The sequence below is a fragment of the Lederbergia wuyishanensis genome, assembly GCF_022900255.1.
Classification (GTDB): Bacteria; Bacillota; Bacilli; order Bacillales; family Bacillaceae_C; genus Lederbergia; species Lederbergia wuyishanensis.
The window spans coordinates 57,672-173,014 of record NZ_JALIRM010000009.1 but is presented as its reverse complement, the minus strand read 5'-3'; the positions used below and the strand labels follow the sequence as shown (position 1 = coordinate 173,014).

The 115,343-nt window shown below is 37.7% G+C and carries 98 protein-coding genes, 2 pseudogenes and 1 riboswitch (1 of these 101 only partly in view); of the genes and pseudogenes, 28 read left to right on the top strand and 72 right to left on the bottom strand.

Annotation, left to right across the window (positions count from 1 at the left end; all coding sequences use genetic code 11):
• Positions 1 to 160 precede the first annotated feature (160 nt).
• The 12 genes from MT489_RS13230 to MT489_RS13175 all read right to left on the bottom strand — a co-directional run bounded on the left by MT489_RS13230 (position 161) and on the right by MT489_RS13175 (position 21,855).
• Positions 161 to 1,858, bottom strand: a complete 1,698-nt coding sequence (locus MT489_RS13230; protein ID WP_244682037.1) for an Ig-like domain-containing protein — start codon at positions 1,856 to 1,858, stop codon at positions 161 to 163.
• A gap of 484 nt (positions 1,859 to 2,342) precedes the next feature.
• Positions 2,343 to 4,823, bottom strand: a complete 2,481-nt coding sequence (locus MT489_RS13225; RefSeq protein ID WP_244682036.1) for an FIMAH domain-containing protein — start codon at positions 4,821 to 4,823, stop codon at positions 2,343 to 2,345.
• A gap of 245 nt (positions 4,824 to 5,068) precedes the next feature.
• Positions 5,069 to 7,270, bottom strand: coding sequence for a glycoside hydrolase family 127 protein (locus MT489_RS13220; protein WP_244682035.1), 2,202 nt, complete (start codon positions 7,268 to 7,270; stop codon positions 5,069 to 5,071).
• Between the two features lie 26 nt (positions 7,271 to 7,296).
• On the bottom strand, positions 7,297 to 8,826 hold the full coding sequence (locus MT489_RS13215; RefSeq protein ID WP_244682034.1) for a carboxylesterase/lipase family protein: 1,530 nt from the start codon (positions 8,824 to 8,826) through the stop codon (positions 7,297 to 7,299).
• Between the two features lie 36 nt (positions 8,827 to 8,862).
• Positions 8,863 to 10,467, bottom strand: a complete 1,605-nt coding sequence (locus MT489_RS13210; RefSeq protein WP_244682033.1) for an alpha-L-arabinofuranosidase C-terminal domain-containing protein — start codon at positions 10,465 to 10,467, stop codon at positions 8,863 to 8,865.
• Positions 10,468 to 10,703: 236 nt separating this feature from the next.
• Entirely contained in the window at positions 10,704 to 11,639 is a 936-nt protein-coding gene (locus MT489_RS13205; RefSeq protein ID WP_244682032.1) for a carbohydrate ABC transporter permease, read from the bottom strand.
• Between the two features lie 43 nt (positions 11,640 to 11,682).
• The gene (locus MT489_RS13200; protein ID WP_244682031.1) at positions 11,683 to 12,642 is read right to left on the bottom strand and encodes an ABC transporter permease; all 960 of its coding nucleotides are present in this window, start codon (positions 12,640 to 12,642) and stop codon (positions 11,683 to 11,685) included.
• Positions 12,643 to 12,796: 154 nt separating this feature from the next.
• A complete protein-coding gene (locus MT489_RS13195; RefSeq protein ID WP_244682030.1) occupies positions 12,797 to 14,395 on the bottom strand; it encodes a type 2 periplasmic-binding domain-containing protein in 1,599 nt (532 codons plus the stop codon).
• Between the two features lie 729 nt (positions 14,396 to 15,124).
• The gene (locus MT489_RS13190; RefSeq protein WP_244682029.1) at positions 15,125 to 16,753 is read right to left on the bottom strand and encodes a response regulator transcription factor; all 1,629 of its coding nucleotides are present in this window, start codon (positions 16,751 to 16,753) and stop codon (positions 15,125 to 15,127) included.
• The gene (locus MT489_RS13185; protein WP_244682028.1) at positions 16,746 to 18,494 is read right to left on the bottom strand and encodes a sensor histidine kinase; all 1,749 of its coding nucleotides are present in this window, start codon (positions 18,492 to 18,494) and stop codon (positions 16,746 to 16,748) included. Before MT489_RS13185 ends, MT489_RS13190 begins: the two co-directional genes overlap by 8 nt.
• Positions 18,495 to 19,622: 1,128 nt before the next feature.
• A complete protein-coding gene (pdxA, locus tag MT489_RS13180) occupies positions 19,623 to 20,621 on the bottom strand; it encodes a 4-hydroxythreonine-4-phosphate dehydrogenase PdxA (protein ID WP_244682027.1) in 999 nt (332 codons plus the stop codon).
• Positions 20,614 to 21,855: a four-carbon acid sugar kinase family protein gene (locus tag MT489_RS13175; RefSeq protein WP_244682026.1), complete on the bottom strand. Its 1,242-nt coding sequence runs from the start codon at positions 21,853 to 21,855 to the stop codon at positions 20,614 to 20,616. Before MT489_RS13175 ends, pdxA begins: the two co-directional genes overlap by 8 nt.
• Before the next feature lie 207 nt (positions 21,856 to 22,062).
• Here MT489_RS13175 and MT489_RS13170 point away from each other — a divergent pair, with 207 nt between their 5' ends.
• Entirely contained in the window at positions 22,063 to 23,682 is a 1,620-nt protein-coding gene (locus MT489_RS13170; RefSeq protein WP_244682025.1) for a SulP family inorganic anion transporter, read from the top strand.
• A 4-nt stretch (positions 23,683 to 23,686) separates the two neighbouring features.
• On the opposite strand, the gene MT489_RS13165 is transcribed toward MT489_RS13170, so the two are convergent.
• Positions 23,687 to 23,953, bottom strand: coding sequence for a DUF2087 domain-containing protein (locus MT489_RS13165; protein ID WP_244682024.1), 267 nt, complete (start codon positions 23,951 to 23,953; stop codon positions 23,687 to 23,689).
• A 129-nt stretch (positions 23,954 to 24,082) separates the two neighbouring features.
• On the opposite strand from MT489_RS13165, the gene MT489_RS13160 reads away from it, so the two are divergent.
• Positions 24,083 to 26,221 (top strand): MMPL family transporter, encoded by a 2,139-nt coding sequence (locus MT489_RS13160; RefSeq protein ID WP_244682023.1) that lies wholly within the window; start codon positions 24,083 to 24,085, stop codon positions 26,219 to 26,221.
• Positions 26,222 to 26,263: 42 nt separating this feature from the next.
• On the opposite strand, the gene MT489_RS13155 is transcribed toward MT489_RS13160, so the two are convergent.
• The gene (locus MT489_RS13155; protein WP_244682022.1) at positions 26,264 to 27,058 is read right to left on the bottom strand and encodes a phosphotransferase family protein; all 795 of its coding nucleotides are present in this window, start codon (positions 27,056 to 27,058) and stop codon (positions 26,264 to 26,266) included.
• Positions 27,059 to 27,201: 143 nt separating this feature from the next.
• Here MT489_RS13155 and MT489_RS22465 point away from each other — a divergent pair, with 143 nt between their 5' ends.
• Positions 27,202 to 27,375 carry a helix-turn-helix domain-containing protein gene (locus MT489_RS22465; RefSeq protein ID WP_370876425.1) on the top strand — a complete coding sequence of 58 codons (174 nt, stop codon included), beginning with the start codon at positions 27,202 to 27,204 and terminating at the stop codon, positions 27,373 to 27,375.
• A 38-nt stretch (positions 27,376 to 27,413) separates the two neighbouring features.
• Here the strand turns inward: MT489_RS22465 and MT489_RS13150 are convergent, their stop codons facing one another.
• The 6 genes from MT489_RS13150 to MT489_RS13125 form a co-directional block, all read right to left on the bottom strand.
• Complete coding sequence (locus MT489_RS13150; protein ID WP_244682021.1) at positions 27,414 to 27,776, bottom strand: cupredoxin domain-containing protein; 363 nt, start codon at positions 27,774 to 27,776, stop codon at positions 27,414 to 27,416.
• A 233-nt stretch (positions 27,777 to 28,009) separates the two neighbouring features.
• A complete protein-coding gene (locus MT489_RS13145; RefSeq protein ID WP_244682020.1) occupies positions 28,010 to 31,138 on the bottom strand; it encodes an MMPL family transporter in 3,129 nt (1,042 codons plus the stop codon).
• A complete protein-coding gene (locus MT489_RS13140; protein ID WP_244682019.1) occupies positions 31,138 to 31,590 on the bottom strand; it encodes a MarR family winged helix-turn-helix transcriptional regulator in 453 nt (150 codons plus the stop codon). Before MT489_RS13140 ends, MT489_RS13145 begins: the two co-directional genes overlap by 1 nt.
• Positions 31,591 to 31,752: 162 nt before the next feature.
• Complete coding sequence (locus MT489_RS13135; RefSeq protein WP_244682018.1) at positions 31,753 to 31,905, bottom strand: hypothetical protein; 153 nt, start codon at positions 31,903 to 31,905, stop codon at positions 31,753 to 31,755.
• A gap of 66 nt (positions 31,906 to 31,971) precedes the next feature.
• Positions 31,972 to 32,526 carry a nitroreductase family protein gene (locus tag MT489_RS13130; protein ID WP_244682017.1) on the bottom strand — a complete coding sequence of 185 codons (555 nt, stop codon included), beginning with the start codon at positions 32,524 to 32,526 and terminating at the stop codon, positions 31,972 to 31,974.
• Between the two features lie 282 nt (positions 32,527 to 32,808).
• Positions 32,809 to 34,104, bottom strand: coding sequence for a pyrimidine-nucleoside phosphorylase (locus tag MT489_RS13125; protein ID WP_244682016.1), 1,296 nt, complete (start codon positions 34,102 to 34,104; stop codon positions 32,809 to 32,811).
• Between the two features lie 206 nt (positions 34,105 to 34,310).
• On the opposite strand from MT489_RS13125, the gene MT489_RS13120 reads away from it, so the two are divergent.
• Positions 34,311 to 34,847, top strand: a complete 537-nt coding sequence (locus MT489_RS13120; RefSeq protein ID WP_244682015.1) for a YceI family protein — start codon at positions 34,311 to 34,313, stop codon at positions 34,845 to 34,847.
• 93 nt (positions 34,848 to 34,940) lie between these two features.
• Here MT489_RS13120 and mscL read toward each other — a convergent pair whose 3' ends face one another.
• Together mscL and MT489_RS13110 are read right to left on the bottom strand one after the other, a co-directional pair.
• Positions 34,941 to 35,339, bottom strand: a complete 399-nt coding sequence (gene mscL / locus MT489_RS13115) for a large conductance mechanosensitive channel protein MscL (protein ID WP_244682014.1) — start codon at positions 35,337 to 35,339, stop codon at positions 34,941 to 34,943.
• Between the two features lie 63 nt (positions 35,340 to 35,402).
• A complete protein-coding gene (locus MT489_RS13110) occupies positions 35,403 to 36,887 on the bottom strand; it encodes a GGDEF domain-containing protein (protein WP_244682013.1) in 1,485 nt (494 codons plus the stop codon).
• Between the two features lie 89 nt (positions 36,888 to 36,976).
• On the opposite strand from MT489_RS13110, the gene MT489_RS13105 reads away from it, so the two are divergent.
• The gene (locus tag MT489_RS13105; protein ID WP_244682012.1) at positions 36,977 to 37,738 is read left to right on the top strand and encodes a class I SAM-dependent methyltransferase; all 762 of its coding nucleotides are present in this window, start codon (positions 36,977 to 36,979) and stop codon (positions 37,736 to 37,738) included.
• Positions 37,739 to 38,261: 523 nt separating this feature from the next.
• Here the strand turns inward: MT489_RS13105 and MT489_RS13100 are convergent.
• The 4 genes from MT489_RS13100 to MT489_RS13085 are packed head-to-tail and all read right to left on the bottom strand — an operon-like array spanning position 38,262 to position 41,628.
• Positions 38,262 to 38,864 (bottom strand): response regulator transcription factor, encoded by a 603-nt coding sequence (locus tag MT489_RS13100; RefSeq protein ID WP_244682011.1) that lies wholly within the window; start codon positions 38,862 to 38,864, stop codon positions 38,262 to 38,264.
• Positions 38,842 to 39,984, bottom strand: a complete 1,143-nt coding sequence (locus MT489_RS13095) for a sensor histidine kinase (RefSeq protein ID WP_244682010.1) — start codon at positions 39,982 to 39,984, stop codon at positions 38,842 to 38,844. The genes MT489_RS13100 and MT489_RS13095 overlap by 23 nt, the downstream gene beginning before the upstream one ends.
• Before the next feature lie 3 nt (positions 39,985 to 39,987).
• Positions 39,988 to 40,725, bottom strand: a complete 738-nt coding sequence (locus MT489_RS13090) for an ABC transporter permease (protein ID WP_244682009.1) — start codon at positions 40,723 to 40,725, stop codon at positions 39,988 to 39,990.
• Entirely contained in the window at positions 40,726 to 41,628 is a 903-nt protein-coding gene (locus tag MT489_RS13085) for an ABC transporter ATP-binding protein (RefSeq protein WP_244682008.1), read from the bottom strand.
• A gap of 149 nt (positions 41,629 to 41,777) precedes the next feature.
• Here MT489_RS13085 and MT489_RS13080 point away from each other — a divergent pair, with 149 nt between their 5' ends.
• Together MT489_RS13080 and MT489_RS13075 are read left to right on the top strand one after the other, a co-directional pair.
• On the top strand, positions 41,778 to 42,437 hold the full coding sequence (locus MT489_RS13080) for a hypothetical protein (protein WP_244682007.1): 660 nt from the start codon (positions 41,778 to 41,780) through the stop codon (positions 42,435 to 42,437).
• 10 nt (positions 42,438 to 42,447) lie between these two features.
• Positions 42,448 to 43,137: a Crp/Fnr family transcriptional regulator gene (locus MT489_RS13075; protein ID WP_244682006.1), complete on the top strand. Its 690-nt coding sequence runs from the start codon at positions 42,448 to 42,450 to the stop codon at positions 43,135 to 43,137.
• Positions 43,138 to 43,347: 210 nt separating this feature from the next.
• Here MT489_RS13075 and MT489_RS13070 read toward each other — a convergent pair whose 3' ends face one another.
• Genes MT489_RS13070 through MT489_RS13060 form a run of 3 tightly spaced genes read right to left on the bottom strand, consistent with a single transcriptional unit; the run spans position 43,348 to position 47,228 of the window.
• Positions 43,348 to 44,442 (bottom strand): GerAB/ArcD/ProY family transporter, encoded by a 1,095-nt coding sequence (locus MT489_RS13070; protein WP_244682005.1) that lies wholly within the window; start codon positions 44,440 to 44,442, stop codon positions 43,348 to 43,350.
• Entirely contained in the window at positions 44,439 to 45,638 is a 1,200-nt protein-coding gene (locus MT489_RS13065) for a Ger(x)C family spore germination protein (protein ID WP_244682004.1), read from the bottom strand. Before MT489_RS13065 ends, MT489_RS13070 begins: the two co-directional genes overlap by 4 nt.
• Positions 45,639 to 45,641: 3 nt before the next feature.
• A complete protein-coding gene (locus tag MT489_RS13060) occupies positions 45,642 to 47,228 on the bottom strand; it encodes a spore germination protein (RefSeq protein WP_370876397.1) in 1,587 nt (528 codons plus the stop codon).
• Positions 47,229 to 47,471: 243 nt separating this feature from the next.
• Here MT489_RS13060 and MT489_RS13055 point away from each other — a divergent pair, with 243 nt between their 5' ends.
• From MT489_RS13055 to MT489_RS13045, 3 genes are read left to right on the top strand one after another with little or no spacing between them, the layout of a single operon-like run.
• On the top strand, positions 47,472 to 47,594 hold the full coding sequence (locus MT489_RS13055) for a cytochrome C oxidase subunit II (RefSeq protein ID WP_244682003.1): 123 nt from the start codon (positions 47,472 to 47,474) through the stop codon (positions 47,592 to 47,594).
• Positions 47,595 to 47,615: 21 nt separating this feature from the next.
• Complete coding sequence (locus MT489_RS13050; protein ID WP_244682002.1) at positions 47,616 to 48,089, top strand: cytochrome c oxidase subunit II; 474 nt, start codon at positions 47,616 to 47,618, stop codon at positions 48,087 to 48,089.
• Positions 48,086 to 49,738, top strand: a complete 1,653-nt coding sequence (locus tag MT489_RS13045; RefSeq protein WP_244682001.1) for a b(o/a)3-type cytochrome-c oxidase subunit 1 — start codon at positions 48,086 to 48,088, stop codon at positions 49,736 to 49,738. The genes MT489_RS13050 and MT489_RS13045 overlap by 4 nt, the downstream gene beginning before the upstream one ends.
• Before the next feature lie 135 nt (positions 49,739 to 49,873).
• Here the strand turns inward: MT489_RS13045 and MT489_RS13040 are convergent, their stop codons facing one another.
• From MT489_RS13040 to MT489_RS13000, 9 genes are all read right to left on the bottom strand, one after another.
• Positions 49,874 to 51,619, bottom strand: coding sequence for a glycoside hydrolase family 35 protein (locus MT489_RS13040; RefSeq protein ID WP_244682000.1), 1,746 nt, complete (start codon positions 51,617 to 51,619; stop codon positions 49,874 to 49,876).
• Positions 51,600 to 52,778: a Gfo/Idh/MocA family protein gene (locus MT489_RS13035; protein ID WP_244681999.1), complete on the bottom strand. Its 1,179-nt coding sequence runs from the start codon at positions 52,776 to 52,778 to the stop codon at positions 51,600 to 51,602. Before MT489_RS13035 ends, MT489_RS13040 begins: the two co-directional genes overlap by 20 nt.
• Before the next feature lie 147 nt (positions 52,779 to 52,925).
• On the bottom strand, positions 52,926 to 53,798 hold the full coding sequence (locus MT489_RS13030) for an ROK family protein (RefSeq protein ID WP_244681998.1): 873 nt from the start codon (positions 53,796 to 53,798) through the stop codon (positions 52,926 to 52,928).
• A complete protein-coding gene (locus MT489_RS13025; RefSeq protein ID WP_244681997.1) occupies positions 53,795 to 54,481 on the bottom strand; it encodes an N-acetylmannosamine-6-phosphate 2-epimerase in 687 nt (228 codons plus the stop codon). Before MT489_RS13025 ends, MT489_RS13030 begins: the two co-directional genes overlap by 4 nt.
• 240 nt (positions 54,482 to 54,721) lie before the next feature.
• Positions 54,722 to 56,062: a sialidase family protein gene (locus MT489_RS13020; RefSeq protein WP_244681996.1), complete on the bottom strand. Its 1,341-nt coding sequence runs from the start codon at positions 56,060 to 56,062 to the stop codon at positions 54,722 to 54,724.
• A 252-nt stretch (positions 56,063 to 56,314) separates the two neighbouring features.
• Positions 56,315 to 58,018, bottom strand: coding sequence for a type 2 periplasmic-binding domain-containing protein (locus tag MT489_RS13015; RefSeq protein ID WP_244681995.1), 1,704 nt, complete (start codon positions 58,016 to 58,018; stop codon positions 56,315 to 56,317).
• A 27-nt stretch (positions 58,019 to 58,045) separates the two neighbouring features.
• Positions 58,046 to 58,927, bottom strand: coding sequence for a carbohydrate ABC transporter permease (locus MT489_RS13010; RefSeq protein WP_244681994.1), 882 nt, complete (start codon positions 58,925 to 58,927; stop codon positions 58,046 to 58,048).
• A gap of 17 nt (positions 58,928 to 58,944) precedes the next feature.
• Positions 58,945 to 59,898 carry an ABC transporter permease gene (locus MT489_RS13005; RefSeq protein ID WP_244681993.1) on the bottom strand — a complete coding sequence of 318 codons (954 nt, stop codon included), beginning with the start codon at positions 59,896 to 59,898 and terminating at the stop codon, positions 58,945 to 58,947.
• Between the two features lie 33 nt (positions 59,899 to 59,931).
• Complete coding sequence (locus MT489_RS13000; protein ID WP_244681992.1) at positions 59,932 to 60,855, bottom strand: dihydrodipicolinate synthase family protein; 924 nt, start codon at positions 60,853 to 60,855, stop codon at positions 59,932 to 59,934.
• 308 nt (positions 60,856 to 61,163) lie between these two features.
• Between MT489_RS13000 and MT489_RS12995 the strand changes: the two genes are divergently transcribed.
• From MT489_RS12995 to MT489_RS12975, 5 genes are all read left to right on the top strand, one after another.
• Complete coding sequence (locus MT489_RS12995) at positions 61,164 to 61,856, top strand: FadR/GntR family transcriptional regulator (RefSeq protein ID WP_244681991.1); 693 nt, start codon at positions 61,164 to 61,166, stop codon at positions 61,854 to 61,856.
• A gap of 23 nt (positions 61,857 to 61,879) precedes the next feature.
• A complete protein-coding gene (locus tag MT489_RS12990; protein ID WP_244681990.1) occupies positions 61,880 to 62,563 on the top strand; it encodes a FadR/GntR family transcriptional regulator in 684 nt (227 codons plus the stop codon).
• A 188-nt stretch (positions 62,564 to 62,751) separates the two neighbouring features.
• The gene (locus MT489_RS12985) at positions 62,752 to 62,919 is read left to right on the top strand and encodes a hypothetical protein (RefSeq protein WP_244681989.1); all 168 of its coding nucleotides are present in this window, start codon (positions 62,752 to 62,754) and stop codon (positions 62,917 to 62,919) included.
• A 910-nt stretch (positions 62,920 to 63,829) separates the two neighbouring features.
• Positions 63,830 to 65,794, top strand: coding sequence for an LTA synthase family protein (locus MT489_RS12980; protein WP_244681988.1), 1,965 nt, complete (start codon positions 63,830 to 63,832; stop codon positions 65,792 to 65,794).
• Positions 65,795 to 66,030: 236 nt separating this feature from the next.
• Positions 66,031 to 66,627 carry an AAA family ATPase gene (locus MT489_RS12975; RefSeq protein ID WP_244681987.1) on the top strand — a complete coding sequence of 199 codons (597 nt, stop codon included), beginning with the start codon at positions 66,031 to 66,033 and terminating at the stop codon, positions 66,625 to 66,627.
• Positions 66,628 to 66,902: 275 nt separating this feature from the next.
• Here MT489_RS12975 and MT489_RS12970 read toward each other — a convergent pair whose 3' ends face one another.
• The 3 genes from MT489_RS12970 to MT489_RS12960 form a co-directional block, all read right to left on the bottom strand.
• Complete coding sequence (locus MT489_RS12970) at positions 66,903 to 68,138, bottom strand: quaternary amine ABC transporter ATP-binding protein (RefSeq protein WP_244681986.1); 1,236 nt, start codon at positions 68,136 to 68,138, stop codon at positions 66,903 to 66,905.
• Positions 68,135 to 68,995 carry an ABC transporter permease gene (locus tag MT489_RS12965; protein ID WP_244681985.1) on the bottom strand — a complete coding sequence of 287 codons (861 nt, stop codon included), beginning with the start codon at positions 68,993 to 68,995 and terminating at the stop codon, positions 68,135 to 68,137. Before MT489_RS12965 ends, MT489_RS12970 begins: the two co-directional genes overlap by 4 nt.
• Before the next feature lie 250 nt (positions 68,996 to 69,245).
• Complete coding sequence (locus MT489_RS12960; RefSeq protein WP_244681984.1) at positions 69,246 to 70,241, bottom strand: ABC transporter substrate-binding protein; 996 nt, start codon at positions 70,239 to 70,241, stop codon at positions 69,246 to 69,248.
• Positions 70,242 to 70,983: 742 nt separating this feature from the next.
• Between MT489_RS12960 and MT489_RS12955 the strand changes: the two genes are divergently transcribed.
• Positions 70,984 to 71,139, top strand: a complete 156-nt coding sequence (locus MT489_RS12955; protein ID WP_244681983.1) for a hypothetical protein — start codon at positions 70,984 to 70,986, stop codon at positions 71,137 to 71,139.
• A gap of 38 nt (positions 71,140 to 71,177) precedes the next feature.
• On the opposite strand, the gene MT489_RS12950 is transcribed toward MT489_RS12955, so the two are convergent.
• The 4 genes from MT489_RS12950 to MT489_RS12935 form a co-directional block, all read right to left on the bottom strand.
• A complete protein-coding gene (locus MT489_RS12950; RefSeq protein WP_244681982.1) occupies positions 71,178 to 71,924 on the bottom strand; it encodes a hypothetical protein in 747 nt (248 codons plus the stop codon).
• Positions 71,925 to 72,042: 118 nt separating this feature from the next.
• Positions 72,043 to 72,531 (bottom strand): DinB family protein, encoded by a 489-nt coding sequence (locus MT489_RS12945; protein ID WP_244681981.1) that lies wholly within the window; start codon positions 72,529 to 72,531, stop codon positions 72,043 to 72,045.
• 23 nt (positions 72,532 to 72,554) lie between these two features.
• Entirely contained in the window at positions 72,555 to 72,965 is a 411-nt protein-coding gene (locus tag MT489_RS12940) for a GNAT family N-acetyltransferase (protein WP_244681980.1), read from the bottom strand.
• Between the two features lie 25 nt (positions 72,966 to 72,990).
• On the bottom strand, positions 72,991 to 73,644 hold the full coding sequence (locus MT489_RS12935) for a pyridoxine/pyridoxamine 5'-phosphate oxidase (protein WP_244681979.1): 654 nt from the start codon (positions 73,642 to 73,644) through the stop codon (positions 72,991 to 72,993).
• 474 nt (positions 73,645 to 74,118) lie between these two features.
• Here MT489_RS12935 and MT489_RS12930 point away from each other — a divergent pair, with 474 nt between their 5' ends.
• Genes MT489_RS12930 through MT489_RS12910 form a run of 5 tightly spaced genes read left to right on the top strand, consistent with a single transcriptional unit; the run spans position 74,119 to position 81,419 of the window.
• Positions 74,119 to 75,738 carry a GGDEF domain-containing response regulator gene (locus MT489_RS12930; RefSeq protein WP_244681978.1) on the top strand — a complete coding sequence of 540 codons (1,620 nt, stop codon included), beginning with the start codon at positions 74,119 to 74,121 and terminating at the stop codon, positions 75,736 to 75,738.
• The gene (locus MT489_RS12925) at positions 75,739 to 76,782 is read left to right on the top strand and encodes a HEAT repeat domain-containing protein (RefSeq protein ID WP_244681977.1); all 1,044 of its coding nucleotides are present in this window, start codon (positions 75,739 to 75,741) and stop codon (positions 76,780 to 76,782) included. It begins immediately after the preceding gene.
• Positions 76,783 to 76,786: 4 nt separating this feature from the next.
• Positions 76,787 to 78,187, top strand: a complete 1,401-nt coding sequence (locus tag MT489_RS12920; RefSeq protein ID WP_370876396.1) for a glycosyltransferase family 2 protein — start codon at positions 76,787 to 76,789, stop codon at positions 78,185 to 78,187.
• Positions 78,188 to 78,210: 23 nt separating this feature from the next.
• Positions 78,211 to 78,570 (top strand): response regulator transcription factor, encoded by a 360-nt coding sequence (locus MT489_RS12915; protein ID WP_244681976.1) that lies wholly within the window; start codon positions 78,211 to 78,213, stop codon positions 78,568 to 78,570.
• On the top strand, positions 78,567 to 81,419 hold the full coding sequence (locus MT489_RS12910) for an ATP-binding protein (protein ID WP_244681975.1): 2,853 nt from the start codon (positions 78,567 to 78,569) through the stop codon (positions 81,417 to 81,419). The genes MT489_RS12915 and MT489_RS12910 overlap by 4 nt, the downstream gene beginning before the upstream one ends.
• Before the next feature lie 51 nt (positions 81,420 to 81,470).
• Here the strand turns inward: MT489_RS12910 and MT489_RS12905 are convergent, their stop codons facing one another.
• The 13 genes from MT489_RS12905 to MT489_RS12845 form a co-directional block, all read right to left on the bottom strand.
• Positions 81,471 to 84,659, bottom strand: coding sequence for a hypothetical protein (locus tag MT489_RS12905; RefSeq protein ID WP_244681974.1), 3,189 nt, complete (start codon positions 84,657 to 84,659; stop codon positions 81,471 to 81,473).
• 124 nt (positions 84,660 to 84,783) lie between these two features.
• Positions 84,784 to 85,605: an energy-coupling factor transporter transmembrane component T family protein gene (locus tag MT489_RS12900; protein WP_244681973.1), complete on the bottom strand. Its 822-nt coding sequence runs from the start codon at positions 85,603 to 85,605 to the stop codon at positions 84,784 to 84,786.
• On the bottom strand, positions 85,547 to 87,196 hold the full coding sequence (locus MT489_RS12895; protein WP_244681972.1) for an ABC transporter ATP-binding protein: 1,650 nt from the start codon (positions 87,194 to 87,196) through the stop codon (positions 85,547 to 85,549). Before MT489_RS12895 ends, MT489_RS12900 begins: the two co-directional genes overlap by 59 nt.
• Positions 87,193 to 87,771 (bottom strand): ECF transporter S component, encoded by a 579-nt coding sequence (locus tag MT489_RS12890; protein ID WP_244681971.1) that lies wholly within the window; start codon positions 87,769 to 87,771, stop codon positions 87,193 to 87,195. Before MT489_RS12890 ends, MT489_RS12895 begins: the two co-directional genes overlap by 4 nt.
• A 15-nt stretch (positions 87,772 to 87,786) precedes the next feature.
• Complete coding sequence (locus MT489_RS12885; protein WP_244681970.1) at positions 87,787 to 88,386, bottom strand: Ykof family thiamine-binding protein; 600 nt, start codon at positions 88,384 to 88,386, stop codon at positions 87,787 to 87,789.
• Positions 88,387 to 88,557: 171 nt separating this feature from the next.
• Positions 88,558 to 88,666, bottom strand: a riboswitch (TPP riboswitch).
• Between the two features lie 117 nt (positions 88,667 to 88,783).
• Entirely contained in the window at positions 88,784 to 89,173 is a 390-nt protein-coding gene (locus MT489_RS12880) for a hypothetical protein (protein ID WP_244681969.1), read from the bottom strand.
• Between the two features lie 8 nt (positions 89,174 to 89,181).
• On the bottom strand, positions 89,182 to 89,673 hold the full coding sequence (locus MT489_RS12875; protein ID WP_244681968.1) for a DUF3995 domain-containing protein: 492 nt from the start codon (positions 89,671 to 89,673) through the stop codon (positions 89,182 to 89,184).
• A 100-nt stretch (positions 89,674 to 89,773) separates the two neighbouring features.
• Complete coding sequence (locus MT489_RS12870) at positions 89,774 to 90,472, bottom strand: hypothetical protein (protein WP_244681967.1); 699 nt, start codon at positions 90,470 to 90,472, stop codon at positions 89,774 to 89,776.
• Between the two features lie 65 nt (positions 90,473 to 90,537).
• Entirely contained in the window at positions 90,538 to 92,505 is a 1,968-nt protein-coding gene (locus tag MT489_RS12865; RefSeq protein WP_244681966.1) for a DNA/RNA non-specific endonuclease, read from the bottom strand.
• A 169-nt stretch (positions 92,506 to 92,674) separates the two neighbouring features.
• Positions 92,675 to 93,949 carry an SH3 domain-containing protein gene (locus MT489_RS12860; protein ID WP_244681965.1) on the bottom strand — a complete coding sequence of 425 codons (1,275 nt, stop codon included), beginning with the start codon at positions 93,947 to 93,949 and terminating at the stop codon, positions 92,675 to 92,677.
• A 449-nt stretch (positions 93,950 to 94,398) separates the two neighbouring features.
• Positions 94,399 to 95,262, bottom strand: coding sequence for an RNA polymerase sigma factor SigJ (gene sigJ / locus MT489_RS12855; RefSeq protein ID WP_244681964.1), 864 nt, complete (start codon positions 95,260 to 95,262; stop codon positions 94,399 to 94,401).
• Positions 95,263 to 95,318: 56 nt separating this feature from the next.
• Positions 95,319 to 96,515, bottom strand: a complete 1,197-nt coding sequence (locus MT489_RS12850; RefSeq protein ID WP_244681963.1) for an NAD(P)/FAD-dependent oxidoreductase — start codon at positions 96,513 to 96,515, stop codon at positions 95,319 to 95,321.
• Between the two features lie 230 nt (positions 96,516 to 96,745).
• The gene (locus tag MT489_RS12845) at positions 96,746 to 99,721 is read right to left on the bottom strand and encodes a chitobiase/beta-hexosaminidase C-terminal domain-containing protein (RefSeq protein WP_244681962.1); all 2,976 of its coding nucleotides are present in this window, start codon (positions 99,719 to 99,721) and stop codon (positions 96,746 to 96,748) included.
• 380 nt (positions 99,722 to 100,101) lie between these two features.
• Between MT489_RS12845 and MT489_RS12840 the strand changes: the two genes are divergently transcribed.
• The 4 genes from MT489_RS12840 to MT489_RS12825 all read left to right on the top strand — a co-directional run bounded on the left by MT489_RS12840 (position 100,102) and on the right by MT489_RS12825 (position 102,503).
• Positions 100,102 to 100,449 (top strand): DUF485 domain-containing protein, encoded by a 348-nt coding sequence (locus MT489_RS12840; protein WP_244681961.1) that lies wholly within the window; start codon positions 100,102 to 100,104, stop codon positions 100,447 to 100,449.
• Positions 100,446 to 101,981: a solute symporter family protein gene (locus MT489_RS12835; protein WP_244681960.1), complete on the top strand. Its 1,536-nt coding sequence runs from the start codon at positions 100,446 to 100,448 to the stop codon at positions 101,979 to 101,981. The genes MT489_RS12840 and MT489_RS12835 overlap by 4 nt, the downstream gene beginning before the upstream one ends.
• A 138-nt stretch (positions 101,982 to 102,119) precedes the next feature.
• On the top strand, positions 102,120 to 102,305 hold the full coding sequence (locus tag MT489_RS12830; RefSeq protein ID WP_244681959.1) for an H-type small acid-soluble spore protein: 186 nt from the start codon (positions 102,120 to 102,122) through the stop codon (positions 102,303 to 102,305).
• 18 nt (positions 102,306 to 102,323) lie between these two features.
• Positions 102,324 to 102,503, top strand: a complete 180-nt coding sequence (locus tag MT489_RS12825; protein ID WP_244681958.1) for an H-type small acid-soluble spore protein — start codon at positions 102,324 to 102,326, stop codon at positions 102,501 to 102,503.
• Positions 102,504 to 102,656: 153 nt separating this feature from the next.
• Here MT489_RS12825 and MT489_RS12820 read toward each other — a convergent pair whose 3' ends face one another.
• The 7 genes and pseudogenes from MT489_RS12820 to MT489_RS12800 all read right to left on the bottom strand — a co-directional run bounded on the left by MT489_RS12820 (position 102,657) and on the right by MT489_RS12800 (position 107,367).
• Positions 102,657 to 103,352 carry an SGNH/GDSL hydrolase family protein gene (locus MT489_RS12820; protein ID WP_244681957.1) on the bottom strand — a complete coding sequence of 232 codons (696 nt, stop codon included), beginning with the start codon at positions 103,350 to 103,352 and terminating at the stop codon, positions 102,657 to 102,659.
• Positions 103,353 to 103,490: 138 nt separating this feature from the next.
• A complete protein-coding gene (locus MT489_RS12815; protein ID WP_244681956.1) occupies positions 103,491 to 103,850 on the bottom strand; it encodes a YciI family protein in 360 nt (119 codons plus the stop codon).
• Between the two features lie 131 nt (positions 103,851 to 103,981).
• The gene (locus tag MT489_RS12810) at positions 103,982 to 105,916 is read right to left on the bottom strand and encodes a serine hydrolase domain-containing protein (RefSeq protein WP_244681955.1); all 1,935 of its coding nucleotides are present in this window, start codon (positions 105,914 to 105,916) and stop codon (positions 103,982 to 103,984) included.
• Between the two features lie 16 nt (positions 105,917 to 105,932).
• Positions 105,933 to 106,232, bottom strand: a pseudogene (locus MT489_RS22460) (serine hydrolase domain-containing protein); the annotation flags it as partial.
• 18 nt (positions 106,233 to 106,250) lie between these two features.
• Entirely contained in the window at positions 106,251 to 106,529 is a 279-nt protein-coding gene (locus tag MT489_RS12805; RefSeq protein WP_244681954.1) for a hypothetical protein, read from the bottom strand.
• A gap of 99 nt (positions 106,530 to 106,628) precedes the next feature.
• Positions 106,629 to 106,763 carry a hypothetical protein gene (locus MT489_RS22170; protein ID WP_280518615.1) on the bottom strand — a complete coding sequence of 45 codons (135 nt, stop codon included), beginning with the start codon at positions 106,761 to 106,763 and terminating at the stop codon, positions 106,629 to 106,631.
• A gap of 25 nt (positions 106,764 to 106,788) precedes the next feature.
• A complete protein-coding gene (locus MT489_RS12800) occupies positions 106,789 to 107,367 on the bottom strand; it encodes a TetR/AcrR family transcriptional regulator (RefSeq protein ID WP_244681953.1) in 579 nt (192 codons plus the stop codon).
• A 301-nt stretch (positions 107,368 to 107,668) separates the two neighbouring features.
• Between MT489_RS12800 and MT489_RS12795 the strand changes: the two genes are divergently transcribed.
• Positions 107,669 to 107,851 carry a hypothetical protein gene (locus tag MT489_RS12795; protein WP_244681952.1) on the top strand — a complete coding sequence of 61 codons (183 nt, stop codon included), beginning with the start codon at positions 107,669 to 107,671 and terminating at the stop codon, positions 107,849 to 107,851.
• 33 nt (positions 107,852 to 107,884) lie between these two features.
• Entirely contained in the window at positions 107,885 to 108,934 is a 1,050-nt protein-coding gene (locus MT489_RS12790) for an ATP synthase beta subunit C-terminal domain-containing protein (protein WP_244681951.1), read from the top strand.
• Between the two features lie 52 nt (positions 108,935 to 108,986).
• Here the strand turns inward: MT489_RS12790 and MT489_RS12785 are convergent, their stop codons facing one another.
• Together MT489_RS12785 and MT489_RS12780 are read right to left on the bottom strand one after the other, a co-directional pair.
• Positions 108,987 to 109,853: a sugar phosphate isomerase/epimerase family protein gene (locus tag MT489_RS12785; RefSeq protein ID WP_244681950.1), complete on the bottom strand. Its 867-nt coding sequence runs from the start codon at positions 109,851 to 109,853 to the stop codon at positions 108,987 to 108,989.
• Positions 109,854 to 109,992: 139 nt separating this feature from the next.
• Positions 109,993 to 110,166, bottom strand: coding sequence for a YjzC family protein (locus tag MT489_RS12780; protein ID WP_244681949.1), 174 nt, complete (start codon positions 110,164 to 110,166; stop codon positions 109,993 to 109,995).
• Positions 110,167 to 110,336: 170 nt separating this feature from the next.
• Between MT489_RS12780 and sspO the strand changes: the two genes are divergently transcribed.
• Positions 110,337 to 110,489: a small acid-soluble spore protein O gene (gene sspO / locus MT489_RS12775; RefSeq protein ID WP_244681948.1), complete on the top strand. Its 153-nt coding sequence runs from the start codon at positions 110,337 to 110,339 to the stop codon at positions 110,487 to 110,489.
• Positions 110,490 to 110,646: 157 nt separating this feature from the next.
• On the opposite strand, the gene clpP is transcribed toward sspO, so the two are convergent.
• The 5 genes and pseudogenes from clpP to MT489_RS12750 form a co-directional block, all read right to left on the bottom strand.
• Positions 110,647 to 111,231 (bottom strand): ATP-dependent Clp endopeptidase proteolytic subunit ClpP, encoded by a 585-nt coding sequence (clpP, locus tag MT489_RS12770; RefSeq protein WP_220155172.1) that lies wholly within the window; start codon positions 111,229 to 111,231, stop codon positions 110,647 to 110,649.
• Positions 111,232 to 111,255: 24 nt separating this feature from the next.
• Positions 111,256 to 111,981 (bottom strand): sigma factor-like helix-turn-helix DNA-binding protein, encoded by a 726-nt coding sequence (locus tag MT489_RS12765; RefSeq protein WP_244681947.1) that lies wholly within the window; start codon positions 111,979 to 111,981, stop codon positions 111,256 to 111,258.
• Positions 111,982 to 112,104: 123 nt separating this feature from the next.
• Positions 112,105 to 113,293 (bottom strand): annotated as a pseudogene (locus MT489_RS12760) (DHH family phosphoesterase).
• Between the two features lie 44 nt (positions 113,294 to 113,337).
• Positions 113,338 to 114,213, bottom strand: coding sequence for an RNA polymerase sigma-70 factor (locus MT489_RS12755; RefSeq protein ID WP_244681946.1), 876 nt, complete (start codon positions 114,211 to 114,213; stop codon positions 113,338 to 113,340).
• A gap of 5 nt (positions 114,214 to 114,218) precedes the next feature.
• Positions 114,219 to 115,343 carry the 3' portion of a phytoene desaturase family protein gene (locus MT489_RS12750; protein WP_244681945.1) on the bottom strand. It continues 174 nt past the right edge of the window, so 1,125 of the gene's 1,299 nt are visible here — the last part of the coding sequence; its start codon lies off the right edge, out of view; the stop codon is at positions 114,219 to 114,221.

Sequence of the window (115,343 nt, the reverse complement as noted above, 5' to 3'; positions counted from 1 at the left end):
AAAAAGAAAGACCGCAAAAAATTTATTATTTATGCGGTCTATTAAGCAGCACTTTTTCTATGCTTATATCGTCGCTTAAACTACGGTTTGCCTAGTCTCGGCATTGTTGTCTCCAAGTAATTTAAGAACTATACCGACTTTATAATGCCTTTATGTTAATTTAGTTGGTAATATTCCTGATTGTCTCTTTCCCTGCTTCAACCATCTCTGTCGTCTGCTCTTCAGTTAGTTTACCTGGCTTTACAAAGTTATTGACCTGCTCGATAAAGTTATTCAACATTTTGACTGCTTGTGCAGATTTGTCATGTTTCGTATCCGATAGAAATTCTTCCGCCTGATTCAGCTTTACCATTAGAGCATTCTTATTGCCCTGCACAATATCCAGGCCAGCAACAGTTTCTTTAAGGTCGGCAATACGGTTTCTGTATTCAACAGTCACAGTTGCTACCGCCTTTTTAACAGACCCCTCTATGGTGCCCTCTACATTAAAGACTCCTGGTCCATCGTTACCATAGCTCTTTGGGTCAATCGCGTTCCATACAACGGCTCGTTCTTCTGAAATAACCCCCTTGGTGCTGTAATTGACATCAACAACCACTGTTTCAGGTAGAGTAGGAGCAACCCCGGACACGGTATTAACTTCTACATCAGATATACCTCTAATTTTACTTTTTGAGAATAACCAGTCTATAAGCATGCCACGCTCTGGATGAACGTACTCATTATAAACTGGAAGCCAAACGGCATGTCCATCGAATACATGGCCATTATAGGGTGGATTATCCAGTCTATTTTCTGGCAGTATAGTCAACAAGGAGTCGTTCAAATATGGTCCGTAAATCCTGTCATTGTTGACAACAGAATTGAATAAAAAATCTCCTTCATCTACAAAAGTCCAAATAGGCAAATATGCTACCGCATTAGCAGCATCCACGCTCCCAGGTCCACCGGCTGGACAAAGAGGTGCAGCTGCTGCAGCGAAGTCAGGGAAAGTTCGCAGGAAGGTCCATGTGGAACCTCCGCCCATTGAGAACCCAGTAATATAGACACGGTTAGGGTCAACTTTGCCATCAGCTATCATTTTATCGATGACTGCCTTAACATTATGCATGGCTGCTGGGGTCGTAGCATTACGAGGGGCCAGTACATGACTTGGATACTTGGCCTGATTCTCAGGGTTGGCCCAAACGGTACCGCCGTTACTAAATCTGATAGGAGTATAGATATCGTTACCCTGTCCACCGCCGTGGAAAAAAACTACCAGAGGCAGCGGCTCCGTGGCATCCTCGTTATAAAAATAACTGTAATCAAGCCCATTATGGTTTGAATACTTAAATTGATCTAGGACGGGGCTGACAACACCTGTCTGAGTAAATCCCTCGGGTACTATTGAGGATCCATCCACAAAGTCAATTTCAGCACCCTTATAAGTTATAGTGTACGATGAATCAAATGTAAAACCGCCATCGTTCGTGGTACCACCATCACCCCACCCAACATCTGGAAAATCAATAATGATATATCGTCCAGTTTCGGAAGGATCACCAGTATCATTCACGTGACTTGTATAAACATCAATAACCTCGCGAGGACCATTATACGCTACATAATTAGGATCGACTTTTCTTGTTGCGATCACGTTTACATCGAAATCAGTAATAGACAGTGAGGAGCCATTTACCTCTTTTCCAGCGTCAATAATGAGAGCATCAGTACGCTCGTGAAAGGCAAAGTTTTCATTTTTAAGTATAAACGGTAAAGTTGTTCCCGTCGTTTCATTTGCTGCTAAGACTGAAGGTAAGTTTAATGACAGGGTAAAGCAAACCAGTAAATTTACTAATAAAAATTTTTTAAACATTATTATACTACTCCCTTCTCTAATGTAACGCTTAGCCACATGCCCACGACTAGTTAAAGACAACCAACAATATATCCCTCCTTTTTAGTAGCATATTGTCAAAACTTCTATAGTAAAAAGTTAACGTATCCTTGATTAAAGAAGGTTTACAAATAAAAAACTTGCCCCCTAAAATTTAAGGATAATTGAGGTTACCAGACCACCAACAACTTAGATTAGGGAGTGACATGTTGAACCCTCAATTGTTAACTTATTTACTTATTTTTATTAAGTACCAAGTATAAATTATCAGTACTTACAATTGCTGATTTGTCTAAGAACAATCCTAAAGATTCATAGATTGATATTTAAATATCACAACGCGAATACAAGCTGCTTGTTATGATGGGAACATCTGCTTGAATCAAAAGAATAGACCACATAAAATCTTAAGATACTCTATGCGGCCTATATGATTATCACATCTTTAAGTATCCCTTTATGTCTATCTTTGAATATTTCTGATTGTTTCTTCTGCTAAGGAAATCATCTTTTTTGCCTGTTCCTCAGTCAGTTTGCCTGAATTGACAAAAGCATTGACCTGGTTGATAAAGGCGTTTAGCATATTGACTGCTTGTGCTGATTTGGCATGTTCCGTATCTGCCATATATTCTTCTGCATTTTTCAGCTTTACCATTAGAGCATTTTTATTGCCATGTACAATATCCAGGGATGCAACAGTTTCTTTAAGGTCGGCAATCCGGTTTCTGTACTGCGCGAACATCCAATCAAAGATGTTCTTATCTGCGTACTTTTCTTGGCTTGCACCATACCTGAAGCTGGCGTTTGATTGGCCGAGAAGGTTGCTGAACACTTGGGCTTCGGTTTCGTGCGGCGTCCAGTCAAAGCCGTAGTACGGGAAATTAAAGGCCTGGTTGGTTTCCAGAACCGTTACGTTGGCTTCTGAATATAAGCCGCTGGCGCCAGCGCCTGTTGTGAAATACGCTGTCCAACTATTACCAGCGCCGTCATTCTTATGTGTATGCGCCCATATGGCAGTTTTTGTGAGCTCCGAGTTCGCGGTAAGCTGTTCAATGGTTGGCAAGGTGCCTCCTGCAAGCGGAACGATTGCTGCTAGGAAATCGGGATTGCGGTTATAAAAACCGATTGTGTACATGCTGCCCATCGAGAAGCCAGACATGTAGATACGACTCAAATCCACCTTACCCTCAGCGGCCAGTTTCTCCACGTATGCCATAAGGGCCTCGTTGTTGGCCTGATTGTTCGAGTGGTTCTGCGTAGCTATGATGTGCGCGTTATACTTGCCCGGGTTCTCCAGTTGGAGCTTGGAAAGCACAGCTGCGCCGTTCGCAGTTTGCACAGGCGCGAAGTAGTCCCCCGAAGGGCCACCGCGGCCGCCGCCATGGTTGTAGATGAACAACGGGAGTGGACCGAGGTCTTCCCAGGACTCATCTATCGAAATTAGGATGTCCATGCTGCCTGTGCCGCCCGGGTTCGTTTTGTCCGGGACAAACTTGTCTAGCGCCGGGTTTACTACCGCTGCCTGAGTGAATCTCGGGGTTATGGTAGTGCCGTCTGTCAGCTTGATCTCACGATCCACGTTGACGCGGTAATTGAGGAGCGCCGAGAATGCATTTTGCAAGTTGCCCGAAGCCATTGCGCCGGATGTATAGCCATTGGCATTCCAGAACTCAAATTCAACGATGATGTAGCGCCCGCTCGCTGGCATATCTGTTACGAGGTCGTCTGATCCTGGTGCAGGCGATATATAGCCAAGCGGCTCGGGATTATTGTTTACATATACTCTGGTGATATTGCGCAAGCCGTCGAAAATCACGGTCGAGCCATCAAGTCTTGTGTTCCTGGCAGCCGCCGTAAACATGTCGGCGCTTAGGTCTGCAAGGTTTGCCGCGTTGCCTTCGCCGAGGTCGATGACTACCGCTGTAGTGACGTTCCCAACAGAGAATATGTCGTTATACACTGTGAACGGTAAATCCGCTGCGTTTGAAGCAGGCTTGAATGTCACGTGGATGCTTGTGCCACTTGCGATGACATTCTTTATTGTGTATGTGTTGTCTGTAACAGTCACTTCTTCGTCGTTAACCGTAACCTTGTCCACTTCAAACCCGAACGCGGGGTTGAACGTGAAGGTCACGTCTTCTCCATCGTTTACCCAAACATGGCCAGCCAGGGAGGACGGGCTTATACTGCCGTTTTCGCCGGATGACGCCATGACATAGTGCTGAACTCCCGCTGTCACGTTCGGTTCATACAGCTTCAATGATGGTGACTCCTGCATCTGCTCTAACAGTTGAGCCGCACTCGTCGCGCTCGCCGCCTTGCTCTTTGCGGTGAATCCGTCTTCCGTACTCGTCAGGGCAAAGTTCCACTGGTTGTTCCCGCCCCAAATGTATAGGGACACTGTGCCTTCTTTTTCATCAAGAACATGCATCAACAGGCTCTGCTGGTTGCCATTGATGGCTGCGCCGGTCGTGTTGAGCGGCGCATGCTGCGCGTTGAAGCTGGATTCCCTTCTCAGTGGTTCCGTGCCTCCGCCTGCGCCGGGAGCGCTGTTCAATACATAGTAGCCTGGACCTTCGCCAAGACCGCCGGATGCCGCCGCAGTGTTTGCGCCAAGGCCAAACTGCCAGATCATATCGTCCGTCACTTCGGATGTGATTAAGCCGTCTTCAATCGTCACGGGCTTGGACACCATGCCAATCTGAGTGTCGCCCGTGACGTCGCCGGGTGTGTTGATTGTCGCTTGAGCGTTAGCAAGCGCGCCGTGCTCGGACACGATGAGATAGTTTTTGCCAATCTGGACATCAGCAGGGTCGACCTGCCTCCACGTGTTGTTTGGTTCCGGCGCTGCCTCTACCTTGGTCTGGGGTAAGTTGGATACCATTAAGCCTGATACCATAATGGAGAAAACAAAGAGAGCCACCACTAACCTTATATTACTCACTACCTACAACTCCTCTCTTATTCCTTGTCTCTTTTCCTTTCATTACAATTTGACGACATGATTATCGCCTACAAAAAGAAAACCAACATAATCACCCCCCCAGTTTGATATGAGTCGTTAGGGAGTCTTAAGATGTTAAATCGTTCTAGAATGTCTCTAAGACAAGTATGAGTATAAAATATATAATTTGAAAATAATGTCATATAAACCTAATGTTCCATGAAATGCTTTGCACCCCAATATACCTACTTCTGATATTCAGCAAAGATTTCATAGATACGATTTCTTTTGACCCTTTCGTCAGGGCTGAGCTTTTGTGCATCCGCAATCTCATATCCGCCAAAGGTATCATAAAGCCGCGATGAAGGGTCAATTTGCACATAAGTGCACCAAGGGAGCCAGTGATAGTGGCTTTGCAGGACTTGTGTGGTAAAATTACCAGCTTCGTGCCCCAATCCCGGCATGATATATCCGATACTGCCATCCACATCATTGGACTGTCGGGTGTTCTTGTTAATGAATTCAGCAAAGTCAAGATAATGCTCATCGCCTGTAATTACGTAAAGCCTGTAATAAGTGTAGGAACAAGCCGCCATATAGACATCCGCTCCTCCGCCGATTGTTATGATGCTCTGTCCGCTGATTGAATACTTGTTAAACGGATGCTTCGGCCAAGGCGTCGTCACAGGGAACGTCCATGCATAAGTCCAGGTTTCGGTATAATCAGCAGCGCCAATCGCGCCTTCAAGCCATTTGTCCTCACCGGTCAGATCATACAAGGCAAGGAATCCGAACATAGCATAGATCCCGGCTTCTTTATCCATAATGTCCATATTGTCACAAGTGCCGCCACGGTATTCCATATTCTGGAAGGTGTTAATATAAGACCAATTTCCCGCCTTGATAGCGGCATTTTTATACTTTTCATCACCCGAAACTAGATAGAACTGTACTAGAAAACGAATTATACTGGGTGTGTTGGCCTTAGAGTCCATGCGGACTGAGTTATCGGTATTGTAGGCGCGGTAAAAACTGCCGTCGTCATTTTGGATGTCCAGGATCCAATTAGCGGTCTTTCTGCAGAATTCCAGCCAAGCCGGCCGTTCTTCTCCTTTCTTGCGCATATACAGCCAAGCATCCAGAATGTTCTCGATGCCGTCAGCAAGCATCCGGATATAATGAGGATACGGCTCAAATTCCTCGATGCCGGGATGGTAGCACATGTGCGGCAATCCAGACTCGGTCATGGCTGTCTTCACCCAAAATTCAATGATGTTCATTCCTTTTTCATATGCTTCAACCACGTTTTCCTTGTCGCCGTAACGCAGTAGCTGATAACCAATACCAGGCTGCTGTCCCACAAAGCCGAACTGGAAGGACACACTAGATATATCCATGTTGGGCAGTTGGCAGGAAAATGGTAAACCGTACGAATTACCGTATTGCTGTGTGAAATTGGTTAGCATTTTCATGCAGTTATGGAAATGAGCCTCATTATCTACATCAAACAACTTGTCGCGTAGCCGGTCATAGGTCACCCTCCAGATGTCTTTCATCATTGACTGAAAGCTATCGTAATGACCGAAATTAACAGCCACCGTATAATTTTGCTCAAAGCCGACTTCTACCGGGTGACTGACACGCTGGAACGATTTAAACTCATCATTAAAGTCAAGACCCGCATACCTTCTTGTTGCTGGCATCTGTCCATTGCAGCCAGGATAGACGTAATCAATAGATAGGCCGTCGACCTTAGTGTCGAATTCCTTGCGTACAGCATAACCGTAATACAGATAATTCAAGGTCCTGTTATCCGGTTTGCTCATACCGATAGCTCCAATGGTAAATTTAGGGTCAACATGATTGGCTGCCTCTTTAATGTCCAAAGACCGCATAGTCACGTCGGGACTCCACCGCGATATGGCCGCCATTTCACCCGAGGTGAAGTTTTGCATGGCAAACAAAGGCAAGGCGCAGCCGGTTTCCATTTTCCAGAAATATTCGCTATCAAGGTCCTTGCCAAAGTCTTTTTCACGAGCAAACTCGTTTTGCTTGTACCATACACCAGGTATGAAACAGTTATAGTCATGCACATCATTGGATTCAGTAACGGTAAAAGAGATTTTGGTGGAAAATCCTAGGTCGTCTCCCGCCTTCAACACTTTGACATTTCGACTTACTTTGAAACCGTTGACTGCGGCTTCGTACGTGTCCTTAAAGGAAAACTCCGAGCCCGAGGGCACACTCAGGGTGCCTTTTGCAATAATTTGATTACCTAATTCAGAAATCTCGCCATATGCCCTGTCGTAAAACTCACTAAGAGCCACTATAGTCTTAAGGGTTACAAACATCGGGCGTTTGTTGAAATACAGAAGTTTGCCGCTTTTATACACCTTTACACCGCCGTCTTTAAAGAGAAGCGTATAGTCGCCGTTTAACAGTTTCACGGATATTCCTCCTCGTATATTAATTACTATTTTTTCTTAAAATATTGCTCGACAAGAAATTTCATTAAATCACTAGGTTGTTCCCTGACAAACTCAGATTTGTCCCTAAATACCATTCCATACGGGTCCTTTGGGGTGTAAGGATCCCATCGTGGCAGTTCCTCCCCAGTAGAATCTTTTCCATTCGGATTTCCGGAACGTATGAAGTTGGCCCAGTAGTTGCACATTTGACGGGAAAGGTCATAATGCTTGCCAACAAATGGTCTCCAGCATTTGGCCAATGTCTCAAAGAAGAACCATAGGTCCACTGAGTGAAAGGTTCCAGGGCTATCATATCCAGGTATTTCTGCATCAAAATTGTAATAATACATCGGTATATTTGCACCGGTATCCTCATTTGCCTGTCCGGCAATTCGAATCGCATATTCAAATGCACTTACGGAAGCCCTCTTTAATGTTTCTTCTAAATCTTCTGACTCTTTTAGACAAAACTCAACATATTTTTCAGAATCGTCGCCGAACATGTCAAAGGCCATTTGGCGGAATTCGTCCAGCGTCTTGACATCTGGGACACTGAAAAACTCGGAGGAAGTGTGGCCAAAAAGCACAGGTACCATCCACCTCCTGTTTTCAAGAAACAACTCAAATGCGTTGCCTACGCAGAATCTTCCATCAACTACAGTACCCCAATGCAGCCAGGATTTCCTGTATTCGATTGACTTATCGCGTATATATTCCGCATCCAAATTACGGGCTTCCTTGAGAGAAGAAACGCCAAGAAATTCAAAGAATTCAATGCCGTCCCTTTCGGCTTCAGCTAGATTGCTTCTAATTCCGGGTGTGCGGTTTCCGGGGTAAAGCTTGGTTATAATTCCGCTCTGAATGATCGCCTTTTGAAAAAGGTTTTCATTCTGAGGCGAAGTAAGCTGGCTCAATACGCTTCCACCACCGGCTGACTGTCCACCAATGGTAATATTATCGGGATCACCGCCAAAAGCCGTAATATTGCGTTTAACCCATTGCGTGCCGGCTTGTTGATCAAGATGACCGAAGTTGGCGGGAGCTTCTGGTGCTTCTGCAGTAATTTCGGGATGGCATAAAAAGCCAAACGCATTCAGCCGATAGTTAATTGTTACCACGACTATGCCTCTTCGAGCGATACGTTCACCGTCAAATTCCATCTCGGCAGTATTACCGACCTGCAACCCTCCGCCGAAATACCAAACATACACCGGAAGTTTTTCATCCGTACGATGTGCTGGCGTCCAAATATTCAGATAAAGACAGTCTTCATCCATTGGAATGTTCGGATCAACATTCCATTCCCGGGTATAGATGTCCTCTTTATTAATCCCAATTTTCCCTTGCATTGAAACCGGAGCGAATTCAAACGCCTTCAAGACGCCATCCCAATCATGTGCTGGCATTGGGGCACGCCATCGGTTTTCCCCAACGGGAGGAGCGGCGAATGGAATGCCCTTGAAACTAGTGATACGAGGATCTGCCGCCGGTAACCCTCGGACGATTCCGTTTTCAATAGTAACTTCCCTTAACATACATAATGACTCCTTTCATTTATCTTTTGGACACGTTTATTTCTCTAGTCGAATTACATTCCATGAGAGTTTCTTCGCAACAGCGGTCACTCTGCCGCTTTCCATTTTCGTATTCCCATTGATTGAAGGCTTGATCACCTCCTGATCTTTGAAGCTATTGCCTTTTTCCAAATCATCAGAGTACATCTCGACATGCTCAGCGAGTTTATAGCCTTCGAATCCACGGACGTCCAAGCTGATCTCAATATCATCTTCTACCGCCCGGTTAATCAAAAAGATGCAGACCTCATCCTTTTCCTCATTGTGAATAACAGCGGCTTCGATCGCCTGAACGTTTTCATAGGCGGGGCACTGATTGGAGCCTGTGAGGGCAAATTGCTCAGTATTAAATGTTGGCCCACTGACCACTGGCAGAATCGAAATGCCGTCGCGTGCCATTTTGTTCATCTGGTAGAAGGGATAATAGGCTGCGTTTTTCCATACATGTTCGCCATTGAAAGCCAAGGCGTTTCGAATACCGCCGGTCATGCAGCCAATTTTGATTCGATCCGCGTGACGAAGGAAAGTTAAAAGCACAGAAGCCATGGCAAGGGCATTCAGCATTTGATGATTGGTGCCATATTTGCTATCAACAAAATGCTCGGGGTCATATTTTGTAAATACATTGTCTCTGGGGGCAAACTGGAAAAAGCTCTTTGAAACGTCCTGCCAGCCTCTGCGCCCGAAGAGAACCTCGCCCTGTTTGCCAAAGTTTACACCGTATTCGTCGAAGGAGATGTACATTTTCTTAGGGATTCGCAGCTTGGTCTTTAAATAGTCGCAGATAGAAATACTCGTCTTGATGTAATCCTCGAAGACAGAGGAGATGTTGAGATAGTTGGCTATGTCGCCCTCTGGCGCGGAGTGGTAATGATGCAAAGATATGTAGTCAACGGATTCATAGCATTGTTCTAGCGCCGCCATCTCCCATTCTGGGAAATGTCTGTTATGGTCGGAGGTGCCTGCAAAAACTGTTTCCGCCTTGTTATCAATCCATTTGACTACCTTGGAAATCTCGTGGGTGCGGATGCCAAAACCGACCGGGTCTTTTTCCCATGAGCCGATCTGCCAATGGCCATCCATTTCATTACCGAGGTACCAAGTCTTGACGGGATAAGGGTCGGGATGTCCATTTTTCCTGCGCAGTTCAGACCAATAGGTCCCTCCCGGATGGCGGGTATACTCAACCAAGTGTGCAGCGCTTTTAACATCTTCTGTACCGAGGTTAATGGTGTACATCGGTTCTGTACCGACACGTTTGGTCCACTCGAGATACTCATCGTGACCAATAATATTCGGCTCAATCTGGAACCAAGCCAAATCCAACTGCGCCTTACGGTTTTCGATTGGTCCGATGGAATCCTTCCAGTCCCAGCCCGATACCCAATTTCCCCCTGGAAAACGAAGGGCAGGCAAATCAAACTCTCTTACAGCATCTATGATATCCTGGCGAAACCCAATATCATCCGCAGTTGGGTGCTTGGGATTGTAGATGCCCCCATAAACCCAACTGCCTATTGGTTCAAGGAACGCGCCAAATAGACGCTTATCGACCTCACTAATCTTATAATCTGGATGAACAGTAACCTTTGCTTTCTTCATGGATTAACCTTCTTTCTTCTATTAAGTTGTTTCCACGTACGGTCCGCTACTCATCGCCCTCCTGACTTTACGCGGTAGGACTACATAAAATAACTCCAGATTATTTATACTTTTATGTAAAGCATCTCATCGTATTAGCATTTTTGTACGACTTGCGTTTCAACGGTATTGATTGCCCACGGAAAATTATCTAGGAAATTCTCCTTCTTCACATTTGCAGTATTTTTAAATCCTTATTACTTAATTGCACCGACCGTCATACCCTTAACAAAGTATTTTTGCAAGAAAGGAAATACACACATAATAGGAAGCATCGTGACTATAACCGCAGCCATTTTCATGCCCTCTGAAAATTTTGCATCCGTTACTAGACTTGATGCATTCATCTGCTGACTGATTTGGGAATCAATAACAATTGACCTTAATGCTAGCTGCAATGCAACTAGATTGTTATCCCTAATGTAAATCATGGCATGAAACCATTCGTTCCAACGATCCACCGAATAGAAAAGTATCATCGTGGCTATGATTGGCATAGAGATGGGCAACACGATGCTTAACATGACTCGCCATTCCCCAGCCCCGTCTATCTTAGCTGACTCCATGATTTCGATAGGTAGAGACCTGAAAAAATTCATCATGATAATCAAATAAAAAGTATTAATCCCATAGTTAAACACCACTGACCATATCGTATTAATTAAATGTATGTCTTTCATCAACAGGTACATGGGTACAATCCCACCAGAGAACAGCATAGTAATGACCACAAAATAAATAAAAGACCGCTTGAATGGAAAGTCGGGTCTGCTCAGTCCGTAGGCCATGGTAGTAGTTAAAAACATGTTGAGCGGTACACCTAACAAGACAAACAGCGAGGTCGTTCGAAAACCGATCCATATCCGTCCATCTTGAAACAAAGCCTTATAGTTTTCGAATGTCGCTTCCATCGGAAACAACAGCAAAGTAGATTTCAGATATTCCTCTTGGGTTGAAAATGATACTGCAATAACATAAATAAACGGCATTATAATGGCGAGACCGAGAAAGGTAAGAATCACAAACAAGACAACATCCAATGTTTGTATTTTCGTGTGTTTCCTCCTGCCATGTTTCACGAAAATCGGTTTACCAAGATTATTTGTTTTCGATACAGGTTTACTCTCTTCCATATTCCCAATCCTTTCTAAGATAGATGTATCAGTAGCCGCTCAATCATCCCCTAACCTTTTTCCGTGGCGAAGGGAAAAGTCCTTCCGAGCCCAGCCATTTACAGACACGATCAGCGAATAACAACAAAGCAAAGTTGACGATAGATCTAAACAAGCTTACTGCACTTGAGAAAGAGAAATCAGCAGCGGACTGGAAAGTGATTCGATAAATATACATGTCCAAAATTTCTCCGGCCCTAGCCGTTGCCGCATTGCTAATATTGAAAATTTGATCAAAGCCCATATTCATTAGATTTCCGACGCTCAAAATCAACATGACCACAATGGTGCTTTTTATACCAGGTAGCGTGATATACCACATTTGCTGCAAACGGGTCGCACCATCAAGTTGGGCAGATTCATATTGTTCCGTATCAATCCCTGAGATTGCGGCCATATAGATAATCATGAACCATCCAGACGACTTCCAGTTCTCGGTAATATACAATAAGGGCAAGAAGGTATCCGTACTTCCGAGGAAATTGATCGTATTGAAACCGAGCAATTTGATAATCCCGTTTACCATCCCACCAGAATTTAAAACATTAATCATGATACTAGCCACGATTACCCATGATAAAAAGTGCGGGAAGGTGTAAATCGTCTGCAATGTTTTTTTATATCGACCAAGACGTATTTCATTCAACAATAAAGCTAAAATAATTGGAACGGGGAACTGAAACACGATCCGCCCCGCGTTAATCCACAACGTCTTCCAAACCGATTCCATAAATGCAGGATCTCTAAAAACATAAACAAAATTCTCTAATCCAATCCAAGGACTGCCAAAAATGCCTAGACTCGCTTTATAGGTTTTAAACGCCAAAGATAAACCATACATCGGAATGTAAGCAAAAATCACATACCATATGACTCCCGGCAACAAAAGGAAGTATATATCTCTTGATTTCCATATTTGGCGAGTCAAGGATCCATTCCCTTTGAACTTTACTGTTTTTTCCATATTTGAACTCCTACTATCAATATTTGTATACACTACCAGACCCCCTAAAGTTGGAGACGTTAATCCTATATAAACATCAAAAGTCCGGGCGAATCAGTACGATTCGCCCAGTTACTGAATTTATACATCCAATTTAAATAAAAACTATTATGAATTATTTTGCATTCAGTTCATCCAGAACAGGCTGGATCAATGACATATTCGATTGAACCCAGTCATTCCAGTTTTTTTCCAAATCACCCGATTTCGTTACAAGGTTTGCGTACTCCGTTACGTAATCAAGTTGAGCTCTTTTCATGCTCGGGGAATCATGGGTATAAATAGTCCAGTCCATTTTTGGGAAAGTTTCGGGTGTACCCAATTTTGTTCTGTCTTCATAAAGCTGCTTTGATATTTTTCTGATTCTTTCGTCCGTATTGGGGTTATCGAATGCAAAATCGTCAAATAGGATCGTGCTACCTAAAAGATAGCCCCATGATGGGTATTTTCCGTCAGTACCGGCAAGCGGCTTTCCCTCCGTTTTTTCGTCATAGAGAGATACGATTTCGTCATCGTTACCATAAGTCCAGTCTTCTTCCGGTAGACCCATATTAGTTATGACATAACCTTCCCGGGTCGCATTATAGTCAAGAACATCCATATAGCGCTCAAATTTTTCATCTGAGATGTCCGGGTTAAAGATGATCGTACCCCAGAAATTGATTAGGTCTCTTTGATGAAAATGACCATCTTCCCCCACTACAGTAGCCATGTGAATATTTTCATAAGGATCACCGATATTTGCCTGGAACTCATTAAAAACTGTCTGAAGATTTGATGTCGGCGCTTGGGTGAATACAGCACCTGCATGTCCAGTTATTCTAAATTGTTGATCATGTTCCTCATTTTGCACCGTGTAGAATTCCGGACTCAGCACACCAGCGTTGTAAGCTTCTTGGAACAATTTAAGCCCTTTCAATGTATCATCAGAAGCACCACCCCATTGATACTCACCGTTTTTATCCTGATAAAAGCTATTCCAATATGTGCTGTTTCTCGCAATAAATAGCTCAACAGCATGATTTGTATTCTCTGCAAGCGGAATTAATCTGTCTCCTACAGCTCCCGGATCCTTTTCCTTGATTAATTTACCAAATTCAATAATCTCTGAGGTCGTATAGGAAGGCTTGATTGGGAAACCCACAGCTTCAGCCCAGTCTTTTCGCAAATACAAGGATTGATGGTTTGCCAATGGATCTCCAGGCAGGTTATCCATAAAACGAGCCCTTGGAATGAAATAAGTACCCCCAAACATCTCTTCTATTTTAGGTCCGAGTGTTGTTTTTTCATAAACCGCCGCTACATTAGGCCAACGAGTTTTCCAGTCGTCAGGGAACTTCTTGATTAGCCCCTGATCTACATAAGTAGCTGCATCTGCGTGAATATAATTGTACACAGCAATATCCTGCATATCTCCAGAGTTAATCCAAATACGAAGTCTTTCATTCCAGTTATCCCAATTAAGCGCTGTCACTTCCATGCTGTAATTGAACTTATCGGAGTAATACTTGGCTAAGCCGTCCCCTGCCGTGTAATCAAAACCCTCTATACCCTGTACGGACGCCATCGTAAACGAGACATGCGATAAGCCTTTTTCATCATCACCAGAAGATTGATTACTTGAACCACTCTTCGACTTTTCCGAACATGCCGAAACGATAAATACCATTACTAATACTGTAACAATCCATAGCCATTTCTTCGAAAAGTGCATATTCCATCCCCCTTGTTTGTTTATAACACTTTAGATAAAGGCGCCTTCATATAAAACAACAAGCTATCTTAATTAAAACAGTTAATCATTCCGTCAAATTCTAGTTATCCTTATTTGAAGATACTACTCGAGCTTTCCCTCCCTATTAATACTTTTTATATTTATAGATTAAGCGCAAATATGAAAGCGCCTTCATGACTTAATTATGTCAAGTAACGTACTCAAAATAAATGTGCATTTCTTTATAATTCACACAAATTTTTATATCTTAAATAAAATACGTTACTGACTTATCATTATTCGAGGAATAGATTAAGAAAATGCTTGATTAGGATTTACAGTTTCTCTTTCTCTACTATACTGCAACACTGTTAAATGAATTGAAACAAGAGGGGCTGTAGAAACGATACGCATACGCAAGTCACTATAGATATATAAAGAAGGTAGTAAGATTTCTTTAGGGGTGTTGTCTAAAAAAGCACTAAAAAGATAAAGCAAGTGGGAGACCCCCGTTTGCAAATGTTCAAAGGTTCCTTTTCAATGCACATTTTTGAAAACACAATGAAATTAATGGGAATTTCAGCTTACCAATCAAAAGCCACTGCACCTAAACGACTTTAACTATTAGTAATATTTCATTTCAATCCCTGATAGTTGTTGATATCAAAGGATATTTTTATACATTTTATCTAAATTAAAAAATTCTCACTTCCTTAACTAATCATCATTCTAACTTACAAGCACATTCTCTCGATATTCTTTTGGTGTCATTCCGGTAACCTTTTTAAAAAAGCGAGTAAACGAATGAGCAGAAGTGTAGCCTACGTTAGCTGCTATTTCCCGTATTTTTAAATCTCTATCTCGCAAAAGCTCTTTCGCTTTTCTTATGCGGCATTTATCGATATACTCTGATAAATTGCTTCCACACTCCTGTTTGAAAAAATACGATAAGTAAGAGGGATTGAAATAAAAAGTCTCTGCTAGCCGAACTAAGGATAGATCCTCACCTAAATTCCTTTCGATGTATTGACAGATTCTATCTATCACTTGGGAGGATCTATCCCGTTCATCCGTTTGTTTAATTTTAATTATTCCCTCGGCTATTGCTCTCAAAAAGTTGAACCCTTCTTTCATAGAAGGGTGATCGTCTAAACGCAATAGCATTTCATAATTATAGATTCTGCTGTTCCACCCTTGTCGGTTAATGTAAGAATATAGTACAAGTGCTATTGAGAAATAAGTTTCGATAGTTTTTTGAACATTTCCATATAAATTCGTTGAAGCAACCAATTCCTCCAGGTCATCAAGAAACTCCGTTGCTCTGTTTGCTTCAAGATGAGCAGCAATAACTTCGATTTTATGAGTTGGAACAAGTCCTTCATTATTAGAGTTTTCATCAATTTGGTCTGAGTAATCCCACAATATAACAGGAATGTCATCTCCCATTTTTAGCTGTTGAACCCGATGAAGACGTTCATAATTCTGAGCTATAGCCTCCCATTTGCAGCATCTACCGCTTACGGTAAATCCTAAAGTTATCCCTAGGGAAGTAAGACATTCCTTTTGGATAAGTTCAAGTGTGCCTTCTAAATATCGTAGTAAGTGATGTTCAACCACATCTTCAGCATTGGGAATCGGTTGTATAAACCATAACATGTCGCCAAATTTATCAGTAATTCCGATACTACACGTTTTATCTGACAGATGGTAATCCCACTTGGCCCTAACTGAAGAGAGGATATCACATCTTTCGGTATACGTCTTTCCTTTTGGAAAAGTTAAACGACTAAGAACCATCAATACATTCTTTTTTGGATCCAAAGCCATATTCAATTTTTTAAAATCATCGTTCAACGCTTCTCGATCCGAACAAATAGCTTTACTATTTTGCAACAGAAGTCTCATGAAATCACCTTGAGCCATGAATTCATAAGCATATACCTGCTCTCGTGACTGTTTCAATAATTGACTTTCGAAATTATTCAGTTGGATTTCTTTTATGACTTCCATGACGGTATCTATTACCTTGTCGAATCCTTCAGTTTTCAATAAATACCTAACATTTGTCATTTGAATAGCCTGATAAGTATATTCAAAATTACTATGTCCAGTTAGAAAAATTACTTTACATCTTGACCAATAAGCCCGAACCCTATCAATCAACTCCAGACCATTTAACCCAGGCATTGCGATATCGGTGAGAACGATATCGATTCTCGTGCGCGACATCCACTCTAAGGCCTCTTTACCCGAGTAAGCTTTACAGACATCAAGCTGCTCTGGCATGAGGCTGCTAAACACTTCATACAATCCATCCGTTATAATTTCTTCATCATCTACAATTAATAGTCTATACATCGTTCCCCTCCTCCTTTAACTTGATTCGAATTGTAACTTTTAGACCATTTAGCGTACTTCTTGATAAGAACAAACCACTTCCTTCTCCATAGGTCAATGCAATTCTTCGATGGATATTAATAATACCTGTCATCTCCTGTAATTCATTTATATTGGCAATACGAGAACCTAATTTATGAATCTCTTCATCACTTAATGTGTCTCCATTATCCTCCACAACGATAGAAACAATGTCACCTCGCTTTTCAAAGCTTACTCGAAGAAAGCCCTCATCTGGCATTTTCTCGAGGCTATGCTCATATGCATTCTCAATAATAGGCTGTACGATCAACCTTGGCACCTTAATTAGTTCCAATTCCTTAGGCAATTCATCGAATAGTACGCTAATGCGCCTTGAGAACCGAAGATTTTGGATTTCCGTATACATTCGCGCGTGTTTAATTTCTTCCATTAACGTTACATTGCTTTCCCCATTACGTGTAATAAATCTAAAATATTCCCCAAGCATTTTGGTAAATAACTCGATTCGCTCAATATCCTCAATTTTAGCGAGTGAATTTAATATGAAGAAACTATTATACAGAAAGTGAGGATTAATTTGGGACTGCAGTTGTTTTAACTCAGCCTCTTGCATCATCAACTTAAGCTTGTAATCTCGATCAATGAGCTTTTTCAATTTAATTAACATATTATTATAGCGATCATAAATGAATCCGAATTCATCCTCTTTTTTATGTACAATTGGAATGTTCAAATCCCCGCCTTCCATTCTCTTGAAACCTTCTACAAGACGTAATAAAGGTCTATGAACTAGCTTATAAGTCGAATAAGAATAAATAACTATTGCAACAATTGAGGCAAAAGCGAACACCCATGCCCATTTACTAAACTTATTAAGCGGTCTTCTGACCATCTCTTCCGGTATAAATTTGACAACAAATAGTCCCAATTCTTCAGAATGCGCTTTGTCGGTATGATAATTCTCTACTTCAACATCCATTATCTCCGTAAATTCACTTGAACCTTTAACAACACTAAGGAAGCTTTGTATAATATTGCTGGACTCCTCACCGGTAGCTAATATCTCTCCCCAATCTTTAGAAATCAAAAAAGTACCGCTCTCAGAGTAAATATTTAAGGTATCTAGGTCACCCCTCAACCTATCATTATTTAACTCAATTTGAATTACGAAAAGTGGTTTTCCTACTTCCCACCCGCCAAACATTAGCGTCATGAGACTCAAGGAATCCCCTTGCTTGATAATCCGACTTTTAGTACCTTGAATACAAGCAAGAATGCTTTCGTACCGTACATGATTAAACTCTTGAACAGAATTAGTGGCTGAAAAAGTCTTATCAATCGATGGAATATGTATAGAGACATCCTTAATAAATGGACTAGTATTCTTAATTGAAGTCAGCCGATGCAGTAAATAAGTAATGCTTATCTTTTTTTCGTAATTATCCATTACCTCCCAAGCTAGTGCCATTTTTTGCAATTCCTTATCCGCTAATATATCGAATTGTTGAATTTCAATCCATTCAATTTCGCGATTCAAATCCTCCAAGTAGGTATTTAATTGAACAATAGTATTTCTGGATATCTCTTGGCTTGCATTGTTATAACTCCAGTTATATAAATATATTCCGAGTAAGATGATGGGAAGGATAACAATGATATATATAACAAGGAGTCTCACAAATATAGTTTTATGTAATGAATTTGCAGGAATGTTAAACAAATAACCCCCTCCAAAGCTAATTGAATCAATAGCAAGTATATTGATATATTGGAAATTGCTACTTTAATAGTTTACCTCTTAACTTTTTTAAAGAACTTTTTTGAAATAGCACAAGTTGTCTTCTTCTGTCATTTCGGATCTACCCATCCCCTCCATTCTTTTACACTTTTCTAATTCACCGATAGGACTTCCTAGTATAATATTCACAAAAGTATCTTACATAAGGTCATTCAGTATCGGTTTCATTTAGATTACAATTAATTTGTTTCCACAAAACAATCTTACAGCAGCTGATTATTCTTGATATGCCCCTAGATTCTCCAATATCTAAAAGGAATAAAAATAGATAATCCCCACACAAAGTAGGGAGTGTTGTAAGAAACTTCATATTCTGCTGGTTTACCTCAATTTTTTCTCAATGTAGGTTAAGACGATCACCCTTCCCAAGAAAGCCCTTTCATATAATATATACGCCACAAATTTGTAATTTCCTTTTCCCATGAGGTTTATAGGGAATGCTTATTCCAATAAGGTTTTGATTCGTTTCTATAAAGGCGATAAATCGCAAAGCCGTCAAACAGGTGGAATAGGAATGGTTTATCCACTTTTTTCATAGAGTCGTATGAAGTAGAATTGATGCGGTAAAGTCAATTGGGGAGAGGAACTGCGTTGGATGATTTATTTACCAAAAAAGGAGTAAGTAAAAATTATTAAAAGACATTAACTACGCAATTAAAAATATTCTTACTCATTTTTATGAAAACTATGGTAGGATTAAAATCATGTTCAATCAAGACCTAAAGTTTTTTTCATCATAGCGTACACAAAAATCAAACTGTGTGAGTTATTTACTCACACAGTTAATCACTTTATTTGATAAAAGGCCATTTCATAGAGATGTTACTACATTTTAATTTATTTAAGCATAGATAGCCTTCCATTAATGTTTATTGAGAGAAAGCATTTTATTATGATTAAAGCTTGAATATTAATATTCCATAAATCCAAGAATTGAAACTATAAAGATGTAAAATATATTAATTTTAATTGAATAAATGGTTTTGGATAAAAATTAACTTTTTCATTTATTGATATCCATTTTAAGATATAGGAAGCGGCTTTTTTTGTTTATTCCTTTCCTTTCGGCACCAATCCCACCGCCTGCCGAATTGCTTCCATCAAACTTCTCTCGTCAGCAATTCCTTTTCCTGCTATATCAAAAGCCGTTCCATGATCCACACTTGTTCTAATGATTGGAAGCCCGACTGTAATGTTGACACCTGCATCCAGTCCAAGTACTTTTACAGGGCCATGTCCTTGATCGTGATACATTGCTACCACTACATCAAAATCACCACGCACAGCACGGAAAAATAAAGTATCAGCTGGTAATGGACCGACAGCGTCAATCCCTTCTCCTTGTGCTTTTTTTACAGCTGGGATAATTTTTTCTTCTTCTTCGCCATAACCAAAAAGGCCACTTTCTCCTGCATGGGGATTGATTCCACAAACCGCAATCTTTGGTTGCTCAATTCCTGCACGTGTTAAGGTATCATTTGCTAAACGAATGACCTCAAACACTCTTTGCGGATTAATCATCTTTATTGCATCAATAATTCCGACATGGGTCGTTACATGGATGACACGCAGATTAGGTGCTGATAGCATCATAGAAAAATCTTTCGTATTCGTTAGGTCAGCCAATATCTCAGTATGACCTGGATATGTATGCCCCCCTTTATGAAGTGCTTCCTTATTTAATGGCGCTGTACAAATAGCATCAATTTCCTTATTTAATGCCAGCTCCACTGCCTTCTCCACGAATTTATAAGCAGCATGGCCAGATTCGGCGGAAACTTGTCCAATTGGTAAATTTTTTGGCAAGAGGTCTAGATCATAACAATTTATTACATTCGGTGAAAATCCCGCCTGATTCAATGTAGAAATTGAACGAATATCCATATCAGAGTGTATAAACGTTTTCGCACGTTCAAGAATTTTTGCATCCCCGATCACAATTGCGCGGCAAATATCATGGATCTCCGCATGACCCAAACTTTTTAAAATGATTTCAGGCCCAACACCTGCAGAGTCACCCATTGTAATGCCAATAATAGGTTTAATCATCTTTACCACTGTCCTTTAAAAAATGTAATGCATGTTTCAAGGTATATTTCGTACCAAATCCTCCTGCTTTCGTAACTGCCCATAATTCTCTCTTGTATCCTAGTAACTTTCCAAATGGCAAACCTGCCTCTACTTCAGTGAATAATACTATTTCAACAATCCCAAGTTTCGAGCAAACCGCTCTTGCGGTATCACCACCTGTTAAAAACAGCCCTTGGACGGATTCAATATTTTCACAAATTGCCAACGCCATCTCGCCAAGTCTCTCAACAATCTGCTCACTTATCGCTAAAGCTTGCACATAATGATATCTTTCGTTGGAAACTACATATAAAAAGATATGTTCAATTTCAGGCCGATTTTGGATATTATTTAATATCGTTTCCATATCGATAGATTGTTTTAATATTTGGAGCACGTCTACTTTAATAGTATATGTATTCGGCATTCTCTCTGCTTCGCGAAGTTGTTTCCGAGTAACATTTGATAAACTTCCGGAAATCGTTAATGTTTTTCCAATGGAGTATTTAGGCATTTCAAGTAGTTGAGAAGTTTCCAACCTTAGCCTAGATGGTAAATATTCTATTAAACCTGCAGATCCTGCCCAAACAATCTTTAATTCTGTTTTCAACAATTTATCAATGATTTCTGTAAAATCGGTATCCTTTTCTACGTCAAATACAATCCAATTTTCACCTAAATTAATTCTTTGTATAAATTCTTCATCTGTTTTTCGCAAGATTTCCGAATTATATACCACCGCTCTTTTCTTCGCTTCTATATAGAGGAGATCAGGAATATAACTCACTTTCACCGGAGTTTTTGGATCTTTTGCAAATTCTGTTTCACTAATGATTTCTCCATTGATATAATGATGACCTTCTTTTGTAATCCGTCCTAATTTAGGGAAAGCAGGTACGATCACAACAATATCTGGCTCATATACTTTTTCAACAGCCAATAATTCAATTCCTATATTACCTCTTAGTGTAGAATCAATTTTTTTGTAAATATGAGAAACCCCAGAACGAAACATGTATTGGGCAGCCTTTAAAACTCTAGTATAAGCTTCAGAAGGCTCTAGAGATCGACTGTTTGTATCGATCACTAATACATCATTATTCTCATTTAACTGGATTCCCACCGAGGTTCGCAAACCCTTTTTTGCCAACTGAACTCCTGAATCATTTGCTCCTGTAAAATCATCCGCAATTATACCGATTTTGTTATTCATTATAAACACACCCTTTAATGAATGAACTATGCCTTAAGTATAATACTATTTTCCAAGAAAAATCTTTATTATTCCTTTTATTTTTCACTACTTTTAAAGCAATGAACCATTGAATTTATATCAGTTCCATGATAAAATGAAATTTGTTCACTAGTATTATAATGTTGTTATTTTTTTATAAAAAATGAAATCAAGGGTGGAGTTAACATGTTTGCTGTTAATCGTTTGCGCGATTATCAGCCCGCGAGCCTCCGCAAAGACTTCATTTCTGGGATAACTGTCGGTATTGTGGCCATTCCTCTTGGGATGGCTTTTGCCATGGCGTCGGGTGTTAAGCCGGAATATGGAATTTACACGACAATTATCGCGGGATTGCTTGTTTCTTTGCTCGGTGGTTCTCGCTTTCAAATTGCTGGTCCTACGGGAGCATTTATTCCAATTTTACTCGCAGTCGTGCTTCAATATGGATATGAGAATTTGTTGGTAGCGGGTTTAATGGCGGGAGTTTTACTCGTCATTATGAGTTTTTTCCGACTTGGAAGTTTAATTCACTTTATTCCGCGATCTGTGACAATTGGTTTTACAACTGGGATTGCTGTCATTATTTTCTCTGGACAGCTAGGAAATTTCTTCGGTCTTACGGGGCTTGAAAAGAAGGAATATTTCCACGAAAATATGCTTGAGATTTTCCGACATTTTCATACTTTAAATGGATTTAGCATTCTAACAGCGATTATTGGACTAATTACGATTATTGTTGTACCTAGAATTTCAAAGCGGATTCCTGTTTTACTGGTAGGACTCATTATACCCACCGTAGTCTCGGTCTTGTTTTATCCAAGCTATGTTGAAACCGTTGGTACTGCCTTCGGTGGTATTCCGCAATCATTGCCAGACTTCAAGTTTCCAGAGATTACACTTGGAAAAATTGGTGAGTTGTGGGTACCCGCTCTTATCATTGCGGCATTAGGGGCTATTGAATCTCTCCTATCTGCAGTAGTTGCGGATGGAATGACGAATGAAAAACATCATTCAAATCGGGAGCTGTTTGGACAAGGAATTGCCAATATTGTTGCACCGCTTTTCGGAGGAATTCCTGCCACTGGAGCAATCGCTCGAACTGCCACAAATATTAAATCAGGTGCTGTTAGCAGACTTTCTGGGATCATTCATAGCCTTTTCGTTTTAGGGACATTACTGCTTTTTGCTCCATATGCCTCTCACATTCCACTTGCAGCAATGGCGCCGCTTTTAATGTTTGTTGCTTGGAACATGGCGGAGTTAAAGTCATTTAAACAACTTTTAAAGCTGAAAACGAGTGATTCGGTCGTTCTCGTTACAACATTTATACTCACCGTTTTTGTTAATCTTACAGTAGCTGTCCAAGTAGGAATATTACTTGCCATTCTTTCTTTTATTAAAAAGAAAAGTGAAATGCTGCAAGTGAATCAAAAACAAGATGCTTTGGATTTAACATCACATTTTCGCTATAAAACGTTTACGATTAAAGGACCGTTATTTTTCGGAACAGCCCAAGCATTTGAACATCTTCTTAAATCATCGCTTGAAAGTCCGCCGAGAGTTATTATTTTAAATATGTCTGAAGTTACAACCATCGATGCGACAGGTGAGGAAAAGCTTGCTTCCTTCATTAAAAACTTTAGAAAGTCTGGTGGCACAGTATTAATTTCTGGCTTACCAGATTGGGGAATGGAGCTATTTCAAAAAAGCGGGTTAGTCGATGAGCTTGGACATGAATCATTTTATATAGATGAAGAAAGTGCTACAGGGTCAGTTCCCTACCACCTAAAAGCGGTAGGGGATTGACCCCTTATTTTTTCCAGTATTCTCTACCATCAAGCGTTCTGTCCAACCACTTATTTTCAAATAATTCCCGTCTTAATAGAGCAGAATCATTAAATGTATGCCATTCGTCCAATATCGCATTTACTTCTTTTTCTGAGTAAGTACGCCCCTCTTCGAATTTTCCTGCTAAAAATTCAACAGCTACCAACTTCCTGCTTCGCTTGGCTGGCCAAGACTTTAACTGCCCCTTTTCATTAAAAAAACCTTTTATGTCTTCTAGCGGATTCGTCACTCGAAACCCTCTCTTTCGTTTTATATAAAACTATCATAATTTCCTAAATTGACACTGGCAATCATTGGATAACTTGTTGTACTTTCGATATGATAATAACAGCGAATTTATTTTTTAAGGGGACATATAATGAATAAACTCGGAGAAATAACTTTTAAGTATAGAAAACTTGTTTTAACTATCTGGTCTTTCGTGTTTTTATTTTCAGGATTTTTTGCCTTAAAGCTACCTTCCGTATTAGGTGGAAGTGGCTTCGAGTATGATGGATCATATAAAGAAGTTGAAAAGATAATGGATGAAGATTTTAATATTCCAGCTTCATCCTTAATATTACTGTTTGAAAAAAGCAACGATGCTACAGAGCAAGATTTTAAAGAGTACATAGAAGATACGTTGACTCGAATAAAAGAAGTTAAAAATGTAGAAATACAGCAAGCTTCACCACAAATCAAAGACGACCGGGCTTTCATCATTCTTTCTTTTAACAATAAATATCAGATGTCCCAAAATATAGAAAATGTACGTGGCAAGCTAAAAGATGATAATACATTTTCAGTTGGTTTAACAGGAAGAGCTGTCATTGAAGAGGATATGAATCAGGCGGCACAGCAAGATTTAGTGCGTGCTGAACTTATTGGGATTCCGATTGCGTTAATAATACTATTGCTAGCTTTCCGCGGTGTAATTGCGGCTCTCATTCCGCTAATCACGGGATTTGTCAGTGTTGTTGTTGCTATGGGAATGCTTTATTTCACCGGACAAAAAATAGATCTTTCTATATTTGTTCTTAATACTGCCCCTATGATAGGACTTGCGCTAGGGATTGACTTTGCACTTCTTTTTGTGAATCGGTTCCGGGAAGAATTAGACATGAAAGCAACAGATGCAGCCATAGCAAAATCGGTTGCCACATCTGGAAGAGCCATTCTTTTTTCAGGATTTTGCGTGCTACTTGGATTAATTGGAATGTTATTTATTCAAGTTGGGGTCTTTCAGTCTGTCGCTATAGGGGGAATTGCGGTTGTTTTTACTTCCGTTCTTGCAGCAAATACATTTTTACCAGCGCTTCTATCCGTTATTGGTCCACATATTAATAAGTGGATGATTTTAAAAAACAGTAACGGAAAGGAGAGTAGTTGGCATACATTTGCTCGTTATGTGATGAAAAGGCCAGTTTTAATGGCACTCGTTGCAACGATTATACTCATTACTGGCTTGCTTCCGGTTAGTGATATGCGATTGGCCATTCCAGAGGCCGATGCATTGCCAACTTCATATGAATCACGTACAGCCTTTGAAAAATATAAAGAAACCTTTGGGGATACAGAAAAAACGATTGTGTATATTGTTACAAAAAGCAATGAGGATATGACAGAAAAAGATTCGCTGGAAAAGTTGGAGAATGTCGTGAACGAGATTAAAACGGACCCTCTAACAGTAGAAGTGGATTCCATTTTTTCCGCAACACAAATGTCGGCTGATGAATTAATTGCTGCATCTAAAGTTCCTGAATTACAATCTCAATTGGTTCCCGCTTTCGAAAAGCTAACCAATGGTAAAGAGGCACTGCTTCAAGTTAAATTAAATGCAAAAAACTCTTCTCCAAAAGCAAAAGATTGGGTGAGGGATTGGGAGAAAAGGAAAACAGATCTTTCATTAAAAGTTGGTGGGGAGTCAAAGTTTCATCAGGAAATTTTCGATGAAATTATAAATAAAATCGTTTATAGTTTGGCTTTCATCTTAATTTCAACTTATATCGTATTGTTTATTGCGTTTCGCTCAGTGCTAATCCCATTAAAGGCCATTTTAATGAATGTGCTTAGCTTAGGATGTACCTTTGGGATTATCGTTTGGCTTTTCCAAGAGGGACACCTCGGATTCCATCAATCGGATATCGCGTTAATGATTCCCGTTTTTGCTTTTAGCATTGTATTTGGATTAAGTATGGACTACGAAGTATTCCTTATTTCCCGAATTTATGAGATTTATCTCGAGACGGGGGATAATGACAAAGCTACGTTAGAAGGGTTGATTTCTACAAGTAAAATCATTACTTCAGCAGCGGCGATTATGATTGTTATTACAGGAGCATTCGGTTTTACTGGTATTATCCCAGTTCAACAAATGGGTGTCACGATTGCATTAGCCATATTTATTGATGCCACCATTGTCCGGATGGTGTTAGTTCCGTCATTAATGAAGCTTCTTGGAGATGTAAACTGGTGGTCTCCATTTCATAAGCGACACCGAGTTAGACAATATGGGTAAGAAAAATGGAGCGAGGTGGTACAACCCCCGCTCCATTTTTCCTTATAAAAACTCATATACACCATTTGCGAAATACTCATATTCTTTTTCATTTAATATCGTTTCCCCATATCCCTCAAAAAAGACCATTCTATCTTCTTCACTTGTAAAAAAAGTTTCTTCTGGTTGGATGGCTAGGGCAACATCCAACCTCGGATCCCCGTATGCTCCCCCACTCCAATCGATGACGGCTGCTATTTTCCCATCGTGAACAAGAACGTTATCGACGGTAAAATCACCGTGGATGAGAGTCTGCTTTATGTTCTTTGGTTTTTCTTTTCTCAATTGCTCCAGAAGTTCAGGCGTACCATCTAAATCATAAATCTGTAATTCTATTTCAGCCTTATCAAAAATTTTATCCAGCCAAATGGTGTCTGGTTGATAGATTTTTTCCGGACATGTGGTTGAATGGATCTCCTTCAGTACCTTTCCAAATTGATAAATGAGGTTTCGTTTCTTTGCTCGATCTTTTTCCTTTTGTAACGCTTCTCCCATCGTTTCACCCTGTATAAAATTCATTAAAATCCAGGACTCGTTGAGTGCAGAATTCTTTTCAAATGCATGAATAACAGGAATAGGCAGATTCGTTTCGCTTAAACTTTTTAAAATAAATGCTTCTCGTTCAAGCCACCCAGCATATCGCGCTCCCTTAGATCGTTTTAAAACGAAAACCCCATTTTCCCCCTTTACAATCCCTACGTTTGACGTACATCCCTGCTCTGGAAACGTCATTTTATCTATTTTTCCTATTATGTTTAATAGATTTATAGGTATTTCCTGTTCAGCGATTGGAACCACATCGTTACCCCCGATTCAGTGTTTTCTTTATTATTCGCTGAATGGAAGAAAAGCGCAAGTACCATCCGGTAAAGATGTAAAGCAAAGAGCGCTCTCTTTCCTACTAAAGCTCGCAGAGGAGCATGGAGAGATGAAAGAAGAAAATACCATTATCATTATTTACCAATAACTCACCAAACTTTGCTAATTCCGTCGGCACAACGAGAGAAACGATCAATCGTCTCTTGAATCAGCTTGGGAAAGACAATATATTAAAAGTAGATCGAAACCGTATTGTTTTTCGTGATTTCGAAGTATTAAAACAACAATTAGTATGAAATTGAGGCCCTCCTTTGTTGGAGTGGCCTCAAATTTTTTATTCTACAATTAATTTCCCTACCATATCCCCATGGCCGGCACCGCAGAAAATGGAGCATTCATATTGAAACTCTCCTGCTTTATCTGCTACAAAAGAAATCGTTTTATCTCCTTGAACTTCTTTATTGTAACCATCAATCTTTACTGCATGGTTACCTTCAGAATTTTTGAGGGTAATTTTTACAGTGTCACCTTTATTTACTTTGATTTCTTTTAAATCAAAATCGAAGTTCGTTGCATCTATTGTGAATTCTTTTACCTCTCCATTTCCTTCGGCAGCGCCACTATCTTTGCTGCCGCAAGCACCTAATAAAAGAGCAGATAAAATTACTAAACACAAAGCTAACATCATTTTTTTCATATTGTTGACTCCTCCTTGAACTTTTATATTTCAAGTTTAGAATCAAAATGACACTCAAACTATGATATAAATCACACTTTTAAGAAAATGTTAACAGCATGACCTTATACTGGAATTCACCTTGAAGCATTGGTACGAAAGTGTTTCTTTATAAAAGAGCTTATTATGACGGATATTCGTTCACAATTTTGTTAAAAAAATCCCAAAGGAATAAACCTTTGGGACACAATTAGTTAACTATCTTTTTTTGGAATGAATGGCCACCAATTCGCTTTTCCTAGCATGTTGATTAACACTGGTACAAATAATGGTAGAACGATTAAAGCATAGAATAACAAACCTGTTAAGACGAGAGTAGCGATCTGCAGCATCGATAATACGCCTGATGGTAACATGGCGGCGAACGTACCTGCTAAAATAACGGCCGCACTCATAATGACAGTGCCCATATTTTTCATCGCGATCATGATGCCTGTTTTTACATCAAGTTCCCTATATTCGGAGAATCGATCCATCAAGAAGATAGAGTAATCAACCCCTAGGGCAATCAAGATAACGAAACCAAAGAAAGGTGTAACCCAGTTGATTCCAGGATAGCCTAAAATATTTACAAAAATTAATTCTGTCATCGCAATGGAAGAATAATAAGTTAATAGAAGCGATGCTATAATATAAATTGGCATAACGAGTGAACGTAGCAGAACGATCAAGATAATCACAATTCCAATCATCATGAACGTGACTGTTTTCGTGTAATCCAAATTGGACATCGTTTCAAGATCGTGGTTTATGCTCGTAACCCCGCCTATTCCTATATTTGCTTGTTCTAACTTCGTATTTTTCGTCGCATCTTTAACTGTTTTTTCAACTTCTGAAATCATATCCATCGATTTCTTTGAATATGGATTTGAATCGAGCACGATATCCATCGTCGTCATTTTACCGTCTTTTGACATGTAAATATCAAATACTCTTTGAAACTCTTTATCTGTTAAAAGTTCATCTGGAATATAGATGCCAGATTGCTGCATGTCAGTATCTTTAGCTAGTTTCGTTAAATAAGTTTCGGCTTCCCCGAACCCATCTTCAATTTTTCCAAGACCTTCACTACTTTGAGAAAGACCATCACTCAATTCATCAAGTTGGCCACCCATATCGCCAAATCCTGTTTTCAACTGTTCCTGACCTTTTGCAATATCACCTAGACCAGATGCAATGGCAGGAATTTGTTTAACGACTTGGTGCTGCCCATTCGAAGCCTGACCTAATCCAGTTTCTAGCTTCGCTAATCCGCCTGCAATTTCGTCTAAGCCTTTAGAAAATCCACCTAATCCGCTACTAATTTTAGCTAAGTTGGCGTTGGCTTCTTTAAGTCCCCCGTTTACCTTTTGCAGTTCCTCATTTAATGCGGAAACTGTTCCATTTGCGATTGCAGCTTGCTTAGCCGCTTCACCAATGATTGTTTGGATATCAGCTAAATTTGGATCATCTTGAATTTCAGGATGATTTTGTACTAGTTTTGTAAGTGGTTCCTGAAGCGACACAATCGTATTTTGTGTTCCTTGCAATAATGCGGGAACTTTTTCGTATTCACTAATTAGTTTGCCCAGACCAGCTTGGGCTTGCTCATAACCCTTCAATAATTGTGCTGTGCCCGCTTGAAGTTCACGCGCTTTTTTACTCGCTTCAGAAGCACCTTTTTTCAAATCTCCAGCACCCGTCGTGCCTTGACGAATTCCATTTTCAATAGTACTTAACGCAGTTTGCAGATCTCCAACTCCGGACTGCAATTTTTTCGTTCCGTCAGTTAGCTCCCCAATTCCAGCTGTCGCTTTTTCAATATCGGGCTTGGAATCTTTTATGGATGTAGCTGCTTCGTTCAGTCCATCTTTAATTGTGGAGATTCCTTGTGTTCCTTCGCCAATTCCTTTTCCAAGTTTATCTGCTTGATTTTTCACATAGAGGTCATCAATTTTATCACCTGTCGGCCGAGTGACACTGCGAACCTTACTTACATCGTCAAGATTCTCTAATTTTTGGCTGATTGATTCAATCAAAGTAACATACTCTTTCGTTTTCATAGAGTCGTCATTTTCAATTACTACCTGAATCGGCATGATTTCCCCTGGACCAAAGTTATCGGCTACTAGATTAAAACCTTTTACAGAGCCATAATCATCGCCAATTTCATCCAGCGAATTAAAGGACAGGTCACCATCGTAACTAATTAGAAGTGGTACAGTGAATAACGCTACAATCCCAAGTGCAATGAGCGGCCTTGTGATGGCGAGATTTCCCATCCAGCCCCACAGCCTGCTTTCAGAATGAGAGATGTTCTTTTTCACTGGCCAGAAAAGCACTTTCCTCAAAGTAGCCATGAAAAAAGGAACGATCGTAAAGAGAGCAATCATTAAAACAAAAACTCCAACAGCTACACCAACGGCTGATTGATAAAGTTTAAAAGTTGCAAAACCGATGGACGCGAAACCGATCATAACTGCTAGAGCACTAAAAATAACAGTTTTTCCCGCTGTTTTATACGTTGTAACGATAGCTGACTGAATATCGTGTCCATTCGAAAGTTCTTCCTTATAACGACTTAACAGTAAAATACAATAGTCAGTTCCAATTCCGAATAACACCGCAACCATAAACGTCTGGGTAAAATTCGAAACCGGGAAGTTCAGTTTATCAACTAAGAATGCGACAATCGTTTGGCTCACCAAATATGTCAATCCGACTGTCAAAAGTGGAATAAACGGAGCAACTGCCGAACGGAATACAAGCAAGAGGATCACCATAATAAAGATGACTGTGATAACTTCGGTTTTCGCAAGACCTTTTTCAGAGCTGATGATGACATCCTCTGTAATCAAGGAATTACCAGTCATATATGTGTCGACATTTTTAGTTTTGATCGCCTTGTCCAATACATCTCGGACATCCCTTATTTCTCTATCGCCCATTTTCACATCAAGCAAGGCTATGATTGTATTGCCATCTTTTGAAATAAGCTGATCTTTCAAGGCATCGTCATTAAAATGTGTAGTGATGTTCTGGATGCCAAGTTTTGATTTGTTGGCTTCGAGATTTTTCATCGTAATTTCAATATTAGAAAGCTCTGAATCAGAAAACTTTTTCTCGTCATGAAAAACAACGATATAGGCACTAGTTCCTTTTTCCTTTGAAGAGTGCTTGGCAATTATTTCCGAAGCGACCTTGGAAGGATAACCATCCGCCACTTCAAGTTGTCCTTTATCCCTTATAAGTTGAGCCATATTGGGGGAATTCAACATAAGAACGATAGCAGAAATAATCCAAATAGCTAGTATTGCCCATCTAAACCGAATGATTGACTTCATTATTCATCCCCCTTGTAATTCTCAATATAATCTGCAAGTTTGACATAAACATTAAGAAAGCTTTCCATTTCATCTTCCGGTATTTTTTTTACGATGGATTCAACGAATTCATTAATTTTATTCTCGAGATGCTCGTAATACTCCGTGCCTTTTTTTGTAAGGCGCAAATAAACATTTCTACGATCCTTTTCATCCCTTAGGCGCTCTACTAATCCTTTTTTTACAAGCTTTTCTACTCTTACCGTAATCGCACTTTTATGTACAAGCTGTTTTTCGGCGAGTTCAGAAGCACGAACTGGCCCCTTCATATAAAGTAACCTTACAAGAGTAAACTGCTCGAACGACAGCTCTTCCATTAATTGCGAAGACATTAAGGAAGTAATACTTTTCGATCCGTGTATAAAAATATCCATATAACGATCCAGAATAAGTTGGATTTTCTTTTTATCCATATTAGTTCACCTCATCAATAGTTGACCCACTAAACTATATTATAATTCATATGCGCGGTCAATGACGAAAATGTGAAAAACAATATAACAAAGAATAATAAGCACACTAAAGAGCAACCTTATCAACTAGCGATAAGGTTGCTCTTTTATCTTGATTCAATTTTACCCTCTTATCATCGGTATCAAATAACTAATAATAAACCACATGATGCCGAAGAAAATGATTAAATAGGCAGCGTATTTTATGAAAGTCGAAGCTACTTGGCTGGAATCAGACTTTCTTTCTGTTCTTTCAATTTCCTTATGCTCGTCCATGTTAATCTCTCCTCATTTAAGGGTCTTGTACCTGTAATACCCTTAAGTAGGAAAAGTAAACTATCGTTAAAAAGCAGCCATCTTTTCAGCGGGGTCTGTCCTTTTTCTAATCTTTCTTGCAGCTATTTCTTTATCAAAATATCCAATATTTAATACTCCAACAATTTTTTCGCCTGGGTGGACTCCAATTGCTTGACGGAATTTAGGATCATGTTTATGGACAGGCGTTTTCCAAACCATCCCTATTTCTTGTTCCCACGCAAGCAATTGCAGATTTTGAAGCATGCAGCTTGTTGCAGCAAAGTCTTCTTCCCAAACTTTTTGACGTGGATCCTCATTCATAATAACGACTAAAAATGCCGGGACATTGATAAATTTATTTCTTATGATTTCATGCTTGCCTTTTTCATGACATTGTAGAATGGCTTCAATGAAGTCTTCCTTACGATCTTTAGAAACGAAAATAAAACGCCATGGTTCGCGAACACCATGTGTGGGTGCCCAAACCGCATCTTTTAATAATGACAAAATAAGTTCTTGAGTGATCTCCTTATCGATATATCCGTTTTTAACCGAAGTCCTTTCACGGATTATATCTGCAATGGACTTAACTGCTAACATGGAGTACCTCCTTAAATAATAATGATAATCATTATCACTTATCATAACATTCAAATGTATTTTTGCAAGTAAGAAAAGCGGAAGGAAGGCAAAGAACGCAACTTCCTGTTGCAGGCTCAGGTAGCGACGTCCTGTCGCTTCGCCTGCACTAGTACATCCGTGTACGTCGCAACGCCTTCCTGACCCGCATCCTACGGGCCTCCGATATTTAACCTCAAGGGGGGGTGGCCCCTAAAGCAAGACAAGAAAAAAGAGTCCTCTTAAGAAGACTCACATCTTTCCTTATAAATTATAAATCAAAGGCATTGGAGAGGGTTTATCTTTAGAATAATCATATGCCTTCATTATCCGATTTATGACATCATCAACTTCTTCTGTATTACTGTATATTGTTGCAATCGACTCTCCTGCTTCAACTGCATCGCCAATTTTTTTATGTAATACAATTCCTACACTTAAATCAATTTCGGATTCCTTTGTTGCACGGCCTGCTCCTAAAAGCATCGCTGCTACTCCGATTTCATCCGCCACTATTCCACTAATGTAGCCACTTTCAGTAGAATTAACTGGGATTTGATATGTAGCTTGAGGTAGTTTAGTTACATCATCTACAACCGAAGGATCTCCACCTTGAGCCGATAAAAATTGTTTAAAAACTTGAAGAGCTTTTCCGTTAGCAATTACTTCTTCAAGCATAGTTCGTGCCTCTTCTTCAGAATTAGCTTTACCTGCTAAGACAACCATCTTGCTTCCAAGTACGAGACAAAGTTCATGCAAATCAGCTGGACCTTTACCTTGCAGTGTTTCGATTGCTTCTTTAACCTCCAAAGCATTTCCTACCGCATATCCCAGTGGTTGTTCCATATTCGAAATGACAGCGAGGGTTTTCCTTCCAACTTGGTTTCCAATTTCCACCATCGCATTCGCTAATTCCCTAGCATCATCGAGTTGTTTCATAAAAGCTCCCGCCCCAACTTTTACATCAAGAACTATGGCGTCAGCTCCAGCAGCAATTTTTTTACTCATGATTGAGCTTGCAATGAGAGGAATTGAATTTACCGTTGCTGTTACATCCCGAAGACTATAAATTTTCTTATCTGCAGGTGTTAAATTTCCAGATTGACCTACAACTGCAATTTTATTTTGATTGACCAGTTCAATAAATTGTTGTTCAGAAATCTCAACATGGAAACCTTGAACCGCTTCAAGTTTATCGATTGTTCCACCAGTATGTCCCAACCCACGACCTGACATTTTTGCAACAGGAATTCCGAGTGCGGAAACTAAAGGCGCAAGAATTAGAGTCGTCGTGTCACCAACACCGCCAGTCGAATGTTTATCGACTTTAACCCCTTCGATTCCGGATAAATCAATTTGATCCCCAGACTTCACCATTGCCATTGTCAATTTAGCCGTTTCGTTTGATGACATGCCTTGAAAAAATACCGCCATCAAAAAAGCAGACATTTGGTAATCCGGAATCTGTCCATTTGTATAACCATCAATGACAAAATGGATTTCTTCCTTCGATAAATGCTTTCCATCCCTTTTCTTTGCGATAATATCGACCATCCTCATTGTCACAAACACCTCTCTTTGTTTTAGGTTTATAGAGAAATTATTAGGTTAAACTGAACACAAAAGAAATCTTATACTATTTCATCTAATTATTAGTTTTTCCAGAAGGATTGTCAAAAAAACCACTTTACATCTTAAAAATCATCTACTATAATTACATTAGTTACTTACTTTTTGTAATAACAAAATAAGGAGGAAAAATAATAATGACAATTTCAAAATGGCTTCTAGATAATGCACATAGTAATGTTGACTTTTCTGTAAAACATATGATGGTTTCTAAAGTAAAAGGTTCTTTTAACGATTTTTCTGCGGACATCGTTGCAGATCCTACTGATTTAACAACTGGAAATATCAGTTTTACAATTGATGTTGCAAGCATTGATACACGTAATGAGGATCGCGATAATCACCTTCGTTCTGCTGACTTTTTTGAAGTTGAAAAATATCCAAACCTAACTTTTACTTCAACAAATATTGAGAAAAAAGGCGACGATGAATACGCGATAACAGGAGATGTTTCCTTGCATGGGGTTACAAAGCCTGAAACGTTTACTGTTACATTTGAAGGACTTGCGAAAGATCCAATGAGCGGTGCAGAAAAAGCTGGTTTTAGCGTAGAAGGTAAAATCAAGCGCAGTGATTATGGTTTAACTTGGAACGCAGCCCTTGAAACAGGCGGTGTTCTTGTCGGAGACGACATTAAAGTTACGATGGAAATTCAAGTATCTAGAGAAGCATAAAATAAAATATAATAAAACCAAGAGGAGAAAAACAGCTCGTTCTTTTCCTCTTGGTTTTTTGTTTATTCAATATTTATCCGAAAATGCAGTTATTTAATTCTCTGCTTTTTCTTGTTTTTGTTCCCTTAATAAATCTCGAATTTCTGCTAATAGCTCTATTTCCGGAGCAACCTCTGGTTCCTTCTCAATTACTTCTTCCTCTTTCTTCCTCTTTAAGCTATTCAATAATTTTACGAATATAAAGATTGAAAAGGCTATGATAAAAAAGTCAACAATACTTTGAATAAAAATTCCATATTTCACATCTACACCAGCAATAGGTATGGAGAGTTTTTCAAAACTTCTACCGCCTAGCAATACTCCGACGAGTGGCATAATAATATTCTCAACAAGCGAAGAAACGATTTTTCCGAAAGCCGTCCCGATGACAACGGCAACTGCCAAATCTAATACGTTACCTTTTATCGCAAACTTCTTAAATTCTTCCCACATTCTTAACAACTCCTAAAAACTATAATACAATTATTCTACATTTTAGTATTACATTATAAAAGGTTAAGTTTTTAACAATTCACGATAAATATGATATTGATTTTTCCCATTATTTTTTGACTGATACAATGCACTATCTGCTTTTGCATAAAGGGTATCTACATTATCCTTCTCATCTGCAAATGCTATCCCAATACTCATAGAAACATCAATGTTCTCTGGTAAGTCGTGAAAACGTTGTTCCATCAAGCTCAGCATTCCTGAGGCAATCATACTAATATCTTCTACTTTAATATTTGCAAAGATGACACCGAACTCGTCCCCGCCGATTCTTACTGCATGGTCGTTCTTGCTTAAAAAAGAAGCAATGGTTTCAGCAGTTATTTTAAGAATTCGATCGCCTTCTGTATGCCCCAAGCGATCATTTACAAGCTTGAAATTATCTAGATCAATCATCATTAATGCAGTGTTTACATTTTTCTTTTGCAATTGTTGACTGACTAAATCTTCGAAAGCTGCTCTATTTTTTAGTCCCGTCAAACTATCATGGAAAGCTAGGAACATTGGCCTGCCAATCCAACGTGCGATAAAAAGGGAAAGTAATATTGCCCCTAAAAAAATAACAAGCAGCTGCAAAACGAATTGTTTTTTGTTATCCAACAAAGCAAGCCTTAATGGAAAATCATTGTACACAATTTCAACGACTCTATCTGTTGAAACGCCTCTTTTTTCCGTTGCAATATAAGGAATATATCGATATGTGGCGTCTAGATTTTCCCATTTCCCCTTTACCTCAGTTGGCTTTCCGCTCTCAAGCGCCTTTCTAAAATGGGGCCATTTTTCCGATTCACGCTTTATGTCTCCCTCTTTCTCATTTCCACTCGCAATGAATTGATGCCCACCACGACTATAAATATTAATATTGTTTATAAAAGAATATTTTTTCTCTAGTCCATTTGCTAAATCAAGAAAATTAAAATGCTTAAATATCTCTCCATCTGATAACTCAACACCTAATTCGATGATATATTTCTTATCAGGTGTTGGAGCATAGCTAAACTTTTTTATTCCGCCATCTGATTGTTGGATGTCCATTCCGTCATCAGCGAATACACCTGCATTTCTTCTTGTATCTAGAATTTCCGATAACTTTTTGCAGCAAGATTGAAAATCAAGACCGATATCATCGGGGAAACTGCTGTATGTAATGACGTTTTTTTCATTTATTATGTATATATCCATTCCATAATACGTTTTAAGTGCATGGAAATCCCACTCATCAAAATTTGGATTTTTTTCATAAAGAGAAAGTAATTCGTCTGAGTTCTTCTTCATCTTTTGAGCTATATCTGCATCGAAAAACAAATAAGCTTTGTCAATTGTATGTAAGGATTCGATAATACTATCTTCAGTTGCACTTAGTCTGGAAGCATAATCTTCTATTAATCTGTTTTTCAATTTAACTTGATCAAAAAATGCTACAATAAAAGAGATAAAAATGGAAAAAACGATTATTATTAGAGTTAAATGTAATCTGAAATTTTTCAAGAAAAAAGCCCCTTTATAAAAATCGCAATCAGGACCATTATACTATGTCTCTAGTAGTCGTTGCTACTTATTATTAGGGAGGAATTATGTTGAAATATGATAAAAGTTTTGAGCAATTGATTGAAAGTCATAATCAACCTTTCTCAGGTTGGGACTTTTCATATGTTAGTAGCACTGGAAGAATAGATAGTGAGCCGCTTTCTTGGTCATATGGAAGCAAGGCAATGTCTCTTATAAAAAATTCTTCATCAATGTTGGATATGGGAACCGGTGGTGGCGAATATCTATCAATGCTGCGTCCTTTTCCACAAACAGTCTACGCTACGGAAGCATATAAACCAAATGTACCAATTGCTAAAAATCGGCTTGAGCCTTTAGGTGTAAAGGTTGTTGAAATTGAAGATGATAACCGACTACCATTTGAAGATAACTTTTTTGATTTAATTATCAATAAACATGAATCGTATTCAAATCATGAAATAAGAAGAATCATTAAGGACGATGGCACATTCCTTACTCAGCAAGTAGGCGGGTCAGATTGTCATGATATTAATGACGCGCTTGACTTACCATATAATGAGGAATTTATTAATTGGAATTTAGCAAATGCAGCATCAGACTTGGAGAACAATGGGTTTAAGATTTTAGAAAAGCATGAGGAATTTCCGATTCAAAGGTTTTTTGACGTTGGTGCACTAGTCTATTATTTAAAAGCCATACCTTGGCAAGCACCTGACTTTACTATTGAAAAAGAAAAACAGAAATTATATGAAATTCATCAATTGATCCAAGAAAAAGGTTACTTTGACGTAAAGCAGCATCGGTTTTTTATTAAGGCAAAAGCTATTTGAAACTCTCCTTAATGGGAACATTGGATACTTCAATTGGACAACCACAGCGATTTTCGCATGGGCACGGGCACTTTGAACGCTTCAATCGGACAACGTCACCGATTTTTGCATAGGCATGGGCACTTTGAACAGTTCAATCGGACAACGTCACCGATTTTTGCATAGGCATGGGCACTTTGAACAGTTCAATCGGACAACGTCACCGATTTACACATGGGCATGGGCACTTTGAACAGTTCAATCGGACAACGTCACCGATTTACACATGGGCATGGGCACTTTGAACAGTTCAATCGGACAACGTCACCGATTTTTGCATAGGCATGGGCACTTTGAACAGTTCAATCGGACAACGTCACCGATTTACACATGGGCATGGGCACTTTGAACAGTTCAATCGGACAACGTCACCGATTTACACATGGGCATGGGCACTTTGAACAGTTCAATTGGACAGCAATTGCGAAATTCAAATGGTCATAGGCACATAAAAGGGATGTTCCAAATTGATGGAACATCCCTTTTATATCCAGCCTTTTTCCTGGGCAACAGTAATTGCTTCTATTTTATTCTTTGAATCAAGTTTTTGTAGAATTTCAGACATATAATTTCGAACAGTTCCTTGGGATAAGAATAATATTGTGGATATTTCTTTTCCGGTTTTACCTTCAGCTGCTAATTTTAATATTTCTTGTTCGCGCTCTGTTAGGGGATTGTCTTCGTTGTATGAATTCATAATTAATTCGGGCGAATATTCCCTTTTTCCATCCATTACGTTTCGTATGGAACTCGCTAGTTCATCAATCGATCCGTCCTTTAACAAATAACCGTGAACACCGGCTTTCATGGCTTTTTCGAAATAGCCAGGACGTGCAAAGGTGGTCAATATAATGATCTTAGATGAAGAACCTAATTGTTTTAGCTCAGTCGCAACTTCAAGCCCACTTTTCAAGGGCATTTCGATATCCATCAAACAGATGTCTGGATTAAGCCCCATTATAAGCTTCAATGCTTCATTACCGTTTTCTGCTTGCCCCACCACTTCTAAGTCCTCTTCAAAATCTAGTAATGCTCCAAGCGCTCCCCTTAACATTCGTTGATCTTCAGCAATTACTATTCGTATCATTCTTGTCCTTCACCTCCGCTTGCTTTACTATAATCGGTACAGTTATCATGAGCTCAGTCCCTTTGTTGGAACTAATGTTAAGCGTTCCGTCAATTAATGCAAGTCGCTCATTCATTCCTTTTAATCCATTGCCACTTTGATGTTGTCCCAATAATCCTATCCCATCATCTTTTACAGCAATCGATAAAAAACCTTCCTTTTCAATGATTGATAGAGTACAATTTTTCGCCTGACTGTGCTTCACAATATTTGTTGCTGCTTCCTTAAGGCACATTCCAATAATATTTTGTTGCAACAACGGGATATGTGAAAAGTCTTGATTTTTCTCTACATGAAATGCAATTCCTGCGGTCGTAAAAATTTGTTCCATATCTGCAATTTCTTCTGCAATCGTAATCGACCGCATTTCGGACACAAGTTCTCTGACTTGGCGTAGAGCCGATCGAGAAGTTGATTCGATTTCCTTCGCTTCTTGTTTTGCCCTCTCAGGATCTTTCGAGGTCAATCTTTGTACGAGCTGACTTTGCAGTGTGATTAGTGATAGCGTATGTCCTAATGTATCATGCAAATCCCTAGCAATCCGGATTCTTTCTTCTCGTTTGATTAATTCCTTAATTTGTTGATTTGCCTGATCCAACTTTTTCTCTAATTCCATCTTTGTATTCATTGAACGGATTCCAAATGGAGAAGCTAGCATAACTAAGAGAAATGGGAAAAAATAATAAATATTAGATAATTGATGCTTCCAAGCAATCATAATAATTGATAGAGCAAGCATCCCTGTAAAAGTTGCAAGAGCCCATCTGAACTGCTTTTTATTCGAGAACCAGCCAACAAAATTCGCAGGAAAGAATCCCATAAATAAAGTATTGGGATTATACCAAATGCTCATGATAAAAATGATGATAAATTGTATAACTAGCCAATAAGATATTTTTTTCATTGGAATTAAAAAATATAGCTGTCTATATGAAACAAGGAAAAGCAGTATTAGCAAATATCCAATTACTGCTTTTACCCCTTTCTCTTGTAATACATAAATAAGCGGCAGAGCTAAATATATTAAAAACACGTATGGCAGAACGCCAAATCTTTTTGGAAAAACCTGAAACTCTCTCAATGATTACACCGCTTCCTGCTTTCTTCTTATATAAGTCGATAATACCATGAATACAAGAAGGTAAGCTGCTAGAATCGCGAAATTTTTCCATTCCGGAGAATGTCCACGGATAATTTCCCAAGCCCCATTTCCAAAATTATACGATGGGAGCCAACTTCCTACCCGTTGAACCATTTTCGGCAAAATATCCATTGGCATCCACATCCCTCCCGTTATGGCGAGGAGCATATAAATGAAATTACTTACTCCCGTTGCAGTATCAACTCGCTTCATTGTACCTACTAATGCGCCAAGCCCAAGAAATGGCAATGATCCCAGCAGAATCCATGCCCCACTCAAAAACCAAACATGAATTGGCAATGAAACACCATTAATCAATATCCCCGCAATAAAAATGACAATGATGGAAAAAAGATGTACAACAGTTTGCCCAATCATTTTGGCTAAAAAGTACACTGTACCAGAAAGAGGTGTCGTTTTTATAAAAGTAGTCCACCCTTCTTTACGTTCTTGCACAATCCGAATTCCCATCGTCATGATTGCACTTCCCATTACACTAAACGTCGTCATGGACATTAAATAATGGGCATCCCATACCTTTTTATCCGGCACCTGGATATTTACGATTTTTGTAAAAACAACATAAAATACGATTGGCATAAAAAGCGACCAAAAAATATAATACGGATTACGAAACATGCGCAATATTTCGGCTTTACATTGATGGATAATAACTTTCATTTATATGACCTCCTTATGTTCACTTGTCAATTGTTCAAACGCTTCTTCCAGTCGACCCTTTTCTACGCGAATATCCTTAACGTTTAGTTTCAGATCAAAAATTCTAGCCAGTACTAAATCAGTATCTTCCGTCATAATATAAATCCTTCCGTCTTTATCGTACATATCAGTTACAAAAGGATGTTCAAGGAACATTTTTCTCGGAATTACACCCTTCGTTATAAAAGAAACTGATTGCTTCGATAACTTTTTCTTAATTTCATCTGGCGTTCCATCAGCAATGATTGTTCCTTCTTTAAATAATAGAATTCGATTCGCTACATCATCTGCTTCTTGCAAATAATGCGTCGAGAAAATAATGGTTTTCCCTTGTTTGGCTAACTCCTTTACGGTTTCCCAAAATATTTTGCGTGCTGAAATATCCATTCCTACTGTCGGTTCATCAAAGAATAATATATCGGGATTTCCAGCAAGTGCGAGCGCAAAACCGACTCTTCTTTTTTGACCTCCTGAAAGCTTCTCCGTCCGCTTCTTCAAATCATCTTCATTCAATCCTGTAATTTGAATGAGATAATCCAATGAATATGGGTTTGGGTAATAATTTCGGATGAGAGAAATGATTTCTTTCACTTTTAAACCATCCATAATGCTTACTTCCTGGAGCATGACTCCAATTTTCTCACGAACATTTTTTGATTTAGCATCAACGCCAAATATTTTTACATCACCTTTCGTTGGACTCAACAAACCTAGCATCATCAACATTGTCGTTGTTTTGCCCGCTCCATTCGGTCCAAGAATTGCAACTATTTCCCCGCGATTTATTGTAAAAGTAACATCAGCAACTGCTTTCTTATCCTTAAACGATTTCGTCAATCCTTTAATGTCAATTACTCGTTCCATTTTAACCTCTCCTTCACGAATCTTTATTATCATTTTACAAACGATGGAGTTAGAACATCAGTAAGTATTGTCATGAAAATAAGATGACATTTGTCATATTATTGAAGTCCAAAAATGATATAATGAAAGAAAAGGCGTGGGTGATATAATTGTTCAAAGCCGTCACGTTTTATACAGATAAATTAAAGTCATTAAGGCGCTTTTATGGGAATGTTTTAGAACTAAATATAACAGAAGCACTTGATGATCGGTTCACTGTGCAAATCGGTCAATCAACTATTACTTTTATACAATCAGAACGAAAAGCATTTTATCATTTCGCCATCAACATACCGGGGAACCAGTTTTCTATGATGAAAGATTGGATTCAAAACAGACTTCCTTTGAACAGGGAAAATGGCCGAAGCGAAGTATATTTTCGAAGCTTTGATGCAGATTCAATGTATTTTGAAGATCCAGCAGGAAATGTGCTTGAATTGATTGGACGTAGAAAAAGAGACTTGTTCGGGGATTTATCAGTAGGTTCTTTCTTAAATATAAGTGAAGTCAGCATTACGACTTCCCATGTTGCAATTGTAGGAGAGGAAATACAAGATTTTGGCATTCCGTTGTTTGGAAGCTCAAATATCGTGCCCGATGAATTGAATTTTCTTGGAAAAGGAGATACTTTTATTGTTCTTGTCCCACCAGGTAGAAGATGGTACTTTTCCAAAAAAATTAGTGAAACACATCCACTAGAGATTACTTTTAATGATGGTCGTAAAATAAATATTAATTTAGATGGAGAAATCTCTATCCTTAATGAATAGGTGTGATGATATGAATGGAAAGAGCGAATCATCTAGTCTAGAAGGTCTTCTTGCACTTGTCCATAGTGAGATTGAATTGAAAAAAGATGCTTACTTATTTCAAGAAGGCGATCTTGCTGATGGAATATATTATATCCGCTCGGGAAAGATACGAATCGGGAAAGTTACCCCGGATGGACGTGAAATTGCGTTTCAGATTTTTAGCGAAGGTGATTTTATTTATGAAATCTCTTTATACTCCGACACTGCCTCCTATACCGTTCATGCACGGGCGATCGAAGACAGTACTTGCGCAAAAATCAAAAAGGATGATCTTGAGGAAAACCTTCTGCTTAAACCAAACCTAAATGTGGAGTTTATGAAAATGATGAGCCTTCATCATAAAAAAATGCAGTCAAAGTTTCGTGACCTCCTTTTACACGGAAAAAAGGGCGCATTATATTCAACATTAATTCGTTTGGCGAACAGTTATGGGGTTGAAAAAGAAGACGGAATTCTTGTTGATTTATCTATTACGAATCAAGAGCTTGCCAACTTTTGCGGCATGACACGAGAGGTCGTCAATCGCATGTTAAGCAGCTTGAAAAAAGATGGAAAGCTCTCGATGAAGGATGGAAAAATTCTCATACATGATTTGAATTATTTAAGGGAAGAAAATCATTGTGAAATTTGTCCTATTGAAATATGTAAAATCGATTAAAAGGGCAGACCTCGGAGGTCGCCTTTTTTTATTATACTCGCACCTAGCTTCTAAAAAATTATTTCCCTTGAATAACATAGACAAGTAAAGTAGGCAGTGCTCCGAGCAGACTAAAGGCAAGCAACTTCTTATATGAACGCTTCGGGACTAAGATAATACCGTGTTCTATTATATTTTCCAATCTTATATGTAAAATCTACTGTAATCTAGTCAAGCAGGAGACTTTTTTCTATTTCGTATCATTCCGACAATCCAGAGTAATAGTGGTATTCCTACCATATTGATAGGAAGTACGAAGTAAACTAAGTACGTTTTCATGTATCCAAAGGTATATGAGATAGATGGGACAAACTGGGCTAACATAAAATAAAAGATGACAACAATCCAAATCACTTTTTTCCAATCTTTTATTTTTAATAATTGAGCAGTACCATAGCAAGATAAAAAGAAATATACCGACAACTTAATAAATACACTTAGAATCCAAACCAACATTCCAATAATATCAAGATTTTGTATGAAATCCATGACCGAGAGATAACTGACTAGATCAAAGGCAGGATGACGTAAATCACCAGATATTTCCGGTCCAAAAACGAGGAGTACACATACTGCAACTATGCTTACAATAATGGCTGCACATACAAGCCCCGAAATGGCACTTTTCATTGCATTTTCTGGCTTATCCATAAAAGAGACAAGCATTAACATCATCACAGCAGATTCACCAAGAAAAGAGAGTGGCGTTAATGCCCCTTTCCAAATGGAGATTAGCCCAGTGTCAACAAAAATTGGAAGTAGATTTGTTATATCAAATTCTTTAATTGTAAAAGAAGTCAATATGACTACTGAAAATATGATAATGGGACCAAAAACCTCGGCGCACCGTCCAATTCCTTCAATTCCACCGATAAAAGTTACATATACCAGCAAAAAAAGCATCGTAATAAAAAAGACCCAAGATGGCGTTTTAGGAAGTAGCATTGAAATCGTAAAATCGGTGAATTCCCTTAATATGTTTCCCGCCACCGCATACCATTGGACAAAATAAAAAAGTGTCATAACTGTTCCTAGCCACTTGCCTAAAATAAGTTTACTATACTGTATTAATGTATGCTTTTGATAAAGCAAAGCAGTTTTTACGGCAATATACATAATCAGGACACCCAATACACTAGCAATTAGATAAGAAATCCATATATCTTGATTTGCTTCTTTCATGACAGGACCAACCGTTAGCAAAATGATATTTCCTGTTTCAAACGTAAATATTAGCCAGAATATTTGCAAACCAGAAAGTTTCATCGTTTACTCTCACTTTCCTTATTTATAACAGATGGTCCTTCACTACCGATACGCTTAATTTTAATGTTTGCTTCTACTGAAATATTCGTGGTCGGAAATATTTGATCCCATTTATTTTTTAATGATTTCCATTTAATTGGATCCTTTCTATGAATGACTTCTCCAAAACCAAAAATATCCATACCATATTCTCTTTGAACTTTTTTTATTGTCTGTTCAACTTGATCTTGTATCTCTTTTTCAAATTTCTTTTCTAGTAAACGATTGTACTTTTTTTCTTTCAAATTGTAAGCGTAATTACTTTCCAGGACTTGCCCTTCCCCTTCCAAATTGACAATAAAACGAATTTGATTAACTTTGCTATAATTGGGCTTAATATTGCACTTGATCTTAGTCAAATTAATACTGGCATTCCCCTTCTTTTCGGATATGGTGATTGTCCTTTTTTTTAGAATCCCCATAATCCAAAGTAAATCTCTATTCTCTTCGTTATTTAGATAGCCTAACATTTTTAAGTTTCGATCAAATACACTTACACCTGCTAAACGTACCAACTTTTGGTTAGGTGAATCCTTTTGGCCGCCGGATTTTCCTTCTATCGAATCGCTCATTTCAATTGTGGGAATAGATGGACGAAATCCCTTTTTATTTGCAGCAATAAGAAAATTTAAGTAAGCGGTATCACCTCTTCCGCCATTTTCCCTATGTTCTTTTAACGCAGCTGATGCAGGGATTCTTTCTAGCGGATTCGATAGAGTGAGTATTTCTTTTGCCGTCCCCCCTTTTACAACAAAAAGATCGGCCCTAAGGCTAACTTCTGGGGTTCTCTGATTTACATCCATTTTTTTCCTTACTCCATGCTTAGCAAATTTTTCCCCAAAGAAGATGACACGCCGTTGTCCTAAAAATGCCTCCCTCGGAAGTTTTGTTTGTAAGTTTTGCTGAGCATCCAGCACATTTTTACCTTTGGCAGAGATTGTAAAGAAACTTGGTGTCGTTCCACCACCACCTTGTTGCATTTGTAAGTTCCCAGGAATGATAATTTGACCGCTGATTTCAACTTCTCCATCTTCAGCAAGGTCCCATCCTGTCGAAAGCCAAATTGCCCTGTCATTCAATTCTTTGCGATCCCAACAGCCGGATAAAAAAAGGAAGCTAATAAGTAAAACCATACAGATTGCGGACATTTTTTTCATGGCTCACTCCTCCTTTTTTTGGGGTGTCGGCTTTTGCCCTGAAGGAATGCGGGGTTTTTTTCGAAAAAATGTAAACCGTGGTCCATACTGGTTAGCCCATCTTGGTCCCCTTATAAGTACATCCATTAAATCACTTGGAATTTGCGGTGCCACAGGAGTAAAGTAAGGGACTCCGAATGAACGCAGGTTCACAACATGAATGTTTACGATAATAAAGCCAATTACGATGCCGTACAAACCAAACATCCCCGCTAAAATCAACATCGGAAACCTTATTAGCCGCAGCGCTGTTCCTAAGTTGTACCTTGGGATACAAAAGGAAGCAATCCCCGTTGCTGCCACAACTATTACAGTCGGAGCAGATACAATCCCAGCTTGAACTGCTGCTTGGCCAATAACAAGTGCTCCAACGATACTAACAGCTGAACCAACTGCTTTTGGCAGGCGAATCCCCGCCTCTCTAAGTCCCTCAAAAACTAATTCCATCATCAGTGCCTCAATGATAGTAGGGAACGGAACGTTTTCACGTGCGGCTGCAATACTTATTAAAAGAGTAGTTGGAATTAGTTTTGGATGATAGGTGGTTAACGCAACATAAATGGATGGTAAATACATTGCAATATTGAACATAAAATATCGAATAAGGCGAATAAAAGAAGTATAGATAAATCGTTCATAATAATCTTCAACTGCCTGCAATCCACTCCAAAAGGTCATTGGGACGATAAGCGCAAATGGAGTATTATCGACCATAATGGCTACTTTCCCTTCTAAGAGATTAGCCGTTACAATATCAGGTCTCTCTGAATTTTCTACCTGCGGGAAAGGACTATATGGTGCATCCTCAATAAATTCTTCAATATACTCCGATTCAAGGATTCCATCAATTTCAATACGTTTCAGCCTTTTCCGGACCTCTTGCAAAAGTGATTCAGAAACAATTCCTTCAATGTAAGCAATGACGACATCCGTTTGCGAAAGCTTGCCAATGGTTAGTGCCTCTAGTTTTAGGTTCGTACTACGGATTCTTTTTCGCAATAAAGACGTATTGACTCTTAACGTCTCGGTAAACCCATCTTTTGGACCACGAATGGTGACCTCAGTCGAAGGTTCCTCAACACTCCTTTGTTCCGACCCTTTCATATCAGCAATTAATGCTTTTGCTTCATTTTCGACCAAAATACCTAGTTCACCTTTTAAAATACTGTCTACCAGTTTAGAGAATTCAGTAGCAGTTTTTACTTGAGTGGAGGGCAAAAGCTGTTGTTCAACAATTTCTCTAAACTTCCCTTCCATACTTGAATCATTCAGAAGACCATTTACCATCAATGGTTTTAATAATACTATGTCGAGTGTTTTTGTATCAGTTAACCCTTCTATATAGAACAAAATGATTTTTGTTTCATTGTTAATAGCAATTGGACGAGTCACAAAATCTGAACAATTACTAAAAAAATCTTTCAAGATTTGCTCATTTGTGTATAAATCAGTACTTAACTGTTTATTTGGAATATCAGAAAGTAACGATACCGTTTTGTTCTTTTTAAATTTTAGTCTTCGTATTGGGGACTTTGACATAAAAAATACCATTTCCTTCGCCCTTTATAAGTTACTGGTTATTATTCCAGTTGGTGGATGTATTATTCGGCGAATACAAGTAAAGCAAGGGAGCACATGTAAAAGAATAATGCTGAAAGTACATATTATTTTTATTTTTTGTCTAAATTTCAACATTGTGCATTTTTTAACATAAGGTGTGACTTTTATCACTGTGATGCGAATCACAAAAAAGTACGATTTAATCATAAACCAGCAATTATAGGAGGATGCGAAATGGCCAAAAAGAAGCATGGGTCAGATGTAAACCTTAAAGGAACGCTCATCAGTGTTTTCGCAGTTGGAATTATCATTTTAGTTATGTGGTTTGCCGTTTATGGTCTTTATGTATCCAGATAAAAACGAAAAGTAGGTGAGAAAATGGATTTTCATAAGTATGAAAAAATTTGGTTAGTATTCGGAATTTTATCATTGGTCATTTTTTTAAGTATTGTTGGGATCACGGCATTTGGGCAAGGGCATACACCTGCAGGGGGAATGGATACGATAGATCCGGAAAAAGTGAGTGAGATAGCCCCATTTGACAACCCGGGTGTAAAGCAACTTGATAAAAATACGTATGAAGTGGCATTAGTAGCTAAAGCTTTCGGATACGAACCTTCCGAAATTAAAGTTCCAGTTGGAAAAGAAATTATTTTTACATTAACAAGTACAGATGTTGTTCACAGTTTCACCATAAAAGATACAAAAGTTAACATGATGGTTGTGCCCGGAAGAATAACTCATAAAAGCTACACATTCGATAAACCGGGAAAATATTTAGTTCTATGTAATGAATACTGCGGTACAGGTCACCATTTTATGTCAACAGAGATTGAGGTGTATGAACCATGATAGGAATTCAGGATCGTAAGCTCGCTTTATGGAATATCGGAGTTGCATACATTGCCTTTATTATTGGAACCTTTTGTGGATTGCTTCAAGTATTTGTGCGAAACAATTCACTCGATCTTCCTACATGGCTGAATTATTATCAAATTTTAACAGCACATGGCGTATTACTTGCACTTATCTTTACAACATTCTTTATTTTCGCCTTTTTAATCGCCGGAATGAGTAAATCTTTAGGCGGTTTTGGACCGAAAGTTAATTTATTCGCTTGGCTAGGATTTATTGTAACAACAATCGGAACAGCACTTGCAACCGTTATGATTATCTCAGGTAAAGCATCCGTTCTCTATACGTTTTACGCCCCACTAAAAGCAAGTGGATGGTATTATGTCGCACTAGCACTCGTTATTATCGGTACTTGGTTAAGCAGCTTTGCACTATTAGGTCATTATGTTGCATGGAAAAAACGAAATAAAGGTCAGTTAAGTCCATTGTTTGCGTACATGACTGTCGCTACTCTAATCTTATGGCTTATTGCTTGTCTAGGAGTCGTCGCAACGGTAGTGTTCCAATACATTCCTTGGGCATTTGGTTGGGTGGATACGATTAATGTGGAATTAAGCCGGTCCTTATTCTGGTATTTCGGACACCCGCTCGTTTATTTCTGGTTATTGCCTGCTTATATAGCATGGTATACAGTGGTTCCAAAACTACTTGGGGTAAAAGTATTCAGCGATTCTTTAGCTCGTTTATCATTTGTTTTATTCCTGCTATTCTCTATTCCAGTAGGATTCCATCACCAGTTAACAGAACCTGGGATTTCAAGTTTCTGGAAGTTTTTACAAGTTGTTTTAACATTCATGGTTATTATTCCATCTTTAATGACTGCCTTTTCGATGTTTGCTACATTTGAAATTTCTGGAAGAAAAAAAGGTGGCACAGGATTGTTCGGCTGGTTTAAAAAGCTTCCATGGAAAGACGTTCGTTTTACATCCATATTTATCGCAATGGCATTTTTCATCCCTGGTGGAGCTGGAGGAATCATTAATGCAAGCTTCCAATTAAATGAACTTGTGCACAACACACTTTGGATTGTAGGGCACTTCCATATTACAGTTGGAACTCCAGTTGCTATGACATTTATGGGAATTACTTTCTGGCTTATTCCTTATCTTACAGGAAGAAAGTTCACAAAACGTTTACAAAAGCTGGCATTTATTCAAATCGGTTCTTGGTCTATCGGTATGCTTCTAATGTCTACCGCACAACATATTTTAGGATTGCTCGGTGCTCCAAGAAGAACAGCTTACTCTGGTTATAGCGGAAATGTAAATGCATTGGAATGGTTTGACGGTATTTTATCCAACCATGTAACAATGGCGGTTGGCGGAACAATATTATTCCTTTCAGCGATGCTTTTAGTCTATATAGTTGCCAATCTATTATTCATTGCACCTGAAGCGAAGTTAAAAGAAGAAATTGAGGAATTCCCACTTGCAGAAAGTGATAAATCACATACACCTAAGTTTTTGGAAAACTGGTGGATTTGGATTGGTGTGGCAGTTGCTCTAATTCTAATGGCATACGCATTGCCGCTAAGCCACATGATTCAGCACGCCCCTCCTGGATCCGGACACCATATTACTTGGTAGGAGTTGATTAATATGTTTTTAGCCATAAGTGCTATGTTGATCGTCCTTGTAACAGTTACTGTAATCTGCGTTGAAGTAAATACGGTTGAAGAAGAGTAGAGAAAAGCGTGGACCCAAAAAGTCCACGCTTTTTTTTCACCCTAATACTGGCTTACCAACAAAGCTTACTGATTGTTCATGCTTATGAAGTTCGAAAATGACAATTTCGTTGTCGCCTTTTTGTAAAAGTGGTGCTGGAACATATAGTGTTTGTTGAGGCCCTATCTCCCAATAACGACCAAGGTTATGACCGTTCACGAAGACGACACCTTTCGTCCAATTGGACATATCGATGAACGTATCAGCCACTTCATCAATAGTTAATGTTCCACGATGAAAATATGGATGATTTTCCTCGGTCTCCACACTTGCAAATGATAGTTGGCTTAAATTATTTAATGGTAATGGGTAGACTGTCCAACCAAATAGAAATTGATTGTTCAATCTAACTCCTTCTGTAATTCCTTTAAAATCAACGAGGAATGGCCCGTAATTGATGCGTCCCATATTCTCGACAATGATTTGAAGTTTCGTTTCATCTTCAGTTATATCGACTTCTAAACTAGCGTTGCCGCTAATTCTATCCACTAGTCCAACATACTCACCATTTATATATACTTGTCCACGATCGTGAATATCTTGAACAGTTAATCGTTGCTTACCATAAGCTCCTTTAATGACTGTTTCGTACACAATAAAACCGTACCCTTGACCATATTCCTCCATCGTTAATGGAGCTTCACTTTTTTGTGGTGTGGAAAGTTGCGTTAATGAGTCAAGTAGCGCAACACTCTCCGTTAATTGGACTTCTCCGTATTGTTTTTTCGGCGTTGGAGCTGGCAGATTCATTTCTGGAAGGTCCACATATTTTTCAAATGTTTTTCGAACTTCAAAGAATTTATCTGTCACATCTCCAGATTCCGTCAACAATCCATCATAGTCATAACTTGTAATCGTAGGTTGATAGATTTCTTCGTTATGATTTGCTCCATTATAGAAGCCAAAATTTGTTCCACCATGTGCCATATAGAAATTGACAGAGCCATTACGCTCTAACATTTCTTCCAATGTTTCTACCACACTATCAGCTGATCTTGTGTGATGCTCTTCACCCCAATGATCAAACCAGCCATGCCAAAACTCCATGCACATAAGCGGTCCATTGGGCTGCAATTTTTTTAATTCAGTAAAAGCTTCTTCCGTTCTAGATCCAAAGTTCGCTGTCTCAAGTACATTCTCAATCATACCGCCATGCAGCATGCTTGGAAGTGGACCATCTGAAGTAAAGAGCAGTTCATCTCCAACTCTTCTTTGGATGCTGTCACGCATATATTGTAAATATTTTTGATCGTTCCCAAAGCTGCCGTATTCATTTTCGATTTGGAGAGCGATGATAGGACCGCCATTCGAACTTAAAAGTGGATTCAAGCGTTTAAATAGCTCATCAAAATAAGCATCTACTTTTTCTAAATATGGCTTGTTAAAACAGCGTAATTTAATATTTGGTACCGTCATTAACCAATAAGGGAAACCACCGAATTCCCATTCCGCACAAATATAAGGTCCAGGTCTAACAATGACATGAAGTCCAACTTTTTCTGCGGTTTTGATAAAACGCCCAATATCAGCAATTCCGTCAAAAACAAATTTGCCTTCCTCTGGTTCATGAAGATTCCAGGCTACATATGTCTCTACTGTGTTAAGACCACATTCTTTTAATTTCAAAAGACGATCTTCCCAGTATTCAGGAACCGTTCTGAAGTAATGCATTGCACCACTTAAAAGTAGAGTTTCCTTCCCATCGAGCAAAAAGGATTTTTCATTATGCGTTAACTTTGGCATATTGCTCCTCCTCGATTGGACGATGATTTCCTTGATCGATCTCGATTACCCTTCCACCAGAACGAATTGATTCAGTCGCTGCACAACCAACCGCGACACTCATGCGGCCTGCAAAAGGAGTGGTTAATGGTTGCTTATTGTTTAGGACCAAATTCACAAAATCTGCACAGATGCGTGGGTCTGCCCCGCCATGTGTACCAGGCATTTCTTTCATTTCGTATACAATATCGCTCATTTCATGCCATGTACCTGATTTTCTCGTTTTGACGTATACTTTATCATTGATATCATCGTTTTCGATTCGACCTTTTGTACCGATGAATGTGTAGTTTCGAGAATACTCTGGAGTGAAATGACACTGCATATAAGATGCTTTAATGCCATTTTCAAGCTCCATGATGACCATATTATTATCTTCCACGTCAATTTCTTCACGGAAAGCACATTGTGTTAACTTTGTTAAACTTACATCCGGACAAGTGTCTTTTAATTCACAATCTGGGCAATGTAAATCATTGGGCTTGTCCCCGCCGTAATAATCTAAGCTGCCAAAGGCCGACACCTTTTTCGCATATTGTCCTGTTAACCAATGAATAACATCAAAATCGTGAGAAGCCTTTTGTAAAAGTAAAGATGTCGTATTTTTAGAAGCTCCATGCCAATCATGGTAATAATAATATCCACCGAGTCCAACGAAATGTCTGACCCAAACAGCTTTAATATCACCAATGACGCCAGAATCAATAATTTCTTTCATTGTTTGGTACATGCTCATATAACGCATATTAAACCCGATCATTAAATGCTTCCCGGAAAGCTTCCATTCATCAAGAATACGATCACATCCCTCTGGTGTAATCGCTAGAGGTTTTTCACAATAGACATGCTTACCTGCCCGTAATGCGGCAATGGCATGTTCTTCATGCAAATAATCAGGTGATAAAATTGCAACAGCATCAATATCTTCTCTTGTCAGTAATTCTTTGTAATCGGTAGTAACGAAACCATCTGCATTAACTTCTTCTTTAAAACGATCAAGCGCTGCTTCGGAAATATCTGCTACACCTACAACAACGGAGTTTCCTTCTGGTTGATGCCAATATTTCACGATATTGCTTCTAAGTCCAAGTCCGATAATTCCCATTCTTAATTGTGTCATGTCTACACCTCTTCATTGATGAATTCGAATTTGTTGCTATTCTTGATTTTACTTATGTCACTATCTTATCTGGTAAATCGATAATACTGCTGACCTCTCCATTTTACTGCCCAACAATATAGTAAAGTCAATAATTTACTTTTTAGACTATCTACTTTTTATAAAATTATAAACGGCTCCTACCATTCCTGCTTGGTTTGATAATTTTGCCAATACAATATCAGTATTTTTATAGATAGAAGGTAAAATATATTTTTGGACTTCGTGCTGAATTTCTTGCAATAACTTCTCACCACGTGCGGTAATACCTCCGCCAACGATTACTTTTTCAGGATTGAAAATGTAAATAAGATTTGTGATTCCAATCGCTAAATGTTTGAAAAAAGTATCGACTGCTAGTTTAATATCCGCATCGCCTTTATCATACAAATCAAATATCTCTTTTCCTGTCCAATCACGATCTTCCTTGTATTGCCGAGCAAGATTAATTAGTCCAGAGACGGACGCAACTTTTTCAAACTGCTGACCTTCGATTAGCATGTATCCCCATTCGCCTGCGCTGAACGTGTGCCCGGAATACATTTCTCCGTCAATGACAATCGCTCCACCAATACCTGTCCCTATAGTTAACGCGATAAAATTATTAACGTTATGACGACCAAGCCATTGCTCTCCTAAAGCCGCGCAATCTACATCATTTCTTACTTCAACAGGTAATCCGAGCGCCTTTTCTACAAGATGTTTTATTTCCACTCCAGTATAGTTAGGAATGGATTCGCCAGCTCCGACAATGGTCCCTGTATTGAAATCGACTTGACCAGCCGTACTAATCGCAATCCCTTCAACAGGATGATTTTGGATAAGGATTTTTCCCTTAGCGATCACTTTATCAATAATAGAAGGTCCACCCAAATATGCTTCAGTATCCATTAATGCGTGAGAGAGAATATTTCCTGTTTCATCAATAATTCCGTATTTAATTTGAGTACCGCCAATATCAAATGCTAAATATTGCTTCATTTTTCAATTCCTTCAGCAAATGATTTTGTGATCAATTGTGGTCTTGTAATTGCACTTCCGACAACAATTGACCATGCGCCTAGTTCAAGCATTTTTTTCGCATCTTGTGGTGTGTTAATACGTCCTTCAGCAATAACAGGAATTGGGGCAGTCTTGCTAAGCTCTTCCAATAAATCAAAATCAGGTCCTTCCAATTTAGGACTATCAGCTGTATAGCCTGATAAAGTCGTTGAAATCATGTCCACTCCACAACTAATCGCGTATTCAACATCTTTTTTTGTAGCAATATCCGCCATTACGAGCGTATTGCTGTTCTCATGTATATAACGAACTAAATCTTCTAACTTTTCCCCATTCGGTCTATTGCGGATTGTAGCATCGAGTGCAATAACGGCTGGCTCTACTTCAAGCAATTCCTTAACTTCTTTTAATGTTGCAGTAATAAAAACTTCACTATCTGGATAATCGCGTTTGACCAATCCAATTACGGGGAGACCCGTTTGCTTTTTTATAGCTGCCACATCTTGCGCTGAGTTACTTCGGATTGCTACTGCTCCACCCTCTTTTGCAGCTTGTGCCATTTTAGCCATGATTTCCGATCCGTGTAAAGGTTCGTTTTCAAGTGCTTGGCAAGAAACGATTAACTTTTTATGTATTGCATTGAAAAAAGATTGTTTGTCCATAACTGTATCCTCCATAATTGTTAGGGCTTTTCCTCAAACATTGTTACTATTTTAATAAAGACAAAATATATTTTAGCCCCAATATTAAATTTTCATATGAGAAAAGAGCTACCAACTTCTTAAGTACAGCTTAACCAATAATTAGGTAAAAGTCGTTTTTTGGCTTTTACAATTCACGAAACCAGACATTATCAAAAGGAACAGGTAAATCATAAATCATTACCTGTCCCTGTTCTCTTATTATGATTTTAACCAATCAAGCGTAAAGGTTCCAAATTGAATGTCCATACTATTCCAATCAGAATAATCTTCTACACGTTCGTATAAAATTCCGATATCTCCATTTTTAAGAACGGTTAAACAAGAATACCCAAAATATCCATCTTCAATGACTTTACTATAGGCCCAAGTTTTCCCGCCATCTTCACTTAAACGAACTGTCCCCTTGATTCTTGTTTTTTCATCTGCTGGATTTGAAAAAAGTACGCGTACTTTTCCGTCACCTAAATCAGGATAAAGAATAACACTAGATTGACAAATCGGATCTATAAGAGCATCATCGAAAGTGACTTCGCCCCAAGTTTCTCCACCATCTGTACTAGTTGTGACAGCTGTTCTTTGAAGACCATAATGGTTACGAAGATAATATTTCAATTCTCCTGTAGGCAATTCAATCACTTGTGATTCAGTTAAAAATTGCTTCTCCTCTGAAATAGTCTTAGCCGATAAAACTTCTCCATCTAGTTCCCTGCCATCATTTGGAGATTCGCCCCGTTGCCAAGTAGCACCATGATCATCACTATAAATACATGCACAAGATAATTTTCCCGCTTCATTTGAAAAATAAATTGGAAAAACAAGTCTTCCCGCTTTCTCCCCGTGTTGCAGCTGAATTCCACATCCTGGGCCTGAGCCAATAAAACGCATCCATTCTTCTTTTACCATCGGATTTAGTTCTCTTGGTTTTGACCAAGTGAGACCATCGTCGTCACTTTGGATGATTTGCAAAAAGGAAGTTCTCGCTTCTAGCAAGCTTTCATTTGGGTCAACACCTTTTTTAAAATAGATGTTACCTTTAGCTTCACCGTTTTGAAAAACATAACCTTGTTCATCAATAACATAATCTGTTTCATTTAGTTCTGAATCCAGAACCTTACCGTTATTTGCAAGGATGAAAACATTTCCTTCTTGATCATACAATTTTCTACGCCCTTCTGAATCAAAGCCCATCCCTGCTTCACTTGCCCATAGACCAATTCCACCTGGCGTATGCATAAATAGCATAAAAATAGTTCCTGTTTCCTTATCTTGCAAAAGTGATGTATCAATGGCTGCTGCACCATCCAATCCCTCACCTGCATAGGCAGCGAGTTTTTGGGCTGGTCCCCAAGACTTTCCATTATCTTCACTTCGACGAATTGTCACGTCAATTTTATTTGGATTGTCTCTTTGGTCAACAATTCTAGCATCTATTCCTGCAATAACTGTTCCTTTAGTTGTCGTGATCATTGATGGAATTCGATACGCTTTAGACCCAGCGAACCCTGGATAATAAATCGCTTCTGCTTGAATATTTGGCATGTCGCAAATCTCCCTATTTTTGATAAATTGGCTTCACAGCCTTATTAACATATAGAAAAACACAAACTAGTTATTTCTTAAGAAGAAATTCTAGTCTTTCCAGTTTATCTTAGTGAAATGAAGAACAGGTTCCTATTGATTAGATGCTTATAATTAAGCTACTTGTTGATTAAAAAAACAAGCTAAAAACATTTTACGTTAAAATGAAAGCAAGTCCCGCAAGTGACTGGCACCGCGGGACGGCCTTTTTCATTATTTTTTACCTTGTAAAAGGTCAGAAACTAGAGGTGCTTTATCTAATTCTTCAAGAGTTTCCTTACCACCGTTTTTCATCCAGCTGTCAACATATTTATCCCACTCTTTATCGATATCAACTTCACCGACAATAGCTTTCATTCTGAATTCGTCAACAATTGTTTTAAGTTGTCCACCGTAACGCTTATCAAGTTCTCTTAAATTTGTTTCATTTAAAAGATCCCATTTGTAAGGGCGGATGATCATTTTTTCTTTAATATCTTCTCGAGCATACCATTCATCTTTTAACTTTAATGTGTACTCAGAAGTAAACCATTGCACTCTTTCTTTATCATACGTACGGAAGTTGTAAGCCCAGAATCCAGTATCGCCTTCTTCTGGTGTAACATCAGGATGTACTTTGATCGCTGATTTATTAGGCTCGCCTTCCCAATCAGAATGCTCACCAATTTCTCCGTATAATGTCCATCTTGCATCATTGTCAAAGTTAATGTAATCAAAGATTTGAAGAATACGTGCTAATTGCTCGTCTGTTACTTTTTTAGAAACATAGAAGCTATCTGCTAAGTTAACTACTGGTAAATATGCTGCGATACCTTGTTGTCCATTTGGTCCAATTTCAGGTGCAGTTGCAAGAACTTTTGCTGTAGAATCATCATTTTCTACGATATTTTGTGGAGCACGTCCTTTTGCCCAGTCGTCCATTGCAAGGTAAGCAGGCTGAGCAATAAAGTAACCAATTTTACCAGTTTTGTATTTTTCCCAAGTCAATTTTTCATCTAATGTTGTAAATTCAGGGTCAATAATTCCTTCTTTATACCATTTTGCCATAGTCTTTAGGAATTCTTTGTACTGTTCAGATACTTCCATGCGGACTAATTTTCCGTCTTCCATAAAGTTGTAGCCGTTACCTAATTGGAAAGCACCTAGTAGTGTTGCTGCCCAGTTTAGGTTATTGTTGGAAGGTAATAGACCATACGTATCATTTTTTCCGTTTCCATCTGGATCTTTAAACGTGAAATCTTTTAAAATTTGCTCTAACTCATCCAAAGTATAACCATGTTCTGTGAAGAAAATTTTCTCACGGCCACCGCTTGGACCTACTGGTTTCGCATCGGCAGGTACTTCGTAGCCTAGCTTTTCAAGCCAATCCATACGCAAAGTTGGGCCCCAAGCCATACCATCTACGTGTGCATATTGTCCAACTAATTGTAAATATTCGTTATCTGTGCCCTTTTTCAAGTTCATGATAGGACCAGGTTGATTTTCTTCTAACATTTTCATATAACGTGGAGCATATTTTTCTAGCATTTCTTTAGGGATTGTTCTTGTTAAACCTGAATCAAACATTTCTTGAGGAGTTTGACCACCTGCAGTGAATGAAAAAGTATCAGGTAAGTCCCCAGATGCAACCATTAAGTTTGTTTGCTCTTGATCCCATGTATCTACTTTTGTGTTAACGATTTTTACATTAAATTGTTTTTCTAATCGTTTTTGAACATAACTTCCATCTTCTGCTTTCCCTCTCGTAAACGATCCAGAAAGTTTTAATGTTAATTCTTTCGAGTAATCGCCAGCTTTAGGCAACGCAGTGACATCAACTTTTTCAGTCGACTTGTCGTTTCCAGATTTTGAACCACAGCCAGAAACAACTAGGGCTGTTGCCATGAATCCAGCTAGCAAAGCTTTTTTCATTTTCATCCTTTTTTTCCTCCTTTTTTTGATTGGTTACCCTTTAAGGGAACCAATCATAATCCCTTTTATAAAATATTTTTGAACGAATGGATATACCAAAACAATCGGACCGATTGAAATCATAACCGTCGCAGCACGCACATTTGCTAATAACAAGTTTTTGGATGAACCTCCACCTGCTCCAATGGCAGCCGCGTTTTCAGATTGTGAGACATCCATCGCGGTCAACATTTTTCTAACAACGATTTGCAATACGCTTTTGGCATCGTCTTGGATATACACAAGAGCTTGGAACCATTCATTCCAGTGGAAAACTGCTGCCCATAATGCAATTGTTGCGATTACTGGTTTGGATAATGGCAAGATAATTTTCGTTAAAATAGTAAAATATCCTGCACCATCCATAATTGCGGACTCTTCAATTCCTTTATCAATGGTCATGAAGTAGTTTCTCATTATAATGATATAAAAAACGTTTACAGCTGATGGTAAAATCAATGCCCATCTTGTATCTATTAATCCTAAGTTCTTAATTAGTAAATAATCTGGAATAATCCCACCCGAAAAAAACATGGCGATTAGGAAAAAGATAGTGATTGTATTTCGGAACGGCAAATCTCTTTTGGATAAGGGATAGGCCGCTAACATTGTGAAAGCTACTATTAAAAATGTTCCAGATACGGTACGTAAAATTGTATTAGCATATGCCTTCATTGTGTTTCCATAAGTAAACACAAACTGGTAAGCATCTGTAATCCACCTTTCTGGCCACAAATTCATTCCTAGTCCTGAGACTTGCTTCGGATCTGAAAACGAGATAACAATTGTTTGCCAGAAAGGATATAAAACTAGGATTGAAAAGAAAACAAATCCAATGATTAAACAAAATTCAAATATAGAAAACTTTTTCTTCATTTAGATGATTCCCCTTTCTACCAAATTCCATGTTCACTTTTTCGGCGAATAATAGCATTTGCACCTAAAATGAATATGATACCGATGACGTTTTTGAACAAACCAACTGCTGTTGCATAATCAAACTGGAATTGTTCCAAACCACTTCGATAAACATACGTATCAATAATATCTGCAACTTCGTAGACAAGTGGGTTATATAAATTCAAGATTTGGTCAAAGCCTGCGTTCAAGATTCCTCCAAGTCGAAGGATGAAAAGGATAATAACCATCGGCATAATCGAAGGAAGTGTAATATGAATCATCTTTTTAAATCTTCCTGCACCATCCATTTCAGCAGCTTCATATAATGCAGGATCAATAGAGGCAATTGTTGCCAAATAAATGATCGCTCCATACCCTATTTCCTTCCAAATATCCGTCAATAGTAGAACAGGAATAAAGAATATTTTACTAGCCAAAAAGTTTACCGGGTCTCCACCAAATGCGGTAATGAGAAAGTTGACGATCCCTCTTTGTGGCGAAAATACTTCAATAATCATAGCTGACAAAATAACCCATGACATAAAGTGTGGTAAATATGAAATTGATTGAGTTACTTTTAAGAACTTTTGATTACGGATCTCATTTAGCAAAATAGCAAAAATGATCGGTGCTGGAAATGCAATGACGATTTTCAAAATACTAATAAATAACGTATTTTTTAAAGCCCTTATAAACATGAAGTCCGTAAATAATCTCTTAAAGTGGTCAAAATCATTCCATGGGCTGTCCCAAATACCTAGACCTGGCGAAAAGTTCTTGAAGGCGATAATAACTCCATACATTGGGAGATAGTTAAAAATAAATAACATAATTGCCGGGAACAGAAGCATGACATAAAGCAATTTCATTCTCTTCACTTGCTCCCAAGTAGATTTCCTAGGACTTTTTATCTCTACTGTTTTTCCTGTGACAGTTTTCGCTTCCAATCTTTTTTCCTCCTTTTCATAAAAATCCGACTATTATGCGAATGCTTTGATCAAGCTTTCAATCTCTTGATTTAGTTCTCGCAATGATTCCCAATCATTTTCTTGGACTGGTAATAGCGGTAATCGAGGTGAACCTGTTTCAATACCTCTTAAACTTAAAATCGCTTTAGTTGCTCCGTATAAGGATGGATAGCTTAGTAGTTTAGTGATAATAGAGTTAATTTTATTTTGTAACTCTTGAGCTTTTTCAATTTGACTTTCTTTGAAGTAAGTATCAAGTTGACAGAACAATTCAGGCATTACACCATATGTTCCACCAATTCCTCCATCAGCCCCCATGATTCTTCCACCTAAATATTGTTCATCTGGGCCGTTATATACTAGAAACTCTTTTCCACTATTTGCTTTAAATTGCTGAAGTTCAAACACACTCTCGCCTGACATTTTAATTCCAATTACTTTATCTTGAGCTGCCATTTTCTTAAATAAACCTTGAGTCAAGTTAAAGCCTGTTGTTTGAGGAATGTTGTAAATAATAAAAGGAAGTGATGAGCTATCAATCATTTCTTGCCAATGTGTTTGAACCGCTTTCTCAGATAAGCGATAATAAATTGCTGGTACCGCTGATATAGCATGAGCCCCAAGTTCCTCTGCATGAATAGCTAGTTCTTTACTTTCTTTTGTAGAGTTAGCTCCAACGTGAACAATGATTATAAGTTCTTGTCCAACTTCTTCCATAACCGCTTTCAAAACTGCTTTTCTTTCATCAACGTTTTGTAGAATACCTTCACCAGAGCTTCCACCGACATATAATCCTGTCACTCCGGAATTCACATAATATCTTGCTAGTTTTTTCACTCTTTCCGGGCTAACTTCTCCTGCATCATCGTACGCTGAATACATCGCTACGAAAACGCCTTTAAACTTGTCCAAATCCCATGCTGTCAATATATTCATCTCATTTCCTGTTAAAATTTTAGTATGCAATCTAAACTATCATACTATGGTCTTACCAGTTGAAGCGAAGTTAATTTTTATCTAATGGAAATTTCCAGTTGATTAAAATTTTTCCAACGTGTAAGATTTATTCAAGGGTCATATTATGGTCTGACCACTCAATGTCTGTAACTTAAAGTTAATCGCTTGCATAAAAAATGTCAATCATTTTTTTAAAATTTTTTTATAGTTAAACTTAGCAAAATAATCGCTATAATAGGTAGTAAGAATTCCCTAATTCCACTTGAATTAGATAGGGGCGAAAATAATTGATTGTACAACGTAAGCAGACATTATCAGAAGTTGTAAGTGAAAGAATTAAATCATACATTTCCGAAAATAAATGCCAGCCTGGGGATCGTTTACCTACCGAAAAAGAAATCATTGAGACCCTTGGGGTAAGCAGAACGATTGTAAGAGAAGCATTAAAGACCTTGCAATCACAAGGGATCATTGAAATTAAACAAGGACTTGGCATTTTTGTGAAAGAAATTAAGATTCAGAGTATCTTGCGGAAAATATCCCCTTTCCTAACAATCGATAAGAAAAAATTTAAAGAAGTTATTGATACTCGAATTATATTAGAACTAGGTGCTATCAGTCTTGCTATTGAACATTATGATACAGAAAAGCTTGAGCGAATGTCCTTTTGGAATGAAGCGCTATTAGAGAAAGCAAAAAGAGGAGAAAAACCGAAGAACGAAGATTTAAATTTTCATCGTTCCTTAATTAAAGCAACTGGCAATGAAACTTTTGTTCAGTTATCCTCCATTATTTCTGAATATTTTAATATGAATCATCTGGAACAGATTGTTGAATTAGATGAATACGTAGCTTCATATAAAGAACATAAGCTAGTCGTTGATAGCATACTTGCAAAAGACGTGGAAACAGCAAAGCAAGCGATGGAGACGCATTTAAATCATTTGTATGATTTAATCGACGATTGGGAAGAAGATTAAAACTTTTTAAGGCTGTGATCCTATTGAAACGAATTGAAGATAGAGAAAGATTTACCTTAAGTAAGCTCGTTAGTGATAACTTAAGGCAATATATTATAGACCATCAATTGAAAACGGGTGACAAACTCCCTTCCGAACGAGATCTCGCAAGTATGTTAAATGTCAGCAGAGTGATTGTAAGGGAAGCATTACGCGCGCTGGAATCAACTGGCATTATTGTTATACGCCATGGAGAAGGTGCTTTCGTAAACTCGGATGATACTAGTGTAATTTTAAATCATTTGCTTTTTTTCTGGAAAATGAGTAATGAACGGATTGAAGAACTTTTCGAACTGAGACAGTTGCTAGAAAAAACAGCCATTGAACAAATTATAGTGAATTCCGATACGAAACATTTGACCATATTGGAAAACATTATTTTTGAAATGTCTGAGACATCCGATTCCAGTGCCTTCAAAGAACTAGATATTGAGTTTCATAAAGAATTAATTAAAGCTACGAATAATGAGCTTTTTACACAATTGACAGATGTAGTCGTTCAATATTTTTCAGGCGTCTCTCATGAAATGGATGAACTGAATAGAAATAAAGTGGTTACAGAGCATCAATTAATTGTCGATGCGATTAAAGATAAAAATAAAAACCTCGCCCTTCAGCTTTTAAATGATCATTTGCAATATTCGTTGGTCTATCCAAGAATTTCTTAAAAGATGAACCGCCTCTCAACAATTGGGATGCGGTTTTTGTTTGTATTTTATATATTAGATCTCTAAAAAGAGATTGTTAGTTAATGACTCCTCCATCCGTTATTCTATTGGATAATTATACGTCTTTCCTAATAACTTCCTTTGGATTGCGCATACTAACGAAGTAAAAACTGAAAGGAGCGAAAAGAATGAGTCGAGGCAAAGGTTTTAACCATAAAGAAAAAGGCCATCCAGGTAACTTCCCCAAAAATAGTATTAGTGAAGAGAAAGAGCACACAAGGCAAACGGAGCAAATGGAAGATATCGCAACTCATGAAGCTTTTAAAAATCGAGTCAAAGATGACGAAATGCCATGAAATAGGCAATTGTTGGATTCTAGGCTTTATCTTGTAGTGAGGAGGCTGGGACATAACTAAAACAATCAAACCTAAAGACGAACAATGATCTATCTTAGCGGAGGAAATATACGAAGACTCCTGTGGGAGGAAGGCATAGGTGAGACCCCACAGCTCGGGACTAGCGAGGAGGCTCACCAGCCGCCCACGGAAAGCGAAGTATATTTCAGGAGCGGGTATATACACTAATCAACCTATTGCTCGGATTTATCTTTGTAAAAATAGTTATGTCACGTTCTCTATAATAGATGTGGATGTTAAACTAGTTTACTGGACTATTTATGATATTCTCCTTGGTTTACTGACTCTTCCCATACATTGAATTTGTTCCCATCAGCATTTTTGAAAATAAATTGCATTCCACAGGCGCCCTGGTCAATAAGGCGCTCAAGTCTGCACTGTTATCTATAAACTTTTGATGAAGTTCCGCAATATTTTCCACCTAAAAAGTCAGTGAAAACATTTCATAGTTTTCTCCATTCCATCGATCAGTTATAAAATTGGCGTTTTTATTTCTTTGGATTCTAAAAGAAATAACTAATTACCTTCGCCTTAAATCATAATCGAACCATCCGGTTTTTGCTTTTTTAATTTTTAACATTGGGCGTACTGCCAATTTTTCATTAGACTGTACAACACCTTTCAAAATATCTCCTCATTTATTGTGTTTAACGCCATTAACCTCGATAAAATACTGCTACTCATTTCACAAGTAAATAAAATTCTTGAAAAATTTGAAAATAATGAGGCAAGCTTTCATACATACGTTAAAATAAAAATATATTTAACTTGAACCAATTTTTCTGTACATTGTAACCCCTTACTTACTATTACGTCTAAATAAGTGAATTATCTTTTTGGAGGTGAAGATATGACCACATTGTTAAAGGAAGAATTACTGTTCATATACTTTTTTCTTTCGATTTGCTTTATTGATATTATTTTTAGAATATCGACGATCAATGCTTTTACATACACAGATATCGTCATTTCCTTTTATTTTCTAACGGCTTATTTGTTAGCCATTTATTTAATATGCAGCTTCGTAAAAGGTATGGCGAGATTGATTCTATCTAGTTTTCTGTTTATCGTTGTTGTTTTCATATATGTTTCTCAATTGATCTATTTTCAATTTTTCCGGACCTTTTACAATATGTATTCTTTAGGAAATGGGGCCCAGATTTTTGAATTTTGGAAGGATGTAGCACAGTATTTACTTGACCATTTTCTCATTGTCCTCATACTATTTTTCCCTATCATCATGTTTATTGCTTTTGGCAAAAAGATGTTTTCTTTTAAAAAAATCAGTTGGATTAAACGGTTTGTTTTGTTTGCTTTACTTTTACTTTGTTATACGGCCGGAATCGTGTCTGTACATGCAAGCGGAAAAGAGCAGAACACAGCATATGATTTGTATTTTAAGAACAGTTCTCCCCTGCTCTCAGTTGAACATCTTGGCTTACTAACTACAATGCGACTTGATTTACAAAGACTCGTCACTCATTGGTCGCCTGAAGTAAAGGCTCCTGTAATAGGTAAGCCTAACCATATTGAACAAAAGCCTCCAAAAAAAATACCAGAAAAGCAACAAGAAGAAGAAAAAATAGTTCAATACAATGTGTTGGATATCGATTTTCCTAAACTGATTTCAGAAGAAAATGATCAAGTTGTAAAAGACATGCATCAATATTTTGCAAACGTTCAACCTACAGAAAAAAATGATTACACGGGGAAATACAAAGGCTACAATCTTATCCTCATTACTGCGGAAGGATTTTCACCTTTTGCAATTGATGAGAATGTAACCCCCACCTTATATAAACTCACCCATGAAGGGTACCAATTTACAAATTTTTATACACCTATTTGGCAAGTCAGCACTTCAGATGGTGAATATGTTGCCTTACAAGGCTTAATACCGAAAAGTGGTGTGTGGAGCTTTCAGGAGTCGGGAAAAAATAGTCTCCCTTTTGTTCTCGGAAATCAGTTGAAAAAGTTAAATTATTCGACTCGTGCTTATCACAATCATACGTACACTTACTATGGAAGAAATATTTCCCATCCTAATTTAGGATATGAATACAAAGGACTCGGAAACGGGCTTGTTGTGAAAGAAACATGGCCGGAATCAGACCTGGAAATGATGGAGAAGACAGTGCAGGGATACGTTCAGGACCAGCCATTTCATACTTATTACATGACGGTAAGTGGTCATATGCAGTATTCATTTACAGGAAATTATATTGCATGGAAAAACAAAAAATATGTTGAGCATTTGCCATACTCCGACCAAGCAAAGGCTTATATAGCAACGCAACTTGAACTAGATCGTGCCTTAGAAAATTTGCTAGCCGAATTGGAAAAAGCCGGAGTTGCGGACAAAACATTGATTGCTATGAGTGCAGATCATTACCCATACGGTCTCGATGATAGTACAATCGATGAACTAGCAGGTCATCCTGTTGAAAGAAACTTTGAACTTTACAAGAATACATTTATTTTATATACAAAAGGAATGAAGCCAGAAGTCATTACAAAACCTGCTTCAAGTTTAGATATTTTACCAACGCTCTCTAATTTGCTTGGCATAGATTACGATTCGAGGCTTCTGATGGGTAGGGATATATTTTCCGATGCTGAGCCGCTCGTTCCATTTTTAAATAAAAGCTTTATAACCGATAAGGGAATGTACAACTCAGCTTCACGGACATTCGTAGCAAATAACGGAGAACAAGTCGATGAGGATTATGTTAAATATATGTCTTCGGTTGTCGACGCTAAATTCTACTACTCCACGAAAATACTTGAAAAAAATTACTATAGTAAAATTAAATGAGTGTTAGGCGCTGGACCAAATCCGGCGCTTTAGACTGTTGACAAGCATTGGCTTTCTGGGTTGCTAGCCTTATTGGAGTCCTCATTGCAAAGTATTGCAACTCTATGTGGGAAAAGGCATTGCCCCTTGAAAAACTAAAGTTTTCAACTATTAATCTGAATGTAATTCTAAATTGATTTATCTATATTATGATACGCGGAAATAAATCCGGTGGCTGTTATAAGGGGAGAACATTATTGATTATATGGATTAATGGAACTTTTGGTTCGGGGAAGTCTACAACCGCCTATGAATTACACCGAAGGATAAAGGAATCCCATGTATATGATCCGGAACGATTTGGATACGTTTTAATGCGGAATGTTCCCATGACGATAGCAAAAAGTGATTTTCAAGATTATCCGTTGTGGAGAGAAGCCAATTATAAACTATTAAAACAAATCGCCGAACAATATTCAGGAATTCTCATTGTTCCCATGACGCTTACAAATGAAGTTTATTTTAATCAAATCGTTGGACGTTTAAGAGTGGATGGAATAGAAATTAAGCATTTCACATTGTCAGCAACAGAAGAAACAATAGAAAAACGACTTAAAAAGAGGCTTGAAGGAAAAAATTCCTGGGCACACAAACAAATGGCGAAACGTCTAGAAAGCTTAGAGAAAGATATTTTTCAAGAGCAAATATATACAGATTCCATGACAATTGATGAAGTCGTAGAAACAATCGCACGGAGGTCGGGCATTGAATTACTACCAGATTCACGAACAAAATTGAAGAAAACGATGGATAGACTTTCAACTGGAATAAAGGAGTTTGGGATATTTAAATAGGTGCGTGTTTTTGGGTATGTTTGAAAGGATGCCACGAAGAGGTCTTGTCCTTTTGAACATTCGACAGATATCATACAATAACGAGGGGCGCCATCCTATTAAAAAATCCATCGTGACCTTTCGAGTCAAATTTACAGTGGTAAGGGCACGATGGAACCCTCATCGTGACCTTACGAACCAAATTCATAGTGGCAAGGGCACGATGCAAACTTCATCGTGATCTTCCAAACCAAAAATACAGAGGAAGAGCTCCTGCCCGCCTTTCTCAGGTTAACCTACACAATTACGTTTTCTTCTCCTTCTACCCCATCGCCATTATCTCCATTTTCCCCATTCTCACTGATCAAACTCGCTAACACGTGCACTCTCAAAATAATTCCTTTGATGTGCTTTTTCTCGTCTACCACTACAATCGGATATTTCGTTTCAAGAGCTTTCGGAATAATATCCTGTACATATTCATCAGGACCAACTGTATTGAAGTCAGTATCCAATACTTCTTGCAATGTTTTCTTTTGTTTCAAGCCTTCTATGGCACGATCAATTGTAACTAGACCTTGTAGTCGTCTTTCTCGATCGACGACAAAGGCACTGGATATTCCGTTTGCTCGCATCACTTTCACCCCTACATTCAATCCGTCTTTCAACGAAACTAATCCGAATGGCTTCACCATTATATGTTCTGCTTGTAAAATTTTAGAGCGATCGATGTCTTTTATAAACTCGGAAATATATTCGTTCGCAGGTTCCTCTAGTATTTCTTCCGGAGTTCCGATTTGTTCGACGACACCATCTTTCATAACTGCAACGCGGTCACCTATTTTAAAAGCTTCATTTACATCGTGGGTAATAAAAATAATCGTTTTCTTCAATCTGTTCTGAATATCAAGAAGCTCCAGCTGCATTTCTCTGCGAATTAATGGATCAAGTGCACTGAACGGTTCATCCATTAATAAAATATCAGGATCATTCGCTAAGGCGCGTGCAATCCCAACACGTTGCTGCATTCCACCAGATAGCTCATCAGGATATTTATCCTCATACCCCTTCAACCCTACTACTTCCAAATGTTTTTGAGCAATATTACGGCGTTCTTCTTTCGCCAATCCTTGGACTTCCAATCCATATTCGATATTTCCAAGAACAGTACGATGGCTAAAAAGGCCAAAATGCTGAAACACCATCGCAATTTTCTTTTGCCGATAGTTTTTTAGCTGTTGTGCATTATATTGAACGATATTTTCTCCGTCCACATAAATGGCTCCAGTAGTAGGACGATTCAACATATTCAAGCAGCGAATTAATGTTGATTTTCCGCTGCCGGAGAGCCCCATGATGACAAAGGTTTCTCCTTCCATAATTTCCATCGAGGCATTATAAACGCCAACCGTATAACCTGTTTTGGCTAAAATATCATTTTTCGATACTCCCTTTTCAATTAAAGGGATGACTTTTCTTGCTCGTTTCCCAAAGATTTTTGATACATTTTCAAGTTTCATTTTTACCGTCATTTGTCTTCCCTCCTATGCTTTTGAAGACGTTCAGCAATTCCACCTGTAATACGGTCGATGATGATTGCAAGGAAAACGATACTAATCCCTGCCTCAAAGCCTAATGCAATATCAATACGATTTATTGCATATAAAACTCGTTCACCAAGTCCTTGTGCTCCGACCATTGAACCGACGACTGCCATCGCTAGTGCCATCATTGTTGTTTGGTTAATACCAGCCATCATTGTAGGCAATGCTTGAGGAAGCTGAACTTTTACTAACATTTGAGTCGTTGACGATCCAAATGACTGTGCAGATTCTATGACTTCCTTATTTACATTTCGAATTCCAAGCTCCGTTAACCGGCTCACTGGCGGCAGTGCATAAATAACCGTCGCAATCACGGCCGGAACGTTTCCAAGAGGGAAAAAGAAGATGACAGGGATCAAATATACAAAGCTTGGCATGGTCTGCATCGCATCCAAAATTGGACGCATAGCCGTCGATAAAACCTTATTAAACGCCATAAAAATTCCAAGTGGGATTCCGATAATAAGTGAAAGTAAAACGGAGATTAAAATAATTGCGATAGTCGTCATCATTTCCGGCCATAAATGAAACGTTCCAACTAAAAACATAAAAAATGAGAATAGTAATCCACCATAAAAGGTTGTAAAATACCACCCGAGTAAAAAAATGATGATGATAAAAGCCCACCATGGAATTGCTAGTAAAGCAGTTTCAAGACCCTTTATCGAGTTTGATGCTATAGCAAAAATAAAATCAAAAAACCATTCAAAATGTTCAGCTAAAAAATCTATAAACTTTTCTACGCCCTGACCTATTGGTACGCGTATATCAGGAAATTCACTCATAATGACAAGCTGTATAAAAACAGCTATTCCAACACCTTTCTTATTAATTTTTCAATACTGCTAAAAAAGCACAAGCATACAGTCTTTAGGCAACTAACAAAGATTTTCCTCCCCCCAAAAAACGATCTTTGACTTTTTGGATGAGCAGCCGGACATTCAAAGACTTCATTCAAAGCTAAGACCTTCTTACTCTATAAAAAGAGGAGAACTGCAAGCTTATGCAGTTCTATCCTCCCAAACTACGAGTCTATTAGTTCAACGCTTTCTTCACCTTCTCGGCCACATCTTCCGGCACCCACTCGGTCCAAACATCTTCATGCTCTTTCATCCACCATTTTGCCGCTTCATCTGCCTCTGCTTCATTTTTTTCCATATAATTGAGTGCTTCCTCTGTTAATTCATTGCTTGTTTTGTAGTTTTGTAAAAACTCATAGACATCCTTTGCTTGTGTAGGAAAATCTTTATGAACTGCAACGACAACATCATTTGGTGGGAATTCTGTCCCTTTATTTTCCTCCCACATCGCTTCATCATATGGATGGTCTTCTAAAAGTGTTAGGTCAAATCCAGCCGTTACCCATGTAGGTGACCAATAATATCCGACCCACGGCTCGCCTTTTTTATAAGCCCCGGCTAGTGAAGCAACAATAGCCGAATCTGATCCTGGAGCCAAGTAATTGTATGTTTCGTCCAATCCGTATGTTTTGATTTTTGTTTCCAAATGTTCACTTACTACCCAGCTTGAAGGTGCACCAACAATTCTTCCTTTACTTGGATCTTCAGGGTCTTTAAAAATCTCTGGGTATTTCGCCAAATCTTCTACAGTCTTTAAATCAGGAGCAATTGGTTCAATCCCCCGCTCCTTATCCCCTTCAATCACATACGATGGCACATACAATCCTTGTGCATTATCATCGAAATTTGTTGAAGCTTTAATAATGCTCCCTTTTTCGATCGCCTTTTCGTAAACTTCCTTAATGTTATCTGTCCATAATTCCATATAAACATTGATATCACCTTGTTCCAACGCTTGTACCGTTGCAGCAGTTGTTCCAACAGTTACATCTGTGTCATACCCATATCCTTCTTCGACAATAAATTGTGCAATGCTGTTGTGGACACGAAGGCTGTCCCACCCTGCATCGGCAAACTTGATTACTTTTATGCTATCTTTGCTAGCTCCACTGCTACATGCAGTCAATAAAAGTAACATACTAGTAAACACAATCAGATAAAATTTACGCATGACAAATAAAAACTCCTTTTTTATTATTTTTTTACTAGCAAACAGGCTGTTTTAAGAGTAGAACATAACAGATTTTTAGGTAGGAAGATTTGAAGAGAAAAACCTGGACTTTGTAGTGGGTAAACTGCCTATATTAATGGTACGGGGATTATGAAATCATTACAAATGATTATAAGTATTGTATATGCGCATAAGCTGGGATTGAATAACCTCTCGCCATGTTACAAAGACTTTTCATTAAAATTACTGCCATATCCTCTGTTATCATCAATTTTCCTGTTATATACCACAAAATACATTTTATAAACATTACATTTTTCAAACAAAAGCTGTTTTTATAAAGGTTGTATTTTTTGTAAAAGTCCAAAAGACGGCTTTACCCTCAAAGAGGTTAATTTAGGGATTCTTCTGAAGGACGCAGCTTCTTTCTTAGGGGGATTGACAAAGTTTTGAGTTCTAAATTTATTCTTATTTTTAAACATAAAATGTCGATGAAAAATATTCCATTTTATGTTTCATTTTTTTTATTTTTGGCTATACTTATATCTAATCCATAGTAAATAAGATCCACATCTTTTCCAAATTTTTATAACAATTTTTTCAAGCAAATTTGGAAACTTATAAGGGGTTTCATGTTATAATAATAAAAAAATAAAGATGTTTTTTTGAAGTGTATTATAAACTTTATATATATTTTTTTATAAATAAATATATCAAAGATAAAAGGAAGGCGTGATATGGTATGACGGCAGAAAATCTGGATAAACAAACGGTAACTGTTAATTCATCCATCTCCTTAAAAGGAATTGTGAAAGCTATTTTCAAAGATAATGTTCATGTCCAAATCGGCGGAAAAGTGATTTCATTACCTCTTTCTAATAAAGACATTTTAAAATAACACTTAATATAACAAACAGGTGATGCCTAAAATAAGCATCACCTTTCTTGTTTTTTGGATTCCTTTTTTTCAGGGGCCATCAATAATGTTAACGATTGGTCATTTCCGTTCATTAACTTATACACATAAGCTGACGTTAGCTTAAATCCGTTTTCAATTTTCTCGGCTAAAAAGCTGGCACGCTCGAACAGAACTGATCGAAGATGACTTATTTCTCTTAAAATTTTCTCCGTCAATGCCTCTTGATTTTCCAATCTGTTAGAAACTTGTTCCTGAATTACTTTTTGTTCAGAAAGCTCTTCTTTCATTTGCATTTGAATATCCATCTGATCTTTGATCTTTAATATCAATTGTTCATTAGCAAATTCGGATTTTTTCAAACGATTAACAATTTCGTTATTCATTTCATTTAATTTTGTCATTTGTTCAAGCCATTGTTGCTTTATAGCAAGTTCATCTTCCTTCTCTTTAGAACTTTTATCTTCGAGTTTCGAAAGCCAATCAATCACTTCGCCTTCAAATTTTTCATGCTTTAAATGAATATCTCGTAGTTCATCCAAATGCTTTCCGATTTCTGTCCACTGGTCTGTATGTGTTTTTTCCTGTTGCTCATATAATATTTTTAAATCGAGGAAGGAATGAGTTAGTACTTTATTCGCTTCTCGCTGCTGCATCATCAATTCAGATAAATAATCTATTTTAAAAGTATTTTGATTCGGCGCTTGAATCTTATCCTTGTTTTTAAAAACTTCCGGATGGTCATTATTGTTAATAAATAACCCCACTCCATTTCACCCCTTTTGTGCATCGATTGTATTATCTTATGCGTTAGGTGTATGGAGGGGGTACAGTGATGGAGAAAATTTTAGGAATTTCCCCATGTGAGTAGGTATTTAGTTTTTACTACTTTTTTTGAGGTATTGGTGCAAGTCCTCTTCCAATCAGATTGGCGGATACGGGTTTTTTTCCTATTTCTCTAGCCCAAATGGACAATTGGCCAACATGATGAATTTCATGTGCGATCACATGTCTCATAACCTCACCCCACGCATCAGTGACAACTCGTCCATCTGGCATTGTATCTTGAAGTATATTATTCTCCATGCTCTCATTCCAATTAGAGACAAATTCTTTAACTTCCGGCTTAAATCTTGCGTCGAGCTCCCGTACTCTTTTTAAGCTTTTGTACTCCTCAAAATCCTCCTGAAAATCTGTTTTTCCTTGAAGAACTCGTATCCAGCTCCACTCAACATCTATAATGTGAAAAAGCGTTTGCAAAATTCCTCCCACTCCACCTGTCCTGTTAAGAAGCAATTCTTCTTCAGAGAGTTCCTCACACCAACGATACCAATCTTCTCTGACCTGCCAATTATAACGAAAAAATGTTTGCATATCTTTCCCTCCATTTTTAAAATTCAATCGACCTTATTTGCATTCATTTGTTTCAAGCCTACTGCAAATTCCTTGAATCCCAGTCCTTCATAAAAGGGAGCATTATTCTTTTCGCTGAACAATTCAATATGTACATTTGCTTTTTGGCTTTCCTCGACTAACATTCGAACAATTTTGGATCCTATCCCTTTATGTCGATAATCTGGTTGAACAATCAAACCGCATAAATATCCATTAATGATTCCGTCCGAAATAATACGTCCAGTGCCTATTAGCCGATCCTCATGATAAGCAGAAATGACCAACCAACTTTGAGCCATTGCTTGATGTAATTCTTCTTTTGTTAGCTTTAAGAAATCATCCCAGCCATCAAAGTTGTATAAATTGTATAATTCCCCAGCTTTTGGGATCTGATTTGTATATACGATCTTCATTTTTTACTCCTTGTTTTTAGTATGATTAAGGCCATAAGAGCGCACGGGTCCATTGGTTTTCGTGGAATCTGTACTGAAGTCTTATATGTTTACGATCAGAGCTGCCTTGCCAAAATTCCACTTGATCCGCTTGCACACAATAGAGTTTCCATGAAGAATATACTAAATCAGGATTGGCTTTCACATCGCTAAGTTTTCGATCTAACTCACCATCTAATTCTTCCCTACTTATAAGATGATTGCTTTGTTTTCCAATTAACGCACCTGCTCGTGCAATTTCACTTCTCTCTAAGAAATCCTCCGCACACCGTTCACTTCCCATTTCTACGGCTTTACCTCTTATTCGAACTTGTTTTCCAAGTAATGACCAGTAAAAGGTAAGAGCAACCTTTGCTTCTTCGGCTAATTGCTTTCCTTTACTACTCTCAGAACTAGTTGCGAAATACCATCCATTTTGGTCTATATTTTTTAAAATTAATACTCGTGCATCCGGATGTCCATTACCGTCAATTGTAGAAAGAGTCATGGCATGTGGTTCTGGAACCTCTTTCTTGATTGCAATATGCAGCCATTCTATAAATAATTCATGAGGATCTTCTGGCACATCGTCTGTATTAAAATTGCCCAATGAACCTTTCAATACATTAAGGTTCCTCAGGAGAACTTTCATATTTTCCATAGTCTTCTTCCTTTCATAATATAGTTTGAATATCAGTGACTAATAGAAGAATAATGTATCTATTGTAGTTACTTTTTTAAAAATAAAGAAATTTCTGCATAAATATATTCAACTATTCTTCCATAAGTCCTGAATCCTATTAACTATCTTCATTTATTTAGAACAAATGATTTGGGTTTTTCTAGAAATTCCTAGATAATAATTAAAGGCTCTTTTCTTAAACATTGTTGCTATTTTATTTTAATTTAAAATAATAAGAATATATTTGGAGCTCAAAACTTAGTCATTCATAAGAACCGCCAAGCTCTTCTTGTAAAGGTAAAAGTCGGCTTTTTGGCATATACAAAAACAACAAACTTTCCGAAAATAGCCTAATTAAATGATTAAAACAATAATTTTCTTCATAATATCGTTTATGTTTATTTTTAATGCTACGATAATTATATTATAAAAATCACTAGGGGTAGATATAAAATGCCGAATTTTGACAAATACTACTCTCTTATAAAAGAACGAATTCGCAATACGTTCCTGCAATGGAAAAATAGAGAGGAAATAACTGAAAAAGAAATCTATTTATTTCTTCATAATTTAAAAGGAACTGCTGGAACTATAGGCATTGAACAGATTGCAACTATTGCAAATGAAAAGCTGCAATTAGTGTCGGAATCTAGCTTAGAACAATGGAAAACGGCAAAGTGGATGAGTTTCTTAGAAGAGTTAAATAGTTTGACAATAGAATTGCCTTCAATTCCGGAATTCAAAAAAATTGAAGATACCAATCATTTCATCGAAGATAAAACGATTCTGCTTATTGATGCAGAAGTGGATTTTGTTACATCGATTAAGGAAGATTTAGAAAGTCAAGGTTTTCACGTAATGATTGCCTTAAATATCGATAAAGGTCTTGAACTGTTTTATATGATGAGGCCGAGCTTAGTCATGTTGGATATTAATATTAAAGAGTCCCACGAAACGTCGATTTTGGAAAAGATGGTTTCAGCTACAAGTAAATCATTTACCCCCATTGTAATCGTGAGTAACGAAAATACTCTTGAAAACCGGATTATGGCTTATTCCATTGGTGCTACAGACTTTATTTCCAAACCCATTCAAAACGAATTATTCATCCCCTTTATACTCAATCGAATGAGGACGCAGCAAAACATACAAAAAGCTGTAATCGTGGATGAATTGACAGGCGTCTATAATAGAAAGCATTTGATTAATACTTTAGTAAAAGCGATGAAAACTTTCGCACGTAACCAACGGCCTCTCTCCGTATGTATAATTGATCTTGATCATCTTAAACAGGTAAACCAACAATTTGGCCATGTCACAGGAGATGAAGTATTAAAGTCATTAGCTTCTGTTATTAACGAATCAAAACGCGAATCTGATTTATTATTCCGATATGGTGGAGATGAGTTTTTACTTTATATGCCCGATACGAATTCAGAAAAAGCTATGGCTTTAATTGAACGTATTTCGACAACTTTTCAAAAGAAGAGATTTGTAGATAGAAATAATGAGTTTTCTCTTACTTTCTCTGTTGGCATTGCAGAAATCAATGAAAAAAATAATACCACAGATGGACTACTTGACCAAGCAACGAAAGCATTACTTGAAAGTAAAAATAGTGGTCGTAATAATGTGACTATCTTTTCACAGCATAATGAATCATCCATAATGGAAAAATTACATTTTATCATTATCGACGATGATTATATGGTAAGAACGATTTTAGAAAAGAGCCTATCCTCCGTAGCATTTGGCCGTAATATTTCGGTAATTATCCACTCTTTTGAAGATGGAATTCAATTTTTGAATTCACCATGGTATCACAAAAATGATAAATATATTATTTTATTGGATGGAATTATGCCGAAAATGGATGGAATTGAGATATTAACCAAAATAAGAAAAGATTATCCTGATAAAAATATTGTTATTTCTATGTTATCTGCTAGATCAAGTGAGAAAAACATTATACAGGCACTAGAAAAAGGAGCAGATGATTATATGCTGAAGCCTTTTAATATTCCAGAGGTGGTAGCGAGATTAGGGCGCCTTGCACAAAGGATGCTGTTGTAAATGAATACAATGATCCTCCTCTATCTTATTTTGATCATCGCAGCTGCTCAGTTACTCATCCTATGTTACTTATTAATAAGAAAGTACAAGAATAATAAACGTCAGCTATATGTAAAAAAAACATATGAAACTCTCATGCCTATTTATCTTGAATATATAATGGCTAGTCCTGAACAGGATATTGAAGAAATAGTGAGACGTGACGATGATTTAGCTATCGTTGAAAAAATCCTTATCGATTATTTACGAAATGTTAATAGAAACGAAGATGTTATCCGTATCCAACATTTAGCAGCTGCATTATTAACTGAAAAATATACAAAAGCACTGCGAAGTCGACAATGGTCTACACGGATGAACACCCTATCCTTAATTGAGCTTTTTAAACTAAAAATATTTATCCTTCCACTTTTAGAAAAACTAAACACCTCGAACAAACTGGACGAAGAGATAGTTCAAACGATGAAAACTGTTGCTTCCTTGCAGGAACTGGGATTAATTAATTTCTTAGTGAAAAAAACCGAAATCCCTGAAAGAGTATTATTTGATATATTGGTACGTTATGAAGTAAAGCACATCGATTCAATCATTAACATGATTTCAAATTCACATGATGAACGAATTCTCCGTGCTCTTATACAGGTGATAAGTAATCATCATTACCAAAATGGATTCCCATTCGTGCGCCGCCATTTATTAAGTAAAGATGGAGAAACGAGATTACGAGTGTTACAAGCATTTGAAGAAATGAATCAAATGGTAGATCCTAGTGAAATTACTCCTTTTCTTTCTTCAACAATTTGGCAGGAACGTATGCTTGCGGTAAAAATATGTGCAAAATTAAAGCTCAATCGTTTTCAACCTTTTTTAAATCAATTAATCGGAGATCAAGTTTGGTGGGTACGTTATTACTCTGGTCAAGCCATTAGTCAGCTTCAAGACGGGGAACTGTTACTTCAATATATTGCCGAACAACATCGAGATCGTTATGCAAGAGACATGGCGAAGCAATGGATGTCAACGATGATGGGAGGAACTATGTAGACTAATGGAAAAGGTTATTTATTTTTTTACTATATTAGTAACAATTTACATGACGACCGTCGGATTCAGTTATTTTTTATTATTTATATTAGCTATCAAAAAGGTAGAGAAAGAGAAGGATTTAAATAAAGATCTTTATACGGATGAGCTTAGAGACAAACAAAGAACCTATCCTGTATCCATCATCGTACCTGCATATAATGAAGAGTTAGGAGTAACAAGTACAGTTCGTTCATTGTTATCGTTAAATTATCCTGATTTTGAAGTGATTGTTGTTGATGACGGTTCTTCAGATCGAACAGCAGAAGTCATGATTGACACCTTTCAAATGAAAAAGATATCTCCAGCGATTCGAAAGCATCTTGAAACAAACGAAATACTGGATGTCTATCAATCCACTATTTTTGATGACGTTATTCTTGTCAAAAAACGAAATGGCGGAAAGGCAGATGCGTTAAATGCAGGTATTAATGTTTCTAAATATCCATATTTTTGTGCGATTGACGGTGACTCTATACTAGAATCTGACTCATTGATAAAAACGATGAAGCCCATTGTAGAGTCGAACGGATCAGTTATTGTTGCAGGTGGAAGTATTCGTATCGCCAATGGTTGTAAAATATCAAAGAGTAAAGTTGAAGAAATTAATTTGCCTACACAGCCTATCGTCATCATGCAAATTATTGAATATTTCCGAGGGTTTTTAATAGGTAGAATAGGACTAAGTCGGCTTAACATTCTTCTTATCATTTCAGGTGCATTTGGCATTTTTAATAAAGATCGCGTTATAAGAGCTGGTGGTTATAATACTCATACACTCGGTGAGGATATGGAGCTTGTCGTCAGAATTCATCGTCTGTTACAGGAAGAAAAATCGAAGGAACGTATAGAGTATATCCCTGATCCCGTTTGTTGGACAGAAGCTCCATCCACATTAAACGTTCTTCATCGCCAACGTTTACGCTGGCAAAGAGGTTTAGCCGAGACATTATTTATACACCGCAAAATGCTATTCAATCCAAAATATAAAGGAATAGGGATGATTTCCTTACCTTACTTTCTAATAGTTGAGTTGTGTAGTGGATTAATAGAAGCTCTTGGTTATTTGATTATTATTTTTGGGCTACTTTTTTCATTCATTGATACGAAAATTGCACTGTTCATGTTTGGGGTTACCATTGTCTATGGATCTCTTATTTCAGTCTTGTCTGTTCTATTGGAAGAATGGACCTTTCATAAATATCCAAAGATCTCCCATCTATTAAAATTGTATTTTTGGGCACTTACAGAAAGCTTCTGGTACCGTCCCCTTCTACTTGGCGCAAAAATAGAAGGGCTGTTCTTAGCATTTACTAAGAAGAAGTCATGGGGCGAGATGGAACGTAAAGGTATATCAAGCGATTAATCACCTGAGAGGAGTATCTCATTATGAAAAAAATACTTGTAGTGGATGATGAAGAGATATTAAGAATGTTAATTGTCGATACACTGGAAGATTCGGGCTATATTATTCACGAAGCCCCAGATGGATTGGCGGCTCTAGAACAACTACAAAAAGAGAACTACGATTTAATGATTTTAGATTATATGATGCCCTCTATGACAGGAATAGAAGTGTTGACTCATATTCCTTCAACGCTCAGGGTGAAATTGAAAGTGTTAATGCTGACGGCAAAAACACAAGAAAAAGATAAACAGGAAATGCTCAAGGCTGGTACTGACTTTTTTATGGCAAAACCATTTAGTCCTCTTGATTTAATGTCTGTTGTCGAGGAGATTCTTCAATGAATAAACACAATCAAGGCATTCGTAAAGAATCATTAAGACTAATTCTCATCATTTCCGCCATCATGGTTATTTTATCGAGTCTTTTAGGCTTATACATTGATGACCTTCAAAATAAATTAATGGCTGATCAAGAGTACCTCGAAAAGAAAACTGCGGTTGCCGATGAATTAGGTCATTCTTTATATGAGGTTATCCTTCGTGCGCGTGGTTATTATGCCTTCAAAAATGATTATGAACTTGTTTTGTTAAATAAACATTTAGATATATTAGAAGAAAAGATTAATCAATTTTCTAAAATGGCAGAAGAGGAAGAGGATCGAAATTTAGCATCCGAATTAGAAGAATTTTATCAAAAATATCGTTTCGGGGTCCTTCCAAAAGGATTAGCGCTTGCAAATGCCAATGATTATGGTGCTTTACAAAAATTATCACATGGTGAATCTGGTGATTTAGTAAATGGATTTTTGTTGAGAATTAATTCGTATAAAGATGAAAATATTAGCAAATTAAATAAAGCAAATGAAGTAATAATGAAAAAATCGAATAGTTATACCCTTATTTCCGCCCTCTTGTTTAGTCTTGGATTTATCGCATTGTCCATTGCTATGTGGGTCATCTTAAATCGAATCATTAAACCTATAGAAGAATTGGATGCAGCTTCACAACAATTAGCTTTAGGTAAGCCTATTTCATTCACTTCCAAAATGAATCCCAAAAATGAGATTGGAAAGTTAATGCATTCCTTCTCAGAGATGGCAAAATCGTTACAATCCAAAGAGGAAGAGCTGATGACACAAAACGAAGAACTGCAGGCTCAACAGCTTGAGCTTGAAGAACATCAGCAAAAACTACAAACATCCTTAAATGTACAAGAGAAAACAACGAATCGCCTTGAACGCTTAAATAAGCTAAACCATGATTTAACTTTCACATTAGATCAACAAAAACTCATTAACTCTATCCAACAGTATTTACAGGATTTATATCCTTTTGATGCAAGCATTTTTTGGACTACTGATGAAAAAATCTATGCATCTCATGGATTATCAGACGAAACAATAAAACGAGTTGTAAACGAAAATGCAGTGATCAATAAAGCGCGATTAAAACAAGAAAGAGCATACGTGATTAAACGTACTGTAACGAATGAAGAAAATGGAATTGCAGAGCAACCTTTTTATGCTTACGACTTGTATAGTGGAGTATTTGATTCAAATGATGAAATACTAGCTGTTTTTTGCGCAACAAGATTAGGGTCACCTATTCATGAGGAAGAAATTGAAGAATTAATCGGTATTCTTCAGCGTGTCTCACTCTCAATCGGACGAATATTAGTCTATAAACAGATAGAAAGTTCTAGGAAGTTAAATCAAGATATCGTAAACAATGTAAATGAAGGAATACAGTTCGTTGACATTAATGGGACTATGCTTCAATTTAATGAAACATTATGTAATAACATCCTTCAGACAGATTGGGTACATAACAGCGAAATTCCTGTTCATGAGTGGATAGAAACTTTCCTTGATACCGCAGATAACAAAGAGGAACTAGAGCAATTTTTTAATGACGCTATGTCAGAAAAAACAACAGAAGTAATGAATTTATGTTATTCCATTAAACAACCTAAGGAAACATTTCTGAATGTCTATGCATCTCCAGTTTGTCGAAACAATGAAAGAGTCGGAACTATTTTTGTTCACCGTGATATTACAAAAGAGCATGAAGTTGATCAGATGAAATCAGAGCTAGTAAGTACCGTCAGCCATGAACTCCGTACTCCTTTATCAAGTGTTCTTGGATTTACGGAATTATTGCTCAACAAAAAAGTCACACCTGAACGTCAGTACAAATATCTTACTACGATTCAAAAAGAAGCCCAGCGTCTGACAAATTTAATCAATAATTTTCTCGATATTCAACGTATGGAATCTGGCAAACAACAATACGATATGTCGAATTGTCGAATCGGTGAGATTACTCTCGATGTAATCCATCAATTTATCCATGAGAAAAATCATTCCATCTATCTTGTTGATGAGGCAGCGAATGATATTGTACGTTGTGATAAAGATCGCTTAGTTCAAGTATTAACTAATTTAGTAAGCAATGCCATTAAGTTTTCACCATATGGAGGAACTGTTGAAATAGCTTTAAGAAACAACCATAACCAGCTTGTTATATCCGTTAGTGATGAAGGATTAGGCATATCTGAACAAGATATTCACACGCTATTTCAGAAATTTAAACGCATTGATAATAGTGAACGAAGAAAAATAGGCGGTACTGGATTGGGACTTGCTATTTCCAAGGAAATCATTGAACAGCATGGAGGTAGAATTTGGATTGAATCTAAAGAAGGGAAAGGTACCACCGTATTTATCACATTGCCCGTCATCGAACGGCAAACTGAACAACACGAAGACCTCGAACTGAACCATACTGGTTTAAATGTGATTATGGTAGAAGATGATTCAAGCATTGCCCTTCTTTTATCAGATGAATTAAAAAGGAAGGGATTTAATGTTATTCATCACTACAATCCGGAAATGGCTTATCAAGAGGCTTTAAAATTACCGCTTGTTGGCTTTGTCATTGATTTAATGTTAGGGGACGACATGAACGGTTGGGATCTCATCAAGAAATTAAAGAGCACAGATAAAACCAAAAATATTCCTATTATCATTTCCTCTGCACTTGATATAGATGAAAATAATATGAATAGATATAATATAGAAAAATATTTAACAAAACCGTATCCACCTGATGAGTTATCTAAAACGATTGATGCCATTGTACAAGCCAGCATTTCTGGAGGAAATGGCGAAGTTCTTTTTCCAAAAATATAATAAGTAAGATAACAAACAACCACAAATCGCAATCGACTTGTGGTTGTTTGTTTAATTGATTGTAGAAAAGAATTTTTTAACAATGTCGTATGATTGTTTTAATCTTTCTTTTGAGACAGGCATGTCCCATTTCTCCCATTGATACTTATAAGGATCTGATATCGTTTTCGTACTAGGATCAACCTGTGGAAATGATTCTTTCAAATGGTTGTCTTTGTCTAACAGGAGTGCTGAAATTGAAATACCATCTGTCTCCTTCGATCCTTTCATTCCTGTTTCATAGAGGTCACCCATCACCTCTCGTTGACTCGGATCCTTTACGTTCAATAGCAGCCAAGGGATGCGAATCTCAATGATTCCCTTCTCCTCATTGATATAATAATCTGCCAAAGAATCATATTCTTTAGAGTCCGGATTTCCATTTCCATGACGCAATTTACCAGTTTCATATGATTCAAATGGTAGAATTTCATTCGTGTCCGGCCTTACCATCTTTTTGTTTAACGCGTAACGAATTGGGTTAAATGTACCGCTATTATCGATTGGTTGTTTAGGCAAAGGATCAAGCATTTTTAACTGGATACCATACTGGTATAGGAAAGTATCATAATAACTGTTTACAAGAAGCTCCCCTTTTTCTTTTCCTTCAATTTTTAAAAGGTAGTCGGCCCCGAATGATAGATTTATTTGTGGGATAGATGAAATTTTCTTGTTGCCTTGATCTGTATTTACATCGAATAATAGAACAATTGATGAATCATCAAGCTTTTCTACATCCATTCTGATATATACATATTTTTCATCATGATTCATAAAAACTTGCTGCAATTGTTGGTCTGGCTTTGAATAAACTGGCTCAATTCCGTCCCAATCCGATTGATCACCATCTATTTTTATTTTCAACTGGTCGAAACTTAACAGTCCAAATTGCTGCTCATTTGTTTGAGCATTGGACCAATATGGTCTACGGTCTGGATTATCAAAATCCATCGTATTCCACGTTCGTTTAAACCATTCATCCTGCCAGGTGAAAATCAATCCGCCTAGCATCCCCTCTTCCCTTATATCTTCATAAAGATGAACAAGATACTCGCCTTGCTCCTTTTCTGTAAGAAAGCCTTGATTCCAACCAAAAGGATTCACATGAGTGAGTCCACGGGAAGCTGGAAGTCCATATTCAGCAATCAGAATAGGCATATCATGTGCCTTTTTTAAATCGTGCAGATAGCCGGCATAGTTGTTTTTTTGCCCTCGGTGATCAATATAGGAAGAGTATTTTTCCTCTAAATTAAGAAAATCTGGGTAATACGGATATACATGATAGGAAGCAAACATGCCTACCTCATTTGCGATACTTTTCGTCTTCAAATGATTAGGATTTACTGTAGCCATATCTTCCATATTCGATGGCTCTGCTGGATGATTCAATAAATCGGTTGATACCCAGTTCGTGAAGCTAATCGGCCGCATTGCCTTATAGTGCTCAATTTCATATTTTGATAATTCATCAAGCTGCCAAGCAAGCCATTGTTCCATTCCATTTCCATCTTCAGTATATACGTAAGAACCATTGAAATCCGGTTGATCTTTATATTTTGTCGTCATCTGGTCGACCATATACGGATACCATTCAATCCCAATGACCCATCCAACTACATAAGGTGAAATATCTGCCTGATAATTTCCAAAAGCATGTCCAGGCTTTTGAGTAACCACTTTGTTGCCATGAATGACATCTACGATTTTTTTATATTCAGCTTGAAATTCATCTACGATCTCTGGAGTGTACGCATCCAATGTTTTCTCAAGAGGCCCCTCATCAATCCATACACCATGTAAAATATATAATGGGTTTTCATGGGATTCATTATAACGTTTTAAAGCACGGTAAAAATCAGGAGGATGAAGAGTGTACACCCTTATTGTATTAGCATTCATCTTCCCTATATCTTCAAACCAACGATAGTACTCCTCTTCTGTAATAGCAGCCTCTCCTGGAAAATAGCCTGGTTTCCCCATACCGAGGTTAACACCTTTTATCATGATAGGTTCCCATTTACCATCTACATACACTTCAAAAGCATCGTTATGAATGCGAGTTCGATAAGAGACATTGTCCTTTTCTTCATAAGTTACTGGATGCTCTTTTTTATGAATAGTGACGCCTTCTTTCATTATTTTTTTCATCATAGGGACATAGGTTTTCCAAAAAAAACTGCTTTCTGGAAAAAACGATTCGAAAGTAAGCGCGGACTTTATCTTCTCTAAGCCTGCATAAGAATAAGTAGCAGGAGCATTTTGAAGATAGCTAAAATCACCCGCAAAGTAAAAAGCATCTGAATTGTTTACTTTTTTATTAATAATGGCAGGAAATGAATTCGGGATATCATATTTATTAACCGTTTCTTTCCCCTTATCTGTTAAGTTCCATGAAAAGGAGGCAAGCACATTTTCCTCGTTATTGGTTTTAACAATTTCAAACCACCCATAAAAAGAAGGACTTGCTTTCATATTAAAAGTAGATTCTCCTTTACCAGAAAAGGAAAGATGAAGTTTTCCATCACCAATTTCGCCATGTTTTTTATCTAACACAACAACTGCATCTTCACTTTCATTAACCAAAATATAACCTGCACCATCAAAGTTCCATTCCCCTATATTTTTTTCATAGGTTTGAATAATCGGTTTAGGGATATCGCTGTTTTTCTTAGTAAGATCCTCAAAGTAACGTCCTGTCCACCCACTCCATTGGATTTGATAAAAATCGGTTATAGCTTTTTGCACTGCCGCCTCTTTAGGTGAAGATAATATATTATATTCCGTAACTAAGGTGCTTTCATTGTTTTGAACATGTTCCGTTATTGAGGTCCATTCCTCTTTGCTAACGCCGCTAGCCAACTGCTGATCGGACGTTGTAAAACCTGATGCATCTGCAAGATAAATTAGCTTACTATTTTTTAAATCCGATGGGAAGTGTCGTAGTTTAACATTATCGCCTTTTTTATCACGTATGGCTCCATAATAATCTAAGTTTGTTCGGTAAGGATCCCCATTTTCCTTTTTCAACTTATAATGATTCAATAACCAAATGATTCCCGAATGTTGTGGAAGTTTCTCCATTGGTTCAGCTTTATCCATGATCACTACCTGGTAGGAAGTGCTTGGAGTCCATAACCAAATAAAGAAAGGAATAGCTAAGATGACTATCATTAAGCCTACAATTGTTACGTATTTTTTCAAAAAGAATACCTCATTTTCATTTGATAAAACATATTATAGCACTTACACCACTTATTGGTTTAGAGAATACCACAAGTTTCATATAGTCATTAATTTCTTTAACCATGCAACGTAATTGCTAGACTTATAAGGAACCAATTCCTCTGAACGTTCCAAGAAGTACGGAAATGAACAAGCTTACGAAAAATAATCCAACCATCAAGCAGAGAAAAAACCAATCATGACGACAAACGGTCACTTTGTGAAAAAATGTCCGATTACGTGACCCGGTAAATCCTTTTGATTCCATTGCTATCGCCGTGCGTTCTGCTTTTCTAATTGCACTTGCAAGTAAAGGAATAATGCACTTTATTTTGGCCTCGATTTTTCCTCTGAATCCTTGCATACGATTAACACCTCTAACTTTGTGAGCATGGCGAATAATTTGTAATTCATCCTTTAATAGGGGTAAAAATCGGTACCCAGCAAGAATCCCATACGCAATTTTCGGGGGCATTTTACATTGCTGTGTAAGACTTAGAATAAATTTGATTGGATCGGTTGTCATAATGAAAAGAAGAGACAGACAAGAAAAGCATAATACTCGAAATCCCAGAGCTAATCCGATGGATAGACCATAGTCTGTAATGACAACAGGTCCTAATTGTACTAAGGTAACAGTCCTTATTTCGGCAGGTGGCTGGGAAAATACAACTGTTGTCCAAATATAGCCAAATGCCAAAATAAAGAATGGAAAAAAAAAGAACAGCCACCTTTTTAGCTTTACTTTCCCTAAGATAAATGTAACAGCCAATACTAAGAGCCATAATATGAATGGTGTTACAGGATCAAATACAAATGAAAGACACAACACAAGAATGATAACCGCCAATGCTTTTATACTTGGATTAATAGATTGAAGTTGCAAAATATTCACCTCGTAGTTTCCATTGTTTCGAAACTTCATATCTTAAAGGCAGCTCGAGCTGTGCTTTTTCGAGCACTTCTTTTGGTCCCGAGAATAGTTGATATGGAGTTCCTTGAAAACTAATTTCTCCATCGACTAACACAATGACATAGTCAGCATATGAATCTACAAGCTCCATATCATGTGTAATCATCAGGGCTGAAGTCCCAGAATGAAGCCGCCTTTCAAGCATAATCATCAATTCTTTCGTTGTTTTAGCATCTTGTCCATAGGTAGGTTCATCCAAAATAATAAAAGATTGTTCATCTACAAGCATTGTTGCAACGCTTAATCTTCTTTTCTGACCTTGGCTTAGCGAAAATGGATGATGATGTTCGACATGTTTCAACCTGAATGAATAAAGTACTCCTTCAATGATCTCATCCATTCGTTTTTCATCCATTCCTTGCACTTTCAGAGAAAAAGCCACTTCACTGTATACCGATTCAGTAATAAATTGATGTTCTGGATTCTGAAAAACATAACCTATATTTTTACTAAGCTCCAATTCTCTATAGGCAGTGAGCTTTCGGTTTTGCAATAAAACCTCTCCATAAGCAGGTTTTTCCAACCCGCACAATAAATAAGAGAGTGTTGTTTTTCCGGCACCATTGGGACCGACAATTGCAGTTAGTATGCCTTTAGGAATGTTAATATTGATGTCTCTCAAGATACTTTTCTTTTTTCGTGAGAAAGAAATATTTTTAGCTTCTAGGATTATTTCTTTTGGGGGAGTTAATTTTTCAATTATTACCGGCACTTCATCCAAAATCTCAATGAGTTCCTCGACGGTAAAAGGAATTTTATGAGAGGTTAAAAATTGTTCCTTGTATAAAAAAGTTTGCGGCAACCAGATTCCCAGCTCTTTTAACTGTTTCAAATGGGAACGGAAGCAGCTTTGAGAATCCCCATCAAACATTATTTCTCCATTATTAGAAAGGATTAAACAACGATCTATAAAGTTAATCCAGTGATCAAGCTTATGCTCAATAACGATCAGTGAAAACTGTAATTCTTTTTGCAGCCGCTGAATGGTTTTAGCAAAATCTTTAGTCGACAAAGGATCGAGAAAAGATATTGGTTCATCTAAAATGATTAATCTCGGTTTCATCGCCAAGACACAGGCCAATGCTACTTTTTGTTTCAATCCTCCAGAAAGGGTAGCTATATTAACAGACAAATAGCTTTCTATTCCCATTAACCGCGCTGCCCATTTTACCCGCTCGGCCATTTCACCCCGAGGTAAATTAATATTTTCCAATCCAAAAGCAATTTCATCTTCGACTGTTAACATACAGAATTGGGTTTCGGGATCTTGGAAGACTACTCCAACATATTGATTAACTTCTCCAGGTAAGTACTCTTCAATTTTTTTACCAAGAATATAAATATCTCCTGTGCTTATTCCATCAATGGATCGAGGAAAAAGCCCATTTACACATAGTGCAAGCGAACTTTTCCCTGACCCACTCGGCCCCATTAGCAAAAGATTCTCACCTTTTTCAAGTGAAAAGGAAATATCGTTTAAGATAGGAGGTTCTGATTCATCATAAGAAAAGGAAAAATTGCATACTTCCAATAAACCAGTCATGCTGCATTTCTCCTTTTCCTTTCTTTCCCTAATTCCATTCCGTTTAGCACTCCCGTCTTCGCGAGCGCATCGCTAATATATTTGCCCAATAATCCTGCAAACAAAGCTCCAGAAATGAGTCGGATAATAAACATCCATAGCACATATTGAGGCGACAATGCTTGAAAACCAGAAAGGAAATACCCCCACGCGAAACTAAAAACGGAAGACCCCATTCCAGCTGCCATTAAAACCCAGACAGAATATCGTTTCCATCCAGTGGCCGCAAAAACAAGTTCCGCACCTAAACCTTGAATCATTCCGGACAATATTAATCTCGGTCCATTTACGTTTCCTATTAATACTTCAATAAAGGCTGCAATAGTTTCCGAAAGAAATGCAGCTCCTGGTTTTCGAATGATATAAGCAGAGATAATCGAAACTATAAACCATATTCCAAAAATCGGCTCATATCCTATTGGCCCCATGAAACCGACCATGACATTTCCAACTTGGAAAAATAATAAATATACTATGGCGAAAGCAACCGCCAACGTAGACATGACGACGATTTCACGCAAATTCCATTTGAACATGTTGACATCTCCTAATCATGCTTTTTTTCTAGACGGACTATTCGCGGCAATATTGACAGTCATCGTAACATGACTTACTTTTTCTTGTGTAGCCATAAATGAATCTTCCAATGTAGCAAACACATCGTGAGTATCACCATCAAGCCTACTGGCGTAGTGAACACCACCTGAAAATGTCCCTTTTTCCTTCGCAATCTCTACCGCATCTGCAATCAAATCCATGTAGCTCGATTCATTCATCGGGTACAATGCAAACTGTGTCGGCGCTTCAATTTTTAACTCAGACAAATTTGCTTCGTTGTTACGCTCATCGTCTGTCATCATATATGAGTCACCTTCTGAATCTCCGGGACAGCCGATTGAAAAAGTCCCGTTCATCACAACATGCAGTCCTGTTTTCGCCGCATGTAGGAAGACAGCCTTCGCTACATCAAATACATGGACCGCCTTCCCACGAATGCACGTACTGATATCATCCGTTTTTAACCATACTTTCGATGTGTCCGTCTCGTTTAAAGCACCTTTGATAACATCGACAAACTGGTCACTCATTGGGTAGAGTGAGAACCTGAAACCAACAATACGACTTTTACCACAAATAGATTGAGACAACATGAATACCTCCTGTTTTGTTTTTTTACATATCAGTTCCAAGGATAAAACCTTTTTCTCGTTATTGAGATTTACGTCTAAATGCAACATTGTTTGGGAAAAGAGCCTAGGCAATAAAAAAAACTGCACCTTAATGGAAGATGCAGCGATTTACGGAATGATAAAAAACAATACCGTCATAAAGCCGCACTTCCCCACGCTGGTATTATCCAGATCGAGTAATGAGGGATTAGAACGCTCTTCCTCGCTCTTCTCAGCCTTTTCGGCTCCCCTAGTGCAACAAACATATTCAGTTTTTATTGTTCGACATTTATGGTAGCTGTTCATTTGAAAAAAGTAAATATTCCTAAGTTCCTAGTATGGAAGTATGAATATCTATATTTTTACGCTGGCTGTTTTTCTACGAATTTTTATCTGTGGCGAGTAAACCTAAAAAGCTTTTCCTGTATCTCCAAATCAACACCGACTCAAGCAAAAAAAGCAGTACTGCTAATGGAAGAAGTGTGTTATCCACAAAAATATGAAACGCTAAAATATTAATGATGATTGGCGCTAAAATTGTTAAAGCTAATGGTACGAAACGGCGGATGATTAGAAGGATTCCACAAACAATTTCCGGTGTTTTTTCCAAAGCGAGTAAATAACCTTTTCCCAGAAATTCCATTGCTTTTGGACTAGTTGGAAAAAGAGGATTGAATCCGAACAAAACGATATACCCATTCAGTCCAGCACATAAGAAGATCAAACCGAGCAGCAATTCTGAAACTCGAAAAATATTAATCTTTATCATGGCACCTCCTAAATTTTATGCCCTTTGACAATCGAAACATTCTTCTCTTCGTTAAACTTTATACTAGATAGAATAAACAAAACCCCTCCTAGCATCCAAAAAGGCTCCCAGAAAAAGAGTCTCCACTTAAGTGCATAGCCTTCAATCTGCATTGATAATAGTCCGGTAAAAGCAAGAGAAAGAGATACAAAGTTTGCCAAGCCGTACAAAACTAAAAAAATCCCTCCGAATAATGCTATGTAATATAGTATACGATGTACTTTTATCGACCAAACCTTTAAAAGTAAAAGCAAAAATAGTCCTCCACCTAGCTTCATAAATCCAGTTAACCAAACAATTGCTATAAAAGTCGCTTCCCTTTTCAATGCATGCTGATAGATTGAACCACCTAATGATTTTACTCCTGCCATTCCTCCTAGTGCCCAATAAAAACTCATTACCCCAAAAAGAACACACCAAATGAATCCGGAATAAATATAAAGCTTTTTCTTTTGAATCATATAAATCACAACCAAACATTTTGATGAGGACTTCTTATCATTTATATTAATAAGACTTGTACCTTATACTCCATTTGCCGTACCACTATTTTGTAGTTTGCTAAATTTGTGTAAGAACGTATACAAGCGGATTTGAACGATCTTTTGTCCCAAAAAAATATAAATAATTTGCTAGAAATAGCTTATAATAACGATGCTTCGAAGGCTCCGGGTTCCCTCTTAAATTTAAAATAATTTGTGGGGGAGCTTCTTCTACTATTTTAAATTTCATCCCTTCCATAAACTGCATCAGAAAAAACATAGGAATTGAATCCATGTAAGTTCCCGGTGCTTCATCGTCCAATAGCCAGTTAGGCTGTCCACCAAGCTTATTATGAGCAAGATTGCTATCTGATGTAGGTTTGAGATTCCAACGTTGAAATTCAACCTTCTCTTTATAATCTTTTCTAATGATGCCTTCTTTTGTTTCAAAAATATTTATCTTAAAGTTTTTCTGATATGTTTCAAGGAAACCTTTTGGAATATTTATTCCCGGTAAAACTTCCTGCAGCATTTCAGGAATAAAATATTCTTCATGGGCACATGCCGTACAGGCAAATACAGCCATAGAAAAGCCATGCCAAAAATGGTCTTGTGGAAATGCAATTTGAAAAAAGAAGGTTTGTTCTGCACCGCATAATTGGCACACTGGAATTTCCATTGACTCAGGAATGCAAGGTTGGCCACCAATAAACGATAAATCATTTTCTGTTTGTTTTGTATCGATTGAAGCAACCTCTAAAACATAACTAGACTCCATTCTTTTCATCTCCTAGTTCAGTATTACAGACTTATCCTCCCAACAACGGTAGCATGTTCATCCATTTATGGATTCGGAAAAACCCTTGTGATTGTCTGACCATCTATTCTTACATTATAAACAACTTCATAAGGCCTCGTAGAACCACTCGTATATTTTGGAACAACACGAACAAAAACAGTTTTACCTGCTTGAACTTCATCTGCAACCATTTCTTCAAATTGCCGGAATCTTCCTCTATTCACACTTAAATTTTGCGGGAAAATATTTCCGGAAAACCTTGTACCTAGGCCGCCAAGATTGTTGCCAATTGCATGACCAGCATCGTCTGTTTGTTTACCCAGAGATCGTGCGTATCTTCTAGAGGCACGATTTGTATCTGTCCCTGTTTTAAGATGATGTGGTTCAATTTTGGCAAAAACAGAGCGAAGTTCCCCCATACTACCATGCGTTGTTCTATAAGTTAGTCCGCCTTGCGTTGTAAATTCATGTCTTGTGAACCCTTTTGCAGTTTTTAAAACTTTTGCTGAAACAATCTTACCAAATGGAAAACGCCTTAATCCAAGCGTAAAAATGGCTGCTGCTGCATACTCAGGTGTAAGTAGTTTTTTAGGGTTTCGGAGCATATCTGATATTTGATGCCCGCTTGCCACAACTCCCATCCCCATTGAAACAGCACCAATAGCCGACCAGATTCCCAAGAAGGGCACCGATAAGGCAAATGCTCCGGCAATTATGATCCCCTTCTCCCATCCGGATAATCTATCCCACCAAAATTGCAAGGAATCAAATAAACAAGCAAAACAGGATTCATAGCTGCTATATATGCTTTCCCATCCACCAATAATAAGTGCAATAAATACTGTTATTGCACTAATCGTTAACGCTCCATAATATTTCTGAACTTTTGTCTTCAATAATGCTACCCGTTCCTTTGCTTCAGCATTACCGTGTAAGAATGTAAAAGCTAGTTCCCTGCGTTCACGATAAAAATATAATAAATAACCGAATCGTTGTTTATCATTAAGTAAGGCTACGATCAGATTCCAGAGTTCGGTAAAAGGATTTATGACTTTTTCGTATTTAAGTAAAGGTATTTTATCCCGGACGTAGTTCATTTCCCTATAATCAATGAGCAGAGCAGCAATAAGCATTAGTAAAAATAATGGTTTTGCGGCATAACCACTCCCTAGTATTTTATGAATACTTTGAAATAATTTAGGAGCTTGAAAACTAGCATTCCATAACATATGATCATAAATGGCCATAAATAAAAGAAACCCGGGAAGAATGTAGCAGTAATTCGAAAATTTATGTTTATATCTAATTGCTATTCCGATTCCCAATGTAACCATAGCAGTTAATAACGCATGTCCCGAAGTCATTTGAGTCGGAAAAATACTTTCCTCGAAATAACCCGGAAATAAGGTAAATAAATCCCAATGCAGAACTTTCCCACCAAGTAATGTTACGCCATAATGACTGCCAGAAATTAATCTTCTCGTTGTTTCTTCTAAAAATTGAAAGCCAGCTCCTGAGGCAGCGCCAATTAGGGCATAGTCGCTTAAGCTTAATGATGAGGCTCGTCTAGAAAAAAATAGATAAACAGCGAGCGGGATTAACTTTAATACTTCTTCTGCGATAGGTGTTAAAAAGGCTTGACTCCATACATTTGTGGTATGACCATCGAACATCCACGTAATTGAAAGGACAATGATTGAATTCAAGGGTACGATCAACCAGCTCGATGCCAGAAAGAAAAGTGAATATTGCTTCCAAGCTAATGTTTTACTTCGACATAGCAACCAAAATTGCAAAATCACATAAAATGACCAAAAATACTGTACGAATATTTTACGTGAGTCTTCCATGAAAAATAGGCTGAGAACAAAAACAATTAAAGAAACCCATGAAAAAATAGTATAAATAAATACAACAGAAGGATGATTTTGAGTCCACTCCTTCAACATTTGATGAGTGGACTCAAATATTCCTCTTATGTTTAATCTAATCTTTTCGATCCTACTAGTCATACATCTTCACCCCATTATACGAGTTTGATGACCATAATATAGACTCATAGACATAAATTTCCAGAATCAGCTGTTTATGGTTCCATACTATACCGTATAACGTAATGCTTTGAAATAGGTCGAATTTTCCATATTTTACATATGTCATAGGTAGGAACATTCTCTTAATCTATTGTCCTGAAAAACCGTAGTACTCCTCCATTGATTTTCCGCTATTAAAGATCTTTGCTGCTCGTTCTACCCCTACATAACGAAAATGCCAAGGCTCATACATATAACCCGTTATTGATTCTTTCCCATTTGGATAACGCATGATAAATCCAAAACGATGAGCGTTTACTGCTAACCATTTTCCTTCTGCTGTTTTGTCAAAGGATTCTTTTAGCCAGTGAGCTTGGTTCGGTCCACCAATATCAAAAGTGAGACCTGTTTGATGTTCACTATGTCCAGCTTTCGCACTAAATCTAGATGCTTCTGCTTCACCGTAAGTTTTTACATAGCGGTTATATAAGTTTTTCTGATAATCATAAGATCTGAAACCACTGATTACTTGAAAACTAATCTTTTTCTTTTTGGCATCGGTAAGCATTTTGTTGAATGCAGCTCGGGCATCCTTACTTTCACCTGGATTATACGTTGCTGGGAGGGAATAGCGTTTAGTGACCACAATGATTCCGTCGACGTAGGTGATTCCATTTTTAACGGTTAATTTAGGATTATCACTTGTTAGCAGCTTTAAATATTGCGAGCTCACATACCCTGTTTTTCCTGCATAATTCACCTTATACCAAGTGCCTTGCTTCGTAATAAGCGTTACTACTTTTCCTTTAGGAATTACCATTAACACCTTGTATTTCGTTCCTGCTCCGCTTCGCAAATTTAAGTTGTCAGTTGTAGCATATTGTCCAGTTTGTGGATTCTCTTTTGGTGCTGTGGTTGATGGGACTTGTTTTAAATAGGTAGAACTGACATATCCTGTTTTTCCTGAATAAGTGACTTTGTACCATGTTCCATGTTTGGAGATTAATGTCACTTGCTTTCCTTTCGGGATAACCGTTACTACTTTGTACGTTGTTCCGGCACCAGTTCGTAAATTTAAGTTGTCTGTCGTGGAGTATATAACTGATTGTGGTTTTGGTGTTGAAGTTGATGTAACTTGTTTTAAATACGTTAAACTGACATATCCTGTTTTTCCTGAATAGCTGACTTTGAACCACGTACCGTGTTTGGAAATTAGTGTTACTTGCTTTCCTTTCGGAATGACTGTTATTACTTTGTACGTTGTTCCAGCACCAGTTCGCAAATTTAGATTGGCCGTCGTTTGGTAGCTTTCATTTGCAGCGAAAACTATACTGGAACCATTTAAATAAAATGACTCATATCCTAAGGGCATCAACGCTAGCAACAACGCAGCAAGGAAAATAAATATCCTCTCCGAAAACAATTTTTTCCCACCTTATAAATGTATTTGTCCATAGTCCCTATGAATATACAACTCTCCTTACTATAAATTAGACGTGTGAAAAAACGTTTTGATACTATAAATCTAAAATTTAGGCAAAAACAAACACTCCCCACTCAAAAAGGTATATTATCGAAAAAACACCTTCTTTATGGCTACCTAATGGGGGCACTTTTGAGATGCAAATCCTGTAAATTACAAAACAGAGTAAATCACAAGAATCTAACAAATTAATCCCTATATCCGCCCACATGAAAAGAGCTTGGGGTCCCAAGCTCTTTTATTATATTTACTCAACAAAGACTTCCCTTTCTATCTCAAAAATGAAATATTAGATTTGGGTGCAAATTGGCTAAACAGTTCTCGATCGTCCATGCTGGAACATCGTTTAGGTATTAATCCACTTCCACATTCAAAGCATGTATTCGTTCCTAAACCCTAGTAAGCTTATCCGGATTTTGTACGATGTAGATTCTGGCAAACTTTCCGCCTCGGAGTTGTACAAATATAGCAGCTATAGGTTCATCACCAGAACGGAGTACTATACTGGTCTCACCGTTAAGAGGGGTAACATCGAGGTGAAGATTTTCCTGATAATTGGCCGCAATCTTTCCAATTCCGATGAGGAGGACTCGGGCCACGTGATCGCGAGTTTGTATAGAACGCTTAAGCGCTTTTACTTTTCCGCCTCCATCAGAGACAAGCAAGACGTCCTCAGTTAGCAGAGACATTATAAGATCTAAGTTACCTTGCTCAAGGGATGTAAGGAATCGGCTAACCCATTCCAATTCGCCCGCTTCATTTGCGACCGTCTCCTCCTCTGATAGTCCTAGCTTGCTTTTTGCACGGCTCATCAGCTTGCGGCAATTCGCCTCTCGCTTGTCGAGCAGTTCGGCTATTTCGGTGTAATCGAAGCTTAGCGCCTCACGGAGGACGAAAACTGCCCGCTCTGTTGGTGTTAGCCTTTCTAATAGTACGAGCATAGCGTAAGACAACAAATCGCGGTGGACGACCGTCGTCTCGATCGTATCCTCCTCCGGCGTCCGAATCGGTTCGGGGAGCCATGGACCGACGTATATTTCCCTCCTTTTTCGTGCCGACTTCTGCAGATTGAGACAGTGATTGGTTACCATTTTGCACAAATATGCCTTTGGCTCCTCCAAACGTTCGACATGTACTTCGTACGCCTTAAAAAATACGTCCTGTACCACATCTTCTGCGTCTGTAACAGAGCCAGTCAACTGATAAGCCAGCGTAAACAGTAGCGCTTTATATTCATCATAAAGTTCTTCCATCGCTATATCTCCTTTTCTGGGCTGTTAGAACTATTGTAATCTTGTTCTCTTCTTTTCTATCTAAGCATACTGGCTTTGTCTTCTACGAACTTCTTAATTTTACCCGGAAGCTTTCCTGTCATGACCATGTCAAGTCCCCATTTGCGTATCCAAAACACTCCTTCTTGCCCCAGACCGATATTGAAGTAATTATCCATATTCGGTTTTGAAGATCGGTGAATTGGCGCAGGACGGCCCTCCTGATCGGCCATCACGATTTTCGCCAGTCGAAATGCCTGCAGCGAACCTTCAAAGCACGTCATCTGATCCTCCTCGCCTGTTTTCGGATCGACAATTCTCGCACAGTCGCCAATGCTGTAAACGCCCGGTGCTCCTTTGACGCGATAAGATCCATCTACCACTACTCGGCCATCAGAAGTCAGCGGCAAGCCCATGCCGCGCAGGCCCGGATTCGGTATCAGACCAATCATCCATATACAGATGCTGACTGGCAGACTGTCACCATTGCTAAACGTCACTAATCCTGCTTCCTCCCGCAATACCTTGCGATTGTTAAGCACTGTCACTCCACATTTACTGAGTTCCTGAACTAGCTTCTGTCTATATTTCTCCGATACTTCCGGGAGCAGGCGTTCCTGTGAATTCAGTAAATAGACAGAGGTATCGAATGAATTCAGTCCGAGTGCCGTTGCTTCCCTCTTCATGGCGAGAGCTAGGTCTGCGGACGTCTCAATGCCACTGATGCCCGCTCCCACAATCGCGATTGTTGTCAGCCGCTTTCGTTCTTTAGGGTTCGTCTCGTGAGCAGCCTTCCGCATATTGGCACGCCAGCGCTTCCTTATTTCTGATGCCTCTTGTGGGTCTACCAAAGTGATGCCGCCTTGATTGGGATCTGGTCTTCTTACGCTGCTGCCAACAGCCACAACTAAAAGATCATAATGAATCTGGGCATCATTTCCTTGCGCATCAGTATATTGAATCCGTTTTTCACCACTATCCACAAATGTAACTGTACCGTGCACAAATTCGAATCCTTCTAAAACTAAGTCATTCCAAGGAATCATTATTTCTTCTTCAACCGTAGTCGGGCGAAATAACCTAAATTTGCGCAAATGACCGGGCTCCTTGTCAATCAGAACAAACCTAATCCGCCGCCCATTCGTCATACCTTTGGTCTTTTCCTTTATTAATTTGAGCGCGGCAAGACCTACATAGCCGCCTCCAATGATTATGCATGTCAAATCTTTCATCATTCCTCAGCTCCTTTTTACGTTTCATACATATAACAATGTCTGACTCTGATTTGTGACATCGGAAACGATGAATGAGAATCCATGCATAGGGCTTACGATTATTGACCACTCCAGCATTAAGCATGCCACATACCTTGTGTGGCATGTGGCACTGTACATCATATGGTTTTGTCTATTAAAAATATAATGTTTTTTGGTATTCAAATGATTTAAATAGCAGCAAGAGTTTCTTAATAAAAATACACATGTTCTAGTGCCCAAATGATTTTTTCAGCATTCTCTTTAGGGATATGTTTTCCCGAATGTTTGGAAACAAAATCTGTTAGACTTTCAAGCGTTGAATAGCCACTTTTTCTAGCTTGCTCCGCTTGTTTTTCCTTTCCTTGCTTCATTAAGGCACTTGCCTTTTCAAAATCTCGCTCAGCATTATCTAATTGGACGAGCAACGCATTCCGTATTCCTTCAAGTTGGATATTAGCTTTTTCCACTAGTCCTCTTACCGTATGAAAATCTAATTCCGCCGGCAAATTATTTGAAAAGGATTGGCCTACAAAAATGTTATCAAAGTTGTATGTCCCGGGATCTTCCATCGCAAGACGTATTTCAACAATCGATGATTTGTCAATATCACCACTAATTGATTTTAATAACAACGGAACTCTTGACCATGCATTTGACAATGCTTTTGTAGCCGTGTGGGTTTTCGCGGTAGCTTGATTTCCGTTCTTATCAATCAATGTTACGGTTATTGTGCTTTCTTTTTTCGTTCCATTAAACACATCGAAAAGAAGATATTTAGGATACGTACTCGAGTCATCCGCAAAATTGACAGAAGTCTTGATACTTACGTATTGCCGCGTAGCATCCTTATTACCGCTGTCATCTATGACTAATTTAAGAGAAGCATCGCCATTCGCTTTATTCTCAAAATCCAATGAAGCCGTCGCCAGGCTTCCCGTTTCAAATGTCGTATCTTCATCAAGTCCTTCAAAATTCGCAACCCATGTTCTTTCATCAGAGTTTCTAAAATCTGGATTTGCGTAATTTCGGATTATATCTACAAAGGAATCGTTCCGTTTAAAAGAAGTATCTGTCCCAACCAGACTCCATTTACTACGAATTTCCTCTTCGCTGTCTCTTTGAATATTTACTTTTGGAGGATTTCCAGTATACATCCCCCAACTGCTTCCTTCGCCCGTCACCTTATATGACCACGTTGTAAAACTCCAGCCTTGCTCCTCGTAAACTTTTAACGCATAATCCCAGCTTTGGAGATTATTAAACAACGTAAATTCTCCCACTAACAAAGGAACATTATAATTCGTCATCTCATTGACCATCGGAATTTTCGAATCTGTAAATCTCTTTTGCGAAGTAAAACTATCAATATTATCCCATCCATAAAAATGATAGGAATAGACAACATTTTCCCAACCGTATAAGTCAGGTTTTGGCAAATGATACGGTTCCCATATCGCTTCAATAAACATCATATGATTTTTATCTTTCGCTCTCACAGCTTTATAGAGCTGATCATAAAAATCAAATTGCTCAATTCCAGTAGCACCGCCTGGTTCATTTAACAAATCATAGCCTGCCACCCATTTTTCATCTTTATATCTTTCCGCAATTTTTCCCCAAAGGAAAACCGTTTTATCCATATTTTCTTTATTTCCAAAAAGGTTTCCTTTATCAGGACGGTCCGTATCACCTGAATGGTCTTTTCCATTTTGAGAACCCGGTGCTCCGTGCATATCTAAAATGACATACAATTCCCTTTTGGCCGCTTCTTCAATAAACCAATCCATACGGTCAAAAGCTGTTGCCTTTAAACTTCCATCACCATTTAACATTTCAAAATATGAAAAAGGCAGACGAACTGTATTCATTCCTGCTTCCTTGATATTATCAAAATCCACCTCTGTCCAATAATTGTCTTGATAAAGTTTGATAAGCTCCCAAGCAGTTTTTTCTCCAAATCGATCCGTCAATGTTTTAATCGTTGTTTTCTGATCCGGTGAATTCGTCGGAGACATCCAACTTTCCATTACTAACCAACCACCTGCATTTGTACCTCGGAGAATCACTTCATCTCCGGAACCATAATTATTACGCATTTTCTTTCCATCCGTTTTTAAAAATGCAGTTGGATTTTTATCAATTGTATACTGATTGACCGCCACTTCACTTTGCAGCTGATCCTTCACAGCAATTGCTTTGATAACCGTATCCTTGGAAACTTTTATCGGTTGTGAATATTTTTTGGAGGAAGTCGTAGGAATTTTTCCATCAGTCGTGTAATAAATCGTTGCATCTTCAACTGCTGAAAGTTCAATAGATTGGGGAACTACATATGTTCCCGCAGCTGGATAGGCAATCGGTTTCGCCAAATCCTCCTTTTGGTGGATCACATAATCAAACGTGCTTACCTCACTATAAATATCACCTTTTGGATTATACGCTACAGCTTTTAGGGTTGTATTCGACTCAAGTCTTAATGGACCCTTATAAAGTGAAGACTCCTTAGTAGGTAACGTGCCGTCAGTTGTATAATAAATGTCCGTTCCAACAGAATACGTGCGAAGCTCCACTACAACAAAATTATCGTATTCACCCGATGGATGATATGCTGTCGGCTGATCCGGCGGAATAGGTGGAAGACTCTTTGCAAAAAATAGTTGGTCAATATAGTAAATACCTTCGTTCCATTGACCAATTCGGACTTCGCTAATGCTCGAAAAATCAATTCCTGCAAAACTACTCATTGGAACCTCGTATCGCACCCACTCATTTTTCTTAGTGTTCATCGCTTTCCAGCCAAAATCGGTTGATTTTCCACTGCTGTCTGTTAAAGCGATTTTTATTGTATTCGCCCCTTGTGTATCTTTTATGTAAAATACAAAGTATTCCATACCAGTCGCATCAATTGGTTTTCCCATAGATTTAATACTGATACTTGCCTTGCTCACACTCGGATCTCCGCTTGATAACACTTCATACTTGAGTGATTGTTTTCCTTCATAAGCCTCTTCCATAGACAATGCACCAGTTGCTCCTTGTGCAGCTTTGAACAACGCTTCAGAACCTTCAAAGTCTTGAAACATAATTGCGTCGTCTGGAATTTTTGCTTGCTGATGATTTGGCAACATTGTCATCACCAAAGCGACGATAACTGCAATTGAAAATACTTTTGCATATTTCCTCATTCTTACTCCACCTTTTCAAAAATTATGTGTATGAGATAAAAAATTAAGCGCTTACAAAATACAATAATATAATTCTATCCTTTGGATTATAGCATATAAAAATTGTCTTATACGTTAGTTGTTTGATGATTTACCCCAATCAGAACTTTCGAACTACTCTTCACTCATCCTTTATTCCCAATGGAAAATATTCATTAATATGATCAAATTCATTGTAAAACAAAGCTTAATGATTCATTTTATTGTTATTTTAGCTTTATACAGAAAAATGACTAAAGAACGAATTTTTAAAATCAAATTGACAGTCATAATCTCATTCCTTTAACTTTTAGATATGTTCCATATATTTTGAAAACGCTTTAAAAAAGGAGGATTTATAAATGGCTAAGACAGCTTTTGAAGGAACTAAACTGAAAAAAGTGGAAGACTTTGAAAGGATTGAAAGGAGTGCTCCGTTTCAAGAATTACTGAAGGCGAAAAGAAAATTTTTAGTTCCATCTATTATCCTATTTGTTGCATTCTATTTACTTTTTCCTATATTAATTTCCTATACCGATATCATGGACCGCCCCGCTATTGGAGATATTTCATGGGCATGGATTTATGCATTGCTATTATTTGTGATGACATGGACTTTAGCAACCATTTATATGAAAAAGGCTGTAAAATTCGATAACATGGTTGAAGATGTGTGGAAAGAAACGAATGAGGGGAGGAAGGCACAGTGAATGGGACGGTTATAACCTTATTTCTGATTATCGTTGCTATGACACTTTGGATTACGTACTACGCAGCAAAAAGAACAAATACAGCGAATGAATTTTATACAGCGGGTGGCGGTTTAAAGGGATATCAAAATGGACTGGCAATCGCGGGAGACTATTTATCAGCGGCCTCTTTTCTAGGAATTGCCGGTGCTATAGCACTAACTGGTTTTGATGGTTTCTTATTTAGTATTGGTTATCTTGTCGCTTATCTTGTAGTCATGTTCATTGTTGCAGAGCCGCTTCGTAATCTTGGAAAATATACACTTGCCGATATGATTAACTCTCGTTTTGATGCAAAAAAAGTAAGAGCGACCGCCGCTTTGAATACGGTTACAATTGTTATTTTTTATATGATTGCCCAATTAGTTGGTGCAGGAGCCCTAATTCAACTATTATTTAAAATCGATTACTGGATCGCCGTATTAATTGTTGGAGTCATGATGACGATTTATGTTATGTTCGGCGGAATGACAGCAACAAGCTGGGTACAAATTATTAAAGCCGTTTTACTTATGCTCGGTACGATAATTATTTCATTTTTAGTCCTTTCACGTTTTCATTTTAATATTTTGGAAATGTTCAGCACGATGAAAAACGCAACACCTTTAGGTGAAGCTTATTTAAATCCAGGAGTTAAATATACAGTCCCATTAGATACCATTTCACTTATGATTGCACTCCTTCTCGGTACAGCAGGACTGCCTCATATTTTGATGAGATTTTTCACTGTAAAAGATGCGAAAACAGCTCGCAGTTCTGTCATTTGGGCAACGTGGATTGTAGGAATTTTTTACGTTATGACAATATTTCTTGGCTTTGGGGCGGCTGCTTTTGTCGGATCTGAAGCGATTAAAAGCAGTAACGCTGCTGGAAATATGGCTGCTCCCCTGCTGGCACAAGTACTCGGCGGTGATGTGTTAATGTCCTTTGTATCAGCCGTTGCTTTTGCGACGATATTAGCTGTTGTAGCAGGTCTTGTATTGTCTGGTGCCTCTGCATTCGCACATGATATTTATGGACAAATCATCAAAAAAGGAAAAGCATCGGAGAAACAACAGATGAAAGCTGCAAAATATGCCGCACTCGGTGTTTCTGTCCTCTCTATTTTACTTGCATTATTTGCTCAAAATTTGAATGTGGCATTTCTCGTTTCATTGGCATTTTGTGTTGCTGCGAGCGCAAACCTACCAGTAATTATCTACACCATTTATTGGAAACGTTTTAACACAACAGGTGCAATGAGTGGTATGTTAGCCGGCTTACTATCATCTCTTATTCTTGTTGCCATAAGCCCTAATGTTATTTCGCCGGTAGAGGGAGCTGCCTTTTTCACGGGGAATCCGATTTTTCCATTGACGAACCCTGCTTTACTGTCAGTCCCAATCGGTTTCATCGGGGCAGCAATTGGAACGGTATTATCTAGTAAACAAGATGCAAAACGCTTTGCTGAAGTAAAAGTGAAAGCAAATACTGGGTATCGTAATCCAATTTGATTCATACATTAGGCTGTTGACAACATAAGTCAGCAGCCTATTTTTATTTACCAATTCACCTTCTATAATGCAATTAAGATAAAGAAGTATAAATGTAAAGTATTTAGCAAAAATATCATTTGAAAGGAGGTATGGAATTTGGACGTTCGACGAGTTCAAGAAATAATAAACTCACCGACAATGATCAATGTAAATTATCATGGAATACCCGTTTTTCTCAAAGAAGTACATGCTCAAAATAATACAGTAACCATTTTTCCTCTTGATGAAATGAAAAATAAGCAGGTTGTAGATATAGAAGGATTAGTTGAATTGGGTCCTTAATATAAAGGAGGTACATAAATGAATATACAAAGAGCGGCTGAAATTGCGGAATCACCTGATATGAAGAATGTTATGTATAACGGAAAACCAGTGTACATTCAGCGAGTGGATGATCAAAACGATACAGTAAGAGTGTTTCATTTAGACAATCCCGAAAATGAGTTTGATGTGTTGGTAACGAACTTGATAGAGAGATAAGTACGATAAATGAGCAAAGGCATGTCCTATGCTCATTTTTAATGGGTAAAATGTTTTACTCACCAAAGTATTAAAGTGATGTAAATTATAGTATAAAGTTTCCATTCCAGATGCCTCCAGTGACAATTTCCACCTTTTAATATGCTGCCTATATTATCTTCCCTCGGCAAATTTCTTTAAATGATCATCTATAATAGAAGAATACACATCCGCAACTATAGTTGCCCCTTTACTATTAAAATGAACTCCATCTAATGTAAAATGCAACCCTCTCTTTGTTGATAAATCATCAATCTTAGAGTGTGATTTATAAAATAGAGTTTCAACCATCATTTTCATTACACTCGTACCAATATAATCAGAGCTTGTGACTTTCTCGAGCTTGTTTAGGAATACAGAGTGCATATTTATAAATGTAATATTAGGATATTTACTAGCCAAAGTTTGAATCATAGCCGTCAATTCCTGTAATTTTTTGTTAGAGGTATTCTTTGTATTTTCTCCTACTAACGCAGGAGATACGACAACAACCTGATTCGAAAAACGAAGTACTAATTCTAAAACTTTCTCATAACATTCTTTAAATTCCTCATTATTTTGTACGACTGGCTGGGCTTGAACTTTTAGTAATTTGGAAAAAACATCGTTAACCCCAATCCATAAAAATGATAAATCATAAGATTCTTCTATCTCTGTTTCTCTTAGTCTTTTATTCAAACTTGTAACCGTTTCTCCTGGTTTACCAAGGTTTTTAATATTAATATTTTCATACTTTTTTTGAAGAATACGAGCAAATGAAACTCCTGGCCTTCCTTCCGTTAAACTATCTCCAATAAGTGCAATTTTCATCATGGTCCTCTCTTTTCATCTTTTATTGATCCTAGGAAAATATCGATCTTCCCTATCCCTAATATCATTATTGACAAGTTCGGCGATTCCTCTATAATATCTACCCAAAGCTTTTTCACTACCAGCAGTTTTATGATTTTAGATGATATTTAACTCTTTTTGCACCTTATGTTTGTAGTCAATATATCTTTGATCAAAATTAGGACTGATATTTTCAAACTTACTCATGCCTTCTCCCCAACGTTTTATTTGATATGTAAAAATGCCATTTTTCACTGTAGGATCATTTTCAACAAAGCCTTGCACATCATCCTTATTTTCAACATCAATGACAATGGCTCCACCCGTTAAGTCTTCATATGGACCTGCTAGAATAATTTTCCCTTGAAGATACGCTTCTTGAACATAAACCGCGTGTTCCGGCATAAAAGGTTGATTATGCAAAACGACATCATCTCTCCAATTCTCACCTGGAGCTAACAAAATCAAAAATCTCATTTTCACGATCCTCCTTTTTTGAATTATTCGATAATTTAACCATATACTAGTTTCCAGTACTTTACAATCACATGAAATTTCAAAAAGAAAAACCTTGTTGAAAAAATTCTTTCTCCAAGGTTTTATATCTATCAAAATAAATTCCAATATCCAAATATCCATAAAAGATTTAATGTGAAGATAGTTAGAATTGTATAATGTAGGCGACCTCGTAATCTCCAATACTTTTTCCACCAAACGCAGACGGCTAGGATGAGCATAATTATCCCTAAAAATAACATAGCTCCGGGAATCAAATCAGTGATAGAACTCCATGACGGCAATATACCTAAAGCAGCTTTTGGTAATCCATATAATGGATCTAGTGCGCCAGTGGAAATGACTCCAATGATTAGTCCTAATGTGAGGAAACCATATGTTATAGCAACCCACTTTGCCACAACGGCTATTTTAGGATATTGAGTTTTTCTATGTTTTATTTTTCCGATTAATCCTCTTATGCCCCAATAAATCAGACTCACCAAAAAGAGAAGTACAACTATGATAATCGACACGAACGTAAAGCCACTGGAAGCGTACCAAGGTGCTTTTGAATAAGTCATTGGACCATCTGTTGCAAGCATTATATTGCCATACGGGTCTGTTTCAAAAGCAATCGTTCGAAATTCACCATATGCATCGGGTGATCTACCTTCTCTAAGATTGCGATAGGTTCCAGGTTCCATTTCAACAAAATGATTTTTTTCTCCATTATGAGTAACGACTAAATAACCATCCTCATCTACCTCAATACGAATCAATCCCATTGTCAAGCTTACTAAGCTTTCGGAAGTCGTAAAGCTTTTGCGATTTTGATGATATTCTCCAACATATTGTTGTGAACGTTCCTTAGACCCATTCGGGATAGAAGTAGTAAAGGTGGTAGCGACTGGAAAATAATGATCTAGGAATTCCTGCAATATTTCAGTGTGGGTTAGGAAATTATTTCCACTATACGATATAAATACTCCAATATTTTTTTCAGGAATTAAATACAATCCTGAATCAAAGAGAGTCGTACTTCCTCCATGAAAAAGAATTCTCTGTTCATTAGCTGTTTTTTCAATAAAGCCAAGTGCCATCCCATCTAAACTAGGATTATGTGAAAATTGTTGCTGAAACATTTCTCGAACCGTATCTTCTTGAAGAATTCTGTTACCATTAAAACTTCCATAATTCAGATAGGCATTCATAAACCTAGCCATATCTGATGAAGTACTACTCATGCTTCCAGCTGGTTCTGGAACAAACTCGAATTTACCTTCATGATATTCCCCATTAAAATATCGATAGGCATGTGCTAAGTCATTAGCTAACTCTCCTGGCATTGGCTGACGGAACGTACTATGCTCTATTCCAAGCGGCTTGTATATACTCTGTTCTACATATTCTGAAAAAGGCATTCCTGAAACTTGTTCAACTATATAACCAGCGAGAGCAGTACCATAATTGGAGTATGCTACTACTTCTCCTGCAGGAAATACTCGAACAGGCAAAAATTTACGTACGTATTGATTCAGAGGAAGGGTACTTTCGGATGAGAGCCTAAAAATTGAATCGGCATAATCTTCGAACCCTGGTGTATGCGTCATTAAATGTGTAAGAGTAATGGGTTGAGGTTTCTCGGAACCTTTTGCTAGCTTAGCAGGAATTTCAAAATCTAAGTATTGATTGATATCCGCATTCAGATCAAGCTTACCTTGCTCCACTAGCTGCATGATTGCTGTCCATGTAAAAAGCTTTGAAGTTGATCCAATCCGAAACAATGTTCTATCCGCATCAACTTCTTTTTTTCCATTCAAATCAGCATATCCATACCCTTTTTCAAAAATCACTACACCATCCGATACAACAGATATTGTTGCATTTGGAATGTGAAACTCTTCCATCTTTTCCTGCACTACTTTATCCATAAATGTTTCAATATCAGTAAAGTCTTCAGAACTAGCAGCAAATGTTGGAGAGCTTAAAACCACCATTAAACTCATATATAAACTTGTTATTAATATCCATTTTAAAATTTTCATACTCCTTATTATCCCTTCAAATTAATGTAAGATTCCTCTTTTGAGCGATACTGAAATGTCCATTGAAAAAAGCTTTAAGGAAAATCATCGTTACTTGAGCTATGGAGACAATACCCCCTTCAGGAGTAAAAGAAGGACATGAGATGTATTTTGGAAGATCTAGAGGCTTAGATTTGTAGTAGAGAGAAACGGGTTTTGTATCATTTTCAACTTCATAATCATATGTTTTGGACATATTCAGTTCGTCAAAAATATAAGATTGAAAGACTTCTTTAATACTCATTCCCGTTATATTTTCTATGATTTTCCCTAAGAGTTGATAATTCGTTCTACACTAGCTTGCTTTCTTTCCCGGTTTAAATTGTGGTTTAATTTGCTTAATGTTATCCAGTGTTTTCTCTAATGACCACGCTTCATCCTTTCCGTTAAATAGGTTAGATCCTCCTGCAATACCATTGGCTTGTTTTGGCAGAAAATAGTCAGCAGTCCCCGAAGTGTTGGAAATAAGATGTTGAATCATGATTTCATTTGAATGGTCCATCCCATTTAAAACGTGCAAACCGTCTATAATGTCATTGGAAAGATAGTTCGATATGTTATCCTCCAATTGCAATTGATTTTCAGCTCTTAATTTAAAATGACGGCAGTCACATACAATTTTGTAACACTGGTCATAAAAACTGATCGTCGACTTGAAGATTACCTGTTGAGCCTATCCATGAGAAAAATCATCACCTTGTTCTGCACATAAAATAGCAACAAAATTGTTTTTCTTTTTTACCATTTGCCTCACCGCTTCATTCAATAACGATTGATCAATAATCGGTTTCACCAATGTATTTACCACTGTAATCCCTCCACATTTAATGAAGTTAATCCACCACCCCTTTATTAAGGCGAGCAGATGTAATTACATCAGTAGCTGTACTATTTAAAAGTTCAACGCCTTTTTCCTCATTGAACTCTTCAGGAAGCAAGCCATTTGCAACCATTACAGACAAGCCGACTGTGAATACACGCATTTTGAAAAAGATAGTCATTAGTTCTTCTTTCGAAAATCCTTCTAAATCCGAATCACCTTTCATCAATTCAACGAGTCCATGACCCATATCCTCATCATAACTGCTTAAATATTCGGTTTGTTTCATGACAAGGTCGCGAAATAATACACTATACTCCCTTGCAAATCGTAGACTTGCTACACCAATATCCTGAAATGGGTGTCCTGAATTTTCCTCACTTAATAGCTGATTACTTAATTCAATGATTTTTTTCATTACCTCCCTCTTAAGTTCTTCTACTTCATTAAAATTCACATAGATTGGTGCAATTGAGCTCCCCATTTTTTCGGCAACTTTACGAATGGATATAGTATCCATTCCTTCTTTTTTGGCTATTTCAAAAGCAGCGTCAATGACTTGTTCTTTGGTAAATTTCTTCTTAGGCGCCATTTGGATTCTCCTTTAACATATATCATATGTTACATATCATATGATATTAATCATAATTGATTACCAAAATTTTGTAAAGTGTATTCCGATAAAAATATTACGTAATTATTTTTACCCTTAAACGTAATTACCTATTGACGGTAAGAGTAATTTAATTTACTATATAAAGTAACAAATATAATTATATGAGGATAGAGCCAGCCGTCATCAAACAACTAAAGATTTCGAACACTCCTTGAATTGAACTATGAAGATGATGGATGCAAACGTTTTAATTTAATAGGCCAAGGAGGAAATCAAAATGATCGACTTGTATTCAGTAGAAAAAAGGATGGAGCTAGACGAAAAAGAAAGACAACGAAATGCTGACCGGGCTTGGATGCTCTCAAATAAAAAACACAAAAGTCATGTGAAAAGAAGACTAGTATCGGCAAGGGAATTAATAAATATTAGGATTCGCATATCCATTGAGATTCAAAGGTAATTTCAAATAAAAAAGGAAAAAGGGTGTTTTTAAATGGAACATTTACGACTAAACGTATCATTATTAAAAAAACGAGTTCCAAACCTTACAAGTGCGGCACGCTCTATTGGTTTGCGTCCAGCCACCGTTTCAAATTTATGTACTGGAAAAATTCCTGTTGGACGCGCAGAAGTTAAAACAATTGTCGCACTAGCATCTTTAGCAAAATGTAGTTTAGATGAACTAATCTTAAGAGATGAATCTGTCGAAATGATTGAAACAAAGATTAAAGTGCTGGATTTGTTTGCACCAATTGCAAAGGGTGGAACAGTGGGGTTGGTTGCAAGACCAGGAATGGGGCAGCTAGTCATTATAGATGAATTATTCCGCAACCTGAAAAAAGAAGGATATGTCACGATGCTTCTAAAGCCTGATGGCGAGCATCCTGAATTAAATGAAATGATTGAAGAAGTTGATATCATAGCGAACTCCATTGAAGAAGCGTATGAAAAAGTGAAAGAAACCGAACAACAAAAAGATATTGTTTTTGCGACTGACCGCGAACATGTCTTAACCGGGGAAATCTTTGACCTTCAAGAAAAATTAAAAGCTGAAGGAATTAATAACGTAACAACGTTTCTCGTGGACCTAAAAGGTGAAGTCGTAGATGAAAATATTCCTTTTGGTCCGCTAGAAACATTATGGTACTTTGACGCCGATCTCGTTGCCAGAAACAAATACCCAGCCGTCAATCCGATTTATTCAACATCTACAGTTTTAGAGGGTGCCCATCTAGACGAGTCTCATGTTAATATCCAACAACGAGCACAAAAACTATTAAGAAGATATCGGGAGTTGCGATCCTTAGTTAGTGTAAAAGGAATGGAAGGAATCCCAACTTCCGAATTGGAAACATATCAACGCGGTGAACGCCTAGAAGCTTATCTCACTCAACCGTTTTTCGTCGCGGAACCTTTTTCAGGCAGAAAGGGAGAAAAAGTTGGTCTTGCGGATACTTTAAAAGATGTTCAGTCCATTTTAAACGGAAGTCTAGATGGTGCGTCTGTAGAAAGTTTAAATAATATTGGAAAAATAACTAATTGACACAGATAAGGTGTCTTCCAAAGTGAAGGCACCTTTTTTTGAAGTTAATCTATTACTCCCAATCAGTTCCGGAATATCTTTTAAAAGCCTCCATACTCACATTAATTGAATCAATTTCATCTAAATCTGTATGATCTTGCTCCAATATAATGTATTCTAAATTAGGCGCTTTTGAAGCAGCAATGATAATATCCTGTATCGGCATTATTCCCGTACCAATTTCCGTAAAGCAATGAGGATCCTTTGTTTCTTCGAATAAAGGAAAAGAAATCGTTTCATTGTCATTGATGATTCCATCAAACATGTTTACCGGCTGCGGAGCATTTTTAGGAAAATCTTTTTGATGAAGAAGAATGAGTCGATCTCGATATTTTTCAATTAACTTTAATGGATCTTGCCCTCCCCGCATGATCCAATATGTATCCATTTCGATAAAAACCAATTTAGGATCTGTATGTTCCATGATCAAATCGTACACTGTTTTTTCTCCAAACCTTTGAAACTCTTGAAAATGATTATGATAATAGTAGCGCATCCCCCTATCCTTACACATTTCTCCCACTTGATTGAATAACTCACATCTAAATTTTAAATAATCTAGATCTTCATATGGAAAAAATTCAATATCGCAACCAATCTGCTTATTTCCTAATTCTTGATGATAATCTAGCACTGCGGGTAGACGTTCAAAATTCAGTGGATTGATATGACAGCCGATTATCGATAATCCTAGATCATCCAACGCATTTTTCATTTCTGTTGCGGAAAGGCCAAATCCTACACCATCATCTTCGAGTGCGTTATGATTTGCTGCCTCCACATACTTGTAACCAGCTTGAGCAATCTTTTCCAAAGTTTTAAAAGGCTCTGCTTTAATCGAATTACGTACTGAATACAATTGAATCCCTACTTTTACCATGCAGAAAAACACATCCTTTCAGTCGATTAACTACTCTTGTATATTAATACTGTATGCAATTTAATAATCCTTCATAAAAAAAGAGGAAGCCAAATTACAAAAATGTTGGCTTCCTTTTCATACCTTTTGTATAAAATATTTATTCTTTTACCCAATAAACAGCTTCGTGACTATTTGGAGATGGTGGAAACTGATTACCTTCCTCCATATCTATGGTTGTGTCTTCATGTTCTGAATCGCCATGAACAGGACCGTCTACCTTATATTTACCGCTTTCCGGAGCATTTTCACCTGTTTTATACCGTTTCGACATATTGTCCACCTCCGTAATATTAAATAAAAATAGGATCCATAACCCTTATATTTATTTGTACTTGTTATATATCACTGGAAAAGTAGAATTAAACGTTGAAACTAACGATGGACTAATAATTTGGATAATTTGATGACCATAACACACACTATACGATGGAGGTGAAGACGATGCCTAAATCAAAAAGAACGGCCAGTAATATTGCAGGTATGAACCCTGAAAAAGGACAAGACTTCGGAGCGAATATGAAAGAAGAATTTGCTAATGAACCACTAACGGAAGCCCAAAAGCAAAACAATAAGAAGAGAAAAAAGAAACAATAATGATAAAGGAGCAAAAGATGATAGCTTTTGCTCCTATTTAATTTTATTAGGAAAAAAGTTGAAAATGTAGAATATAGACTACTGATTAACATTGCACGTTTACTATATTTATAAGGGTCTATTTTTAAAAAGAATCGACTTTATCCATTTTTTCAAGTTATTTATTTGGATAAATAATCTCGTCGATTATTCCGTATTCTTTTGCTTCTTCCGCACTCATGTAGTAATCACGGTCAGTATCTCTTTCTATTTTTTCTATGGACTGTCCCGTTCTGTCAGCGATTATTTTATTCACATGCTCACGTAGTTTTAAAATTCGTTTTGCAGATATTTCGATTTCTGTTGCTTGCCCCCTTGCGCCACCTAATGGTTGATGAATCATAATTTCGCTATTAGGTAGTGCCATCCGTTTTCCTTTTTTACCTGCTAGGAGAAGCATTGCCCCAAAAGAAGCAGCCATTCCCGTACAAATTGTCCTCACATCTGGCTTGATGTATTCCATAGTATCAAAAATCGCAAATCCTGCAGAGGTTGATCCTCCTGGACTATTTATATATATTGAAATATCTTTATCAGGATTGTCAGCTGCTAAAAATAACAACTGGGCTACTACGCTGTTAGCTACATGATCATTTATTTCGTCACCTATTATAATAATCCGATCTTTTAGCAGCCTTGAATAAATGTCATAAGAACGCTCACCACGGCTTGATTGTTCAATTACATAAGGGATTGAATTCATCAGTACTCCTCCAATTCGTTTTCACTATGCAGCCATACAGAAATGGCTTGAAGGAGAGTGTAAGGATTGTGGCTGTTTTGTACTAACTACCAGCTTCGGAATAATGGCTTCACTATCTAGTGAGTGGAAGGACGGGATTGCCTCTATCAATTCATTAGGGTCTTGGGAATTTAAAGCTTGATAGAATAAATCAAATATTAATTCTTGCTCTTCTTCACACCAATACGGTTCAACGGAAAAAATCGTATCATTTTGGTTACTTTTTTCTAATCTTCTTTTTGTTCGAGAAACAATCGACTTAACCGCTATTTCCGTCGTATTTAATAACTCTGCAATTTCCTTCGCTTGGTATTGGAAAGCTTCTTTTAACAAAAAGATGACAGCTTGTTTGGGAGTAAGCAGCTTTCTTATATGTTCAATAATATCGATACTATTTTCAATCCGTCTTGTGTTATTTGATGATTCAGCTTCTATGAACTCGTTATCTGATTCAAGCTTTTCATGCTTTCTTTTCCTGACCATATCAACCCAGCAATGATAGGCAATTTTATTTAACAATGCGGGTGTTAATTCGTGTTGTGTATGTCCATACTTCAAAATTGCCTTTACCATTGATTCCTGGGCAATATCGTCTCCGTCCCATTTATTTTGCGCAAGAAAATGGCAATATTGTTCTAATCTAGGGTATAGCTGTTCAATCCTATCCATATGAAAATCATCCTTGTTATTATCCCTAAGTTTGGTGTACATTCATTTCCACTCCTTTTAACACCTCTCTACCTTATAAACGAATGAAGGTGGATAAAAAGATACGGGGTTAAAAAAATTTTTTCGCACTTCAGTTGTTAGATGAAGTAGAGCAACAAATTGTCCTTACTCGTTCCTCATACTTTTTACTTCCTCCATCAAATAATTTACAAACGTATCATCTCTAACAAGCCATACTCCATAATTTCTTTTTAAAAAAGTTTCCGCTTCGTCAAAACTGGAAAAAGTCTGATCCATTGTGGTTTTTATAATGATCAATGGTCCAATCACATTCGTTCAAGGGATAAATTAGGAAAATTTCTTCCGCACGATTTTTATAAAAAGAACCGAACATTGAACGTTTTACATTATAACGGTTTCGCTTTGCATCTTCTCTCAAAGGCTCTAAGTGGAATGTTTCCACTACAAATTTATTGTATGCTTCTTCCACTAAAGAGCATCCAGATGCCTTGGCATGCCCACCTCCGCCATATTTCCCCGCCACTTCTGAAACATCAATATGATCATGGATTGTACGAAACCCTACTCGTTTTCCGCCCATATTTAAAATAGCGATATAATCAAGATGTGGGTATTCCTTTCCTAACTCATTTCCAAGTTCCGAATGATATAATTCGGCATAAACGACACCAGCATAAAGTCCATCCACTTTGGTTTGCACGACCTCGCGCTTTTTCCGACCAATATAGCGCTCGATTTTATTTTCTTCCATTTCTAAAATCTTCTCTTCGAATTCGCTAAAATCGAAATGTGTGCTTGATTTAAGTCTAGTGATCATCTTTTCTTCAAATTCTTCGATCGACACTAAGAAAAATAGAGCATTGAGTCTGTGAGCTTGATGGTTATCGTTTTTCTCCCATTCCCATGTATCATATTGCCTGACCAGCTCTACAAACTCCTCAACTGCAACAGATGGTTCCATTAATTGATGTGCAACAAGATACTCATAAAATAACGAAGTTGCTGACGTTAATTTTCCGTCTGCGTCCTCAACCACAACTCTTCCCCACTCATAATCATTGAAATGAACTGAAGTTAAATGATGATCAAGCAGTTGGACCTTTCCTCCAGAATGATGAAAAGCATCTAATCTTTTTTCATTTTCCTCATTAACGGATAAATCAGTAATGAACAAAAATGTATCCTTTTTCTCATTTTCAAAAAACCATGCAACTTCTCGATCGAGACCTGAAACGGAATTATAGCGAACCTTCACCTCTTTACCAAAAGCGAGCTTCGCTAAAATTCCACATCCGACTCCATCAAGATCATTATGGGACAACAATTTATACATGTTATTTTCACCTCTGAAAATAGTATGAGTTCAAAGAGTGAAAATTATTGACGATCTTTTACTTGTAAATGTGCAAGCTTTTCCGGATTTGCCACCATATAAATACGGGAAATCTTATCATCAAGGAATTCTAGCGAGACCACATAGGCGACATAGTCATTGATTGATATGACGACGCCTGGATATCCATTTACAACTTTGAATTCCATTCTCGTGTTTTCAGGTAGCTTTTTCATTATACTGGTAAACAAGAATGCAATTCGCTCTGATGTATAGATTGGATTAAGCGCAGCTTTTACTTTTCCTCCTCCATCAGATATATATACAGAGTCTGTTTTCAATAATTCTAGCATTTTATCGACATTTCCTTGTTGCAAGGCATTCGTAAATTGTTCCACACTGCTTTTCATCGATTGGAAATTCAACGCAGAAGCTTTTGGGCGATTCACCATGCTTTGTTTAGCTCTATGAAAAATCTGTCTGCAGTTCGCAGCCGATTTTTCCATAATATCTGCAATCTCATCATAACTGTACTGCAAAACCTCCCTTAGCAGAAAGACACCTCTTTCAGCTTCAGACAACTGTTGCAACAATAAAAGATAGGCAGTAGAAATCGATTCCTTCATCAAATAAGAATGAGAAGGGTCATTTTCTTCATCTACCAATGGTTCCGGCAGCCACTCTCCAACATAAACCTCACGCCTGCTTGCAGCCGAACGAATTTTATCTATCGAGCTATTCATAACGATTTTGCATAAATAAGCTTTTGGGTTTTCAATAACCTTTTTACTGCTTACACGGTTATACGTTAAGAAAGCCTCATGCACAAGATCTTCAGTATCCACAACACTTCCCATCATTCGATAAGCAATTGAAAATAACAAAGGTTTATACATCTGATACAATTGTTCAGTCTCCAAAATGATTAACCTTCCTTTACGAATATCATTTCGTTTGCTTTTAAAATTTCTAGCGCTGCACGCTTACCGCTTGCAACTGCGGCATCAGCTAATACTTCTTCATGACCCGCCCAATCTCCTGCAATATAGATTCCGCTCATTTCTGGAATAATCGGACCTGGATTCCCTTTTCGATTCACATGTGGGAAATCATGAAATACCGTTAACTTGGGTAAGAATTGTTGCACAACCACTTCTTGTCTCCATCCTGGATGAAGCAAATCCATCACTGATTCCAATTGTTGCTTATCAGCATGTAAGTTAATTTCTTCTATCGGGTTATGGTATTTTACTAAACTTACAACTAATGTCCCGTCCTCACTTAGCTTTGCTGCTCGCGATTGATTTGTGAAAAATAACGATTGATCAAGACCGATAGCAAATTGGTGTTGTGGGTTAGGTAACTTTTTTAACCCTAAATCGATACAGCTTGCTGTAACAGGAATTGTATTTTCATTCCATTGATGTAGAGTGGTTTGTTCCGCTCCCTTAATCATTTTCATAGCTTCTTTTGGTGGAGCTGCAACGATACAATCAGCTACGTCAAGGACCGTCCCATCCGAACATAGTATGCTTTGATAGTCCTCATGATGTTCAATGTTTGTGACATTTTTATTTGAAAATATTTCAACTCCAGACGCTACTGCCTGTTGTTTAAGTTTTTGGATAATCGTTTCCCAGCCTCCATCCACATATAAAACCCCGCCTTTTAAAGAACGCTGTACTTGATTTAAAACTGGCTTTGCAAGCTGTAAGGTCGGTGAATTTGTATACGTCGTCAATCGGCAAATCGAATAAAATATATGCCTTACCATCGGATCGCTTATTTCCGCATCAGCCCACTCCTTTAGGCTAACTTCCGAAATAGAATTAACATTTAATTTCATTAACTTTAACATTAATTTCCCAAACACAAACTTAGATTTCCATGATAAAAGAGAGGATGACATGATCGATGTAAAATCTGTTGGAATGACTTGAACTGAATGATTGAGAATGCCATGAATTTCTACGGATTTTGAAGCATTTCCACCCGGAATGGTTAATCCAAGTTCAGTTAAAATCGTCATCGCATCTCCTGAGATATAGAG

Bases quoted from the DNA above. Each gene is read 5' to 3' on its own strand.
- MT489_RS13230 (WP_244682037.1), bottom strand. From the start codon at position 1,858: ATGTTTAAAAAATTTTTATTAGTAAATTTACTGGTTTGCTTTACCCTG.
- MT489_RS13215 (WP_244682034.1), bottom strand. From the start codon at position 8,826: ATGTTAAGGGAAGTTACTATTGAAAACGGAATCGTCCGAGGGTTACCG.
- MT489_RS13210 (WP_244682033.1), bottom strand. From the start codon at position 10,467: ATGAAGAAAGCAAAGGTTACTGTTCATCCAGATTATAAGATTAGTGAG.
- MT489_RS13205 (WP_244682032.1), bottom strand. From the start codon at position 11,639: ATGGAAGAGAGTAAACCTGTATCGAAAACAAATAATCTTGGTAAACCG.
- MT489_RS13200 (WP_244682031.1), bottom strand. From the start codon at position 12,642: ATGGAAAAAACAGTAAAGTTCAAAGGGAATGGATCCTTGACTCGCCAA.
- MT489_RS13195 (WP_244682030.1), bottom strand. From the start codon at position 14,395: ATGCACTTTTCGAAGAAATGGCTATGGATTGTTACAGTATTAGTAATG.
- MT489_RS13190 (WP_244682029.1), bottom strand. From the start codon at position 16,753: ATGTATAGACTATTAATTGTAGATGATGAAGAAATTATAACGGATGGA.
- pdxA (WP_244682027.1), bottom strand. From the start codon at position 20,621: ATGATTAAACCTATTATTGGCATTACAATGGGTGACTCTGCAGGTGTT.
- MT489_RS13175 (WP_244682026.1), bottom strand. From the start codon at position 21,855: ATGAATAACAAAATCGGTATAATTGCGGATGATTTTACAGGAGCAAAT.
- MT489_RS13170 (WP_244682025.1), top strand. From the start codon at position 22,063: ATGTTTGCTGTTAATCGTTTGCGCGATTATCAGCCCGCGAGCCTCCGC.
- MT489_RS13160 (WP_244682023.1), top strand. From the start codon at position 24,083: ATGAATAAACTCGGAGAAATAACTTTTAAGTATAGAAAACTTGTTTTA.
- MT489_RS13150 (WP_244682021.1), bottom strand. From the start codon at position 27,776: ATGAAAAAAATGATGTTAGCTTTGTGTTTAGTAATTTTATCTGCTCTT.
- MT489_RS13145 (WP_244682020.1), bottom strand. From the start codon at position 31,138: ATGAAGTCAATCATTCGGTTTAGATGGGCAATACTAGCTATTTGGATT.
- MT489_RS13140 (WP_244682019.1), bottom strand. From the start codon at position 31,590: ATGGATAAAAAGAAAATCCAACTTATTCTGGATCGTTATATGGATATT.
- MT489_RS13135 (WP_244682018.1), bottom strand. From the start codon at position 31,905: ATGGACGAGCATAAGGAAATTGAAAGAACAGAAAGAAAGTCTGATTCC.
- MT489_RS13130 (WP_244682017.1), bottom strand. From the start codon at position 32,526: ATGTTAGCAGTTAAGTCCATTGCAGATATAATCCGTGAAAGGACTTCG.
- MT489_RS13125 (WP_244682016.1), bottom strand. From the start codon at position 34,104: ATGAGGATGGTCGATATTATCGCAAAGAAAAGGGATGGAAAGCATTTA.
- MT489_RS13120 (WP_244682015.1), top strand. From the start codon at position 34,311: ATGACAATTTCAAAATGGCTTCTAGATAATGCACATAGTAATGTTGAC.
- mscL (WP_244682014.1), bottom strand. From the start codon at position 35,339: ATGTGGGAAGAATTTAAGAAGTTTGCGATAAAAGGTAACGTATTAGAT.
- MT489_RS13100 (WP_244682011.1), bottom strand. From the start codon at position 38,864: ATGATACGAATAGTAATTGCTGAAGATCAACGAATGTTAAGGGGAGCG.
- MT489_RS13090 (WP_244682009.1), bottom strand. From the start codon at position 40,725: ATGAAAGTTATTATCCATCAATGTAAAGCCGAAATATTGCGCATGTTT.
- MT489_RS13085 (WP_244682008.1), bottom strand. From the start codon at position 41,628: ATGGAACGAGTAATTGACATTAAAGGATTGACGAAATCGTTTAAGGAT.
- MT489_RS13075 (WP_244682006.1), top strand. From the start codon at position 42,448: ATGAATGGAAAGAGCGAATCATCTAGTCTAGAAGGTCTTCTTGCACTT.
- MT489_RS13070 (WP_244682005.1), bottom strand. From the start codon at position 44,442: ATGAAACTTTCTGGTTTGCAAATATTCTGGCTAATATTTACGTTTGAA.
- MT489_RS13065 (WP_244682004.1), bottom strand. From the start codon at position 45,638: ATGAAAAAAATGTCCGCAATCTGTATGGTTTTACTTATTAGCTTCCTT.
- MT489_RS13060 (WP_370876397.1), bottom strand. From the start codon at position 47,228: ATGGTATTTTTTATGTCAAAGTCCCCAATACGAAGACTAAAATTTAAA.
- MT489_RS13055 (WP_244682003.1), top strand. From the start codon at position 47,472: ATGGCCAAAAAGAAGCATGGGTCAGATGTAAACCTTAAAGGAACGCTC.
- MT489_RS13050 (WP_244682002.1), top strand. From the start codon at position 47,616: ATGGATTTTCATAAGTATGAAAAAATTTGGTTAGTATTCGGAATTTTA.
- MT489_RS13045 (WP_244682001.1), top strand. From the start codon at position 48,086: ATGATAGGAATTCAGGATCGTAAGCTCGCTTTATGGAATATCGGAGTT.
- MT489_RS13040 (WP_244682000.1), bottom strand. From the start codon at position 51,619: ATGCCAAAGTTAACGCATAATGAAAAATCCTTTTTGCTCGATGGGAAG.
- MT489_RS13035 (WP_244681999.1), bottom strand. From the start codon at position 52,778: ATGACACAATTAAGAATGGGAATTATCGGACTTGGACTTAGAAGCAAT.
- MT489_RS13030 (WP_244681998.1), bottom strand. From the start codon at position 53,798: ATGAAGCAATATTTAGCATTTGATATTGGCGGTACTCAAATTAAATAC.
- MT489_RS13025 (WP_244681997.1), bottom strand. From the start codon at position 54,481: ATGGACAAACAATCTTTTTTCAATGCAATACATAAAAAGTTAATCGTT.
- MT489_RS13020 (WP_244681996.1), bottom strand. From the start codon at position 56,062: ATGCCAAATATTCAAGCAGAAGCGATTTATTATCCAGGGTTCGCTGGG.
- MT489_RS13015 (WP_244681995.1), bottom strand. From the start codon at position 58,018: ATGAAAATGAAAAAAGCTTTGCTAGCTGGATTCATGGCAACAGCCCTA.
- MT489_RS13010 (WP_244681994.1), bottom strand. From the start codon at position 58,927: ATGAAGAAAAAGTTTTCTATATTTGAATTTTGTTTAATCATTGGATTT.
- MT489_RS13000 (WP_244681992.1), bottom strand. From the start codon at position 60,855: ATGAATATATTGACAGCATGGGATTTGGACAAGTTTAAAGGCGTTTTC.
- MT489_RS12985 (WP_244681989.1), top strand. From the start codon at position 62,752: ATGAGTCGAGGCAAAGGTTTTAACCATAAAGAAAAAGGCCATCCAGGT.
- MT489_RS12980 (WP_244681988.1), top strand. From the start codon at position 63,830: ATGACCACATTGTTAAAGGAAGAATTACTGTTCATATACTTTTTTCTT.
- MT489_RS12970 (WP_244681986.1), bottom strand. From the start codon at position 68,138: ATGACGGTAAAAATGAAACTTGAAAATGTATCAAAAATCTTTGGGAAA.
- MT489_RS12965 (WP_244681985.1), bottom strand. From the start codon at position 68,995: ATGAGTGAATTTCCTGATATACGCGTACCAATAGGTCAGGGCGTAGAA.
- MT489_RS12960 (WP_244681984.1), bottom strand. From the start codon at position 70,241: ATGCGTAAATTTTATCTGATTGTGTTTACTAGTATGTTACTTTTATTG.
- MT489_RS12955 (WP_244681983.1), top strand. From the start codon at position 70,984: ATGACGGCAGAAAATCTGGATAAACAAACGGTAACTGTTAATTCATCC.
- MT489_RS12945 (WP_244681981.1), bottom strand. From the start codon at position 72,531: ATGCAAACATTTTTTCGTTATAATTGGCAGGTCAGAGAAGATTGGTAT.
- MT489_RS12940 (WP_244681980.1), bottom strand. From the start codon at position 72,965: ATGAAGATCGTATATACAAATCAGATCCCAAAAGCTGGGGAATTATAC.
- MT489_RS12935 (WP_244681979.1), bottom strand. From the start codon at position 73,644: ATGGAAAATATGAAAGTTCTCCTGAGGAACCTTAATGTATTGAAAGGT.
- MT489_RS12930 (WP_244681978.1), top strand. From the start codon at position 74,119: ATGCCGAATTTTGACAAATACTACTCTCTTATAAAAGAACGAATTCGC.
- MT489_RS12925 (WP_244681977.1), top strand. From the start codon at position 75,739: ATGAATACAATGATCCTCCTCTATCTTATTTTGATCATCGCAGCTGCT.
- MT489_RS12920 (WP_370876396.1), top strand. From the start codon at position 76,787: ATGGAAAAGGTTATTTATTTTTTTACTATATTAGTAACAATTTACATG.
- MT489_RS12915 (WP_244681976.1), top strand. From the start codon at position 78,211: ATGAAAAAAATACTTGTAGTGGATGATGAAGAGATATTAAGAATGTTA.
- MT489_RS12910 (WP_244681975.1), top strand. From the start codon at position 78,567: ATGAATAAACACAATCAAGGCATTCGTAAAGAATCATTAAGACTAATT.
- MT489_RS12900 (WP_244681973.1), bottom strand. From the start codon at position 85,605: ATGAAGTTTCGAAACAATGGAAACTACGAGGTGAATATTTTGCAACTT.
- MT489_RS12895 (WP_244681972.1), bottom strand. From the start codon at position 87,196: ATGACTGGTTTATTGGAAGTATGCAATTTTTCCTTTTCTTATGATGAA.
- MT489_RS12890 (WP_244681971.1), bottom strand. From the start codon at position 87,771: ATGTTCAAATGGAATTTGCGTGAAATCGTCGTCATGTCTACGTTGGCG.
- MT489_RS12885 (WP_244681970.1), bottom strand. From the start codon at position 88,386: ATGTTGTCTCAATCTATTTGTGGTAAAAGTCGTATTGTTGGTTTCAGG.
- MT489_RS12880 (WP_244681969.1), bottom strand. From the start codon at position 89,173: ATGATAAAGATTAATATTTTTCGAGTTTCAGAATTGCTGCTCGGTTTG.
- MT489_RS12875 (WP_244681968.1), bottom strand. From the start codon at position 89,673: ATGATTCAAAAGAAAAAGCTTTATATTTATTCCGGATTCATTTGGTGT.
- MT489_RS12870 (WP_244681967.1), bottom strand. From the start codon at position 90,472: ATGGAGTCTAGTTATGTTTTAGAGGTTGCTTCAATCGATACAAAACAA.
- MT489_RS12865 (WP_244681966.1), bottom strand. From the start codon at position 92,505: ATGACTAGTAGGATCGAAAAGATTAGATTAAACATAAGAGGAATATTT.
- sigJ (WP_244681964.1), bottom strand. From the start codon at position 95,262: ATGGAAGAACTTTATGATGAATATAAAGCGCTACTGTTTACGCTGGCT.
- MT489_RS12850 (WP_244681963.1), bottom strand. From the start codon at position 96,515: ATGATGAAAGATTTGACATGCATAATCATTGGAGGCGGCTATGTAGGT.
- MT489_RS12845 (WP_244681962.1), bottom strand. From the start codon at position 99,721: ATGAGGAAATATGCAAAAGTATTTTCAATTGCAGTTATCGTCGCTTTG.
- MT489_RS12840 (WP_244681961.1), top strand. From the start codon at position 100,102: ATGGCTAAGACAGCTTTTGAAGGAACTAAACTGAAAAAAGTGGAAGAC.
- MT489_RS12825 (WP_244681958.1), top strand. From the start codon at position 102,324: ATGAATATACAAAGAGCGGCTGAAATTGCGGAATCACCTGATATGAAG.
- MT489_RS12820 (WP_244681957.1), bottom strand. From the start codon at position 103,352: ATGAAAATTGCACTTATTGGAGATAGTTTAACGGAAGGAAGGCCAGGA.
- MT489_RS12815 (WP_244681956.1), bottom strand. From the start codon at position 103,850: ATGAGATTTTTGATTTTGTTAGCTCCAGGTGAGAATTGGAGAGATGAT.
- MT489_RS12810 (WP_244681955.1), bottom strand. From the start codon at position 105,916: ATGAAAATTTTAAAATGGATATTAATAACAAGTTTATATATGAGTTTA.
- MT489_RS12800 (WP_244681953.1), bottom strand. From the start codon at position 107,367: ATGGCGCCTAAGAAGAAATTTACCAAAGAACAAGTCATTGACGCTGCT.
- MT489_RS12795 (WP_244681952.1), top strand. From the start codon at position 107,669: ATGATCGACTTGTATTCAGTAGAAAAAAGGATGGAGCTAGACGAAAAA.
- MT489_RS12790 (WP_244681951.1), top strand. From the start codon at position 107,885: ATGGAACATTTACGACTAAACGTATCATTATTAAAAAAACGAGTTCCA.
- MT489_RS12785 (WP_244681950.1), bottom strand. From the start codon at position 109,853: ATGGTAAAAGTAGGGATTCAATTGTATTCAGTACGTAATTCGATTAAA.
- MT489_RS12780 (WP_244681949.1), bottom strand. From the start codon at position 110,166: ATGTCGAAACGGTATAAAACAGGTGAAAATGCTCCGGAAAGCGGTAAA.
- sspO (WP_244681948.1), top strand. From the start codon at position 110,337: ATGCCTAAATCAAAAAGAACGGCCAGTAATATTGCAGGTATGAACCCT.
- clpP (WP_220155172.1), bottom strand. From the start codon at position 111,231: ATGAATTCAATCCCTTATGTAATTGAACAATCAAGCCGTGGTGAGCGT.
- MT489_RS12765 (WP_244681947.1), bottom strand. From the start codon at position 111,981: ATGTACACCAAACTTAGGGATAATAACAAGGATGATTTTCATATGGAT.